Annotated in this window: 111 protein-coding genes and 2 tRNA genes (1 of these 113 running past the window's edge); 34 read left to right on the top strand and 79 right to left on the bottom strand. The window is 36.8% G+C overall.

What is annotated here, in order from left to right; all coding sequences use genetic code 11:
* Together L1I30_RS11610 and L1I30_RS11605 are read right to left on the bottom strand one after the other, a co-directional pair.
* Nucleotides 1-119, bottom strand: partial view of a SusD/RagB family nutrient-binding outer membrane lipoprotein gene (locus tag L1I30_RS11610; RefSeq protein WP_236134462.1) — the 5' portion only. 1,270 nt of this gene lie to the left of the window's left edge; only the first 119 of its 1,389 coding nucleotides appear in the window; the start codon lies at nucleotides 117-119; its stop codon lies beyond the left edge, outside the window.
* An 11-nt stretch (nucleotides 120-130) separates the two neighbouring features.
* The gene (locus L1I30_RS11605) at nucleotides 131-3,313 is read right to left on the bottom strand and encodes a SusC/RagA family TonB-linked outer membrane protein (protein ID WP_236134461.1); all 3,183 of its coding nucleotides are present in this window, start codon (nucleotides 3,311-3,313) and stop codon (nucleotides 131-133) included.
* A gap of 146 nt (nucleotides 3,314-3,459) precedes the next feature.
* On the opposite strand from L1I30_RS11605, the gene dacB reads away from it, so the two are divergent.
* The 9 genes from dacB to L1I30_RS11560 all read left to right on the top strand — a co-directional run bounded on the left by dacB (nucleotide 3,460) and on the right by L1I30_RS11560 (nucleotide 11,465).
* Entirely contained in the window at nucleotides 3,460-4,788 is a 1,329-nt protein-coding gene (gene dacB / locus L1I30_RS11600; protein ID WP_236134460.1) for a D-alanyl-D-alanine carboxypeptidase/D-alanyl-D-alanine endopeptidase, read from the top strand.
* 80 nt (nucleotides 4,789-4,868) lie between these two features.
* Nucleotides 4,869-5,927: a S66 peptidase family protein gene (locus L1I30_RS11595; protein ID WP_236134459.1), complete on the top strand. Its 1,059-nt coding sequence runs from the start codon at nucleotides 4,869-4,871 to the stop codon at nucleotides 5,925-5,927.
* Nucleotides 5,928-6,031: 104 nt separating this feature from the next.
* Nucleotides 6,032-7,561, top strand: coding sequence for a helicase HerA-like domain-containing protein (locus tag L1I30_RS11590; RefSeq protein WP_236134458.1), 1,530 nt, complete (start codon nucleotides 6,032-6,034; stop codon nucleotides 7,559-7,561).
* A gap of 14 nt (nucleotides 7,562-7,575) precedes the next feature.
* Nucleotides 7,576-8,124: a hypothetical protein gene (locus L1I30_RS11585; RefSeq protein WP_236134457.1), complete on the top strand. Its 549-nt coding sequence runs from the start codon at nucleotides 7,576-7,578 to the stop codon at nucleotides 8,122-8,124.
* A gap of 136 nt (nucleotides 8,125-8,260) precedes the next feature.
* Nucleotides 8,261-8,470, top strand: coding sequence for a hypothetical protein (locus L1I30_RS11580; RefSeq protein ID WP_236134456.1), 210 nt, complete (start codon nucleotides 8,261-8,263; stop codon nucleotides 8,468-8,470).
* Nucleotides 8,471-8,558: 88 nt separating this feature from the next.
* Nucleotides 8,559-9,398 (top strand): 23S rRNA pseudouridine(2604) synthase RluF, encoded by an 840-nt coding sequence (gene rluF / locus L1I30_RS11575; protein WP_236134455.1) that lies wholly within the window; start codon nucleotides 8,559-8,561, stop codon nucleotides 9,396-9,398.
* 188 nt (nucleotides 9,399-9,586) lie between these two features.
* Entirely contained in the window at nucleotides 9,587-10,012 is a 426-nt protein-coding gene (locus L1I30_RS11570) for a VOC family protein (protein ID WP_236134454.1), read from the top strand.
* Nucleotides 10,013-10,022: 10 nt separating this feature from the next.
* Entirely contained in the window at nucleotides 10,023-11,042 is a 1,020-nt protein-coding gene (locus L1I30_RS11565) for an AI-2E family transporter (protein ID WP_236134453.1), read from the top strand.
* A 24-nt stretch (nucleotides 11,043-11,066) separates the two neighbouring features.
* Entirely contained in the window at nucleotides 11,067-11,465 is a 399-nt protein-coding gene (locus tag L1I30_RS11560; RefSeq protein ID WP_236134452.1) for a YkvA family protein, read from the top strand.
* A 67-nt stretch (nucleotides 11,466-11,532) separates the two neighbouring features.
* On the opposite strand, the gene L1I30_RS11555 is transcribed toward L1I30_RS11560, so the two are convergent.
* The 3 genes from L1I30_RS11555 to argS form a co-directional block, all read right to left on the bottom strand.
* Nucleotides 11,533-12,423, bottom strand: a complete 891-nt coding sequence (locus tag L1I30_RS11555; RefSeq protein ID WP_236134451.1) for a bifunctional 5,10-methylenetetrahydrofolate dehydrogenase/5,10-methenyltetrahydrofolate cyclohydrolase — start codon at nucleotides 12,421-12,423, stop codon at nucleotides 11,533-11,535.
* 94 nt (nucleotides 12,424-12,517) lie between these two features.
* Entirely contained in the window at nucleotides 12,518-13,846 is a 1,329-nt protein-coding gene (ffh, locus tag L1I30_RS11550) for a signal recognition particle protein (protein ID WP_236134450.1), read from the bottom strand.
* A gap of 137 nt (nucleotides 13,847-13,983) precedes the next feature.
* Nucleotides 13,984-15,768 carry an arginine--tRNA ligase gene (gene argS / locus L1I30_RS11545; RefSeq protein WP_236134449.1) on the bottom strand — a complete coding sequence of 595 codons (1,785 nt, stop codon included), beginning with the start codon at nucleotides 15,766-15,768 and terminating at the stop codon, nucleotides 13,984-13,986.
* 112 nt (nucleotides 15,769-15,880) lie between these two features.
* Here argS and L1I30_RS11540 point away from each other — a divergent pair, with 112 nt between their 5' ends.
* Both L1I30_RS11540 and L1I30_RS11535 read left to right on the top strand, forming a co-directional pair.
* The gene (locus L1I30_RS11540; RefSeq protein WP_236134448.1) at nucleotides 15,881-16,309 is read left to right on the top strand and encodes a hypothetical protein; all 429 of its coding nucleotides are present in this window, start codon (nucleotides 15,881-15,883) and stop codon (nucleotides 16,307-16,309) included.
* A gap of 106 nt (nucleotides 16,310-16,415) precedes the next feature.
* Complete coding sequence (locus L1I30_RS11535; protein WP_236134447.1) at nucleotides 16,416-17,048, top strand: MarC family NAAT transporter; 633 nt, start codon at nucleotides 16,416-16,418, stop codon at nucleotides 17,046-17,048.
* A gap of 4 nt (nucleotides 17,049-17,052) precedes the next feature.
* Here the strand turns inward: L1I30_RS11535 and L1I30_RS11530 are convergent, their stop codons facing one another.
* Entirely contained in the window at nucleotides 17,053-17,256 is a 204-nt protein-coding gene (locus L1I30_RS11530) for a hypothetical protein (protein ID WP_236134446.1), read from the bottom strand.
* 70 nt (nucleotides 17,257-17,326) lie between these two features.
* On the opposite strand from L1I30_RS11530, the gene L1I30_RS11525 reads away from it, so the two are divergent.
* Complete coding sequence (locus L1I30_RS11525) at nucleotides 17,327-18,757, top strand: SDR family oxidoreductase (RefSeq protein ID WP_236134445.1); 1,431 nt, start codon at nucleotides 17,327-17,329, stop codon at nucleotides 18,755-18,757.
* A gap of 2 nt (nucleotides 18,758-18,759) precedes the next feature.
* Nucleotides 18,760-20,265, top strand: a complete 1,506-nt coding sequence (locus tag L1I30_RS11520; protein WP_236134444.1) for a BCCT family transporter — start codon at nucleotides 18,760-18,762, stop codon at nucleotides 20,263-20,265.
* Between the two features lies 1 nt (nucleotide 20,266).
* On the opposite strand, the gene ctlX is transcribed toward L1I30_RS11520, so the two are convergent.
* From ctlX to rpsL, 38 genes are all read right to left on the bottom strand, one after another.
* Nucleotides 20,267-21,196: a citrulline utilization hydrolase CtlX gene (ctlX, locus tag L1I30_RS11515; RefSeq protein WP_236134443.1), complete on the bottom strand. Its 930-nt coding sequence runs from the start codon at nucleotides 21,194-21,196 to the stop codon at nucleotides 20,267-20,269.
* 4 nt (nucleotides 21,197-21,200) lie between these two features.
* On the bottom strand, nucleotides 21,201-22,115 hold the full coding sequence (locus L1I30_RS11510) for a dimethylarginine dimethylaminohydrolase family protein (RefSeq protein WP_236134442.1): 915 nt from the start codon (nucleotides 22,113-22,115) through the stop codon (nucleotides 21,201-21,203).
* Between the two features lie 78 nt (nucleotides 22,116-22,193).
* Nucleotides 22,194-23,477: a citrate synthase gene (locus L1I30_RS11505; RefSeq protein WP_236134441.1), complete on the bottom strand. Its 1,284-nt coding sequence runs from the start codon at nucleotides 23,475-23,477 to the stop codon at nucleotides 22,194-22,196.
* A 188-nt stretch (nucleotides 23,478-23,665) separates the two neighbouring features.
* A complete protein-coding gene (gene eno, locus L1I30_RS11500) occupies nucleotides 23,666-24,952 on the bottom strand; it encodes a phosphopyruvate hydratase (RefSeq protein ID WP_236134440.1) in 1,287 nt (428 codons plus the stop codon).
* Nucleotides 24,953-25,100: 148 nt separating this feature from the next.
* A complete protein-coding gene (locus tag L1I30_RS11495; protein WP_236134439.1) occupies nucleotides 25,101-26,327 on the bottom strand; it encodes a porin family protein in 1,227 nt (408 codons plus the stop codon).
* Nucleotides 26,328-26,441: 114 nt separating this feature from the next.
* Nucleotides 26,442-27,554, bottom strand: coding sequence for a glutamine-hydrolyzing carbamoyl-phosphate synthase small subunit (carA, locus tag L1I30_RS11490; RefSeq protein WP_236134438.1), 1,113 nt, complete (start codon nucleotides 27,552-27,554; stop codon nucleotides 26,442-26,444).
* 155 nt (nucleotides 27,555-27,709) lie between these two features.
* Entirely contained in the window at nucleotides 27,710-28,207 is a 498-nt protein-coding gene (gene rplQ, locus L1I30_RS11485) for a 50S ribosomal protein L17 (RefSeq protein ID WP_236134437.1), read from the bottom strand.
* A gap of 40 nt (nucleotides 28,208-28,247) precedes the next feature.
* Nucleotides 28,248-29,240 carry a DNA-directed RNA polymerase subunit alpha gene (locus L1I30_RS11480; RefSeq protein ID WP_236134436.1) on the bottom strand — a complete coding sequence of 331 codons (993 nt, stop codon included), beginning with the start codon at nucleotides 29,238-29,240 and terminating at the stop codon, nucleotides 28,248-28,250.
* Nucleotides 29,241-29,260: 20 nt separating this feature from the next.
* A complete protein-coding gene (rpsD, locus tag L1I30_RS11475; RefSeq protein ID WP_236134435.1) occupies nucleotides 29,261-29,866 on the bottom strand; it encodes a 30S ribosomal protein S4 in 606 nt (201 codons plus the stop codon).
* A gap of 92 nt (nucleotides 29,867-29,958) precedes the next feature.
* Nucleotides 29,959-30,351, bottom strand: a complete 393-nt coding sequence (rpsK, locus tag L1I30_RS11470; RefSeq protein ID WP_236134434.1) for a 30S ribosomal protein S11 — start codon at nucleotides 30,349-30,351, stop codon at nucleotides 29,959-29,961.
* Between the two features lie 8 nt (nucleotides 30,352-30,359).
* On the bottom strand, nucleotides 30,360-30,734 hold the full coding sequence (gene rpsM, locus L1I30_RS11465; protein ID WP_236134433.1) for a 30S ribosomal protein S13: 375 nt from the start codon (nucleotides 30,732-30,734) through the stop codon (nucleotides 30,360-30,362).
* A 3-nt stretch (nucleotides 30,735-30,737) separates the two neighbouring features.
* Nucleotides 30,738-30,854: a type B 50S ribosomal protein L36 gene (gene ykgO / locus L1I30_RS11460; RefSeq protein ID WP_006988528.1), complete on the bottom strand. Its 117-nt coding sequence runs from the start codon at nucleotides 30,852-30,854 to the stop codon at nucleotides 30,738-30,740.
* A 5-nt stretch (nucleotides 30,855-30,859) separates the two neighbouring features.
* Nucleotides 30,860-31,075 carry a translation initiation factor IF-1 gene (infA, locus tag L1I30_RS11455; RefSeq protein ID WP_008239515.1) on the bottom strand — a complete coding sequence of 72 codons (216 nt, stop codon included), beginning with the start codon at nucleotides 31,073-31,075 and terminating at the stop codon, nucleotides 30,860-30,862.
* A 3-nt stretch (nucleotides 31,076-31,078) separates the two neighbouring features.
* Nucleotides 31,079-32,416: a preprotein translocase subunit SecY gene (gene secY / locus L1I30_RS11450; RefSeq protein WP_236134432.1), complete on the bottom strand. Its 1,338-nt coding sequence runs from the start codon at nucleotides 32,414-32,416 to the stop codon at nucleotides 31,079-31,081.
* An 11-nt stretch (nucleotides 32,417-32,427) separates the two neighbouring features.
* Entirely contained in the window at nucleotides 32,428-32,880 is a 453-nt protein-coding gene (gene rplO / locus L1I30_RS11445) for a 50S ribosomal protein L15 (RefSeq protein WP_236134431.1), read from the bottom strand.
* A 9-nt stretch (nucleotides 32,881-32,889) separates the two neighbouring features.
* Nucleotides 32,890-33,072: a 50S ribosomal protein L30 gene (gene rpmD, locus L1I30_RS11440; RefSeq protein WP_236134430.1), complete on the bottom strand. Its 183-nt coding sequence runs from the start codon at nucleotides 33,070-33,072 to the stop codon at nucleotides 32,890-32,892.
* Nucleotides 33,073-33,084: 12 nt separating this feature from the next.
* Nucleotides 33,085-33,609: a 30S ribosomal protein S5 gene (gene rpsE, locus L1I30_RS11435; RefSeq protein ID WP_236134429.1), complete on the bottom strand. Its 525-nt coding sequence runs from the start codon at nucleotides 33,607-33,609 to the stop codon at nucleotides 33,085-33,087.
* A 6-nt stretch (nucleotides 33,610-33,615) separates the two neighbouring features.
* Nucleotides 33,616-33,969: a 50S ribosomal protein L18 gene (gene rplR, locus L1I30_RS11430; protein ID WP_236134428.1), complete on the bottom strand. Its 354-nt coding sequence runs from the start codon at nucleotides 33,967-33,969 to the stop codon at nucleotides 33,616-33,618.
* 12 nt (nucleotides 33,970-33,981) lie between these two features.
* Complete coding sequence (rplF, locus tag L1I30_RS11425) at nucleotides 33,982-34,524, bottom strand: 50S ribosomal protein L6 (RefSeq protein WP_236134427.1); 543 nt, start codon at nucleotides 34,522-34,524, stop codon at nucleotides 33,982-33,984.
* 18 nt (nucleotides 34,525-34,542) lie between these two features.
* Nucleotides 34,543-34,941 (bottom strand): 30S ribosomal protein S8, encoded by a 399-nt coding sequence (gene rpsH / locus L1I30_RS11420; protein ID WP_236134426.1) that lies wholly within the window; start codon nucleotides 34,939-34,941, stop codon nucleotides 34,543-34,545.
* A 22-nt stretch (nucleotides 34,942-34,963) separates the two neighbouring features.
* Entirely contained in the window at nucleotides 34,964-35,233 is a 270-nt protein-coding gene (rpsN, locus tag L1I30_RS11415; protein WP_236134425.1) for a 30S ribosomal protein S14, read from the bottom strand.
* Nucleotides 35,234-35,235: 2 nt separating this feature from the next.
* A complete protein-coding gene (rplE, locus tag L1I30_RS11410) occupies nucleotides 35,236-35,787 on the bottom strand; it encodes a 50S ribosomal protein L5 (RefSeq protein WP_236134424.1) in 552 nt (183 codons plus the stop codon).
* A gap of 2 nt (nucleotides 35,788-35,789) precedes the next feature.
* On the bottom strand, nucleotides 35,790-36,101 hold the full coding sequence (gene rplX, locus L1I30_RS11405; protein WP_236134423.1) for a 50S ribosomal protein L24: 312 nt from the start codon (nucleotides 36,099-36,101) through the stop codon (nucleotides 35,790-35,792).
* 11 nt (nucleotides 36,102-36,112) lie between these two features.
* Complete coding sequence (rplN, locus tag L1I30_RS11400; protein WP_139065752.1) at nucleotides 36,113-36,481, bottom strand: 50S ribosomal protein L14; 369 nt, start codon at nucleotides 36,479-36,481, stop codon at nucleotides 36,113-36,115.
* 2 nt (nucleotides 36,482-36,483) lie between these two features.
* The gene (gene rpsQ / locus L1I30_RS11395; protein ID WP_236134422.1) at nucleotides 36,484-36,741 is read right to left on the bottom strand and encodes a 30S ribosomal protein S17; all 258 of its coding nucleotides are present in this window, start codon (nucleotides 36,739-36,741) and stop codon (nucleotides 36,484-36,486) included.
* Nucleotides 36,742-36,762: 21 nt separating this feature from the next.
* Nucleotides 36,763-36,954 (bottom strand): 50S ribosomal protein L29, encoded by a 192-nt coding sequence (rpmC, locus tag L1I30_RS11390; protein ID WP_236134421.1) that lies wholly within the window; start codon nucleotides 36,952-36,954, stop codon nucleotides 36,763-36,765.
* A 12-nt stretch (nucleotides 36,955-36,966) separates the two neighbouring features.
* Nucleotides 36,967-37,386, bottom strand: coding sequence for a 50S ribosomal protein L16 (gene rplP / locus L1I30_RS11385; RefSeq protein WP_236134420.1), 420 nt, complete (start codon nucleotides 37,384-37,386; stop codon nucleotides 36,967-36,969).
* A gap of 19 nt (nucleotides 37,387-37,405) precedes the next feature.
* On the bottom strand, nucleotides 37,406-38,131 hold the full coding sequence (rpsC, locus tag L1I30_RS11380) for a 30S ribosomal protein S3 (protein ID WP_236134419.1): 726 nt from the start codon (nucleotides 38,129-38,131) through the stop codon (nucleotides 37,406-37,408).
* A 7-nt stretch (nucleotides 38,132-38,138) separates the two neighbouring features.
* Nucleotides 38,139-38,546 carry a 50S ribosomal protein L22 gene (gene rplV / locus L1I30_RS11375; protein ID WP_236134418.1) on the bottom strand — a complete coding sequence of 136 codons (408 nt, stop codon included), beginning with the start codon at nucleotides 38,544-38,546 and terminating at the stop codon, nucleotides 38,139-38,141.
* Between the two features lie 8 nt (nucleotides 38,547-38,554).
* On the bottom strand, nucleotides 38,555-38,833 hold the full coding sequence (rpsS, locus tag L1I30_RS11370) for a 30S ribosomal protein S19 (protein ID WP_236134417.1): 279 nt from the start codon (nucleotides 38,831-38,833) through the stop codon (nucleotides 38,555-38,557).
* Nucleotides 38,834-38,839: 6 nt separating this feature from the next.
* Nucleotides 38,840-39,667 (bottom strand): 50S ribosomal protein L2, encoded by an 828-nt coding sequence (gene rplB, locus L1I30_RS11365; RefSeq protein WP_236134416.1) that lies wholly within the window; start codon nucleotides 39,665-39,667, stop codon nucleotides 38,840-38,842.
* Between the two features lie 9 nt (nucleotides 39,668-39,676).
* Nucleotides 39,677-39,967, bottom strand: a complete 291-nt coding sequence (rplW, locus tag L1I30_RS11360; protein ID WP_236134415.1) for a 50S ribosomal protein L23 — start codon at nucleotides 39,965-39,967, stop codon at nucleotides 39,677-39,679.
* A 5-nt stretch (nucleotides 39,968-39,972) separates the two neighbouring features.
* Nucleotides 39,973-40,602, bottom strand: coding sequence for a 50S ribosomal protein L4 (gene rplD, locus L1I30_RS11355; protein WP_236134414.1), 630 nt, complete (start codon nucleotides 40,600-40,602; stop codon nucleotides 39,973-39,975).
* Entirely contained in the window at nucleotides 40,602-41,213 is a 612-nt protein-coding gene (rplC, locus tag L1I30_RS11350) for a 50S ribosomal protein L3 (protein WP_236134413.1), read from the bottom strand. The genes rplD and rplC overlap by 1 nt, the downstream gene beginning before the upstream one ends.
* 184 nt (nucleotides 41,214-41,397) lie before the next feature.
* A complete protein-coding gene (rpsJ, locus tag L1I30_RS11345) occupies nucleotides 41,398-41,703 on the bottom strand; it encodes a 30S ribosomal protein S10 (protein WP_010230113.1) in 306 nt (101 codons plus the stop codon).
* Between the two features lie 10 nt (nucleotides 41,704-41,713).
* Complete coding sequence (gene fusA, locus L1I30_RS11340) at nucleotides 41,714-43,822, bottom strand: elongation factor G (protein WP_236134412.1); 2,109 nt, start codon at nucleotides 43,820-43,822, stop codon at nucleotides 41,714-41,716.
* Between the two features lie 4 nt (nucleotides 43,823-43,826).
* Nucleotides 43,827-44,303, bottom strand: a complete 477-nt coding sequence (rpsG, locus tag L1I30_RS11335) for a 30S ribosomal protein S7 (protein ID WP_236134411.1) — start codon at nucleotides 44,301-44,303, stop codon at nucleotides 43,827-43,829.
* A gap of 23 nt (nucleotides 44,304-44,326) precedes the next feature.
* The gene (gene rpsL, locus L1I30_RS11330; protein WP_144959384.1) at nucleotides 44,327-44,701 is read right to left on the bottom strand and encodes a 30S ribosomal protein S12; all 375 of its coding nucleotides are present in this window, start codon (nucleotides 44,699-44,701) and stop codon (nucleotides 44,327-44,329) included.
* Nucleotides 44,702-45,087: 386 nt separating this feature from the next.
* Between rpsL and L1I30_RS11325 the strand changes: the two genes are divergently transcribed.
* From L1I30_RS11325 to rlmB, 3 genes are all read left to right on the top strand, one after another.
* The gene (locus L1I30_RS11325; RefSeq protein WP_236134410.1) at nucleotides 45,088-48,306 is read left to right on the top strand and encodes a SusC/RagA family TonB-linked outer membrane protein; all 3,219 of its coding nucleotides are present in this window, start codon (nucleotides 45,088-45,090) and stop codon (nucleotides 48,304-48,306) included.
* 12 nt (nucleotides 48,307-48,318) lie between these two features.
* Complete coding sequence (locus tag L1I30_RS11320) at nucleotides 48,319-49,785, top strand: SusD/RagB family nutrient-binding outer membrane lipoprotein (RefSeq protein WP_236134409.1); 1,467 nt, start codon at nucleotides 48,319-48,321, stop codon at nucleotides 49,783-49,785.
* 86 nt (nucleotides 49,786-49,871) lie between these two features.
* A complete protein-coding gene (gene rlmB / locus L1I30_RS11315) occupies nucleotides 49,872-50,609 on the top strand; it encodes a 23S rRNA (guanosine(2251)-2'-O)-methyltransferase RlmB (protein WP_236134408.1) in 738 nt (245 codons plus the stop codon).
* Nucleotides 50,610-50,614: 5 nt separating this feature from the next.
* Here rlmB and L1I30_RS11310 read toward each other — a convergent pair whose 3' ends face one another.
* On the bottom strand, nucleotides 50,615-51,361 hold the full coding sequence (locus L1I30_RS11310) for a rhomboid family intramembrane serine protease (RefSeq protein ID WP_236134407.1): 747 nt from the start codon (nucleotides 51,359-51,361) through the stop codon (nucleotides 50,615-50,617).
* A gap of 188 nt (nucleotides 51,362-51,549) precedes the next feature.
* Between L1I30_RS11310 and L1I30_RS11305 the strand changes: the two genes are divergently transcribed.
* Complete coding sequence (locus L1I30_RS11305) at nucleotides 51,550-52,824, top strand: replication-associated recombination protein A (RefSeq protein WP_236134406.1); 1,275 nt, start codon at nucleotides 51,550-51,552, stop codon at nucleotides 52,822-52,824.
* On the opposite strand, the gene L1I30_RS11300 is transcribed toward L1I30_RS11305, so the two are convergent.
* The 8 genes from L1I30_RS11300 to L1I30_RS11265 all read right to left on the bottom strand — a co-directional run bounded on the left by L1I30_RS11300 (nucleotide 52,821) and on the right by L1I30_RS11265 (nucleotide 60,745).
* Nucleotides 52,821-53,678, bottom strand: coding sequence for a hypothetical protein (locus L1I30_RS11300; protein ID WP_236134405.1), 858 nt, complete (start codon nucleotides 53,676-53,678; stop codon nucleotides 52,821-52,823). The genes L1I30_RS11305 and L1I30_RS11300 overlap by 4 nt on opposite strands.
* Nucleotides 53,678-55,081 (bottom strand): DUF5723 family protein, encoded by a 1,404-nt coding sequence (locus L1I30_RS11295; RefSeq protein WP_236134404.1) that lies wholly within the window; start codon nucleotides 55,079-55,081, stop codon nucleotides 53,678-53,680. Before L1I30_RS11295 ends, L1I30_RS11300 begins: the two co-directional genes overlap by 1 nt.
* Before the next feature lie 3 nt (nucleotides 55,082-55,084).
* Entirely contained in the window at nucleotides 55,085-55,636 is a 552-nt protein-coding gene (locus tag L1I30_RS11290; protein WP_236134403.1) for a hypothetical protein, read from the bottom strand.
* A gap of 47 nt (nucleotides 55,637-55,683) precedes the next feature.
* Complete coding sequence (locus L1I30_RS11285; RefSeq protein ID WP_236134402.1) at nucleotides 55,684-56,373, bottom strand: YjjG family noncanonical pyrimidine nucleotidase; 690 nt, start codon at nucleotides 56,371-56,373, stop codon at nucleotides 55,684-55,686.
* Entirely contained in the window at nucleotides 56,360-57,649 is a 1,290-nt protein-coding gene (locus L1I30_RS11280) for a DUF7033 domain-containing protein (protein WP_236134401.1), read from the bottom strand. Before L1I30_RS11280 ends, L1I30_RS11285 begins: the two co-directional genes overlap by 14 nt.
* Nucleotides 57,650-57,660: 11 nt before the next feature.
* Complete coding sequence (radC, locus tag L1I30_RS11275) at nucleotides 57,661-58,359, bottom strand: RadC family protein (protein WP_236134400.1); 699 nt, start codon at nucleotides 58,357-58,359, stop codon at nucleotides 57,661-57,663.
* A 75-nt stretch (nucleotides 58,360-58,434) separates the two neighbouring features.
* Complete coding sequence (locus L1I30_RS11270) at nucleotides 58,435-59,790, bottom strand: UDP-N-acetylmuramate--L-alanine ligase (protein ID WP_236134399.1); 1,356 nt, start codon at nucleotides 59,788-59,790, stop codon at nucleotides 58,435-58,437.
* Nucleotides 59,791-59,863: 73 nt separating this feature from the next.
* Nucleotides 59,864-60,745, bottom strand: coding sequence for a tetratricopeptide repeat protein (locus L1I30_RS11265; RefSeq protein WP_236134398.1), 882 nt, complete (start codon nucleotides 60,743-60,745; stop codon nucleotides 59,864-59,866).
* A gap of 202 nt (nucleotides 60,746-60,947) precedes the next feature.
* Here L1I30_RS11265 and L1I30_RS11260 point away from each other — a divergent pair, with 202 nt between their 5' ends.
* The 3 genes from L1I30_RS11260 to L1I30_RS11250 are packed head-to-tail and all read left to right on the top strand — an operon-like array spanning nucleotide 60,948 to nucleotide 68,301.
* Nucleotides 60,948-65,705, top strand: a complete 4,758-nt coding sequence (locus tag L1I30_RS11260) for a T9SS type B sorting domain-containing protein (RefSeq protein WP_236134397.1) — start codon at nucleotides 60,948-60,950, stop codon at nucleotides 65,703-65,705.
* Nucleotides 65,706-65,729: 24 nt separating this feature from the next.
* Nucleotides 65,730-66,668 carry a PorP/SprF family type IX secretion system membrane protein gene (locus tag L1I30_RS11255; protein ID WP_236134396.1) on the top strand — a complete coding sequence of 313 codons (939 nt, stop codon included), beginning with the start codon at nucleotides 65,730-65,732 and terminating at the stop codon, nucleotides 66,666-66,668.
* Nucleotides 66,669-66,681: 13 nt separating this feature from the next.
* Nucleotides 66,682-68,301: an OmpA family protein gene (locus L1I30_RS11250; protein ID WP_236134395.1), complete on the top strand. Its 1,620-nt coding sequence runs from the start codon at nucleotides 66,682-66,684 to the stop codon at nucleotides 68,299-68,301.
* A gap of 102 nt (nucleotides 68,302-68,403) precedes the next feature.
* Here L1I30_RS11250 and L1I30_RS11245 read toward each other — a convergent pair whose 3' ends face one another.
* The 3 genes from L1I30_RS11245 to L1I30_RS11235 all read right to left on the bottom strand — a co-directional run bounded on the left by L1I30_RS11245 (nucleotide 68,404) and on the right by L1I30_RS11235 (nucleotide 71,205).
* Complete coding sequence (locus tag L1I30_RS11245) at nucleotides 68,404-68,928, bottom strand: DUF4136 domain-containing protein (protein ID WP_236134394.1); 525 nt, start codon at nucleotides 68,926-68,928, stop codon at nucleotides 68,404-68,406.
* Nucleotides 68,929-69,001: 73 nt separating this feature from the next.
* Nucleotides 69,002-70,009, bottom strand: a complete 1,008-nt coding sequence (gene obgE, locus L1I30_RS11240; RefSeq protein WP_236134393.1) for a GTPase ObgE — start codon at nucleotides 70,007-70,009, stop codon at nucleotides 69,002-69,004.
* Between the two features lie 77 nt (nucleotides 70,010-70,086).
* On the bottom strand, nucleotides 70,087-71,205 hold the full coding sequence (locus L1I30_RS11235; protein WP_236134392.1) for an adenylate kinase: 1,119 nt from the start codon (nucleotides 71,203-71,205) through the stop codon (nucleotides 70,087-70,089).
* Between the two features lie 133 nt (nucleotides 71,206-71,338).
* On the opposite strand from L1I30_RS11235, the gene L1I30_RS11230 reads away from it, so the two are divergent.
* The 5 genes from L1I30_RS11230 to L1I30_RS11210 all read left to right on the top strand — a co-directional run bounded on the left by L1I30_RS11230 (nucleotide 71,339) and on the right by L1I30_RS11210 (nucleotide 76,178).
* Complete coding sequence (locus tag L1I30_RS11230) at nucleotides 71,339-72,496, top strand: 5-(carboxyamino)imidazole ribonucleotide synthase (RefSeq protein ID WP_236134391.1); 1,158 nt, start codon at nucleotides 71,339-71,341, stop codon at nucleotides 72,494-72,496.
* A gap of 33 nt (nucleotides 72,497-72,529) precedes the next feature.
* Nucleotides 72,530-73,015: a 5-(carboxyamino)imidazole ribonucleotide mutase gene (gene purE / locus L1I30_RS11225; RefSeq protein WP_236134390.1), complete on the top strand. Its 486-nt coding sequence runs from the start codon at nucleotides 72,530-72,532 to the stop codon at nucleotides 73,013-73,015.
* A 215-nt stretch (nucleotides 73,016-73,230) separates the two neighbouring features.
* Nucleotides 73,231-75,261, top strand: coding sequence for a M3 family metallopeptidase (locus tag L1I30_RS11220; protein WP_236134389.1), 2,031 nt, complete (start codon nucleotides 73,231-73,233; stop codon nucleotides 75,259-75,261).
* Nucleotides 75,262-75,358: 97 nt separating this feature from the next.
* Nucleotides 75,359-75,910: a sigma-70 family RNA polymerase sigma factor gene (locus L1I30_RS11215; protein WP_236134388.1), complete on the top strand. Its 552-nt coding sequence runs from the start codon at nucleotides 75,359-75,361 to the stop codon at nucleotides 75,908-75,910.
* 1 nt (nucleotide 75,911) lies between these two features.
* Nucleotides 75,912-76,178 carry a hypothetical protein gene (locus tag L1I30_RS11210; protein WP_236134387.1) on the top strand — a complete coding sequence of 89 codons (267 nt, stop codon included), beginning with the start codon at nucleotides 75,912-75,914 and terminating at the stop codon, nucleotides 76,176-76,178.
* On the opposite strand, the gene L1I30_RS11205 is transcribed toward L1I30_RS11210, so the two are convergent.
* On the bottom strand, nucleotides 76,161-76,985 hold the full coding sequence (locus tag L1I30_RS11205; protein ID WP_236134386.1) for a UbiA prenyltransferase family protein: 825 nt from the start codon (nucleotides 76,983-76,985) through the stop codon (nucleotides 76,161-76,163). The two genes, L1I30_RS11210 and L1I30_RS11205, sit on opposite strands and share 18 nt — an antisense overlap.
* A gap of 130 nt (nucleotides 76,986-77,115) precedes the next feature.
* On the opposite strand from L1I30_RS11205, the gene gcvP reads away from it, so the two are divergent.
* The 4 genes from gcvP to L1I30_RS11185 all read left to right on the top strand — a co-directional run bounded on the left by gcvP (nucleotide 77,116) and on the right by L1I30_RS11185 (nucleotide 82,650).
* Nucleotides 77,116-79,965, top strand: coding sequence for an aminomethyl-transferring glycine dehydrogenase (gene gcvP, locus L1I30_RS11200; RefSeq protein WP_236134385.1), 2,850 nt, complete (start codon nucleotides 77,116-77,118; stop codon nucleotides 79,963-79,965).
* 203 nt (nucleotides 79,966-80,168) lie between these two features.
* Nucleotides 80,169-81,227 (top strand): 3-oxoacyl-ACP synthase III family protein, encoded by a 1,059-nt coding sequence (locus L1I30_RS11195; RefSeq protein ID WP_236134384.1) that lies wholly within the window; start codon nucleotides 80,169-80,171, stop codon nucleotides 81,225-81,227.
* A 1-nt stretch (nucleotide 81,228) separates the two neighbouring features.
* A complete protein-coding gene (locus L1I30_RS11190; RefSeq protein ID WP_236134383.1) occupies nucleotides 81,229-81,747 on the top strand; it encodes a class I SAM-dependent methyltransferase in 519 nt (172 codons plus the stop codon).
* Between the two features lie 54 nt (nucleotides 81,748-81,801).
* On the top strand, nucleotides 81,802-82,650 hold the full coding sequence (locus tag L1I30_RS11185) for a glycosyltransferase family 2 protein (protein WP_236134382.1): 849 nt from the start codon (nucleotides 81,802-81,804) through the stop codon (nucleotides 82,648-82,650).
* Here the strand turns inward: L1I30_RS11185 and pafA are convergent, their stop codons facing one another.
* On the bottom strand, nucleotides 82,651-84,300 hold the full coding sequence (pafA, locus tag L1I30_RS11180) for an alkaline phosphatase PafA (protein WP_236134381.1): 1,650 nt from the start codon (nucleotides 84,298-84,300) through the stop codon (nucleotides 82,651-82,653).
* Nucleotides 84,301-84,419: 119 nt separating this feature from the next.
* Here pafA and L1I30_RS11175 point away from each other — a divergent pair, with 119 nt between their 5' ends.
* Together L1I30_RS11175 and L1I30_RS11170 are read left to right on the top strand one after the other, a co-directional pair.
* The gene (locus L1I30_RS11175) at nucleotides 84,420-85,157 is read left to right on the top strand and encodes an MlaE family ABC transporter permease (RefSeq protein ID WP_236134380.1); all 738 of its coding nucleotides are present in this window, start codon (nucleotides 84,420-84,422) and stop codon (nucleotides 85,155-85,157) included.
* Nucleotides 85,157-85,921: an ABC transporter ATP-binding protein gene (locus L1I30_RS11170; RefSeq protein ID WP_236134379.1), complete on the top strand. Its 765-nt coding sequence runs from the start codon at nucleotides 85,157-85,159 to the stop codon at nucleotides 85,919-85,921. The genes L1I30_RS11175 and L1I30_RS11170 overlap by 1 nt, the downstream gene beginning before the upstream one ends.
* On the opposite strand, the gene L1I30_RS11165 is transcribed toward L1I30_RS11170, so the two are convergent.
* The 9 genes from L1I30_RS11165 to porV all read right to left on the bottom strand — a co-directional run bounded on the left by L1I30_RS11165 (nucleotide 85,922) and on the right by porV (nucleotide 95,323).
* A complete protein-coding gene (locus L1I30_RS11165) occupies nucleotides 85,922-87,358 on the bottom strand; it encodes a DUF389 domain-containing protein (protein ID WP_236134378.1) in 1,437 nt (478 codons plus the stop codon).
* 2 nt (nucleotides 87,359-87,360) lie between these two features.
* Complete coding sequence (locus L1I30_RS11160) at nucleotides 87,361-88,449, bottom strand: mannose-1-phosphate guanylyltransferase (RefSeq protein ID WP_236134377.1); 1,089 nt, start codon at nucleotides 88,447-88,449, stop codon at nucleotides 87,361-87,363.
* A 21-nt stretch (nucleotides 88,450-88,470) separates the two neighbouring features.
* Nucleotides 88,471-89,070: a SprT-like domain-containing protein gene (locus L1I30_RS11155; RefSeq protein WP_236134376.1), complete on the bottom strand. Its 600-nt coding sequence runs from the start codon at nucleotides 89,068-89,070 to the stop codon at nucleotides 88,471-88,473.
* Between the two features lie 11 nt (nucleotides 89,071-89,081).
* The gene (locus tag L1I30_RS11150; RefSeq protein ID WP_236134375.1) at nucleotides 89,082-89,759 is read right to left on the bottom strand and encodes an SDR family NAD(P)-dependent oxidoreductase; all 678 of its coding nucleotides are present in this window, start codon (nucleotides 89,757-89,759) and stop codon (nucleotides 89,082-89,084) included.
* A complete protein-coding gene (locus tag L1I30_RS11145; RefSeq protein ID WP_236134374.1) occupies nucleotides 89,759-90,754 on the bottom strand; it encodes a M20/M25/M40 family metallo-hydrolase in 996 nt (331 codons plus the stop codon). Before L1I30_RS11145 ends, L1I30_RS11150 begins: the two co-directional genes overlap by 1 nt.
* Nucleotides 90,755-90,822: 68 nt before the next feature.
* Nucleotides 90,823-92,481 carry a pyruvate dehydrogenase complex dihydrolipoamide acetyltransferase gene (locus L1I30_RS11140; protein ID WP_236134373.1) on the bottom strand — a complete coding sequence of 553 codons (1,659 nt, stop codon included), beginning with the start codon at nucleotides 92,479-92,481 and terminating at the stop codon, nucleotides 90,823-90,825.
* A 2-nt stretch (nucleotides 92,482-92,483) separates the two neighbouring features.
* On the bottom strand, nucleotides 92,484-93,485 hold the full coding sequence (gene pdhA, locus L1I30_RS11135; RefSeq protein WP_236134372.1) for a pyruvate dehydrogenase (acetyl-transferring) E1 component subunit alpha: 1,002 nt from the start codon (nucleotides 93,483-93,485) through the stop codon (nucleotides 92,484-92,486).
* Nucleotides 93,486-93,595: 110 nt separating this feature from the next.
* A complete protein-coding gene (gene cdd / locus L1I30_RS11130; protein ID WP_236134371.1) occupies nucleotides 93,596-94,078 on the bottom strand; it encodes a cytidine deaminase in 483 nt (160 codons plus the stop codon).
* An 87-nt stretch (nucleotides 94,079-94,165) separates the two neighbouring features.
* Nucleotides 94,166-95,323, bottom strand: coding sequence for a type IX secretion system outer membrane channel protein PorV (gene porV, locus L1I30_RS11125; protein ID WP_236134370.1), 1,158 nt, complete (start codon nucleotides 95,321-95,323; stop codon nucleotides 94,166-94,168).
* Nucleotides 95,324-95,675: 352 nt separating this feature from the next.
* Here porV and gldJ point away from each other — a divergent pair, with 352 nt between their 5' ends.
* Together gldJ and L1I30_RS11115 are read left to right on the top strand one after the other, a co-directional pair.
* On the top strand, nucleotides 95,676-97,343 hold the full coding sequence (gldJ, locus tag L1I30_RS11120) for a gliding motility lipoprotein GldJ (RefSeq protein ID WP_236134369.1): 1,668 nt from the start codon (nucleotides 95,676-95,678) through the stop codon (nucleotides 97,341-97,343).
* A 177-nt stretch (nucleotides 97,344-97,520) separates the two neighbouring features.
* Nucleotides 97,521-98,816, top strand: coding sequence for a UDP-N-acetylmuramoyl-tripeptide--D-alanyl-D-alanine ligase (locus tag L1I30_RS11115; protein ID WP_236134368.1), 1,296 nt, complete (start codon nucleotides 97,521-97,523; stop codon nucleotides 98,814-98,816).
* 73 nt (nucleotides 98,817-98,889) lie between these two features.
* Here L1I30_RS11115 and L1I30_RS11110 read toward each other — a convergent pair whose 3' ends face one another.
* From L1I30_RS11110 to L1I30_RS11055, 12 genes are all read right to left on the bottom strand, one after another.
* The gene (locus tag L1I30_RS11110; protein ID WP_236134367.1) at nucleotides 98,890-101,709 is read right to left on the bottom strand and encodes a M16 family metallopeptidase; all 2,820 of its coding nucleotides are present in this window, start codon (nucleotides 101,707-101,709) and stop codon (nucleotides 98,890-98,892) included.
* Between the two features lie 79 nt (nucleotides 101,710-101,788).
* The gene (locus tag L1I30_RS11105; protein ID WP_236134366.1) at nucleotides 101,789-103,135 is read right to left on the bottom strand and encodes a RagB/SusD family nutrient uptake outer membrane protein; all 1,347 of its coding nucleotides are present in this window, start codon (nucleotides 103,133-103,135) and stop codon (nucleotides 101,789-101,791) included.
* 10 nt (nucleotides 103,136-103,145) lie between these two features.
* A complete protein-coding gene (locus L1I30_RS11100; RefSeq protein ID WP_236134365.1) occupies nucleotides 103,146-106,607 on the bottom strand; it encodes a TonB-dependent receptor in 3,462 nt (1,153 codons plus the stop codon).
* Between the two features lie 97 nt (nucleotides 106,608-106,704).
* Nucleotides 106,705-107,865 (bottom strand): FecR family protein, encoded by a 1,161-nt coding sequence (locus L1I30_RS11095; protein WP_236134364.1) that lies wholly within the window; start codon nucleotides 107,863-107,865, stop codon nucleotides 106,705-106,707.
* Nucleotides 107,866-107,970: 105 nt separating this feature from the next.
* Nucleotides 107,971-108,489, bottom strand: a complete 519-nt coding sequence (locus L1I30_RS11090; RefSeq protein WP_236134650.1) for a sigma-70 family RNA polymerase sigma factor — start codon at nucleotides 108,487-108,489, stop codon at nucleotides 107,971-107,973.
* Between the two features lie 242 nt (nucleotides 108,490-108,731).
* Nucleotides 108,732-108,806 (bottom strand) — tRNA-Val (locus tag L1I30_RS11085).
* Between the two features lie 72 nt (nucleotides 108,807-108,878).
* Nucleotides 108,879-108,953: transfer RNA gene (locus L1I30_RS11080), tRNA-Val, on the bottom strand.
* 68 nt (nucleotides 108,954-109,021) lie between these two features.
* The gene (locus tag L1I30_RS11075; protein WP_236134363.1) at nucleotides 109,022-110,242 is read right to left on the bottom strand and encodes a bifunctional folylpolyglutamate synthase/dihydrofolate synthase; all 1,221 of its coding nucleotides are present in this window, start codon (nucleotides 110,240-110,242) and stop codon (nucleotides 109,022-109,024) included.
* On the bottom strand, nucleotides 110,242-111,060 hold the full coding sequence (locus tag L1I30_RS11070; protein ID WP_236134362.1) for an energy transducer TonB: 819 nt from the start codon (nucleotides 111,058-111,060) through the stop codon (nucleotides 110,242-110,244). The genes L1I30_RS11075 and L1I30_RS11070 overlap by 1 nt, the downstream gene beginning before the upstream one ends.
* A gap of 20 nt (nucleotides 111,061-111,080) precedes the next feature.
* Nucleotides 111,081-111,482, bottom strand: coding sequence for an ExbD/TolR family protein (locus L1I30_RS11065; RefSeq protein WP_236134361.1), 402 nt, complete (start codon nucleotides 111,480-111,482; stop codon nucleotides 111,081-111,083).
* Between the two features lies 1 nt (nucleotide 111,483).
* The gene (locus tag L1I30_RS11060; protein ID WP_236134360.1) at nucleotides 111,484-112,185 is read right to left on the bottom strand and encodes a MotA/TolQ/ExbB proton channel family protein; all 702 of its coding nucleotides are present in this window, start codon (nucleotides 112,183-112,185) and stop codon (nucleotides 111,484-111,486) included.
* A 59-nt stretch (nucleotides 112,186-112,244) separates the two neighbouring features.
* A complete protein-coding gene (locus L1I30_RS11055; protein ID WP_236134359.1) occupies nucleotides 112,245-113,471 on the bottom strand; it encodes a Glu/Leu/Phe/Val dehydrogenase dimerization domain-containing protein in 1,227 nt (408 codons plus the stop codon).
* Between the two features lie 315 nt (nucleotides 113,472-113,786).
* Between L1I30_RS11055 and L1I30_RS11050 the strand changes: the two genes are divergently transcribed.
* Nucleotides 113,787-114,929 (top strand): acyl-CoA dehydrogenase, encoded by a 1,143-nt coding sequence (locus tag L1I30_RS11050; RefSeq protein ID WP_236134358.1) that lies wholly within the window; start codon nucleotides 113,787-113,789, stop codon nucleotides 114,927-114,929.
* Nucleotides 114,930-115,343: the final 414 nt, after the last annotated feature.

Here is a 115,343-nt window from a genome sequence, read left to right as displayed (position 1 = left end):
AGCTGAGTTCCTGAAGCCTGACTAGGCAGGTTAGGGTTTGTATTTATATCGTCATCAAAATTGCTGCAGCCTCCCATCACAAAGCTTAACACCAATATTATTATATAAGTCTGTTTCATAATTGTACTTTTTAAAATGTGATATTAAGATTCAAACCATAAGACCTTACCGACACCAGCTGTCCCGATTCATACCAACTTATAGATTGGCTTCCTGTTGAAATAGCCGAAGGATCTATTCCGTCTGGGGCTTCTTGCCATATCATAGCGGGGTTTCTTGCAATTAAAGCTACTGCCACGCTTTTGAAAGGAAGTTTTTGAAGTAATTCTTCTCCAAACGTATAACCCAATCTAACTTCACTCAGTTTTATATAAGAAGCATCATACAGCCATTCTTCATAGATTCTTCTTCCAAGAACATTACGATAATAAGAACGGGCATCTACATATGCAGTAACATCTTCTCCTGTTTCAGCAGAAATACCTGTTACCTTTACTCCTCCTCCGTCTTCTAACGGATCTCTCACATTCATGCCGTTATCGTTAGTTGCTACCGTAAGCGGATCTTGCCCGGTTCTCACAGCCAACATTTTAGATCTACTAAAGAACTGTCCCCCTCCCTGAAAATCTATCATCGCAGCTACATTGAAATTTCCTATGCGCAACGTATTTTGCAAACCTCCATTAAAATCAGGAAGAACACTTCCGAAGTTATGAGTGGCATCAGTATAGAGCGGCATATTATCTGACCCTAAAAGAATCTTTCCTGTAGCCTCATCTCTTTGATAGGCCTGCCCCACCAAACTTCCAAAGGCTTCTCCAACGTACGAATTCAAGTAGCTGTTCACACTAGAATAGGTAGTAGATCCATACGTATAAACATCTATACCCGGAGCAAGTTCTACGACTTCACTTTTATTGCTGTTTATATTGAAGTTTAAATTCCAATTAAAATTATCTGTCTCTATAGGCTTGGCAGTAATAGCAATCTCAAAACCCTTATTTTGTATTAACCCGGCATTTATAGTACTGGAACTATAACCACTAGCGCCTGAAACATCCAGACTAATAATTTGATTTTTATTCTTCTGCACATAGTAAGTGAAGTCTATTCCCAATCTACTTTTGAAGAATCTTAAATCGACACCAGCTTCATAGGAATGTGCAAATGAAGGTTTGATGTTTGGATTATTAAGGTTATCAGGCACATATAAAGTATTTGTTCCGTTATATACCGTTCCCACCCCATAAGGAAGACTTGTTTGATAAGCGTCCAGATCTGATCCTGCCTGAGCATAACTAGCTCTAAATTTCCCGAAGGATAAAGTATCCCAATCTATCAATTCACTAAAAACCATACTACCGGAAATTGAGGGATACCAATAGGAATTATTATTTTCGGGTAGTGCCGAAGAAATATCATTTCTTATAGAAGCATCAACAAAATAAGTGTCTTTATAGCCTAATGAAAGCATTCCAAACATACTTCGAATTTGTTTTCTTAGTAAATAATTAGACACATTAGGTCTATCTATGGAGGCATCAATATTATAGAATCCCGGGGAGGAAAGCCCTCCCACTGTTCCCTGATAAAGGTAAGAATACCTTCTGTTAAATATATTTCCTCCCAAGGTACCATTTACTGAAAAATCGTCCCATTTCTTTTTATAGAGTGCGAGGAACTCATAGTTCATTTCCTTATTCTCATATTTACCTATGGTATATTCAGGAGTTCTTTTTCCGCCAAAAGCAGTTCTAGTTTCAATATTCTGAGTATAAATATCCCCTCTAACAGCTGCGCTTAATTCAAGCTCCGGCAACACCTTATACGTTAATCCTACATTTCCAAAAAATCGATCTCTACTATCCATATTAGTATTCTCGTAAGCATCGAAATATGGATTATCCCAATACAGCGGACTCAGATTGGATATCTCGCCTGTATTTGAATCTGGCCTTCTTAAATTCCAATGCAAAAAAGTTCCATCGTCGTACTTATAATCTTTTAAACGATTCATATCAATATTTCTTTGAAACCATTGGGTAAAGTACCCTGTTCCATATTCTGACCCTTGCTTAGGACGCTGCGCATCATTCCTAGCATAGTTAATATTAGTAGAAACCGTAAGCTTTTCGGTAAGATCTAAGCTGGCATTTAAACCTAAGTTATTTCTATCAAGATACGTATTGGGCTCTACACCTTCTATTCTCGTATCATTAAAGCTAAGTCGATACGTAGTATTCTCGTTTCCTCCCGAAATCGTAACACCATTGTTGAAGTTATAACCCGTTTCATAATAATCCTTTATATTATCGGGATGCGCAACAAAAGGGGTTAATTGTTGATATTCGGTATCCTGCGGATAAAAACTAAAAACCTGGCGAACTGGTGTTCCATCCATTTTTGGCCCCCAACTTTCATCAACGCTTAGATCTACATAAGGGTCTCCATTTGCAAGAGTTCTAAATTGCTGACTTGACCCCCCGCCATACATATTTTGAAGTGGCATAAAATTTCCTGCCCTTTCTACGGTGAAAGACGAGTTCACTTGTACCTGCACATCTTTTACTCCCTTAGCTCCTTTTTTAGTAGTAATCATAATGACTCCATATTGACCTCTAATTCCATATAAAGCTGAGGCAGCAGGACCTTTTAGAACATTCACAGATTCTATATCACTAGGATTGATATCCTGACCTAGATTCCCATAATCAGATTCGTCACTCCCTGCAAAGTTAGCATTGGAAATTGGAGTTCCATCTACTACAATAAGAGGTTGATCTCCACCTCCTATAGAATTTACACCGCGTATCTTTATTTTTTGAGTACCCCCCATACTGGCTCCGGAAGCACCGGTAACCTGAACTCCTGCTACCCTTCCTGATAATGAACCAATAACATTTTGCTCGTTGGTAAGATTTAGATCTTCACCTCCCACTTCCTGAGTTGCATAACCCAAGGATTTCTTGTCTCTTGATATACCAAGAGCAGTAACTACCACCTCATCTAAACCTTCTAGATTTGCTACCATCACAACATTAATTGCAGTTTGAGATCCAACTCTTATCTCCTGCGTCTCAAAACCCAGAGAAGAAAACACCAGAACTTGGCTTTCATTTACATCGATAGAATAGACCCCATCCATATCGGTAACCGTCCCTTGATTTGTTCCTTTTACTATTACGTTCACTCCTGGTAGTGTCATCCCCTCTTTAAGGTCGGTAACCTTACCAGTAACGGTCTTTTCCTGAGCAAACAAACTAGTAAATTGAAAAATGACCATAAAGGCCAAAAGTGTAATTTTGTTTTTCATATTTTACCGTGTTAAAATTGTGTGAATTACATATGAAGATAGAGAATTCCCTTCGACTATCATAATATTATTAGCATTAATGATTTAGTTAAGTGAAAATTTTTATAATTATTATAACTTACATATCTCTTTTAAAAAACTATATTTTGAAAAACATACGCTCATTATTAAGCAGACACATTCAGCCTTTATCATTAATAATCTCCCTATTCATCCTGGCATCCTGTTCTTCTACTAAAAGATTCAACAGAACACTGGAAAGCGATTTCAGGCATTCAGACACCTTCAATCAGAGTTTCTCCGGTTTTGCTTTAATGGATCCTGACAACAATAAAATGTTGTATGAATATAACTCCCAAAAATATTTCACTCCGGCCTCCAATGTAAAACTGCTTACATTTTATGCAGGTTTAAAGGTTTTAGGCGATTCTTTACCCGCTCTAAAATATATAGTACAGAATGATTCCCTTATATTTAGAGGAACCGGAGATCCTTCTTTTCTATATACTGATGCTCCAGAATCTAAGGTTTACGATTTTTTAAAGAATCGCACAGAGGAGTTATACTATCAACCTTCGGCATTTACAGAAGAATCCTTTGGACCTGGCTGGTCGTGGGATGATTATAATTATTACTACTCGGTAGAGAGAGCAGCATTTCCTATTTATGGAAATTATGTAGAATTCAAATGGAATTCAGGACAAGAAAAACCTTCTACTTATATCAAGCAATTTAATGACAGTCTGTTATTAAGTAAAAATATAACTGAAATCAAGAGAGATCTTGATAAAAACACTTTTAGATATCACCCATCTCAATCAGGAAAAAAAACTTCCCAAATAGTACCTTTTAAATACACTCCAGAGCTTTTTACAAAACTGCTGTCCGACACACTTCAAAAACCTGTGAAACTGGTTAATTCAGAATTAAGAACAACGGGCACAGAAAAAACATTATATAGTCTTCCTGCCGATAGTCTATATAAAACGATGCTTAGAAACAGTGATAATTTTATTGCAGAACAACTTCTTTTGATGGTAGCCAATAAAGTTTCAGATACTTTAAAAACAGATAATGCCATAAAATATATAAAAACAAACTATTTGAACGATCTTCCTGACGAACCCATATGGGTTGATGGATCGGGACTTTCTCGATATAATCTTGTAACTCCCAGAAGTATGGTAGGACTACTAAAGAAAATTTCTGAAGAAATCCCACAAGACAAACTTTTTGATTATTTGCCTAGCGGCGGTGAGACCGGTACCCTCAAAAATTGGTACAAAGCAGATGTCCCATATATCTTTGCCAAAACCGGAACTCTCAGTAACAACCATAATTTAAGCGGATATATTAAAACCAAAAGCGGAAAGATTTTACTATTTAGCTTTATGAATAATAATTACACAGTTAGTTCTTCGGTTATTAAAACCGAAATGCAGCGAATTCTAAGAAGTATCTATTTAAATTATTAACATTTAAGACCGGAGCCGGCATATAAAAATTAATTCTTTTAAATTAGAGGCAACAATAAACTCATTTAATCTACACAGCAATGCAAAGAAGAAATTTTTTAAGGAACATAGGAACGGGAAGTATCGCCTTATCATTAACAACTTTCATTTCCCCTTTTCAATCTTCTTATGCTACTGAATTTAAGAAAAACTCATTATTATTACCTCAACACCTTTCCGAAGGTGATACCATTGGAATTATTAGTCCGTCTTCCGCCATTTTCGAATCTGAACCATATGAAATAGCTGTAGAAACCTTTAAGGCAATGGGACTGAAAGTAAAACTCGGGAAATTCGTAAATACAAGATATGGGCATTTGGCAGGTACTGATGAAGAAAGAGCTCAAGAATTAAATAATATGTTCAAAGATCCGGAAGTAAATGCCATTATTGCCTTGCGAGGAGGTTCTGGAGCAGCAAGGATCTTAGATAAAATAGATTACGAAGCTATAAAGAAAAACCCAAAAATATTCATCGGCTATAGCGATATTACCGCGCTCCATATGGCTATTTATTCCCAAACCGGATTGATTACCTTTCACGGACCATTAGCTGTCTCTACATGGAATGAATTTAGTTACAGCATCTTCAGAAAGATCATTTTTAATGCAGAGGCGATTCAGTTGACAAATCCTACCGAAAAAGGTGACAACTTGGTTCAGGTAAAAAATAGAGTTAGAACTATTACTTCAGGGAAAAGCAGCGGAGTGCTAGTTGGAGGGAACCTTTCTGTATTAACCGGTATCATGGGCTCAAAGTACTTACCAAATTGGGAAAATAAAATCCTCTTTTTAGAAGATGTAGGTGAGAAGATCTATGCAGTAGACAGAATGATGTCGCAATTACAGCTGGGAGGTATTCTAGACAAAATTAGCGGAGTGGTCTTTGGCAAATGCACTGAATGTGACCCAGGCGGTGGATACGGTTCTCTTACCTTAGAAGAAGTACTGGACCATTATATTACTCCCTTAAATATACCTGCATTCTCAGGCGCAATGTTTGGTCATATCTCTGATAATTCAACTTTAGCGAATGGAATTGAGGTAGAAATTGATGCAGACAAAGGAACGATACAAATGCTTTCTGCCGCTGTAAAATAAAATACACTCAACAAAAAGTACTTTAACATAAATATACTTTTCATCCTTCAGTATCGATATCTATTGGCATATCTTTTCTGATCTAGTATTACAACAATTAACACATGGAAAAAAAAGATAGCTTTATAGAGCATATACAAACCGGCTTTAAAACAAAAGGAGATTATATCCTTATGGGAGCAGCAATGCTCGGTTCAGAGCCATTGGCTGAAGCGCAAGTTCGAATTCCTTTAAAAACCATGAACAGGCATGGGCTAATTGCCGGGGCTACAGGAACAGGAAAAACAAAAACACTTCAAATCTTAGCAGAGAACTTATCAAACAAAGGAGTTCCTGTACTTTTAATGGATATAAAAGGTGATTTGAGCGGAATAGCACAACCTTCTCCCGGACATGAAAAAATAACTGCGAGACATCAAAGCATTGGTTTCGACTTTGAGCCACAAGCGTTCCCAGTAGAAATATTAAGCCTGTCTGAGCAAGAAGGAGTCCGACTTAAAGCTACCGTCAGCGAATTTGGACCTGTGTTACTGTCCAGGATTTTAGATCTCACCGAAACTCAAACCGGAATATTGGCTATCATTTTCAAATATTGTGATGATAACCATTTACCCTTACTCGATCTAAAAGACCTGAAAAAGATCATCCAGTTTGCTACTGATGGAGGTCGGGAAGAATTTGAAGAGAATTATGGCAGAATATCAAAAATGTCTACCGGTGCTATTTTGCGCAAAATAGTTTCTTTGGAACAGCAAGGGGCGGAACGCTTCTTTGGAGAACCTTCTTTTGATGTAAAAGATCTAGTAAGAAAAACCCCCGATGGCAAAGGATATATAAATATTCTTCGATTAAACGATATTCAGGATAAGCCTAAATTATTCTCCACATTTATGCTAAGTCTCTTAGCAGAAATCTATTCTATCTTTCCTGAAAAAGGCGACATGGAAAAGCCGGAGCTCGTAATGTTTATTGACGAGGCTCATCTTATTTTTAAAGAAGCTTCAGGAGCATTGATGGACCAGATTGAAAGCATTATAAAATTGATTAGATCGAAAGGAATTGGCATCTATTTTGTTACACAAAACCCGACCGATGTTCCCAAGGAAATACTAAGTCAGTTAGGATTAAAGATTCAGCATTCTCTTAGAGCTTTTACTGCAAACGATAGAAAAGCCATAAAGCTTACTGCAGAGAATTATCCTATTTCAGAATATTATGATACCAAAGAAGTGTTAACATCGTTAGGTATAGGAGAAGCGCTAATTTCAGCTTTAGATGAAAAAGGAAGGCCTACCCCGCTGGCAGCCACTATGATGAGAGCTCCTATGAGCCGAATGGACATTTTAACTCAACGGGAATTAGATGAACTTTTTGAAATTTCTGAACTTATCCCTAAATACAACAAGGAGATAGATAGAGAAAGTGCCTATGAGATCCTGAATAAAAAAATTGAATTAGCAGAAAAAGAAGAAGCTCAGGAATTAGCGAAGAAAGAAAGAGCAAAACTAGAACGCACCACCACGAGAAGAAGCAGGAATAGCTCCAGCAAAACTCAGGGTGCAGTAATAAAAGTGCTTACCAGCGCTACCTTTATTAGAGGAGTGATGAGCATTTTAAACAAAGCATTTAAGTAACAAGAATTCAAAGAATGAAAAAATTAAGTTTCACCATAGTACTAGCAGTTTTAGCAATGTCTTGTGGTCGTGATTCCGACCCATTTTTAATTATTAATAACCGCGTAGGACAACTTACCAAAGAAATAAAGATCAATCAACTGGATTCTATCTTTAAAGGAGATTCTATAGTTCGAAACACTTCCAGTACTAAATTTTTAAGTGCTACCAGTGATATTGAAATATACGATAAAGAAGGTGCTCCTCTCTTAATCCTTGAACCTGTACAACAATTTGACTCTACCAGCACGGTTGGATACATCCAAATTTTAGATTCTAGGTACCAAACCGACAAAGGGCTGAGCATAAAAAGCACGTTTGGCGATGTGGTGGAAAAATATACAATTTCCAGAATTGAGAACACCCTAAATTCTGCAGTTGTATTTATAGATGAATTAAACCTTTACCTCACAATAGATAAGAAAGAATTACCTTCCAGTCTTCGCTATGATACGGATTCCAGAATTACAGCATCCCAAATTCCGGATAATGCTAAAATAAAATATTTCATGATTAGCTGGTAAAATTTCTTAGTTACGTACATTATTCTAATCGCTAAAATTGGTATGATTTTAAAAGGACTTCTCTTTACGAAATGTTAATCCTGTGGGGTGTTAAAATTCTTTGATTAACTTTACTCTCTAACCAATAATTAATAGTATGATTAAGATTATAGCAGTAATTATGTTAATTGGAGGTGCTATTGCACTTATCATGGGAGTACTAGGAATTTTCGGAAGCGTTGCTTTAATGATGAGCCCTTGGGCATTAGCAATTCTAGGCTTTGTGTTTTTTATCGCGGGAATTTCCATGCTTAAATATCGAAAAGATACTGATGAGGTAGCTGTGGAGAACAGAAAAAATCAATAAATTCAAATTAAGGCTGTAAACATATTCGTCTATTATCGATTAGATTATTAATTGATGGACGTATATTTGCAGCCTTAATTATATCATTATGCAACTTACCCGAATTAATAAATATTTAAGTGAAGCCGGATTCTGTTCCAGACGGGAAGCCGACAAATTAATAGACCAAGGGCGAGTAACTGTAAATGGTGAAGTTCCTGAAATGGGAACTAAAATCGCTGAAGGCGATATTGTTAGAGTAGACGGAAAGCCCATATCCAATACTGAAGAGAATTCCGTTTATATAGCCTTCAATAAACCAGTAGGCATTGTTTGCACTACCGATACCGGTGTAGAAAAAGATAATATCATAGACTATATCAATTATCCGAAAAGAATTTTCCCTATAGGTCGGCTCGATAAAGCCAGTGAAGGTCTTATTTTCCTCACTAACGATGGAGATATTGTAAATAAAATACTCCGCGCTCGTAATAACCACGAAAAAGAATATGTAGTTACTGTTAATCGCCCAATTACCTCAACATTTATTGAACGTATGAGTATGGGAGTTCCAATTCTTGAAACTGTTACTAAAAAATGCGAAGTGGAAAGATTGGGTAAATTCGATTTCAGAATTGTTCTTACACAGGGTTTAAACAGGCAAATTAGAAGAATGTGCGAATATCTTGAATATGAGGTTACGGCTTTAAAGAGAGTTCGTATTATGAATGTTTCATTAGATATACCTGTTGGAGAATGGCGAGATCTTACCAAAGAAGAATTAGCTACAATTAATTCAATGGTAGCCGACTCTACAAAAACCCATGAACCGGAATTCAGAAAAAAACCTGTAAAGCCATACCCACGAGAAGAGAAAGCGACTCCTTCTAAGAAAAGATCAGAAAGTCCTTCATTTAAAGGTAAAAACAGGCGAGATTCTTCAAAATAGAAATCTTAACACATTATTAGCGGTATCTCTACTCTAATTTCAAGCTTATCTTATTAATTTTATTAATTATATGAGGTTTAATACAGCACCCCATATTCAGCTAATATTACGTGTTTATAGAAGTTAAGCGCATAAGGTATTTTTTCTTAAATTCAACATACTAACAAGAACTAACATTTTTAATCTTTATGAGCAACTTACAGCCTTTCCATTTAGCCATTCCGGTTTCCAACGTTGAGGAGAATCGCAACTTTTACAGAGATGTTTTAGGTTGTGAGGAAGGGAGAAGCAGCGAGCATTGGGTAGATTTTAATTTTTTTGGACATCAATTGGTTATTCATGAGCAGGAAACCCCCTCTACAAAAGAGCCTAAAGGCAACCCTGTAGATGGAAAAGATGTACCAATCCCTCACTTTGGAGTAGTTTTAGAATGGGACGTATTTCAGCAATTTGCAGAAAACCTAAAAAACCAGAATATTCAATTCGTAATAGAGCCTTATATTAGGTTTAAAGGAAAAACCGGAGAGCAGGCCACCATGTTTTTTAAAGATCCATCTGGTAATGCTTTAGAGTTTAAATCATTTAAGAACATAGATCAGCTTTTTGCTAAATAGAACTTCATTTATGAAAAAATTAAGTCCCGCTCTTGTAAGGCAGTTGTTTGTACTTATGCTTATTATCTTTTTGGGGATTTTAATTTTTAAGGAGATAGTCCCCTATCTTTCCGGAGTTCTGGGAGCTATAACACTTTATGTTATTCTCAGAAAATGGATGACAAGACTGGTGGAAAAGGGTTGGAGAAAATCTTTAGCAGCGGGTTTTTTAATGCTGGTCTCCTTTGTAGGAATTCTAATTCCTGTGACGTTAATTATTATTATGCTTTCCTCAAAAATTGGAAAAGCTGTGACCAATTCGGAAAAAGTACTAAGCGCTATTCAGGAACAAGCCAATATTCTGGAAGAACATATAGGTTACAGTGTTAGCCGTTCTATAGATAGCGAATCGGTCACTAATTGGATTTCAACAAACCTTCAAAGTTTGGCTGGTGGTACTTTTAATGCTTTTATAGCAATTGGTATTATGTATTTTATGCTATACTATATGCTCATTGAAAAGGAAAAAATGAAGGAGCTCTTAAGTAGCTATATCCCTTTAAATGAAGAAAATATAAAGCTTATAGGAGAGGAAAGCACTACTTCTGTAACCTCCAATGCCTTAGGCATACCCCTAGTAGCCTTAATACAAGGTATAATTGCATTAATTGGGTACTTAATATTTGGTGTGCCCGAGCCTTTCTTCTGGTTCGTTATTACAGTAATAGGTTCCATGATTCCGTTTATAGGAACCACTTTAGGGATCGTACCTGTAACACTGTTATTGCTTTCACAAGGGAATACTTTTCAGGCTTTTGCCATTTTAATATATGGACTAACGATAGTAGGAGCTTCCGATAATTTAGTTAGGCTCTACATCCTTGAACGTCTATCCAGTGTACACCCTTTAATCACACTTTTTGGCGTGGTAGTAGGAGTACCTTTATTCGGTTTTATTGGCCTAATATTTGGCCCACTGCTTATATCCTTGTTTTTGCTTATATTAAAAATATACAAGAAGGAATACGGAAATGAAAATGATAATTTATAACGCAACATTTTAATAAAGACAATTATGTTCAACAAGAAGAGAAAAATAATAGATGAAGATTACGTAAGCGGAGAAATCACTAAAATTAAGGGTGACGACGTAGACGTGGTAATGAACAGTCAGGAAGAAATTGCAGATAAGATTTTAAATTCGAATGTTTTGCAAAAGTATTCTGAACTGGGAAAAGTGATGTTTGGAATGCTTAAAGATTACCGAAAAGGGATTTACACCAATGTGCCTTGGTTTACAATTGCCGGAATTGCATTCGGCTTCTTATATATCCTGAATCCATTTGATATTATTCCCGATTTTATTCCTGGCCTGGGTTATATAGATGATCTTGCCGTATTAACTTTTGGTTTACGCTTTATTGAATCTGATCTCCACAATTATTTAGATTGGAAACTGGAATCTGAAGAATAAAATTAGTTGCTACTAACATAAAAGGCTGCCCTAGGGCAGCCTTTTATTATTTTAAATATATCATATTTTATAGACCTTGTGCTAATCTATGGTTCTCCCTTGCTAATAAAGTGTTTTTAAGAAGCATGGCAATTGTCATAGGTCCCACTCCCCCGGGAACAGGTGTTATAAAAGATGTTTTCTTACTTACATTCTTATAATCTACATCTCCTGTAATTCTATAGCCACGTTCTCTGGTTTCATCAGGAACACGAGTTATTCCAACATCTATAACTACTGCACCATCTTTCACCATTTCCGCCTTTAAAAATTCAGGATTTCCTAAGGCTGTTATAATGATGTCTGCCTGAGATGTAATTTGAGTAATATTCTTAGTATAACTATGCGTAAGCGTTACTGTAGAATTTCCAGGAAAGCCTTTTCTTCCCATAAGAATACTCATTGGTCTTCCAACAATATGACTTCTTCCAATAACCACAGTATGCTTTCCTTTTGTCTCAACATTATAACGCTCTAACAACTCTAAGATACCATAAGGAGTAGCAGGGATAAAGCTACTCATGTCTAGTGCCATCTTCCCGAAGTTCATAGGGTGAAAACCATCTACATCCTTATCAGGATTTACGGTAAGCAATACTTTTTGAGTATCAATTTGTGTAGGTAAAGGTAACTGCACGATAAATCCATCGATATCAGGGTCTTCATTCAGCTCTTTTATCTTCTTTAAAAGTTCGGTTTCGCTTGCTGTACTAGACATCTTCACTAAAGTAGATTCAAATCCAACTCGCTCACAAGCCTTTACCTTACTGTTTACATAAGTTAAACTTGCACCGTCATTTCCCACAATCACCGCTGCGAGATGCGGCACTTTCTCCCCGCGGGCTTTCATTTGTTTTACTTCCTCAGCAATTTCATCTTTAATATCATTACTTACTTTTTTCCCGTCAAGAATTGTCATTATGTTATGTGTTTTCAGTTAACCCTTTTTTTAATGGCTAACAGGTTTAAACAAATTATTTGATAATAAAGTATATTGCTACTGGCAGTAAAATCTATTTCATGCCTTTCATCATCTGCATCATCTTCTTTCCGCCACCGCCTTGCATCATTTTCATCATTTTTCCCATTTGGTTGAACTGCTTCAATAATTGGTTCACCTGCTGTACAGAAGTACCCGACCCTTTTGCAATTCTTTTCTTTCTGCTGGCATTTATAACAGTCGGAGTGCTTCGCTCCTCTTTTGTCATAGAATATATAATTGCTTCAACATGTTTGAAAGCATCGTCGTCGATATCTATATCTTTCAACATCTTCCCTGCTCCCGGGATCATCCCCATAAGATCTTTCATAGATCCCATTTTCTTGATCTGGTGCAATTGGGTCAAGAAATCATCAAACCCAAACTGGTTCTTTGCAATTTTCTTTTGAAGTTTACGTGCTTCCTCTTCATCATATTGTTCCTGAGCACGTTCTACTAAAGATACCACATCTCCCATCCCCAAGATTCTATCGGCCATACGAGAAGGGTAGAATACATCAATAGCATCCATCTTTTCTCCTGTACCAATAAATTTGATAGGCTTATTGACTACCGATTTAATAGAAATAGCAGCTCCCCCACGAGTATCCCCATCTAATTTTGTAAGGATAACACCATCAAAATTAAGACGGTCATTAAAAGCTTTTGCAGTATTAACCGCATCTTGCCCTGTCATGGAGTCTACCACGAATAAAGTTTCCTGCGGCTGGATAGCACTATGAATATTAGCTATCTCGGTCATCATAGCTTCATCTACTGCTAAACGACCAGCGGTATCAATAATCACTACATTATGTCCGTTCTGTTTAGCGTAAGCAAGAGCATTTTGAGAGATTTTTACCGGATCAAGATTTCCCTCTTCCGAATATACTTCAACGTCAATTTGCTCTCCAACCACCTGTAACTGATTTACCGCAGCAGGTCTATAAACATCACAAGCAACTAAAAGTGGCTTCTTTGTTTTCTTTGTTTTTAAGTAATTTGCAAGCTTTCCAGAGAAAGTGGTTTTACCACTACCTTGCAAACCAGACATCAGGATAACAGATGGCGTACCAGAAAGATTTAATCCTTCTGCTTCCCCACCCATTAATTGCGTAAGTTCATCCTTTACCAACTTCACCATCAATTGCCCGGGTTTTAACGCTGTTAACACGTCTTGCCCTAAAGCTTTTTCCTTAACGGTAGTAGTAAATTCTTTAGCTATTTTATAATTTACATCGGCATCCACCAACGCTCTTCTCACTTCTTTTAAGGTCTCGGCAACATTTACCTCAGTAATTTGTCCATGACCTTTTAAGATGTGTAAAGCACTATCTAACTTATCACTTAAATTATCAAACATAATTCTTCCTGTATTTTATAAATCCCGCTTTTAAACAGCGGATTGCAAATTTAATGATTTGATGCTGAAGTGAAAAGTTTTATTTTGAAACAATCGTAAGCTATTTCAAATAGAACTTTTTTTACTCCAACCCTATATTACATGCGTTCTGGCACTTGAATCCCCAAGAGTTGGAATGCCGATTTTATTACCTCTCCCACTGAGTGTGATAATTGCACTCTAAATTTCTTCTCATTTATATCTTCCGTCCCTAAAATGGTAACATTTTGATAGAAGGAATTAAAACTTTTCACTAGATCGTATGTATAGTTAGCAATTAATGCCGGACTATGATTTTCTGCTGCCAATTGAATGGTTTCAGGATAAAGTTGAATTTGCTTAATTAGTTCCTTTTCCTTCTCGTGAAGTGTATAATTTTCATTTAACTGAAGTTCTTCTGAAAGATCAAAATCTGCTTTTCTTAAAATGGACTGGATTCTTGCATACGTATATTGAATAAATGGCCCCGTATTCCCTTGAAAATCTACTGACTCTTCTGGGTTGAACAAAATACGCTTTTTAGGATCTACCTTTAAGATGTAATATTTAAGCGCTCCCAGCCCAATAATCTTATATAATTCTTCTTTTTCCTCTTCTGAATACTCATCGAGTTTCCCCAGTTCTTCAGAAATAGCTTTCGCCGTATCTGCCATCTGCTGGATCAAATCATCTGCATCTACAACAGTTCCTTCTCTACTTTTCATTTTTCCTGAAGGAAGATCCACCATTCCATAACTTAAATGATAAAGATAATTACTCCATTCAAATCCGAGTTTTTTCAGAATAAGAAACAATACTTTAAAGTGGTAATCCTGTTCATTTCCAACGGTGTAAACCATTCCGTCCATATTGAAATCTTTCATCCTCTGAATAGCTGTTCCAATATCTTGAGTCATATATACCGCAGTTCCATCACTACGCAATACTATCTTTTCGTCCAGACCTTCATCAGTAAGATCTATCCATACACTTCCGTCTTCCTTCTTATAAAAAATACCTTTCTCAAGACCATCGGCCACTACGTATTTCCCTAAAAGATACGTCTGACTTTCATAATAGTTCTTATCGAAATCTACTCCTAATGCATCATAGGTCTTCTCAAACCCATCATACACCCATTGATTCATCTTCTTCCATAAATCAACGGTTTCTTCATCTCCCGCCTCCCATTTAATAAGCATTTTTTGGGCATCTAATAAAATAGGAGCTTCAGCCTTAGCTTCTTCTTCAGTTTTACCTTGTGCCATTAAAGCAGCTATTTCTTTTTTATATTCCTGATCAAATCGCACATAATAGTTTCCTACCAGTTTATCACCTTTCAAGCCAGTTGATTCTGGGGTTTCTCCATTCCCAAATCGCTCCCATGCCAACATGGATTTACAAATATGTATTCCGCGATCGTTGATGATTTGGGTTTTATAAACTTTAGACCCCGCAGCCTCCAAGATTTCCGAAACAGAATATCCCAAAAGGTTATTACGTACATGCCCTAGGTGAAGAGGTTTATTGGTATTGGGGGAAGAATACTCCACTAAAAGCTTTTTTGAGTCTTCTGTCAAGGCTACTCGCCCGTATTCCTTCGTCTTCTTGATCGCTTTAAAACTGTTCAAGTAGAAAGCATCGGCAAGAACAATATTTAAGAAGCCTTGAATTACATTGTATCGCACTACCTCAGCCACATTATCTACCAAATATTTACCAATAGCCTCTCCCAATTGTACGGGGTTGGTTTTTATTTGGCGTAACATAGGAAATGTTACCAACGTAATATCTCCTTCAAAATCTTTACGGGTAGGTTGAAATTCTACTTGCTCTAAGCTAACTCCATGTAATTCTAATACTGCATTTTTTACGTGCTGCTCAATGGTTTCTTGAATACTCATTTATTGCTTTTTTTAATCTTTTTATGCGATTTTTAAAGCGCAAAGATAACAGAAATTAGCCGCAAGCTATAGCGCTTGAGCTTCAAATACTTATCTTTATAAAAAATGAGTTATGTTATTGAATATTAGCTACAATCAACCTAAAATTAAAGAAAGTATCATAAATGAAGTTGGCGCACCTTTTACGTTAGTGCAAAGATTTAAGCTGAATGGCACAGGTTCACCCAAACTTCATATAACCAGTACCAGCATAGACATTCACAATTTATTAGTATTAGATAATAATGCCAATACCTGCAATATTGAAATGCGACCCAAGGGAATTATCGTAATGTTTAGATCTCTTTTGGAAACCTATGCCCTAATAATCCCTTATTATAAACTGAACTTATATAAAGGGAAGGCTGAAGAATATTCCATTTATAAAGATCATTATTTTATAAAGGTGAAGGCCAATACATCTGCCATTCATAAATTTATGAGAAAGCTCTTAGATTATAAAGTAGATAACGCCTTTACCACAGTTGAAGACATGCTCTAACCTTAACTTTACAAAGCATTAAAAAGACATTATATTTGGTAATATAAGCTTAAGTTTCTGATAAACATTTTCCTATGCTGCAATTGCAACTTTGCCGCAAAAACTAATGGAATTATTTATTTATGTTTTTGCCGCATTATTCTCGGTAATTAACCCCCTGGGAACGGTTCCTATTTTTGTAGGATTAACTAAAGACGACAGCCCTGCCGAGAGATCCCGCACCTCCTTGCTAACAGCTATTAATATTTTTGTCATTTTACTAATCTCCTTTTTTACCGGGAGATTCATTCTCCAATTCTTTGGAATAAGTATAGACTCTCTTCGTATTGCAGGCGGAATGATCATTGTAACTTCCGGGTTTGCCTTACTTACCGGTTCCTTCGCTAAACATAAAGGTATGGAGAAGCAACGCGTTAAAGATGATGCTTACCAGAGAGAGGGAGTTTCATTAACCCCACTTGCAATACCAATGCTTGCAGGCCCTGGGTCGATTTCTTTATTGATAGGAATGTATGAAGAATACAGCGTGTTTTCTGAAAGACTTATTACCGTAATAGCTATTTTAGGTGTATGCCTAGCTACTTTTACAGTACTAAGAAGTTCCCATTACATTGTAAAAATTTTAGGGGCATCTGGCATTAATGCAATTTCACGAATTATTGGATTTATTGTAATTGCCATAGGAGTAGAATACATAAGTTCTTCGGTAATGAACGTAATTGAAACTGTACTCAAATAAATAACTACCTTTTATTAAAGGCGATACCACCAATCAAAGCAAGGATCCCTAAACCTATCATGGCATAAGACTGTGTGTTATCACCTTGAGCTTGCACCTGTAGCGGCCCGGCATCTATAGAGACCTCCGGAGTAATAAGAGTGTATAATCCATAACCAACTAGAACCACACCCACTATAAGCAGTACAATCTTCAAGGTATTATTCATTTTATAAAGTTTTATTAATAGAGGTGAAAGTAAACATTTTATCCCTAAATTATCCTATAAAACATTTGAAATGAAGATTCTGCTTACGGGTGCGAATGGTTATATTGGCTTACGTCTTTTACCTCAATTACTGGAATTAGGACACCATGTAGTATGTGCTGTTAGAAATAAAAATAGATTATCCCTAAACAAAGAACTCTTAGATAAAGTAGAGATTGTAGAGCTGGATTTTCTGGAAGAAAATGAGATTCCTTCTGCAATAAAGGATATAGATATTGCTTATTATCTGATTCATTCCATGTCGGCCTCAACCAAAGACTTTGACAGTCAGGAAGCGGAAGCTGCGAAGAATTTCAACAAGATCATGGAGGCAACCATGGTGCAGCAGGTGATTTATCTAAGCGGAATAGTGAATGACTCCAATCTTTCCAAACACTTAAAGTCGCGAAAACAAGTAGAAGATATTCTCTACGAGGGAAATTTTAAACTCACCGTGTTACGTGCAGCAATTATAGTAGGTTCCGGAAGTTCTTCTTTTGAAATCATTCGTGATCTATGTGAAAAATTACCTATAATGATCACTCCTAAATGGGTGAAAACAAAATGCCAGCCCATTTCCATTAGAGATGTATTATCTTTTTTAACCGGGGTTATTGGCAGGGAAGAGTGTTATAATGAATCTTTTGATGTAGGCGGCCCGGACATTCTTACCTATAAGCAAATGATGCTGCAGTATGCAGAAATAAGGGAATTGCAATTATATATTATAGATGTTCCGGTAATGTCGCCTAAACTATCTTCTTACTGGCTATATTTCGTTACTTCTACTTCTTATAAATTAGCTTTGAACCTGGTGGACAGTATGCGCATTGAAGTAATTTCACAGGACAAAAGGTTACAGGAGATATTGAATATAGAACCTATTAGCTACAAAGAAGCTATTGAATTGGCATTTTACAAAATAGAACAAAATCAGGTAATTTCCAGCTGGAAAGATTCCATGAGCAGCGGAAGATTCAGAAAAGACCTTAACAAATATATTCAGGTACCAAGTTTTGGATGTTTGAAGGATGAACAGTCTGTCAAAATTAATAATCCCGAGCAGGTACTGGAACGCATTTGGGCGATTGGAGGCCTAAATGGATGGTATTATGGAAATTGGCTATGGAAGTTTAGAGGATATCTGGACAAACTCTTTGGGGGCGTGGGGCTAAGGCGCGGCCGAACACATATCTCAGAAATAAATGCGGGCGACTCTTTAGACTTTTGGCGAGTGTTGCTTGCCGATAAGCAAGAAAGACGGCTTTTGCTGTTTGCAGAAATGAAAGTTCCGGGAGAGGCCTGGTTAGAGTTTGAAATAGATGCAGATAATGTTCTTCACCAAACCGCCACCTTTAGACCAAGGGGAATTTGGGGCAGATTGTATTGGTACACCATGTTGCCATTTCATTATTTCATCTTTGAAGGAATGCTTAACAAAATTGCTAATGGTTCTAATTAAGAATGTCAAACTTTGAAAAGTTACCACCAAAACTTCAGCTGAATCCGCTACTTACAATTTCCGCGGTTGTTTTACTCATTATAGCTTTTTATATATTTATTTTTACTGAAGAATTTTACACGCTCATAGAAGATGGATCTATCTGGGTAAGAGAATGGTTTGGCACTTTCTATTTATGGTTAGGTTTATTATGCGTGCTGTTTCTAATTATCGTAGCAATATCTCCTGCAGGAAAGATAAAACTAGGAAAGGAAGCACCTGAATTTAACCGGTGGTCGTGGATAGCTATGCTCTATAGCGCCGGAATGGGTGCGGGTATCTTGTTACGCGGAGTACAGGAACCTGTATATATGTATTTGAACAACCCTATAAATACAGGAGCTAACGAAGAAATAATTGCCTTAGAGTACACATTCTACCAGTGGGGATTTACGGCGTGGGCCTTTTATGCGGTTTTTGGCCTTATTGTGGGCTATACTATTTTTGTAAAAACTGAAGATTTAAGACTAGGTAATAGTTTACCGCATTTTAAAAGATTGAGATACCTTCCGGCAGGAGTAGACCTATTAACAATACTAACTACGGTAATGGGACTTGTAGCGGCAATAGGCTTAGGAACTTCTCAAATAGAAGGAGGTATAAGCAGTTTATTTTCTCAGAATACCGGAAACCTCCAGTTAACGCTGGGTCTAGTGTTCATTATTTGTTTTATAGCCTTCCTCTCTGCCTGGGCCGGCATGGAAAAAGGCATCAAACGCATTTCCAACTGGAACATCTATTTAACCCTTATGTTATTGATATTCGTATTGATTCAAAGTGATGTTTTACGAATTTTCGGCAATTTTTTTCAAGCCTTATATAGCTATGTGGTAGATTTTATCCCCCTTAGTATTGCATACAGCAATTTCAATCCCGGAAAACAGTTCCTTACCGATTGGACATACTATTATTGGGCTTTTTGGTTAGCATGGGCTCCCTTTACCGGAATTTTCATTGCCAGAATTTCGAAAGGAAGAAGCATTAGAGAAATGCTCCTTGGCGTACTACTCATTCCTTCTCTTGGAACCTTCTTCTGGTTCAGCGTATTTGGAACTGCCTCCTTTAATCTAATAACTGAATGGGGTGAATATCAAAATGAATTTGGAAATGTGTTCACATCACTTTTCGTTTTCTTTGAAAACTACCCTTTAAGCATCCTATCAAATACATTAGTAGTATTTCTACTCATCAGTTTTTTAGTAACATCGGTAGATTCTGCCATTTATGTTCTAAGTATTTTTACCACGAAAGGAATGGAAGAACCTTCAAAAAAGCACCGATTGATATGGGCCTTTGTGATCTTTATTTTTTCAGAAGCAATTATCGTTTTAGGGAATTTAAAGCCAGACAGCAATGTTTTGACAGCAATGCAAAAATTCCTGATAATAGGCTCATTGCCTTTTGCAATTTTTACCTTCATAGCTATTGTCCTTTTTACAAGAGTTCTCACAAAAAGGACAATGAGCTGACTTAGGATCTTGGCAAGAAAACTTCTGCCATCATACAACGTGCACTTCCGCCACCACAGGTTTCAATTGTAGTTAGATCGGCACTTAATATCTCACAATACTTTTCTATAGCTTTTGTTTGTAAAGGAGTCAGACTTTTATGAGCGGTGGCACTCATCACCAAATACTTCTTATCTTTTCCCTGAACCTGCAACATATTTCCAGCAAACTCATGTATCTGGGCTTGGGTAATTTCAATAATTTGCTTTCCATCTTGTTTTAAGTGGCGAGCTACATTTTTACGCTCCTTTTTATCGTCTATACAATCCAGACAAATTACAGCAAAATTCTCTGCAACACACATCATTACGTTGGTATGATAAATAGGCTTTCTTTTACCGTCCACATCCTGATAGGCTGTAAAAATTATAGGAGTATACTCAAAATCCTCACAAAATTCTATAAGTAATTCTTCATCGGCTCGAGCCGATAATGCACAATATGCCTTTCTATTTACCCTATCTAAGATTAAACTTCCTGTACCTTCCAGAAAAACACCCTCTTCTTCAGCTGATGTATAATCGGTAATGTCTCCTATCTTAAAGCCTTTTTCCTCTAAGACGTCTAAAAATTCTTCTCTGCGCTCTCTTCTCCTATTTTCGGCGAACATAGGGTAAAGTGCTAAACTTCCATCTTCATGAAGGGAGATCCAGTTATTAGGAAAGATAGAATCCGGCGTATCCAGTTCTTTCTTGTCATTTACCACTATTACGTCCACTCCTACATTTTGTAGTTTATGCACAAAAGCATCAAATTCGGTCTGAGCCTTTTTATTGACCTCCTCATTTTTGAGTTGAAGATCTGCCTGAAAGTAATTGTTTACCGCTGTTTCTTCATTCATTCTAAACGCCACAGGACGCACCATTAACACGGTATTTGTAATTTGTCTCATAAACTTATTCTCTTATTAAAGGTAAGGTGGAGCATCTAAGCAACCCCTCCTGCTTAGATATTTCTGCATAAGGCACTTCTTCTACAGTTATTCCCTGAGCTCTTAACCAGGCATTTAATCTTGTAAAATTCTTTTCTGAAATAACCACATCTTCAGAAATTGAAAAGATGTTAGAGTTCATATCATACATTTCATCTCTGGTTATCTCGAAAATGTTTTCTTTTCCAAAGAGATCCACAAGCCAGTTATATTCCTCTTCTATTAAAAAGCCCCCTTTGTAGATGATCGCTTTATCTTTTCCTACCGGCTGAAAACAACAATCCAAGTGCAGAGCATTATCTCTCGCGACAGTATTCGACTTTCGCAAGCTAAAAGAAACCACTTCTCTCTGTGGAAATAATTCTTGCAGAGCTTTTACAGCTTTCATGTTAGTTCTTGCCGTAATATAATTAGGATAATCATCTCCCTTATAAGTTCCTACTAGGATATAATTCTGATAAGGCATTACGTCCCCTCCTTCAATATGCGCATCTTCAGGCATCGTGAGAATCTTAGCAGGGTCTATTTGCTCGAGGACATGATTTATAGCTTCAATCTCCTCGTCTCTATCGGGTAAAATATTGGCCTTAATAAACTTATCATCAATAACAAAAGCGATATCCCTAGTAAATATTTGATTGTAATCTTCTATTACTTTGGGCCTAAAAACCTGCACATCATATTTCTTAAAAACAGCTGCAACTGCCTCCATCTCCTTTACCATATCTTCTTCCACAGGATACGTCCCTGCTTTGATATATTCGGCAGATTTAGGATCGTAGGCATCTTCATAAGCAGGTGTCCCTCCATTACTTTCAGCTGTTCCCAAAACAACGGCTTTTAAAGGTGCAGTTTCACTTGTTATATTAAGTTTTAGCATAGCTGGTTTATTTTAGTGCAAATATAAAAAAAGCTTCATTGTACAATGAAGCTTTTAAATTATTGATATAAAGAACTATTATCGGTTATCCAATTCTTTGAATGAACGAAGAGTTTCTCCTATGTATACTTGACGAGGTCTTCCAATAGGCTCTTTCCCTAATCTCATTTCTCTCCATTGTGCGATCCATCCCGGAAGTCTTCCTACAGCAAACATAACAGTGAACATCTCTGTTGGAATTCCCATTGCACGGTAAATAATTCCTGAGTAGAAATCTACGTTTGGATATAATTTACGTTCAACGAAGTATTCATCTTCCAATGCTGCTTTTTCTAATCCTTTAGCGATTTCTAAAATTGGATCATCAACTCCTAATGCTGCCAATACTTCATCAGCTGCTTTTTTAATGATTTTAGCACGTGGATCAAAATTCTTGTACACTCTGTGTCCGAAGCCCATCAATCTAAATGGGTCTTCTTTATCTTTTGCTTTAGCAATGAATTTAGAAGTGTCTCCACCATCGTTTTTGATCTCTTCAAGCATTTCAATTACCGCCTGATTTGCTCCACCATGAAGTGGCCCCCATAATGCGGAAACTCCTGCTGAAATAGAAGCAAATAATCCGGCATGAGAAGAACCAACTATTCTAACTGTAGAAGTTGAACAGTTTTGCTCATGATCGGCATGAAGGATTAATAATTTATCTAAGGCATCTACTACCGTTTTATCAGCAACATAATCTTCTCCTGGTTTTGCGAACATCATCTTTAAAAGACTTTCAATAAACCCAAGATCTTTATCACGGTTCTCAAGAGGAAGGTCATTTCTTCTTCTTAAAGTCCAAGCAGCAAGTGTTGGGAATTTAGCAAGAAGCTTCACTATAGCTTTGTACATATCCTCTTCTGAATCTACATTTACAGATTTCGGATTGAAGGCTATTAGCGCGCTGGTTAAAGAAGATAACATCCCCATTGGATGAGCTGAAGAAGGAAAACCATTAATTACAGTTTTCATATCGTCATTCACCTCACTTTGCTCGATGATATCTGCTTTAAATTTATCTAGTTGTTCTTTATTTGGCAACTCACCAAAAATCAATAAGAAAACCACTTCTAAAAAGTCAGCTTTTTCAGCCAATTCTTCAATTGAGTATCCTCGGTATCTTAAGACCCCCTTTTCTCCATCAAGAAAAGTGATGGCACTTTCACAGCTACCTGTATTCTTATATCCTGGATCTAAAGTAATCACTCCAGATTGCCCTCTTAAGCTTTTAATATCAATGGCAACTTCATTTTCACTTCCAATGGTTACCGGGAATTCGTATTTCTTCCCATCAATCTCTAACGTAGCAACTTTTGACATATACTGATATCTTTTTCTGATTATTTTTTTAGGAGTGCTAAAATACAAAATATGTTAATAAAAGTGGCTACAACCATAGTCTATTTTCAGGTTATACCAATAACTTTGGGAGGTTTTTAAGAAAATCATATAAAACAAAAAACCCTCTTCAGCTTTTGAAGAGGGTTTTTAATAATTTTTACTATTTATTATATTTTAAAAGCCTTACGTTGCGGATAATATGCAACGCTTTCCAACTCTTCTTCAATGCGTAATAACTGATTATATTTAGCCATTCTATCACTTCTTGATGCCGACCCGGTTTTTATTTGCCCGGTATTAAGTGCCACAGCAAGATCGGCAATAGTATTGTCTTCAGTTTCTCCAGAACGGTGAGACATCACACAGGTAAATCCGGCATTTTTAGCCATATTCACCGCTGCAATAGTTTCTGTTAACGTTCCAATTTGGTTCACTTTAATTAGAATAGAATTTGCAATACCTTCTTGAACCCCTCTTGAAAGACGTTCAACATTTGTAACAAATAAATCATCTCCTACAAGTTGAACTTTATCTCCAATCTTATCGGTAAGATATTTCCAACCTTCCCAGTCATTCTCATCCATTCCATCTTCAATAGAGATAATCGGGTATTTAGAAGCCAATTCAGCAAGATAATCGGCTTGCTCTTCGCTGCTTCTAACAATTCCTTTATCACCTTCAAATTTGGTGTAATCATACTTACCATTTACATAGAACTCAGCAGCAGCACAATCTAAAGCGATCATTACTTCCTCTCCACCTTTGTAACCAGCATTCTTAATTGCTAGTAAAATAGTATCAAGTGCATCTTCAGTTCCGTCTAAAGTTGGCGCAAAACCACCTTCATCTCCAACTGCAGTACTCAACCCTCTATCATGTAAAACTTTCTTTAAATGATGAAAGATCTCAGTTCCCATTTGCAAAGCTTGAGAAAAGTTCTTTGCCTGTACAGGCATTACCATAAATTCCTGAAATGCTATAGGAGCATCACTATGCGAACCTCCGTTGATAATATTCATCATTGGAACAGGCAAGGTATTAGCGCTCACCCCACCAATGTATCTATATAAAGGCATATTCAATTCGTTAGCTGCGGCTTTGGCTACAGCCATAGAAACACCTAAAATTGCATTAGCCCCTAATTTTGCTTTATTTGGAGTACCATCAAGCTCGATCATTACCTGATCGATCAAATTTTGATCGAATACAGAATATCCTAATAATTCTTCAGCTATAGTTCGATTAACATTCTCAACGGCTTTTTTAACTCCTTTTCCCATGAAGTCTTTTCCTCCATCGCGAAGTTCTACAGCTTCATGTTCTCCGGTCGAAGCACCTGAAGGCACAGCGGCTCTTCCAACAAAACCACTATCGGTTTCTACATCTACTTCAATTGTTGGATTTCCTCTAGAGTCAAAAATTTGACGAGCGTGAATATTGATTATTATACTCATAATATTATATTGATTTATTTTCTATTCAGCAAGATACAAATACAGGGCTTATTTTTAGAGGAATTGAACGAGATTTAGAGCGATTTTTTACGATATCGTTTTCGAGAAGAAGCCTGCCTAAATTGATATATTACTGTTTATTTATTACTTAAAGTAAGGTATAAGTAAAAATTACGGAAGCTGTATTAAATTTGGAGACAAAATCTAAATTGTAGGTTCTATCAACAAATTTTAATCCAGTTAAATCTCTTGAAGTATTATACCGAAGCTCTAGAGAAAAGCAATTATGTAAATTAACTCCTCCACCAATCCCGAAACTCGTACCAGATTTGAATTCATCTAAATAGGGGTCTTCATTCATATAGGTGTTCTCAAAAGAAACTTCAGACTTCAGAGGAAGGTCACCACTTAATATGGCATTGAGAAATAACTTTGTAGTGTTATTCAAGAAAAAATAATGCCTAACCCCAATAGCGAGCTCTATTGAATTATACTTGACAGAAAAATCAGCATCGTAACTCTTAGTAAGATGCTGTTCTTCCTTAAAACTTCGATAGACAGGCTGAATGAACAATGACCATTTATTGCGATTAAATGGCATTACGTACTCTATCTCTACACCTGCACGAACAAAAAAATTCTTATCAAAAGAAACTCCACCGGCATTTAAGCCTTTTTCAACTTCCATCCCTGTAAAGTCTGTTCCAACCAGGGCTTTCACAAATAATTTACCATTTTCGGTATTAGTTTTATACTTAATAATAGAGGCATTTTGACATCTATTGTAATCCGTAAAGTAGCGATCCAGTTCACTTTGTCTATAACTTACAGATTGAATATCTTTTGTAGACTTATTACCACAGTTTACACTTGTAATTAATTGTTGCTTATACCTATTATTAACCAAAATTTTACCACCTTGGAGATATCTCTTATATATTAATTGTTGAGGATCTTCATCCTTAATGCTATAAAAATATCTTAGAACACTATTATTTCTATACAGAAAAAGATCTGCTTCACCATCTTGAAGATATTTAAGAAAAACTCTTCTTTCCGAGTAGACCGGAGCGCGCTGCCCAGTTAAGTCTCTGACTTGATCGCCGGTTAAGTCAACTTTTACTTCCGCCCTTTTAAAGCGGATATTTTCGAAACCGAATTCTATTACATCTTCGATTTTCATTTTTTGCTCTAACGAACCTGAGTTCAACTTAAAATTAAAACTTTCAGGATTATCATTCCAGTCTTGATTTTGAATGAGTCCAGAAACCTTTTTTCCTGAATTATTTAAATAATATCCTGTAACGAAACTAATCTGACTATATCCAGAAAAAGAAATTAATAAGGCATAAACAAGCAATCTATATTTTCTCATATAATATTTTTAGACATGAAAAATCTACAAATTTTTATTAATCACAAAATTTAATAAAGAAAAAACCCCAGATTTATTAAAAATCTAGGGTTAAGATTAATATATCTATTAATTCTATTTTTTACCTTCTTTAATTCTCTCTATAAATTCATCAAACAAATAGCTGGCATCGTGAGGACCCGGACTTGCTTCCGGATGATATTGCACTGAGAAACAGTTCTTATTATTCATCTCAATACCACCTATGGTATTATCATTTAAACACACGTGAGTAATCTCTACATTGGGATGCGCTTCCGTCTCTGCCCTATCTACTGAAAAACCATGGTTTTGGGATGTAATTTCTCCTTTTCCTGTTTTTAAGTTCTTTACGGGATGATTGATCCCCCTATGTCCGTGGTGCATTTTATAGGTAGATATACCATTTGCAAGAGCAATAACCTGATGTCCCAAGCAAATACCAAATAAAGGATGATCTTTTTCTAAAATAGCTTTAGTAAGTTCGATTGCACTTGATAGCGGCTGTGGATCTCCAGGGCCATTCGATAAGAAATACCCGTCAGGATTCCATGCACTTAAATCTTCATAAGTTGCATTATATGGGAAAACCTTTATATAAGCATCGCGCTCGGCCAAGTTACGAAGGATATTCTTCTTTATACCAATATCCAAAGCAGCTATCTTAAAAGTGGCATTTTCATTCCCAAAGTAATAAGATTCTTTGGTTGAAACCTTAGAAGCTAATTCTAAGCCATTCATGTCTGGAACTGCTGCCAATTCCTTCTTTAAAGCATCTATTTCATCAACACGAGTTGAAATTATAGCATTCATAGCCCCATTCTCGCGAATATAAGCAACCAGCGCACGAGTATCAACATCAGAGATAGCGAACAGATTACTATCATCTAAAAACTCGAGCAGGGAACCATCTGCAGAAGGCCGAGAATGATTATAGCTAAAGTTCTTACATATAAGCCCCGATATCTTGGCTTTATCAGATTCATTTTCTTCTTCTTTAACACCATAGTTCCCAATATGTGCATTGGTGGTAACCATTAATTGCCCGTAATAGGAAGGATCAGTAAAGATCTCCTGGTAGCCGGTCATCCCCGTATTGAAACATACTTCTCCTACGGCACTTCCATCTTTGTCTCCAACAGATTTCCCATGAAAAATGGTTCCGTCGGCTAATAAGATAATCGCTTTTTTTCTAGTCTGGTACTTCATAATTAATTGCAGGCTATTTGATAATATCTTTTGAGGTGACAAAATTAGTTAATTGAACATATACAATTACCTAACTTCAATTTTTTTGATTAAAAAAAAAGGATAAACCATAATGGCTTATCCTTTTTTGAATTGTTATAGAAAAAGATTCATTGTTAGTCCTCTTTTTTATCTTCCTTCTTTTCTGCTTTACTCTCAGAAGTAGCTTTCTCTGCAGTTGCAGTATCCTCAGCTTTCTTTTTACCAGCTCTACGAGTAGATTTTTTCTTCTCAGGCTTAGTAAGATTGTAGATCTCGTTGTAATCAACTAGTTCTATCATTGCCATATCGGCGTTATCTCCAAGACGATTACCTAATTTAATAATTCTTGTATATCCACCTGGACGATCTCCAACTTTTGCTGCTACATCTCTAAACAATTCAGCAACTGAATCCTTTTGACGTAATTTAGCGAAAACCAATCTTCTGTTATGAGTTGTATCTTCCTTAGATTTTGTGATCAAAGGCTCAACAAACTGCTTCAAAGCTTTTGCTTTAGCCACAGTAGTATTTATGCGTTTATGTTCAATTAGGGAACAAGCCATGTTTGCTAACATAGACTTACGGTGAGCCGTTTTTCTACCTAAGTGATTTATTTTTTTTCCGTGTCTCATTACTATTCTCTTTTAGATCTAGTCTTTCTTTTCAGAAGAACTAGTCTTTATCCAATTTATATTTTGAAAGATCCATTCCAAAGTTTAAACCTTTATTGTTCACAAGCTCTTCAAGCTCGGTTAAAGATTTCTTACCGAAGTTACGGAACTTCATCAAGTCATTTTTGTTATAGGATACTAAATCACCAAGAGTATCAACTTCAGCAGCCTTCAAGCAGTTAAGTGCTCTTACCGAAAGATCCATGTCTACTAATTTGGTTTTTAGCAACTGTCTCATGTGAAGAGATTCTTCATCATAAGTTTCAGTTTGTGCTATTTCATCAGCCTCTAAAGTAATACGCTCATCAGAGAACAACATAAAGTGATGGATCAAGGTTTTAGCAGCCTCGGTCAATGCATCTTTAGGGTGAATAGAGCCATCGCTAATGATCTCAAATACCAATTTTTCATAATCGGTTTTTTGTTCTACACGATAGTTTTCAATACTATATTTTACGTTTTTGATTGGAGTGTATACCGAATCAGTAAAAATAGTACCTAATGGTGCGTTCGCTTTTTTGTTTTCCTCAGCAGGAACATAACCTCTACCCTTTTCAACAGTAAGCTCCATATTGAAGCTCACCTTTTTATCTAAGTTACAAATCACTAAATCTGGATTTAGGATTTGGAAACCTGAGATAAACTTTTGAAAATGACCAGCAGTTAATTGCTCTTGACCAGAGACAGAAATTGTAACGGCTTCATTGTCTATTTCATCAATTTGCCTTTTAAACCTTACTTGTTTCAGGTTCAATATAATTTCTGTTACATCTTCTACCACGCCAGGGATTGTAGAGAATTCGTGATCTACTCCTTCAATGCGAACTGAAGTTATAGCGAATCCTTCTAGTGATGATAACAGTACTCTTCTTAAAGCGTTACCAACGGTTAATCCATATCCAGGTTCCAAAGGGCGAAATTCAAATTTCCCTTCGAAATCGGTTGAATCAATCATTATAACTTTATCGGGCTTCTGAAAATTTAGTATTGCCATATTACGACTTCTGTGAATTATTATTTCGAATATAATTCGACGATGAATTGTTCATTTATGTTTTCCGGGATTTGAACTCTACCAGGTACAGAAACGAAAGTTCCTTGTTTGGTGTCATTGTTCCAAGTAATCCACTCGTAAGTAGCACTTGAGTTGGAAAGAGAATCTTGGATAGCTACCAAAGATTTAGACTTTTCTCTAACCCCAACTACATCTCCAGGTTTTAATTGATATGATGGAATGTTCAAGATCTCGCCATTAACAGTAATGTGTCTGTGAGAAACTAATTGTCTAGCTCCACTTCTAGAAGGAGAAATTCCCATTCTATAAACTACATTATCTAAACGAGATTCACATAATTGTAAAAGTACCTCCCCAGTAATACCATTCGCACGGGTAGCTTTTTCAAACATGTTTCTGAATTGGCGCTCTAATACACCATAAGTGTATTTTGCTTTTTGCTTTTCCATTAACTGGATAGCATATTCAGATTTTTTACCTCTCCTACGGTTGTTACCGTGTTGTCCCGGAGGGTAATTTCTTTTTTCGAAAGATTTGTCATCTCCGAAGATAGCTTCGCCAAATTTACGAGCTATTTTAGTCTTTGGACCAGTATATCTTGCCATTGAAAATTGTTTTTAAAAAGTAAGCGATTATGAATTAAGGTCACTGTCCTTCGATAATCTTAGTGCTTGCTTTGTTTATACTTGATAATTAATTAAACTCTACGTCTTTTAGGAGGTCGACATCCATTGTGAGGTAATGGAGTAACATCGATAATTTCAGTTACTTCAATTCCTGCATTATGGATAGAACGAATAGCAGATTCTCTACCATTTCCTGGTCCCTTTACATATACTTTCACTTTACGCAAACCAGCTTCATGAGCAACTTTCGATGCATCTTCAGCAGCTAATTGTGCCGCGTAAGGAGTATTTTTCTTTGATCCTCTGAAGCCCATTTTACCGGCAGACGACCAAGAGATAAGATCTCCTTTTTTGTTAGTCAAAGATATAATAATGTTGTTAAAGGAAGCCGTAACATGAGCTTCTCCATTAGACTCAACGATTACTTTACGTTTCTTTTGAGCTGCTTTTTGAGTTTTTGCCATCTTACTTATTATTTAGTTGCTTTCTTCTTGTTAGCAACTGTTTTTCTTCTACCTTTTCTGGTTCTTGAATTGTTCTTGGTACGTTGTCCTCTTAATGGAAGACCAGATCTATGACGGATCCCTCTGTAACATCCAATATCCATAAGACGTTTGATGCTCATTTGTACTTCTGAACGTAATTCACCTTCAATTTTGAAAACTCCTACTGCGTCACGAATTCTTCCAATCTCATCATCGGTCCAATCTGAAACTTTAGTGCTCTCATCTACATTAGCTTCTTTCAGGATATCCTGAGCGCGGCTCTTTCCAATTCCGAAGATATAGGTTAATGCTATAACTCCTCTTTTTTGTTTTGGTATATCTACCCCTGCAATTCTAGCCATAACTTAACCTTGTCTTTGTTTGAATTTAGGATTCTTTTTGTTAATCACGTAAAGTCTGCCTTTTCTTCGTACAATTTTGCACTCGGCACTTCTTTTTTTAACTGATGCTCTAACTTTCATCTTAATTAATATCTATACGTTATGCGAGCCTTTGTTAAATCGTAAGGGCTCATTTCTAATTTCACTTTATCTCCAGGTAACAATTTAATGTAATGCATTCTCATCTTACCCGAAATATGTGCAGTCACTACGTGACCGTTTTCCAGTTCTACCCGAAACATGGCATTTGATAATGCCTCAATGATCGTTCCGTCCTGTTCAATTGCTGATTGTTTTGCCATAGTTTATGCTACTGCTTTTCTATTTTTACCGGTTTTCATCAACCCGTCGTAATGCCTATTTAGCAAATATGAATTTACTTGCTGCATAGTGTCAATCGCAACCCCCACTAAAATTAATAGTGAAGTACCTCCAAAGAACAATGCCCATCCCTGTTGCACACCCAACAGCTGCACTACAATAGCAGGGAACACTGCTATAAGCGCTAAGAAAATTGAACCCGGAAGGGTTATTTGAGACATGATTCTATCTAAGAAATCTGCAGTTTCACCACCAGGACGAACCCCGGGAATAAACCCTCCACTTCTTTTAAGATCATCTGCCATTTTGTTAGTAGGTACTGTAATTGCGGTATAGAAATAAGTAAACACTATAATCAATAAAGCAAATACAACATTGTACCAAAAGCCAAATATATTACTAAATGCAGCTGCAATCCCCTGAGAAGTCTCTCCATCAGAAAGACCTGCAACGGCAGCTGGAATAAACATAATTGCCTGAGCGAAAATTATTGGCATTACACCGGAAGCATTTAATTTAAGAGGAATGTATTGTCTTGATCCAAATACATTCTTCTCATATCCTCCAGAGGCTGTTCTTCTTGCATATTGCACTGGTATTTGGCGAACCGCCATCACCAACATAATAGATCCAAGAATAATAGCAAACCAAATTACCAATTCAATTAAGATCATAATCAAACCTCCATTAGATTCGAATACTCTGGAAGCAAATTCCTGTATAAAGGACTGTGGCATTCTTGCAATAATACCTACCATAATTAATAGGGATATTCCATTACCAATTCCTTTGTCAGTTATTTTCTCACCTAACCACATTGCAAAAATAGTTCCAGTAGCTAAAATAATTACTGATGATGCAACGAAAGTTACTGTATCTCCCAAAAGGAAGGCACTTTGAGGTAAAGTAGCAAACAAATTATAAATATAACCAGGTCCTTGAACCAAAGTAATAGCTATAGTTAGCCATCTTGTAATTTGATTGATCCTTCTTCTTCCACTTTCACCTTCTTTTTGAAGTTTTTGCAAATAAGGCACTGCAATCCCCATTAACTGCACTACAATAGAGGCAGAGATATAAGGCATAATACCCAACGCAAAAACGGAAGCATTCGAAAATGCTCCGCCTGTAAAAGCGTTTAACAGCCCTAAAAGACCGCTATCTGTTTGATTGGCAAGATTCGCAAGCTGTGAAGCATCAATTCCAGGCAATACTACCTGTGCACCAAAACGATACACTAATAATAAACCTAGGGTAACTAAAATTCTATTTTTTAGCTCCTCTATTTTCCAAATATTCTTAATAGTATTGATAAATTTCATCTTCTTATCTATTATAAAGTAACAACTTCACCTCCGGCAGCTTCGATAGCTTCCTTTGCTGAGGCAGTAAATTTATGAACAGATATTTTCAACTTTGCTTTTAATTCTCCTCTACCTAATATCTTAACTAGTTCGTTTTTGCGCGCTAATCTGTTTTCTACCAACACTTGCATGTCCACAGTGTCAGTAATTTTACCTTCATCTACAAGAGCTTGAAGCGTATCTAAATTAACACCTTGGTAATCTTTACGATTAATGTTAGTAAAACCAAACTTAGGCACTCGACGTTGAAGTGGCATCTGCCCTCCTTCAAAACCAATTTTTCTTGAGTAACCAGAACGGGACTTCGCCCCTTTGTGTCCACGGGTCGCAGTTCCACCTTTACCGGAACCTTCTCCTCTACCAACACGCTTGCTGTTACTTTGAACTGAACCTTTTGCAGGTTTTAAGTTACTTAAATTCATGTGAGTTTATTATTTTGTTTCCTCTACAGAAACTAAGTGTTGAACTTTATTTACCATACCAAGGATATTTGGTGTGTTCTCGTGCTCTACAACTTGATTTAATTTTCTTAGACCAAGTGCTTCTAAAGTACGTTTCTGGTTCTGAGTACGTCTAATCGCACTTTTTACCTGTGTAACTTTTATCTTTCCCATTTTATCCTTGAATTAACCTTTAAATACTTTATCTAACGTAATACCACGTTGCTTAGCAACGGTTTGAGCACTACGTAATTGCAATAACGCATCAAAAGTAGCTTTTACTACGTTATGAGGATTTGAAGAACCTTGATTTTTAGAAAGTACGTCATGTACTCCAACTGATTCTAATACGGCACGAATGGCACCACCAGCAATAATACCGGTACCAGTTGCAGCAGGAAGTAATAAAACTCTTGCTCCACCGTATTTCCCTTTTTGCTCATGAGGAAGAGTTCCTTTATTCAAAGGAATTCTAACTAAGTTTTTCTTAGCATCCTCAACACCTTTAGCGATAGCGTCTGCAACTTCTTTGGATTTACCCAAACCTTGTCCAACAACACCATTCTCGTCACCTACTACTACAATAGCAGAGAAACCAAATGCTCTACCACCTTTAGTAACTTTTGTAACACGTTGCACACCAACCAAACGATCTTTTAATTCAAGACCTGCTGGTTTTACAAGTTCTACATTTTTATAATCTTGATACATATCTTTTTAGAATTTAAGTCCTCCTTCACGAGCACCTTCTGCTAATGATTTAACTCTACCGTGATACAAATATCCACCTCTATCAAAAGAAATGGTATCAATTCCGGCTTTTAGCGCTTTTTCGGCAAGAGCCTTTCCTACAGCGGTAGATTTTTCAACCTTATTACCATCTACTGAAAGATCCTTGTCTCTAGAAGAAGCTGCAACTAAAGTCTTCCCGGCTACATCGTCTACTATTTGAGCATAAATTTCTTTATTACTTCTATAAACTGCCAACCTTGGGCGACTTGAAGTTCCAGTAATATCCTTACGAATCCTCTTCTTTATCTTATTTCTTCTATCTTGTTTTGAAAATGCCATATCTAAAATCTATTAAGCTGATTTACCTGCTTTTCTTCTTAATTGCTCACCTACAAATTTAATTCCTTTTCCTTTGTATGGCTCTGGAGCACGGAAGGAACGAATTTTAGCTGCCACTTGACCTACCAGTTGTTTATCATGAGAAGTAAGTTTCACGATAGGGTTCTTACCTTTATCTGAAACTGTTTCCACTTTAACCTCTGGTGCCACTTCAATAACAATGTTATGAGAGAACCCAATGGCCAAATCCAATTTTTGTCCTTGATTAGACGCACGATAACCTACCCCTACAAGTTCTAATTGTTTTGTATAACCATTAGCTACACCTTCAATCATGTTATTTACCAAGGCACGGTATAACCCATGCTTTGCTTTTTGGTCCTTCTTATCTGAAGAGCGCTCAAAAGTAATCATTCCATCCTCAATAACAACCTGGATGTCCTCAATTTTTTGAGTTAATTCTCCTAATTTCCCTTTTACCGTCATAACGCCGTCTTGAAAGTTCACTTGAACTCCTTCCGGAATGCTGACTGGGTTTTTACCTATTCTTGACATTTCTTAAGTCTTTAAGTATTAGTAAACGTAGCATAAAACTTCACCACCAACTTTTTCAGCTTGAGCTTGTCTTCCTGTCATCACTCCATGAGAAGTAGAAACAATAGCAATTCCAAGTCCGTTTAATATACGTGGCAATTCATTTGCTCCGGCGTATTTACGTAAACCGGGTTTACTTATTCGTTGGATAGCTTTAATTACAGGCTCTTTAGTAAGCTTATCATACTTAAGAGCTATCTTGATAATTCCTTGAGTGGCATTATCTTCAAACTTGTAACTAAGAATATATCCCTGATCGAATAATATTTTAGTGATCTCCTTTTTAAGATTAGATGCAGGTATCTCAACAACACGGTGGTTAGCGAGTACGGCATTTCTAATTCTTGTTAAATAATCTGCAATAGGATCTGTAGTCATTTTTTGTCCTTTTAAATCTTAATTACCAACTAGCTTTTCTTACACCTGGGATTAACCCCTTATTGGCCATCTCTCTAAACATTACACGAGAAACACCAAATTGTCTCATATACCCTTTAGGTCTTCCAGTTAATTTACAACGATTGTGTAAACGTACAGGAGAGGCATTCTTTGGTAATTTTTGCAAAGCTTCAAAGTCACCAGCTTCTTTCAAAGCCTGACGTTTCTCAGCATATTTTTTTACCGTTTCTTGTCTCTTCACCTCACGGGCTTTCATTGATTCTTTAGCCATAATTAATTCTTTTTAAAAGGTAAACCTAGTTCCGTTAACAATGATTTCGCTTCTTTATCTGTTGGTGCAGATGTTACAAACGTAATATCCATTCCAGAGATCTTATTCACCTTATCGATATCGATTTCAGGGAAAATAATTTGCTCGGTAATACCAAGGTTATAATTTCCTCTACCATCGAAACCAGTTGCTTTTATCCCTCCAAAATCACGTACTCTTGGTAGTGCTGAAGTTATTAGACGATCTAAAAATTCGTACATTCTCTCTCCACGTAAAGTAACTTTTGCCCCAATTGGCATTCCTTTACGTAGTTTAAATGAAGCAACATCTTTTTTAGAAATGGTTGATACCGCTTTTTGACCTGTGATCATAGTTAACTCATCAACTGCATGATCGATCAATTTTTTATCTGCTACAGCTGCTCCAACTCCACGGCTCAAAACTATCTTTTGTAGTTTTGGAACCTGCATGATGTTTGAGTAACTGAATTCCTCTGTAAGAGCCGACACTATTTTGTCTTTATACTCTTGTTTAAGTCTTGGTACGTATGCCATAACTAAATTACTTCATTTGATTTTTTGGAAAATCTCACTTTCTTACCATCTTCCATCTTGTAACCAACACGGGTAGTATCACCCTTTTTATCGATTAAAGATAAGTTGGAAATATGGATAGGTGCTTCCTTTTTCACTATTCCTCCTTGTGGGTTCGCTGCACTTGGCTTCTCATGTTTAGAAACCATGTTCAAACCTTCCACAATTGCCTTGTTCTTCTCGCGGATAATGCGTTGAACTTTTCCCTCTTGACCTTTATGATCTCCAGCGATAATTCTTACTGTATCTCCTGATTTTATTTTAAGCTTTGTCATTTTATAATGTATTAAAGCACCTCTGGTGCTAATGATACAATCTTCATGAATTGCTTATCACGAAGCTCACGGGCTACAGGTCCGAATACACGTGTTCCGCGCATTTCACCGGCTGGGTTTAAAAGAACACATGCATTATCATCAAAACGAATGTAAGATCCGTCTGGTCTGCGTACTTCTTTCTTGGTACGAACAACAACTGCTGTTGAAACCGCACCTTTCTTAATGTTTCCATTAGGTGTAGCTTCTTTAACACTGACAACTATCTTGTCTCCAACAGAAGCGTATCTTCTTTTTGTACCCCCTAATACTCTAATGGTCAAAACTTCTTTTGCCCCGGTATTGTCTGCTACTCTTAATCTAGACTCTTGTTGTACCATTTTTACTTAGCTCTTTCAATTATTTCTACTAGTCTCCAACATTTAGATTTACTCAATGGACGTGTTTCCATTATTTTTACAGTATCTCCAATGTTGCAGTCATTTGTCTCGTCGTGTGCCACATACTTCTTCGTTTTTAAAACGAACTTTCCATACATGGGGTGTTTTACCTTTTTTACTTCAGCAACCACGATTGATTTCGTCATTTTGTTACTGGTAACTACACCTATACGTTCTTTTCTTAAATTTCTTTTTTCCATCTTTCAGCAGAATAACACTAATTATTGTTGTTCTCTTTTTGTTAACTCTGTAGCAATCCTCGCTATAGATCTTCTTACAGCACGTAACTGTATTGGGTTCTCTAATGGCGAAACTGCGTGAGCCATTTTTAAATCTGAATATGCTTTCCTAGTTTTAGCTAGTTCTTCTTGTAGTTCTGCTGGAGATAATTCTCTTACTTCTGATTGTTTCATAACGTCTCTTAATTAAGCTTGATAATCTCTAGCCACAATAAACTTAGTTTTAACTGGAAGCTTTTGAGCTGCTAGACGCAATGCCTCTTTTGCAACATCATAAGGAACACCACCTATTTCAAATAGTATTCTTCCTGGCTTCACAACTGCTGCCCAATATTCTACAGCACCTTTACCTTTACCCATACGTACTTCAAGAGGCTTTTTTGTAATAGGCTTATCTGGAAATATTTTAATCCATAATGAACCTTCTCTTTTCATAAAACGAGTAGCGGCGATACGAGCTGCTTCTATTTGACGCGCAGTAAGGAAATTAGAATCTAGTGACTTGATTCCGAATGTACCGTTTGAAAGTCTGTGCCCTCTTTGAGAGTTTCCTTTCATACGGCCTTTCTGCATCTTGCGATATTTTGTTCTTTTAGGCTGTAACATTTTTCTTTACTTTAAAAAATTACTTTCTACGACGTGATTTGTTGTTACCACCTCGTGCGGCTCCTCCGGTTTTTCCTCCTTGCTTCTTGGACATTCCAACTAGCGGAGAAAGTTCTCTTTTACCGTAAACCTCACCTTTCATGATCCACACTTTAACACCTAATCTACCGTAAGTAGTATGTGCCTCAACTAAAGCATAGTCAATATCGGCTCTAAAAGTTGATAATGGAATTCTTCCATCTTTGTAAGCTTCAGAACGTGCCATTTCAGCACCGTTCAATCTACCAGAAATCTGTACTTTAATACCCTCAGCATTCATTCTCATTGCAGCTGCGATGGCCATCTTAATTGCACGACGGTAAGAGATACGATTCTCTATTTGTCTTGCAATGCTTGAACCAACTAAGTGAGCATCTAATTCAGGTCTCTTAATTTCAAAGATGTTTATTTGAACTTCCTTATCGGTAATTTTCTTAAGCTCTTCTTTCAACTTGTCTACCTCTTGTCCACCTTTCCCAATAATAATACCAGGTCTAGCAGTAGTGATAGTAACGGTTACAAGTTTAAGGGTACGCTCGATAATTACCCTAGATACACTCGCTTTAGATAAACGAGCATGGATGTATTTTCTAATCTTATCGTCTTCGGCTAATTTATCGCCGTAGTCATTTCCTCCGTACCAGTTGGATTCCCATCCTCTAATGATACCAAGGCGATTCCCGATTGGATTTGTTTTCTGTCCCATACTCTTCTTAGCTTTGTGTATTATTGATAGCCCCAAGCACTAATGTAACGTGGTTGGAACGTTTTCTAATTCTATGTGCGCGACCTTGTGGAGCAGGACGTAGTCTTTTCAACATACTTCCTCCATCAACGCGAATCTCTTTTACAAACAATTCAGCATCTTCGATACTTGCATCTTCATTTTTCGCTTGCCAGTTAGCTATTGCAGAAAGCAATAACTTCTCTAATTTGCGAGATGCATCCTTAGAACTGAATTTCAAAATTTGAAGCGCTTTTTCTACTCTTACACCACGTACTAAATCTGCGACCAAACGCATCTTTCTTGGCGAGGTAGGGCAGTTATTCAGTTTTGCAAAAGCTATTGATTTCTTAGCTTCTTTTGTTTGCTCTGCTTTTTCTCTTTTACGAACTCCCATAGCTTCAATTATCTTTTACCTTTGTTTTTCGCACCAGCGTGACCTCTAAAAGATCTAGTCGGTGAGAATTCTCCTAATTTATGACCTACCATGTTTTCTGTTACATAAACCGGAACAAATTGTTTCCCGTTGTGCACAGCGATAGTTTGCCCTACGAAATCTGGCGTAATCATAGAAGCTCTAGACCAAGTCTTGATAACTGCTTTTTTACCAGATTCTACATTTAGAGAAATCTTTTTATCTAATTTATAATGAACGAAAGGTCCTTTTTTTAATGAACGTGCCATATCTTATTATTTCTTTCTACGTTCTACAATATACTTATTACTCGCCTTCGTTTTAGATCTGGTTCTGTAACCTTTAGCAGGTAAACCTTTTCTAGAACGTGGATGACCTCCTGAAGATTTACCTTCACCACCACCCATTGGGTGATCTACTGGGTTCATCACAACCGGTCTTGTACGCGGTCTTCTACCCAACCATCTGCTTCTACCAGCTTTACCAGAAACGATAAGCTGATGATCACTGTTGGATATAGCACCAATAGTTGCCATACATGTTACAAGCACTCTTCTAATCTCTCCTGAAGGAAGCTTGATGGTAGCATATCTACCTTCTCTAGCAACTAACTGAGCAAAAGCACCTGCACTACGAGCCATAACAGCTCCTTGTCCAGGACGTAATTCGATACAAGAAATAATAGTACCCAATGGAATACTTGAAAGCGGCATACAGTTACCAATTTCAGGAGCCGCAGCTTCTGCGTCTGAAATGATGTTCTGACCTACTTGCAACCCATTTTGAGCAACAACATATCTTTTTTCACCATCTTGATAATTCAATAAAGCGATAAAAGCCGTTCTATTTGGATCATATTCTATAGTCGCAACTGTAGCAGGAACTCCATGCTTGTCACGCTTAAAGTCTATAACTCTGTAACGTTTTTTATGACCACCACCTTTATAGCGCATGGTCATTTTTCCTTGACTGTTTCTACCACCTGACTTTTTAATCGGAGCCAATAAACTTTTCTCCGGCTTATCAGTAGTAATGGCGTCAAATCCATTAACTACTCTAAATCGCTGACCAGGGGTGATTGGTTTTAATTTTCTAACTGACATTTTTTAATCTTAGAGATTACTATACAAATCAATAGTTTCACCTTCCGCCACCTGTACATATGCTTTTTTAAAAGCACTTGTTTTACCAGTGATCACTCCCGTTTTTGTATAACGAGATTTACGATCTGGACGGACATTAACTGTGCGAACTTTAGTAACTGAAACACCATAAGCAGACTCAACCGCTTCTTTAATTTCAATCTTATTCGCCCTGTTATTTACAACAAAAGAAAAGCGGTTATTCAACTCGCTATCTGCTGTCGCTTTTTCAGTAATAATAGGTTTTATTAAGATACTCATAGTGCTTATTTACTTAAATTCGACTCAATTCCTTCTAAAGACCCCTCTACAAACACAATATTATTTGCATTTAGTATTTTGTAAGTACTTAATTCCGAAGCACTTACAACTTCAGAGCCCTTTAAATTGCGTGACGACAAATATACATTTTTATTTGACTCACCCAACACTATTAAAGACTTTTTATCCTGAATACCAAGACCTTTCAAAACATCGATAAAGTTTTTGGTCTTTGGAGTATCGAATTGAAAATCTTCAACAACGATGATTGCCTTGTCATTTGCTTTAAGAGATAAAGCAGATTTTCTAGCCAATCTTTTTAAATTTTTGTTCAATTTAAATCCGTAGTTTCTAGGACGCGGACCGAATACACGACCTCCACCTCTAAAAACAGGAGATTTAATACTACCAGCACGAGCTGTACCAGTTCCTTTTTGCTTCTTAATCTTACGGGTACTACCTGTAATTTCCGCACGCTCTTTAGCTTTGTGCGTTCCTTGACGTTGGTTAGCCAAGTATTGTTTTACATCAAGATAAACCGCGTGATTATTAGGCTCTATTGCAAAAACAGCATCAGAAAGACTCGCCTTTCTACCTGTTTCTTTTCCTTTAATATCTACTACTGCTATTTCCATTACTTCTCAATGATTACATAAGAGTTGTTATGACCTGGAATACTTCCTTTGATCACTAGTAGATTTTTATCAGCTACCACTTTTAAAACTCTCAAGTTTTCTAATTTCACTTTTTCACCTCCCATACGGCCAGCCATACGCATTCCTTTGAATACTCTCGCAGGATATGACGCTGCACCAATAGAACCTGGAGCTCTTAATCGGTTGTGCTGTCCGTGGGTTGCTTGTCCAACTCCACCAAAACCGTGTCTTTTTACAACACCTTGGAAACCTTTACCTTTACTTATTCCTGAAACGTCAACAAACTCGCCTTCAATGAAATGTTCAACAGTAATGCTATCACCTAATTTGTGCTCTCCTTCAAATCCCTTGAATTCAACGACTTTGCGCATTGCTACGGCTCCGGCTTTTTTAGCGTGCCCAGTGGCAGCTTTATTAGCAGTCTTTTTGTCATCGAAACCAAGTTGAAGTGCTTCGTACCCGTCAACCTCTTTGGTTCTGACTTGGGTAATTACGCAAGGACCTGCTTGTACAACGGTACATGGAATGTTCTTTCCATTCTCATCGAAAATGCTGGTCATGCCTATTTTCTTTCCTATTAACCCAGACATAATTATTATTATTAAATTATTTATTAAAAATATTCAGGATTGAAAATACTTCCAATCCTGAATGTATTTTTCCGTTTTTCCCTTGACTACTGCGCAGGACATGTATTTGAAAGACTTAACTTTCTAAAGGCGTTAATAACTTTGTTCTCCTACTTATTAATAATTAAACAAGAAGACTAAATTATCACACTTTAATTTCCACCTCTACTCCGCTAGGTAATTCTAACTTCATTAAAGCATCGATAGTTTTAGATGAAGAACTATAGATGTCCAACAATCTTTTGTAAGAGCTTAATTGAAATTGTTCTCTAGCTTTTTTGTTCACGTGTGGAGAACGCAATACAGTAAAGATTTTTTTATGTGTAGGCAACGGGATTGGTCCTGTTACCACAGCGCCCGTAGTTTTTACGGTCTTTACAATCTTCTCAGCAGATTTATCTACTAAGTTATGATCGTAGGATTTTAATTTTATTCTGATTTTCTGACTCATATCCCTAATATTATTCGTTTGTTCCCTTAGCTGCTTTAATAACCGACTCTGAAATGTTAGAAGGTGTTTCAGCATAGTGAGAAAATTCCATTGTAGAAGTTGCTCTACCAGAAGACAATGTTCTTAATGTTGTTACATATCCAAACATTTCAGAAAGCGGAACTTCAGCTTTAATAACTTTAGCTCCAGATCTGTCAGACATGTCATTAACCTGTCCTCTTCTTCTGTTCAAATCTCCTACGATATCTCCCATGTTCTCCTCTGGAGTAACTACTTCAACCTTCATTATTGGCTCAAGGATTACAGCTCCTGCTTTCTTAGCAGCTACTTTGTACCCCATTTTTGCAGCCAATTCGAATGAAAGTTGATCAGAATCCACAGGGTGGAAAGATCCATCTTTCAATTCAACTTTTAAAGAGTCCATTTTAAAACCAGCCAAAGGACCGTTTTTCATAGCTTCTTTAAAACCTTTTTCAACAGATGGGATGAATTCTTTAGGAATACGTCCACCTTTTACAGAGTCGATAAATTGTAGACCCGGACCTTTAAAGTCCTCATCTGCAGGAGACATCTCAAATACGATATCACCAAATTTACCACGACCACCAGATTGCTTCTTATAAACTTCTCTATGATCTGCAGTTCTAGTAATAGTCTCTTTGTACTCTACCTGAGGTTGACCTTCGTTAACTTCAACTTTGAATTCTCTTTTCAAACGATCTACAAGAATCTCAAGGTGTAATTCACCCATTCCTGAAATAATAGTCTGTCCTGAAGCTTCATCAGTCTTAACTTGGAAAGTTGGATCTTCTTCAGCTAATTTAGCTAAAGCCATACCCATTTTATCAACATCAGCTTTTGTCTTAGGCTCTACAGCGATACCAATTACCGGCGCAGGGAAAGACATAGATTCTAATATAATTGGATGTTTTTCATCGGTAAGCGTATCTCCGGTTTTAATATCTTTAAAACCAACAGCAGCTCCAATATCTCCAGCTTCAATTCTATCAATAGGCTCCTGCTTGTTAGAGTGCATTTGATAGATACGTGAGATACGTTCTTTTTTACCGGAACGGTTATTCAATACATAAGAACCAGCATCCAAAGCTCCAGAGTAAACTCTAAAGAATGCTAAACGACCAACGAAAGGATCGGTAGCAATTTTAAATGCTAAAGCAGAAAACGGAGAGTCCACATTAGGCTTACGAGATTCTTCTTCTTCTGTATCTGGGTTCATACCAATAATAGCATCAACATCCACAGGAGATGGTAAATAACGCATAACTGCATCCAACATCATTTGAACACCTTTATTTTTGAAGGCAGAACCACACATCATTGGAATGATAGACATATCGATAGTTGCAGCTCTAAGCGCAGCAATAATCTCATCTTCAGTAATAGAAGCTTCATCTTCAAAGAATTTCTCCATCAAAGCTTCATCGTATTCAGCAACCGCTTCAACTAATAAAGTTCTATACTTATTTACATCGTCCATCAATTCAGCTGGAATATCTATGGTTTCATAGGTCATTCCAAAATCTTCTTCATTCCAAACGATAGCTGTTTTAGATATTAAATCTACAACACCTTTAAAATCATTTTCCTCACCAATTGGTATTTGCAAAGGCACTGGGTTTCCACCTAGCATCTCTCTTACCTGGTTACAAACATTAAAGAAGTCAGATCCCTGACGGTCCATTTTGTTTACAAATCCTAAACGAGGAACTCTATATTTATCAGCTTGTCTCCAAACAGTTTCAGACTGAGGCTCAACACCATCAACCGCACTGAATAAAGCAACCATACCATCTAATACACGTAAAGAACGCTCTACCTCTACGGTAAAATCTACGTGACCAGGAGTATCAATAATATTTACTGTAAACTCTTGATTTCTATAATTCCACTTACAATGAGTAGCAGCAGAAGTAATTGTAATACCTCTTTCCTGCTCTTGCTCCATCCAGTCCATAGTAGCAGCACCGTCATGAACTTCTCCAATCTTGTGGCTTACACCTGTATAAAACAAGATACGCTCTGTAGTAGTGGTTTTACCAGCATCAATATGCGCAGCAATACCTATATTTCTTGTGAATTTTAAATCTCTTTGTGCCATTTTTTTAGAATCTAAAGTGAGAGAATGCTTTGTTAGCTTCAGCCATTTTATGAGTATCTACACGTTTTTTAACGGCAGCCCCTTCTTCTTTGGCAGCAGATATGATTTCTCCGGCTAATTTCTGAGCCATTGATTTCTCATTACGCTTTCTAGAATAAGAGATCAACCACTTCATTGCAGTTGAAACTTTTCTGTCTGGTCTAATTTGCATTGGAATTTGAAATGTAGCACCACCAACTCGTCTACTTCTTACTTCAACGTGTGGCATTACATTAGAAAGGGCATCTTTCCAAATTTCCAAGGCTGATTTCTCATCATCTTGTTTTTTCTCTTCTACGATTGCAATCGCATCGTAAAACACTTTAAAGGAAACTGATTTCTTACCATCCCACATCATCATGTTAACAAAACGAGTTACTAACTGATCATTGAATTTTGGATCTGGTAAAATAGGCCGCCTTTTTGGCTGTCTTTTTCTCATGTCTTTACATTAAAAGTTTTTAATTACTTCTTAGGGCGTTTTGCTCCGTATTTAGATCTACGCTGAGTTCTCCCTTCAACACCTGCGGTATCTAAGGCACCACGAACGATGTGGTATCTAACTCCTGGCAAATCTTTTACCCTTCCGCCTCTAACCAATACTATCGAGTGCTCTTGTAGATTGTGACCTTCTCCAGGGATGTAGGCGTTCACTTCTTTTCCATTAGTCAACCTTACCCTTGCAACTTTACGCATTGCAGAGTTAGGTTTCTTAGGAGTAGTTGTGTAAACACGCGTACAAACACCTCTTCTTTGAGGGCACGATTCCAAAGCAGCCGATTTACTCTTCTTGGTTATTTTGGCTCTTCCTTTTCGTACTAATTGTGAAATTGTTGGCATAATTTCTCTTACACTAATTATTGTTAAAAATTACCTCCCTATTTTTTAGGGTCTGCAAAGGTAGAATAAAAAACGAAAGATTCAAATGATAATTCATTAATTTTCAATGGAGTTTGCGAATTTGACTCAAGCTTTAATTAATCACAAAGCACATTTGCCTAATTAAAAAGAAAAAATAGCCCAATTATAAAAAATCTGGCATTTAAAAAAATAAAAAATGCACATTTTCAAGAATAGCAAATCATAAAATTTAATCTGTTTATCAACCGATTAACTGAAATTGTTAACATTAATTTAAAATAGATTCAACATTTTAGCATTAAACATTTGGATTGTTAACCTTTAATTATGATTTTTGGCGCTGGCTAATTCAAACAAATTAAACAATGAAAACAAAATTTAGTGGAATTTTAACGCTAATATTAGCGTTTGTCGTGCAACTAACCTTTGCACAAGGACAGCCGGTAACGGGAACCGTTACCGATGAAGATGGTTTACCGCTCCCCGGGGTAAATATTCTTGTTAAGGGTACATCAACTGGAGTACAATCCGATTTTGACGGGAATTACTCAATTCAGGCTTCTCAAGGAGATGTTTTAGTATTTTCTTTCATCGGGCTACAGAAAGCTGAATACCCAGTGGGGGCTTCAAAAACTTTAAATGTAACTCTTAAAGCAGACGCTGCCCAACTAGACGAAGTAGTTGTTACTGCTTTAGGTATTAAAAGAGAGAAAAAATCTCTTGGATATGCTACCCAAGAAGTAGACGGTTCAGAAGTTTCTGACGTTCCAACTTCAAACTTTATGAACTCACTTTCAGGAAAAGTAGCTGGTTTAAACATTAAATCCTCTGGTACAATTGGAGGTTCTTCCAACGTTGTAATTAGAGGTAACGCTTCTATTACCGGTAATAACCAAGCGTTGTTTGTCGTTGACGGAACACCAATTAGCAACGCGAACACAAACGGAAGCAATCAGCAAGCAGGTAGAGGAGGATATGACTACGGGAATGCTGCTGCAGACATCAATCCAAACAACATTGCATCTATTAACGTATTAAAAGGTGCGGCAGCAACAGCATTATACGGTGCAAGAGCTGCGAATGGAGTTGTAATTATCGAAACTAAAAAAGGGAATAAAGGGAAAGGTATAGGAGTATCTGTAAACTCTTCTATAATGATTTCTAACGTCGATAAAGAAACTTTACCAGTTTATCAAAATGAGTATGGTGCTGGGTACGGTGCTTACTACGAGTCTGAAGATGGCTATTTTAATTTATATGATGTTGATGGAGACGGTACATTAGATGAGACTACTCCATTCACAGAGGATGCTTCTTTTGGAGGAAAGTTTGACCCTAACAGATTGATCTACCAGTGGAATTCAATCTACCCGCAATTAACAGATACTTATCAAGTTGCAACACCTTGGGTAGCCGCTGAGCACACACCAAATGATATCTGGGAAACCGGTTATACTGCAATCAATTCTGTAGCCTTAGATGGTGGATCAGATACGGGATCTTTTAGATTATCTGCAAATAACATGTTACAGGAAGGTAACTTGCCAAATAGTGAAATCAAAAGAAACACTATTACTTTTAGTGCTACCCAAGATTTAACTGATAAGTTTGGTGCTTCTGCTAATATTACTTATACCAAAACAGATGGTAAAGGTAGATATGGAACAGGATATTCTTCTGGAAACCCAATGCAACAGTTTAGACAATGGTTTCAAACCAATGTTGATTTATACGAGCAAAGAGATGCTTACTTCGCTACTGGAGAAAACATAACTTGGAACCCAAATAGCCCATCTGATTTATCACCTATCTATTCAGACAACCCATATTGGACTAGATACGAGAATTATGAAACTGATACTAGAAACCGTTATTTCGGAAATCTAAATCTTAACTATGAGATTAATGACATTTTTAGTGTTGTTGGTAGATTCTCTTTTGATACCTACGATGAATTACAAGAAGAACGTATCAATGTTGGAAGTGCAGATGTAGCTAGCTACTCAAGATTTAATAACAGAGTTGCAGAATATAACTACGATTTAATATTAAACTTCAATAAAGACCTTACAGAAGATTTGAATCTAGATGGAAATATTGGAGGAAACCTTAGAAGAAACCAACGTAACTACATTCAGGCCGCTACTAATGGTGGATTGAATAAGCCAGGTTTCTATGCATTAAGCAATAGCGCTGGTCCATTATTAGCTCCAACCGAAGTTGAATATACTTCTATGGTTGACGGTGTTTACGCACGTGCTGGTTTAGGTTTCAAAAACACATATTTTGTAGAGGGTACAATTAGAAGAGATAGATCTTCTACTTTACCAATGGACAACAATACTTTCTACTATCCATCTGTATCTACTAGTATCTTATTATCTAACGTATTCGAAGCAGATTGGCTAAACTTTGCTAAATTAAGAGCTAACTATGCAGAAGTTGGTAATGACACGAATCCTTACAACGTATTCAATACTTATGTTGTTAACCCTGGTTTTGCAGGTTCAGGTAGTGCAAGTAACGGTAGTAGCCTTAAAAATTTAAACTTAACGGCGGAAACTTCAAAATCTTACGAAGTTGGATTAGAAGCGAATTTCTTTGATAAAAGATTTGGTTTTGATGTATCTTACTACAGAACCAGAACATACGATCAAATTACACCGGTACCAGTATCAAATGCAACTGGATTCGACACGAAACTTTTAAATGCAGGAACTGTTCAAAATAAAGGTTTAGAAGTATTATTGAACATCAACCCTATTAGAACTGAAGACTTCAACTGGAACATGACTATTAACTGGTCTAAAAATGAGAATGAAGTTATTGAGTTAACTGATGGAATTGACAACCTAGAATTAGCATCGCTTCAAGGTGGTATCTCTATTAATGCTGCACCTGGTCAACCTTATGGTGCAATTAGAGGAACAGATTACATATATGATGACAATGGAAATAAAATAGTTGGATCTAACGGATATTACTTAAAATCTTCAACTAGTAACGAAATAATCGGAAACATCCAACCAGATTGGACAGGTGGTATTTCTAACAACTTCCAATACAAGAATGTTAGCTTAAATTTCTTAATCGATGTTCAGCAAGGTGGTGATATCTTCTCACTTGATACATGGTACGGTTTCGCTACTGGTATGTATGATCGTAGCGTTGGTACTAATGAATTAGGAAACCCAATAAGAAATTCTATCGCTAATGGTGGTGGGGTAATTCTTCCTGGTGTAACTGCAGATGGGCAACCTAACACTGTAAGAGCAAGAACCGATTATTACGCTAACCCTTACGGATATGCCAGAGATGCAAATAAAGGTCACGTTTATGACGCATCTTTCGTTAAATTAAGAGAGGCAGGACTTACTTACAATTTTGGAGATAACGTTCTTGACGCTCTACCTTTTACTAATGCATCTATCTCTTTAATAGGTAGAAACCTATGGATTATCCATAAAAACATACCTTACTCTGATCCTGAAGCAGGATTAAGTTCGGGGAATGTTCAAGGATACCAATCAGGAGCCTATCCAACTGCGAGAGAAATTGGAGCTAGTGTGAAATTTAACTTTTAATAATAGAAAAAAATGAAAAAATACATTTTAACAATTATTGCTCTCGCATCACTATGGTCCTGCCAGACAGATGAGCAATATGAAGATTATAACCGGGATCCTAAAAACCCTACTGAAGTAAAAGCAGACTTCTTATTTACTGCTGCTACTGTAAGCTTAGGGGATCAAATGGCAAGTGCCAATGTTAACCGAAATATCTTCAGGTTTATATCACAATACTGGACATCTACAACATATTTAGATGAACCAAATTATGATTTAAATAACCGAGGAATTACAGATAACCAATGGAATGAACTATATAGAGATGTTCTTTTTGATATTAGCGACTCTAAAAGTTTAGTTCAAGCTGATGTGGAATTAACTGAAGGTGAAAAAACTGCAAGATTGGCTCAATTAGAAGTATTAGAAGTATACACATGGCAGGTTCTTGTTGATACTTTTGGGGATGTTCCTTACTCTGAAGCATTAAATGCAGCAGATTTCCCACAACCAAAGTATGACGACGCAGCAACAATTTACGCTGACCTGATTTCAAGGTTAACCGCTATTAATTCTGATTTCCAAGCTGGAAATGGTTTCGGTAGCTCTGATGTAATTTACGGTGGCGACATGGACAGCTGGGCAAAATTCTCTAACTCTCTTCTTTTGAGAATAGGAATGAGATTATCTGATGTAAACCCTGGTCTTGCTCAATCTGCAACAGAAACTGCTGCAAGCAATGGTGTATTTATGTCTAACGACGACAATGCAACCATCGTATACCAAAGCACAAATCCAAACACGAACCCATTATGGAGTGACCTTGTGGAGAGTGGAAGATCTGATTATGTTCCCGCTAATACTCTAGTGGATATCATGAATGATCTTGAAGACCCAAGAAGATCTGCTTATTTCGATGACAACTTGGCAACTTACACTGGAGGTATTTATGGAGGTAGTAACTCTTACCCTTCTTATACTCATGTAGGTGAAGCGTTCTTAGATCCTACTTTACCGGGAATCCTTTTAGACTATTCAGAAGTTGAATTTCATTTAGCTGAAGCTGCTCAAAGAGGTTACGGTGTTACCGGAACTGCAGAAGAACATTATAATGCTGCAATTACTGCTTCAATTAATTACTGGGGTGGATCTGATGCCGCTGCTGCAACTTATTTAGCAAAAGCAGATGTTGCTTACGACGCAGAAAATTGGAGAGAACAATTAGGAACTCAGTTCTGGATCGCCATGTATGATAATTCAATCATGGGATGGAACGTTTGGAGAAAATTTGATACTCCAGTGTTAAACTTACCTGAAGATAGTGGTAATTTTGTTCCTTTAAGATATACTTATCCTATAGGTGAACAAAACCTTAACTTAACTAACTATGAAGCTGCATCAGCAGCCATAGGTGGGGATGACCTTTATACCGCATTGTTCTGGGATGTAACAACTCCAGATCAATCAACATACCCAGGAGGACCTGCTGAAGATTAATTTTAACACTCTTCATATTCTAAAAGCTGCCCAAATTGGGCAGCTTTTTTTATTTGCTAGATTTAAGAAAAACCTATCTTTGCGCTATGGAAGACACTACTACTATTTTTGGAATACGCACTGTTATTGAAGCTATTCAAAGTGAGAAGAACATCGATAAGATCTATATTCAAAAAGGCCTGAACAACCCATTGTTTCAAGAGTTATTATCAGTAATTGGTAAAAAAGGATATAATATTTCGTATGTTCCGGTAGAAAAACTTCAAAAGTTAACACAGGGAAATCACCAAGGGGTTGTAGCAAAGATCTCACCAATTGAATTTCCGGAAATGGAGGAAATAGTACAAAAAGTACTAGAAGACACTTCCACCACTCCCCTTTTCCTACTATTGGATCAAGTAACCGATGCCCGGAATTTTGGTGCTATCATTAGAACAGCCGAATGCTGTGGAGTACATGCTATAATTGTTCAAAATAAGGGTGGTGCACCGGTGAATGCAGACACCGTAAAAACTTCAGCAGGAGCTGTATTCAATATTCCTATTTGTAAAGTGAATCACATTAAAGATGCCATATATTATTTACAAGGCTCTGGAGTGAATGTTGTGGCTGCTACCGAGAAAAGTGATACTACTTTGTATGACACTAACTTTAATCAACCAACAGCTTTAATTATGGGTAGTGAAGGAAGAGGAATTAATCCCTCTGTTCTTAAAATTGTTAATGACAAAGCTAAATTACCAATGTTTGGGACTATTGGTTCACTAAACGTTTCAGTAGCATGTGGCGCATTTTTATATGAAATCGTTAGACAACGATTATAGATTGATTAATCTTCGGTTCTTTCTTTATAGATATAATTATAGGTTACATCTTCTGAATCTTCATCTGGCAAATTTTCAATAAAATTTCCTTCAGCATCAAAATGCTTCATAAAAGCATCTTGTTCTTCTTCATAATCTTGGCGCTGCCATTCATACTTAGGGGATTTTTCAATCTTTTCTTTGTACATAAATGCGAAAAGCAAACCTACAACGAGACCAGATAAATGCCCTTCCCAGGAAATCTGAGGGTCTACAGGAGCAATAAACCATAACATTCCTCCATACATAAACACTACGATAAAAGACAACGCCATTAACCGGTAATATTTTGAAAATATCCCTTTAAAAAATAAAAAGGAAGCCAGTAAATAGATCATGCCACTGGCACCAATATGAGTTGCCTCCCTTCCAATGCTCCAGGTTAAAAGACCTGTAAGCAACATTCCCAAAAACAAAATCTGCCAGCTAATCTTTCTATAAAAATAAAATAGCGCCGTGGAGAGAACCAACAGTGGAATTGTATTATGGAATAAATGCTTGATATCAGAATGTATGAAGGGAGAGAATAACACTCCCCTAAGACCGGAAAATGTTCTGGGGCGAACGCCTAAATAATTAAAATCGTATCCAAATCTTATTTCAAACCAGAATACCAACCAGATTAAAATAACAAACATTAGCGGATAACCTATTACCCCCAAAGTAAATTGGAAAGGTGAATCCTGGTTTATTGAAAAGTTTTGTTTGGACATACTTAAAATTACATATTAACTAGAAAAGACCCGCTCAACTTTACACATATACTATCATAATTATTAGATGACCTCTTAGCTTAAATCAAAATATATTAATCAAATCTTATGCTGAAATAATAGCTTTGACAAATTGGCAAAAATGCTAAGTTTTCCAAAATTGACTTCCTAATTACTACCTTTGTAAAATGAATAAACCTCTTGCAGAACGCTTACGACCAGAAAAACTTAGCGACTATTTAAGTCAGCAACATCTTATTGGACCTAATGGCGCTATTGCCCAACAAATAAAGCAAGGTAGTATAGGCTCTCTAATATTATGGGGCCCACCGGGAGTTGGGAAAACTACCTTAGCCAATATTATAGCCAAAGAAAGTCAGCGACCTTTCTATACTCTTAGCGCTATAAGCAGCGGTGTTAAAGACGTTAGAGAAATAATTGAGAAGGCTAAGAAAGGTGACGGTTTATTCACCACCAAAAATCCTATTTTATTTATTGATGAAATTCATAGATTCAGTAAATCACAACAGGATTCACTATTAGGAGCGGTAGAAAAGGGGTGGGTCACTTTGATAGGAGCTACTACCGAAAACCCAAGTTTTGAGGTAATTTCTGCATTGTTAAGCCGATGTCAGGTTTATATCTTGAAACCTTTTGGAAAAGAAGAATTGATTGCTCTTCTACATAGAGCAATGAAAGAGGATACCGTTTTAAAACAAAAAGACATTAAATTAACCGAAACGGAGGCACTCTTACGTCTAAGCGGAGGTGATGCAAGAAAATTACTTAACATCTTTGAACTCTTGGTTACTTCTACCGCGGGACCTGTTGAAATCACGAATCAACTTGTACTGGATAAAGTACAACAAAACACGGTACTGTATGATAAGACGGGAGAGCAGCATTACGATATAGTTTCAGCTTTTATAAAATCTATTCGCGGGAGTGACCCTAATGCCGCAGTATATTGGCTGGCAAGAATGATCGAAGGCGGAGAAGATGTTAAATTTATCGCCAGAAGATTATTGATCCTTGCGAGTGAAGATATAGGAAATGCCAATCCAACAGCCTTAATTATGGCTAATAACACCTTTCAGGCGGTAAGTACTATAGGTTTTCCCGAATCTCGCATAATTCTAAGTCAATGCGTTATTTATTTAGCAACCTCTGCAAAAAGTAATGCTTCGTATATGGCAATTAACCAGGCAATAAGCTTAGTAAAGAAAACCGGAAATCTCTCGGTTCCACTCCCATTAAGAAATGCTCCCACTAAACTGATGAAAGATATAGGCTATGGAGATAATTACCAGTACGCGCATAACTATGCTAATAACTTTGTAGAGGCCGACTTTCTACCGGAAGAGATCAAGAACACTACTCTTTATAATCCCGGCAACAATCAAAGAGAGGCTGCTCAAAGAGAATTTTTAAAGAAGCGTTGGAAAACCAGATACGATTACTAGTCTTTTAAAACATATTTCTTAGAAACAACAGAAGTTTTATCGGAATTTAAAAACTCAACCACCAGATTACCTTCCTTTCCAAAGTAGGCTGTACCTTGAGAACCAATTGAAGAATAAATAAAATTCCCTTCTCTACCGGATGCAATTAACGCAGCAAACGGCTCTGCCATTCCCTCTTGATAAAACTTGAAACCCTCATTAGATTTCAAAAGATAGAAGGAATTCCCTTCATATTCAAAATTGGTTTTTCCTGCTGACGCTACTTTTTTACCACTATTTAAAGGAGCGGTCTCCTTCTTGGATGGTACCTCTTTAGCTGCTGGTTTTTCGGAGTCAACCACTTGCATCTTTTCTTCATTAGCAACAGCTACAGCAACTTCATTTTTTTCAGGTAATTGCTCTACTACCTCAGGAATAGTCTCTTTTACATAAGCGTAATTTAACGCTTCTACAGATTCAAAAACTTCACGCAAAGCCTCATGATAAGCTTTTTTGAATTCCTTAATTTTACTAGTCCCTTCTTCTGAAACAAACACTTGCTTATTATTACAATCCCTTAAAATCAACTGAAGTTTTGTTGAAAATAAACCGGAATTATCTATTACATCGGCGTACAACATAGAACACCTATTGCTCCCAAATTCTTCAGAAATTTCCTCATCATTAAAGAACGCCTTGAAATTATACTTTTCAAAAAGGAACTTTGTTAATTCATTAAGTTGATACTGGTTCGATTCCTTTAAGAATTCGAATCGATTAGGAACCACAACATATTTATATGAATTAAGATTTTGTGCGAAAGTTGATGCCGCTGTCATAAAAAATACGGCGCAAATAAAAAGTGTTTTTTTCATTATTTAGTAACTATAAATTGCATTCCTAATTGTATGGATGCACTTTGGGATTTAGCGAGATTAAGATATCCAAATATATTATCTGCTGCAAGGTATGCATTAAAATTTTTAAAGTTCTTAGATATTAAAAACCCTAGATTCGTAAAGGAATAATCGTCTACGGTATAAGCCACCTTTAATCGCAAGGTTTTTGTCACCTTACTATCGTAATAGACACTCATAGCCATATTGAAAGTTTTTGGTCGGTGAATACCAAACATTTGAAGACCCACTCTACTTTTATGCCTTCTATTATCCGGTCGTCTATAATCGCAAGGACTAAATATTTTTCCATAGCCATATTCCACAGAAGCGTTTATTTTCCTAGGTCTCCATGTAACATAAGATTCATTCAGGGTCTTGTCTTTTAAATTCTTATCCACTTCATCTTCGAAAATATCCCAATATGGAATAGTTTTCCCATTTTCATCTACATCTGGAAACAACGGTTCAATTCCATCGGTTTGGTAACTTCCACGATAAGTATAATTTTCCACATCGCTTCTTTGCAACATTATTCCAATATCCTGAACCGAGGCAGTAAATATCAGATTTTCTCTATAGGCATAGGTAGCCCCCAAGTCTATACCCGCCCCAAAATTACCCCCAAAGAAGGAACGCTTCAGTAAATCTTTTGTAGACTCTTGTACCGATTGACCATCCCCTTTTAATGAAGCATAACCAGAAGTGTTTACTCTAATATCAATATTCTCAGCGAAATGACGATAATAATTAGGACCTTCAGGAGTATCTCTAGTTATAAATACCCCGGAATTATTAGTACTTTCTACATTGAAAATCCCAGAATACAACTTACCTCTTGCTCCTACTGTTAACCATGGGTTGATTTTTTTATTGAGCCCTAAATGATACACAGTTAATATCTCTCCGGTAAAAGCAAGATCAGAAAAATCGAAGGGCAGGTTGATATAATCATTATTACCTTCGTTAACTAACACGGCTGGATCTTTAGGGAAATAAGCAAACATATCCATCTCCTGATACACCCCCATAGAAAGATAATGTTCCTTATTCAGGCGCCAACCTAACGATACAATTTCCAATTGCTCATTCACCATAAAATGATCTTTATTGGTTAGCCTCCTAATTGTTGCTGTAACCCTCTCATTAATGTCGGCATCTGAATCTTCAAAAATATCATGAAGATTGGCAGTGGTAGAACCGGCAGAAACGTGAACCTGAGATAAAAAAGGAACTCCAAAATGGCGGTCGAAAGTAATGTTCGCTCCTGGATTACTCATTAAGGTTTGTGGCAGCCAACTTACATTATACAGTAACTGCTTATTTTGCCCTTGACAGGAAATGATAATAAAAAAAAAGGCTAGAATAAAGAGTTCTCTCATATTCTAAAATTGAAAAGAGAAAAGCCCCTTAGATTGAAAATTTAACGTTCCGCTAAATTCTTGTGCGTTGGGTAGAACTTCTAGCTCCACTACCATTTTTATAGATCTCTTTATAGCTCCAATATTGGAGTTATCTATATACTCAATCCATTCGGTGGGTACAGGGTTATTTTTATTTCCAGGATCTACATCAAAATCGACTTGATACTGCTTTCTATCACTTTCCGACAAAAAAGAAATGCTGCTTTTAAATTGTTGAGGAAATGAGTTGATGTATTTGAAGCTAAGTTCAACTTCCTCAAGATCGTTTTGTATATAATCATCATCAAGAAATTCCAGCCTTACGGTATCCCTAATAACAGTCCGCGCTTGATTGGTTCCAAAATCGATAAAGTCTTGCTCTGTAACCTCAAATATCAGCAGATCTACTTGCATATCAGGCTGAAGAGAAATCTCTTCGGCCTTACTTAAATCCACGTCTTTTACACAGGAGGTTACTCCCATTAGCAATAAGAGCAAAAAGACCAGCCGCAATGATTTTTTTGTAGAAAACATTTAGAAATCATTTGAACTACCACAACGAAGATAGGGATTCTTTATTGCTATAAATATTTCTCTAAGTCTTTTAACTTTTGAACCTGATGTATTTCAAAAGCATCATTTTTAGCGTAATAATCGAAATAAACAGCATGCATACCATAACTTTTAGCTCCTAATATATCGGCCTCATAATTGTCGCCAATCATCAAGCTATTATGAGGAAGCGCATTACTCTTTTGTAAGGCATGCTCAAATATCCTAAGGTGCGGTTTTTTCACTCCTGTTTCTTCCGAAGTGGTTATAGTTGTAAAGTATGAGGCAATATTACAATTTTGAAGTTTTGTTTGCTGCACCTCTTCAAACCCATTGGTAATAATATGAAGCTTATATTTTGGCTGCAAATAATCTAAAAGCTCAATTGTTCCCTCCAACAAGTGATTAAAACCTGGTAAAAATTGAATGTACTTATTAGATAAGTTCTCTATAACAGGTTGAGGTACTTCTACTTTGCGACTAGAAAAACTATCTACCAATCTACCTGTTCTTAATGATTCTTTTGAAATTTGATCATTTCTATACAATTCCCAATACTTACTGTTTATAGGCACATATACCTTTAAAAATTCCTCCAAACCAATCTCTAGATTCTCTGATCTAAAAATAGACTGGAAAGTAAGGGCTGAATTTTTATCAAAATCCCATAAAGTGTGATCCAGATCAAAATAGATATGTTGAATATTATTGAACTTCATGAATCTGATTTAATAACGCATAGTAAAAATCTCTATCTTCATATTCAGAAAAATCCCTGTTGCGGAAGATTCCTCTAAAAGTGCCATCTATAGATTTAAGTTGGCTTAGAACCGTTGTGATCTCTGTTTTTACAGTCTGATAAGCTGTGGCATGGCAAACTTGCGAATTGAACACGTAAGGGTGTATTGTTAAAGGAGTAGTAATCTCCATATTGATATCATAGAAAAAGTAAGAGGTCCCTGTCCCAGCTCTAAATCCAATATGCTCTGGATACCCCATAGAATAATCATTGGGAATTTCCAGTTCATTAAGATAGCTATAATGTTCTGGCAGCATAAGATTGTATTTACTGTTTATAACACTTTGAAGCGGACCATGAATGATACTTTCAAAACGTTTCTTCTCTATTTTTAGAGCTTCCATCTCCTTTACAGCAAAAAAACCGAGACGCAATCCAACTTTTGAATAATCGGCCACATACTTTATGATAGAACGATAATTAAGTCGGTTATGATTAATGTTTCTATCGTAGATATTAAAATCGCTTAACTGGAACATGAACACCATATTCGCCTTATACTTTTTTATAAAGAGAATTAGATCATCAAAAATATTATAGGGATCTTTTTTAAGCCTAAGCAAGACTTTGATTCTATCTGTAACTCTAGAAATTCTTAAATGAAACAGATCTATAAACAATCCTGCAACCGACCTTAACATCCCTTTGTTCTTGAAGCTAAAAACCTGACTCACCGATATAACAGATATTTTTTGAAATTCCCTTGGAGTAAATTCTATATCGGTAAATTTATATATTAAAAGCTGCTTGAATTTATAGGCCCAAATATCAACTACCGGAGAGGTTAAAAAGTCTTCTTGAAAAGCAAGGCTTTCCCCGGCTGGAAACCTCCCAAAAGCATCTTTTACATGAGGTAAATATTCTTCATACCTGGAGAGTAAATAGAAAGAAGCCGCAAATACATCGAATGGGAGATCACTATTTTCGGAAACAGCAAAGAAGCATTTAGTTTCTTCCCAGGGCTGCACTTTTACCTCTACATCACTCAAGCCCTGTTCTAATAAAACTTCAACATTTTGAATAAAGAGTTCATTTCCCAGTCGTTTTTTTCCATAAGAGAATTTCATTCCCTGATGAGCTATAAACTCCTCAATTTTGGTAGTAAATCTAATTTCTAATCCAAGTGTATGTGTACAAATGTGCTTAAAAATATAGATTATTCTGGGAGTAATTTTTTGAGTATATATTAAAAGCATTTTAGTTTTAATTACAGCAATCCTTCGTCGGCAAAGCTAAAATAGGACTTTTCAGTAACAATAAGATGATCCAGAATTTTAATGTCTAAACTTTCAGCAGCGATCTTCAATTTTTGAGTAAGTTGTTTATCGGCCTCACTCGGGTTCAAATTCCCGGAAGGGTGATTATGAGCTAAAATTAAAGCCGTAGCACCCAATTCTAAAGCCTTGCGCAAGGTAATTCTAACATCCACCAATGTTCCAGTAATACCTCCCTTGCTAATTTGGAATTGCTCAATTATCTTATTGGAATTATTAAGATACAATATCCAAAATTCTTCATGCAATAATTCACCAATGGTAGGCTGCAACAATTCAAAAACGGTATTACTGGAAGTTATTTTTACTAACTCTAGTGCTTCCTCCCTACGTCTCCTTCTACCAAGTTCCATAGCAGCAATTATAGTAATCGCTTTTGCCTCACCAATTCCTTTAAAGGAGGTTAATTGAGAAACGCTAAGTTTGCCTAAGGAGTTTAAATTGTTTTGCGTACTTGTAAGTATGCGCTTGCTAAGTTCGACTGCGCTCTCCTTAGTATTACCAGAACCTATTAATATAGCTATTAATTCGGCATCGGTTAAAGCCATGCGCCCTTTCTCTAAAAGTTTCTCCCTAGGTCGGTCCTCAAGGGCCCAATTTTTAATTGTTAAGGAAACATGTTCTTCACCCATAGTTTAGCTTTTTATAAATATAAAAAACGACCAGGATATTTCATCGATTATTTTGAAGGGGCCTCAAAAATTTTCTCAGGAAACCCATTGCTTTATTTCTTCAAAATCCAAACCGCCGTAACTACCGCTACTCATTAACAATACAGCTTTATTAGAATAGTTTAAGCTCTTTAAAAACTCTTTGAATTCTGCAGGATCGGTATACACGGTTAATCCCTTTCTATCAAAGGCTTCGGAAATTTGTTGTTTGGAGATAGGCTCCAGCTTTTTCATTTTAAGTGCTTCGGGAGAATAAAAAACTACAGCTTGATCAGCAGCATCTAAACTGGACTTATATTGTGTTAGAAATTCAGGAGAAAGACTGCTATAGGTATGCAATTCTAAACAAGCAACAGTTATTTTATCAGGAAATTGCTCTTTTACAGCTTTTGTAGTTGCATTAACCTTAGAAGGACTATGAGCAAAATCTTTAAAAACCAATGTATCAGGGGTTTCAACAATTCTCTCTAATCTTTTTGAAGCTCCTTTAAAAGTGGCTACAGCCTCATAAAAGTCATCTTCATCTATGCCCATGTGCTGACAAATCCATTTAGCACCGGAAAGATTATTCAAATTATGCGCACCAAATAACTCAATAGGCATGTCACCCTCAGGAGTATCCAGGATAGTCTTTCCATTTTCCACTCGGTAAGAAGGAGTTTTATAAGGGTGCTTTCTAATTTGATTGGTAGTGTTTTCGGCAATTTTAACTAATTCCTCATCTTCTTCATTATAAACCAGTATACCACCACTTACTATGGAATCTACAAAGATTTCGAATTGTTCTACATAATTCTCATAAGTAGGAAAAACATTAATATGATCCCACGCAATCCCACTCAGCAAGGCAATATTAGGCTTGTAAAGGTGAAATTTTGGACGTCTATCTATTGGAGATGAAAGGTATTCGTCTCCTTCTAAAAGAATGAAATCATTCTCTTCAGTTAAATGAACCATGGTATTAAAACCCTCCAACTGTGCGCCCACCATGTAATCTATCTCTTTGTCATGATAATGCAAAACATGAAGAATAATGGATGTTATTGTGGTTTTCCCATGAGAACCTCCAATAACTACTCTGGTTTTATTTTTTGATTGCTCAAATAAAAACTCCGGATAAGAATATATTTTAATACCCAGTTCCTGAGCTTTAATTAATTCCGGATTATCCGATTTAGCATGCATTCCCAATATAACTGCATCCAAATTAGAGGTTATCTTTTCAGGAAACCAACCAAATTTATCAGGAAGTAAATCGTGTTTTGCCAATCTAGATTTTGATGGTTCAAAAATCGCATCATCGCTTCCGGAAATCTGATATCCTTTATGACGTAGCGCCAAAGCTAAATTGTGCATAGCACTTCCACCGATGGCAATAAAATGAAGATTCATAGAAATACTTTTTAAGGCAAATATAATATTAATGGGTAGATTTTAGTAGGAAACCACTACAAACCGGGACTAATTATAAACGAAGAATTCTTTGTTTTTCCTCTTTAGCTTCCTTGAAGTCATGCTTAAGCGTTAGAGCTTTTTCTATAGATGTTCTGGCGGCATTTTTATTCTGTAATATTACCTCTATCTGCGCTTTTCTATAGTAAGCCCATTCCAACGAATAAATATCTTTATAATTATAGTTATCAATATAAGAGTTCAACAACCTGAGTCCGTAAGCCGGTTCTAAATTAAACTCAGCAGAGATTTTACCTAATTCATAATTCAGGGAATTTCTTTTCTCTTTTATGGTTTGGACTGAATGAATTTTCATGGCCATGCGATATGCAACCAATGCTTTCTGGACTTTGTTTGTCTCCTTAAACATAAAAGCCTCAGATAAATAGCCATCAACCTTATTTAATTTAAATAATTCTGATCTATATTTCTGAGCCTTTTCCTCACTCCCTCCAATAAACCCAGGTAACTGCATATAAAGTTCTACTAAAGCTCTTCTAGATTCAATATGAGTCGGATTTATCTCTGCAGCTCTTTCCAGATATTTTTTGATGTCAGAAATATATGCAAGCGCCTGAAACTTGGAGACTGATAACGCCTTCATTCCAAGGGCTCCACCTAATTTAAAATTATAATCGGCCTTTCCGGGATTGATTCTAACCAGCACTTCATATTGCCTTATTGCTTGATTCCAATCTTTTTTATAACTATATAAATCACCCAAGGCACTAATTACAAATTCATTCTCCGGCGAATTAGTTAATTTTTGCTCAAGTAAAAGTTGCGCTTTATTATAATTACCCTCATCCAAATTCTTTTGAATATCAACGACTTGTACTTGTGAGTAACAAAAATTTACAAATAAAAAAAATATGGCACATCTATAATGTCTCATGCTTTATGTATTACTTTAAATTATAAGTAGTGAACTAAAATTGATATAATCAATTTTGTTAACACAACATTAACTCTCAACACTCTAATCGTTAAAAAATTGCCTAAATACAGCGGAAATGTTGAAAATTATTGCAATATTTGCGTGGCCTATAATGGCGTTTTCTCAATAAATATACAATGTTAAATTTAACACCTAGCCTATGCAAAATTTTACTTTAGGAAAGAAGGGGATAGCTATGCTCCTTTTTACCTTTATTTTATTAATTGGAACCTTGCCCTCATATGGGCAAAACTGCCCTTCTTTGACAGATCCAACACCAGATGATTTTTGTTATCTGCAAACTGTTCAAGATTTAACTGCTGAGACAGGAGCCACTACTACTAGTGGTGAAGTTGCCTGGTATAGAACTGAAACTTCTGCTAATGCAATTCCAAACACTGAGCTTCTAAGAACTGGTAACTACTACGCTGGAAATTCTGACGGAACATGTACTAGTAGAACTTTAGTAAATGTTACTGTCGATGATATAGGAGCACCGGTATCACAATTTGGTAACTTCTACGAACCTTGTGAATATAGTACAACCGATGTAAGTATTGTTCAAGATTTGATTGACAACATTAACAGCACTGTTGTTGGTGCTGAGGTGCAAATATTTGATGAAGAATTTGGTAATTCACCTCTATTTCCACTAACGCCACTTGTTGAAGGCACCAGTTACTTTGCAGGACAAATAAACCCTTCTACAGGATGCCCAAGTAGCAGAATTGCAATTCGTTATGATCCAATTTTAGCTACAGCTCCAACAGGAGATGCTGCTCAAACGTTTTGTGATGGCGCCACAGTATCAGATTTAGAAGCTACCGGAATAAATAGATGGTATAGCACTTCTGATTCATACCCTGCTTTAAACGGCTCCACCCCTTTAATAGATGGAGAAACCTATTTTGCTAGCCAGATAGTAAACAGGACTAATAGTACATTACCTCCATGTGAGAGTACTGCAAGATTTGCGGTAACTGTTAGCTTGAATCCTACAACTCCTACTGAAAGCTCACAAGAATTCTGTGAATCTATTGGTGAAGGAAACAACTTTAGAAGACCTAGTGTAGCTGATTTAGCTCCAGAAGGTGGAATTTTCTACGATGAAGAAGATTCAACCACTCCGCTTGACCCATCGACATTATTAGTTGATGGCGAAGATTACTTTTTGAGAGATGATAATACATGTGCTCAAAACAGAATAACAGTAACAATTTCAGATGCACCTAATTCTGGAAGCACAACTTTTACAACTACCTGTGAGAATGATGAAGCTTTTAATTTAGCAGATAGATTAGAGCCTTCTATTTTAGGACCAGCCGATAGTGATGGTATATTTTCTCCAGCTTTATCAACAGGAACTCAAATCTTCAACCCTGCAGATTATGCTCCTGGTGAATATAGATTTAGTTACGTTACTGGAAGCACAACTTCTTGCCCTAATGACTCAGCATTCATAACCGTGACAGTTCAAGAGGCTCCTAATGCAGGAGAGGACGGTAGTGTAACATTAAACATTACGGATGCACCAGTTAATTTATTTGACTATTTAGAAGGAACACCTACGGCTGGAGGTACTTTTGCTCCAGGAAATGCTAATGGTTCTTTTGATCCTTCAACTCAATCAGGAGGAGAATATGTATACACAGTAAGTAACGCCAATTGTTCATCATCGGCTTCTGTTTTTGTAACCATATTAGATGAGCAAGAATGCCCTATAGTATTAGAAACTTCACAGGAATTCTGCGAATCAATTGGAACAGGAAATAACTTTAACCTTCCTAGAGTAGAAAATCTATCTCCTTCAGGAGCTACTTGGTATATAGATGCTACTAGCACAACACCAGTTGATCCGAATACTCCTTTACAGGATGGTGATATTTATTATGCTGGAAACTCAAGTTCTACCTGTCCAGATAGAACAGCGGTAACAGTTACAATTTCAGATGCTCCTAACTCTGGAGCTACAACTTTTACGACTGCTTGTGAGAACGATGGAGCTTTTAATTTGGTTGACAGATTGAATCCATCAATACTAGGCGCAGCAGATAGAGACGGAGTGTTTTCTCCGGCTTTATCAACAGGAACTCAAATCTTCAACCCTGCAGATTATGCTCCTGGTGAATATAGATTTAGTTACGTTACTGGAAGCACAACTTCTTGCCCTAATGACTCAGCATTCATAACCGTGACAGTTCAAGAGGCTCCTAATGCAGGAGAGGACGGTAGTGTAACATTAAACATTACGGATGCACCAGTTAATTTATTTGACTATTTAGAAGGAACACCTACGGCTGGAGGTACTTTTGCTCCAGGAAATGCTAATGGTTCTTTTGATCCTTCAACTCAATCAGGAGGAGAATATGTATACACAGTAAGTAACGCCAATTGTTCATCATCGGCTTCTGTTTTTGTAACCATATTAGATGAGCAAGAATGCCCTATAGTATTAGAAACTTCACAGGAATTCTGCGAATCAATTGGAACAGGAAATAACTTTAACCTTCCTAGAGTAGAAAATCTATCTCCTTCAGGAGCTACTTGGTATATAGATGCTACTAGCACAACACCAGTTGATCCGAATACTCCTTTACAGGATGGTGATATTTATTATGCTGGAAACTCAAGTTCTACCTGTCCAGATAGAACAGCAGTAACAGTTACAATTTCAGATACTCCTAACTCTGGAGCTACAACTTTTACGACTGCTTGTGAGAACGGTGAAGCTTTTAATCTAGTTGACAGATTGAATCCATCAATACTAGGTGCAGCAGATAGAGACGGAGTATTCTCTCCTGCTTTATCAACAGGAACTCAGATCTTTAACCCTGAAGATTATGCTCCAGGTCAGTACAGGTTCAGATATATTACAGGTAGTACAACTTCTTGTCCGAATGACGAAGCTTTTATAACAGTTACTATTCAAGAATCCCCTAATGCAGGACCCGATACTAATTTAAATATCTGTTCTGCAGCTATTCCGGGAATTATTGCCAATCCTAGTCAATTTATGGATCTTTTACCAGAAGGAGTTGATACAAATGGTACATTCAGTCCTTCTCTAGAGGTTCTATTAGTTCAATTTCAAAACAACCCATTAGGTACTTACAGTACTACTTACACTGTGAGTAATGGAAATTGTACTGACTCAGCAGAGCTACAATTAAGCATTACACCATCTCCTAATGCAGGACAAAATGGATCTGTAACAGTTTCAAGATCAGACGCTCCTTTTAATTTATTTTCTGAATTAAATGGAACTCCTACAACGGGAGGAACATGGTCTCCAGGAAACACAGACGGCAGCTTTAACCCTGCAACAGATGACGCTGGAATTTACACCTACACTATTAGCCAAGGGGGCTGTACTAGCACTTCAACGGTGACTGTAACAATTGTAAATGATCCAGTTTGCCCAGTGGTAGACGACACAACTCAAGAATTTTGTGAGAGTATTTCGGATATCAATGGAAACAATCCTAGACGTCCAAGAGTATCCGATTTGTTACCGACTGGTGCAACTTGGTATGCAACTGCCGATGCCACTACACCGTTGGCTGCAACAACTATTTTAGTAAATGATGAAGACTATTACGCAGGAAATAGCGACGCAACCTGTCCAACTAGAGGCCGTGTTGTGGTTACAATAGATGAATCGGCGAACGCAGGTGCTACTACGATTATCAACGTTTGTGCAGATGACGAGCCGTTTGATGTTGTTCCTTTAATCAACGAGTCTTTACTAGGTGCAGCTGATGCCGGAGGTTTCTTTACTCCTGCATTAGCAAATGGAACTATATTCAATCCAGCGGTAGATCAAGCACGAGTATACACTTACAACGTGTTAAGCGCTAATTCTTGCCCTGACGATTCTACACAAATTACTATCAACATTCTCCAGAACGTTGATGCTAATGCAGGAGAAAACTTCTCAGTTAGTTATTGTACTTCTGATGCTGAGATTAACTTAGCCGATCTTTTAGCTGAGGATGTAACTCCTGGAGGAAGCTTTACTGGATACTCTAATGGACCTACGTTTAACCCAACGGTTGCAGGTAGTGGAGTATTTGAATTCACTTATACTGTAGGAGAAGATCTACCGTGTGTTGAAGGTTCTGCTTCAGCTAATATCACGATCACAGTTACAGACAAGCCTGAAGCACCGGTTGCTGATGCAAACCAATCCTTCTGTTTCGGAAACACTCCTACTGTTGCTGATTTGGTAGCTAGTGGAGATAACATTGTTTTCTATACTAACGAAGATTTATCAACGGTTGCAAATGCCACAGATGCTTTAATTAACGGGCAAATGTATTATGCTGTTTCTACCTCAGGAAACACGTGTGGATCTTCAGCAACAGTAATTACTGTTACTATCAATGATTCAGTTGCTCCAACCTTATCTTTTGAAGGTGATGAGTTCTGTAGAGGCGATAACCCAACGGTTCAGGATTTAATTACTAATCTTAACGGAGATGCTATTCAAATTTATGCTGCATCATCAGGAGGAACTGCTTTAGGAACTAATATCTCCCTTCAAAACGGAGTAACATATTATGCTTCTTCAACTGATAGTACAGTAGGATGTGAAAGCACTGAGAGGCTACCAGTTACTGTATCAGTAGCATTCTGTGGAATTCCAGAAGGTTTCTCTCCGAACGGCGATGAAATCAATGATGAATTTGTAATTCCAGCAATACGAGATGACTATCCAAACTTCACATTTGAAGTATATAACAGATGGGGTAAAATGGTATTCAAAGGAAATGCGGGTACACCAGACTGGGATGGTATTTCTAATCAAAATGGAACTTTGGGAGACAAAGTACTTCCTGTAGGAGTTTACTTCTATATCCTGAAATACAACGACGGACAAACCGAACCGGTACAAGGAAAATTATACTTAAGTAGATAACTAAAGGATAAACACTAGAAAGAAATGAAAAACACTATAATCAATTATTTAATCTTTACAGGTATTATCCTTATCTCATTTAAGGGTATGTCTCAACAAGATCCGCTATTCACTCAGTACATGTACAATATGAGTGTTATTAACCCAGGTTACGCTACCGATGATCCGGGAATGCTAAACCTAGGCGGTATATATAGATCTCAATGGGTAGGAATTGACGGTGCTCCAAGCACCGCCAGTTTCTTCGCTCACACTCCTGTAAGTGAAAGAGTCGAATTAGGACTCTCTATAGTTCACGATGAAATTGGAGATTGGGTAAAAGAGAATAACATCACTGCAGATTTCGCATATGTTCTTCCTCTAAACGAAAGCAGTAAACTTTCATTAGGTGTAAAAGGAGGTATTACCACTTTCGACGCTAATGTATCAGGTCTTACTCTGAATCAATTGAACGATCCTGCTTTTCAAGACATGAATGAAGTATTTCCAGTATTTGGAGTTGGAGCATTCTGGTTTGGTGATAAATACTATTTAGGAGCATCTGCCCCTAACTTATTTACTGCTAAACACCTTGAGAATGAACAAGGCCTTAAAAGGTTGGGTGAAGAGAACATTCACTACTTTTTAACAGGTGGATATGTCTTTGATTTGAACGAAGATTTCAAACTTAAGCCAGCTTTTATGGCGAGAGGTGTTGAAGGAGCTCCATTATCTGTAGATATTACTGCAAACGTTTTGATGTTTGACAGATTGGAAGCTGGAATTGGATACCGTTTTGATGAGTCTATTACAGGTTTAATCAACTTTGCAATTACTCCACAATTAAGAATTGGATACGCTTACGATCGTACTACTTCTAATCTCGGAAATTACAACGACGGAACCCACGAATTCTTATTATTATATAATCTAGACTTATTCGGATTATCTAAAGGATATGACAAATCACCTAGATTCTTCTAAAAACCTACGACACATGAAAAAACTATATAGTTCAATTTTAATCATTCTTTTAAGTTTCTCAGCAGTTGCACAAACTGCTGAGATAAAAAAAGGCGATCGATTCTTTGCTCAAAGAGCATTTATCGATGCTGCTGATGCTTACGAGAGAGTAAATGATAAAGACCAGGAAGTTCTTCAAAACTTAGGAGATTCTTACTTCTACACCAATCAAATGGAGAATGCTGCAGAAGTGTATAAAACACTTTTCCTGAGACACGCTGCCGAAGTGGATGCAGAATATAAATTCAGATTTGCACACGCTTTAATGGGAGTGAACAAATACAAAGAAGCTGACACTTACTTCACTGAATATTATGGTAAAGATTTCAATTTTGAAGAATTCAGAAAAGATATCGACACCACAATATCTCATGTTTATACTACTAATCAGGTAATGAACAATGCTGCATCTGCAGATTTTGGAATTGCTTATTATGGAGATCAAGTTGTTTTCGCTTCAACAAGAAACCAAGAAAGACCTATTTATCCATGGGACAAAAAACCAACATTAGATCTTTATACTGCCGATGTTGATGATGAAGGAAAACTTAGTGCTATCGTTCTTTTTCCTGGAGATATCAACACCGATTCTCACGAGAGTTCAGCTACATTCAGCAAGGATGGAATGACAATGTTCTTTGATAGAACTAATGAGAAAAGGGTTAAAAATGAAGAAGGTGTAAGAGTAGCAAACATTAGAATATACCGTGCTGAAAAAGTGGATGGTAAATGGTCTAATATTGAAGCCTTACCTTTTACAAGTGAAGATTATTCTACGGAGCACCCAAGCTTGAGTGCCGATGGTAAGAAATTATACTTCTCTAGCGACATGCCTGGAACTACCGGATCTTTTGATATCTACGTTGTAGATGTTAATGAAGATGGTACATACGGAACTCCACAAAATCTAGGAGCTGGTGTTAACACTGCTAAAAGAGATCAATTCCCTTTTATCAGCGAAGAGAATGTTTTATACTTTTCATCTGACGGTCACCAAGGATTTGGAAACCTGGATGTGTACAAGTCTGAAGGAGATTTCTCTGAAGTGAAGAACCTTGGATCGTCTGTTAACAGCTCAAGAGATGATTTCGCATTCGTAATTAAAGAAGGCGAAAGCAGTGGATGGATAGCTTCTAACAGAAGAGGAACAGACAACCTTTACAGTTTCTCAAGAGAAGACTACACTCCTCCGGTTGTTGAGATCGACGAAAGAGAAACCAATACTGAAACAGGTAGACAACAACTTAAAGATGTTGGAAATATCTATTTCGACTTTGATAAAGCTACCATTAAAGCTGAATCAGAAGTTACTCTAGACAAAGTAGTGGCTATCATGAAAAAATACCCAACACTAGAAATAGAAGTAGGTTCTCATGCTGATGCAAGAGGAAGTGATAAATACAACATGGAACTTTCAGAAAGACGTGCTGCTTCAACTATGGAATATTTAATATCTCATGGAATTGAAAAAGAACGTTTAACCTCTAAAGGTTACGGAGAGTCTATGCCATTAAATGATTGTACAAAACCTACTGGATGTACTAACGCACAATATGCTAAGAACAGACGTAGTGAGTTCACAATAATGAACTAAGATTGCTAACTAACCAATCCAAAAAAGCCCCGAAATTTCGGGGCTTTTTTCATTTACTTTTTTCATTAATCAATAACTAGTGAGCTACCTTTGTCTTACTGATCAATCATTCTTAGGAGGATAGCCTTTTAAGGCCTTCTGAACAATGGATTTTAATTGAAGTTCTCTTTCTCTGGGAGAAGCATTTTTATTGAATTGGCTATCTACAATTGCTTGCCACACCAAGGAATCATTACTTGCATCTATAAAGTCAAAAGTGATTCTAAGATAAGTTTCAGGTCCACCGATGGGGATTCCGCCAGACACTCCTACCCCAACATTTCCTCCACCACCGCCTACACCTATCCCCAGGTTATTACGGCTTGCTGTTTCATATTCTTCTGCATAAAAATTAACGTAGACATTAGGATTTTGTGCTGAATGAAAACCTTTTAAATTCAACTCCGATTCCAGAATTCGAAGCAAGCGCTGTTCATCTAACTGACTTAGCCTAGTGATCAGGTCAGGATAGAATTGATAAGTCGTAAGCTCAGTAAAATTATAATTCTGATCATAATCATATGTCGCTTTTGGAGCATTGCAGGAAGCTATTAGCAACAATAAAAGGCCTGTTCTTAAAAATTTCATGGGATGACTTTTTCTTAAAGTTAAGAAAAAGTCATCCCATGCATATTCAGATTAACAATAATTAACCCGTATTTTATTTTTCTGGCTTATTGAGCATTTCCCAGAGCTTATCTTTAAGTTCCATTAATCCCTGTTGTGCTACTGAAGAGATAAACAAATAAGGAGCTTCCAAATTCTTATCTAAAATTGCTTTCATTTCGGCTTTCAATTCGGCATCCAGCATATCGCTTTTAGAAATTGCAACCAATCTGTCCTTATCCAGCATCTCAGGATTATAACGTCGCAATTCATCTAATAGAATCTCATATTGCTTTACAATATCGGGCGCATCGGCAGGAATTAAAAACAATAAAGTAGAATTACGCTCAATATGTCTAAGAAAACGGTGACCTATTCCCTTACCTTCTGCAGCACCTTCAATTATTCCCGGAATATCTGCAACCACAAAGGTTTTAAATTCACGATATTCTACAATTCCTAAGTTAGGCTTTAGAGTAGTAAATTCGTAATCGGCAATTTTAGGTTTTGCAGCAGTAATAACCGATAATAGTGTAGATTTACCGGCATTAGGAAACCCTACTAAACCAACATCTGCCAAAATTTTTAGCTCGAGAGTTATATCTACTTCCTGCCCGTCTATACCCGGCTGTGCATATCTGGGAGTTTGATTGGTGGATGATTTAAAGTGCCAGTTTCCCTGACCACCTTTTCCACCCTCAGCAACTATAATTTCCTCTCCGTCTTCGGTAACTTCAAATAGGATCTTTTGAGTTTCTGTATCACGCACAGCTGTTCCCAGTGGCACTTCAATGTATTGATCGCCACCATCGGCTCCTGTGCTTCGTTGCTTAGACCCATGCTCACCATGTTCTGCCCGAATATGACGCTTAAACTTTAAATGGAACAACGTCCACAAATTCTTATTCCCCTTCAAGATCACGTGTCCTCCACGACCACCATCTCCTCCATCGGGACCACCTTTGGCTATATATTTTTCACGTCGCAAATGCGCAGACCCCTGTCCTCCTTTTCCGGAGGTTACATGAATCTTTACATAATCCACAAAATTCCCTTCAGTCATAATATTTTATTTATTTCTATACGCCAACTTACAAACTACCGGATGATAGTTTAACTCTTATACCAAATTCTTAAAAACTATGCTTTTGCTTGAATAGAATCGATCACTTTGCTTATTCTTTGGGTAATCTCAGAGATCGAACCAACTCCATTCACACCAAAATACTTATCTTCTTTAAGATAATATTGTTTTAAAATAGCAGTTTCTTCGTAATATACTCTTATTCTATTTCGAATAATAGCTTCATCGGCATCATCCTTCCTACCCGAAGTTTTCCCACGTTCCAGTAACCTTTGAACCAACACCTCATCATCAACTTCTAAAGCAATCATGGCAGAAACTTCAGTGTTCTTCTCTTCCAATAACTTCGCTAAAGCTTCAGCTTGTGCAGCAGTACGTGGAAAACCATCAAAAATAAAACCTTTAACACCCGGGTTCTTATCTACCTCAGCACTAAGCATGCTAATAGTAACATCATCGGGCACTAACTGACCTTTATCTATGAAAGATTTAGCGTGTAGACCTAATTCCGTTTCATTTTTAATATTATATCTAAAAACATCTCCAGTTGAAATATGGACAAGTTCATATTTATCTTTTAAAAAGCTTGCCTGAGTTCCTTTTCCTGCTCCGGGAGGGCCAAACAATACTAAATTCGTCATGTTCTCTTTTTTAAGTTTATATATTTGAGAAAGATTTCTACCTAGGCCATTATAATCTAAACCATATCCTACTATAAAATCGTTAGGAATTTCCATACCTACATACTCTAAAGGATATTTTTGAAGGTATGCTTCAGGTTTAAAAAATAAAGTGACAACTTTATAATCTGCAACTAATTTATTTTTTAAGATCTCATCGAGGGCACATAATGTATTTCCGGTATCTACAATATCTTCTACCACAATAACATGTCTCCCTTCTAAAGGCATATTTAGGCCCAGCAACGTTTTTACTTCACCCGTACTTACAGTTCCTTCATAAGAATCGAGTTTTGCAAAAACCACTTCACAGTCTCCTTTAAATCGCTTTATAATTTCAGAAGCAACCATAAAAGCACCATTTAATACTCCAAGAAATACCGGAGTTTTATCTTTATAATCTCGGTTTAGACGTTCCGAGATTTCAACTATGGCTTTGGTAATTCTATCTTCCGATATAAAGGGCTCGAATTTTAAATCGTGTAACTGGATCAATGCAATAAAATTTTAAGGAGCAAAGATACGGATTCTAAACTATTCCCACTCCCATTAAATTAATGCATTTCTTATAGATTCCCTCTCTCAATCCATCTTAAAAAATTATTTTTGTGTAAACTTCTAAAAAGCTATGGTTAACTATTTTTCTTCAGATTTTAAATTAGGCATTCTTGGCGGCGGACAGCTGGGGAAAATGCTTCTTTACGAAACACGAAAATATGATGTACAAACCTATGTAATAGACCCAAGTGAAGAAGCTCCCTGTAAAATAGCAGCAAACTATTTCCAGACCGGTGATCTTATGGATTACCAGACTGTGCTTGAGTTTGGGAGAAAGGTAGATGTACTTACTTTTGAAATTGAAGCAGTAAATATTTCAGCTTTAAAGCAATTGGAAAGCGAAGGCATTAAAGTTTTCCCCTCTTCTAAAACCTTAGATAAAATACATAATAAGGCCATTCAAAAGCAATTCTATACAGATCAAAATATACCCACAGCTCCCTTTAAAAGTTTTGCCTCTAAAACTGAATTCATGAATGCTGTTAATTCCGGAGAAGTGAATTTACCCACCGTCTGGAAAAGTGCTACGGGCGGATATGACGGAAGAGGAGTTATGGTGCTTAAAACTAAGGCCGATATTAACGAAATTCTTGAAGGAGAATGTATTGCTGAAGAATTGGTGCCCTTTAAAAATGAACTTGCAGTGATTGTTGCTAGAAATCCATCTGGAGAAGTAGCAACTTATCCTGTAGTAGAAATGGAATTTCACCCTACTGCAAACCAAGTGGAATATGTGGTTTGCCCAGCTCGTATAGAAAGTACTGTTGCTGATAAAGCAAGAAAAGTAGCTGAAGAGGTTTCCAAAGCATACAAACATGTTGGCTTATTGGCAGTGGAAATGTTCCAAACAAAGGACGATGAAATTATAGTGAATGAAGTGGCACCAAGACCCCATAACAGTGGACATTACAGTATTGAGGCAAGTTACACCAATCAATTTGAACAACACCTCAGAGCTATTCTAGACCTTCCTTTAGGTGATACTTCGAGTAAAGTTGGTGGGATCATGGTAAATCTTTCAGGAGCAGAAAATCATAGCGGACCTGTTAAGTACAGTAACATTGAAAAAATCATGAAAATGAAAGGGGTGACTCCCCATATCTACGGAAAGAAGATCACTCGTCCCTTCAGGAAAATGGGACATGTTACCATTGTGAATGAAGATTTAGCAGAAGCTAGGAAAATAGCACAAGAAGTAAAAAACACCATTCAGGTAATAAGTGAGTAACTTTAAGCCTATAGAATTTATAAAAAATAGAAAATGAGCAAAGTAGCAGTAATAATGGGTAGCACCAGCGATATGCCGGTTATGCAGGAAGCAATTGATATATTAAAAGGATTTGATATTGAAGTAGAAGTAGATATTGTATCTGCCCATCGAACTCCCGAGAAATTATTTGATTATGGAAAAAACGCTCATACTCGTGGGATTAAAGTAATAATTGCAGGAGCCGGAGGAGCAGCCCATTTACCGGGCATGATCGCTTCCCTTTCTCCACTTCCCGTGATTGGAGTACCTGTAAAATCGAGCAATTCTATTGATGGATGGGATTCTATTCTTTCCATTTTACAAATGCCGGGAGGGGTACCGGTAGCAACGGTTGCCCTCAATGGAGCGAAAAACGCCGGAATTTTAGCCGCACAAATAATTGGAACTACAGATCCCTGTACCTTAGATAAGATATTGGTATATAAAGAAGGCTTGAAACAGAAAGTTATCGCAGGTGCAGAAGAAATAAAAAAATAAAAAAAGCCACGTATAACGTGGCTCGCAAAGTAGTAACTCGTCTTGATAATATCATTTATTAACCATTCTAAATATATTACTATAAACTATTGAGAGACTACTAAGACTTTTAATGTTTCGGAAATATACTACAAATAATCTGTATAAATCGTTAACATTAATAAAAAATCCGACGAATAACATACAAATTATCCCCAATTTAAATTTTCATCATAATGAACAACATAAATCCACTTTTAGATAAGTTTGATACTGCTCCTTTTTCGAAAATAAAAACTGAGCATTTCAAGCCGGCCATTTTGGAAGGTATCAAATTAGCAAATAAGGAAATTGACAGCATAGTAAAACTGGAGGAAGAATCAAATTTTGAGAACACTATTGAAGCGCTCGAGTTTTCAGGAAAACAGTTGGATAGAATTACCAGTATATTCTTCAATTTAAATTCTGCTGAAACCAACGAAGAAATTCAGCGAATTGCGCATGAAGTTTCTCCATTACTGTCTGAGTTCAAAAATGATGTTATACTCAACAAAGCTCTTTTCACTAAAGTTAAACAAGTTTATACCAACAAGGAAAAACTCGGCCTTAACGCAGAACAGGAAATGCTTTTAGACAATAAGTATAAAGCCTTTACAAGAAACGGAGCGAACCTCCCTGAGGATAAAAAAAATGAGTTACGAGATATCGACAAGAAATTATCGGCCCTCACACTAAAATTCGGTGAAAATGTTTTAGCCGAAACAAATAGATTTGAGCTACAGGTAACTAATGAAGCTGACCTCGCCGGACTACCAGATCACTTAATTGAAGAAGCAGCTGCGGTAGCTAATCAAAAAAATAAAGAAGGATGGATATTTACACTCGAATACCCAAGCTACATCCCTTTTATGAAATATTCTCAAAATAGAGAATTAAGAAAGAAAATGGCTCTTGCATTTGGCGCTAAAGGTTTCCATAATGATGAGCTTGATAATCAAAAGAATGTTCTGGAAATCGCCAATCTTAGATTTAAAAGAGCAAAACTGCTAGGTTTTAACTCCCATGCAGCCTTTGTTTTAGAAGAAAGAATGGCTGAGACCCCCGAAAAAGTGGATACATTTTTAGAGGAATTACTAGAAAAAGCTAAACCTGCAGCTCAAAAGGAATTTAAAGAATTAGAATCTTTCGCTAAGGAACTCGACCACATAGATCATTTAGAAAAATGGGATGCAGCCTATTATCAGGAAAAATTAAAGCAGAAACTTTTTGATCTTGACGATGAAGTATTAAAACCATACTTCCAATTAGAAAAGGTCATAGATGGTGTGTTTACGGTTGCAAATAAATTATATGAACTTCATTTTACCGAGGTTTTTGATATAGATAAGTATCACCCTGACGTAAAAACCTATCGCGTTTCCAACAAAGATGAAGAAGAAGTGGCATTATTTTATGCCGATTTTCATCCCAGAGCAGGAAAAAGAGACGGGGCATGGATGACGGTTTACAAGTCGCAAGAAGTGAGCAACAATAAGAATGAGCGTCCGCACATTTCCATAGTATGCAACTTTTCAAAGCCATCTAAAACCTCCCCTTCTTTACTAACGTTTAATGAAGTTACTACATTATTCCATGAATTTGGACATGCTTTGCACGGAATGCTAGCAAATACAACATATCCCAGCCTTTCTGGCACAAGTGTTTACTGGGATTTTGTAGAGCTTCCAAGTCAGATTTTAGAAAATTGGTGTTACGAACCGGAGGCTCTTAAATTATTTGCCAAGCATTACAAAACCGGAGAAGTTATCCCACAGGAACTCGTTGATAAAATCAAGAAAGCTGCAAGTTTTCATGAAGGGATGGCCACTTTAAGACAAATAAGCTTTGGAAAATTGGATATGAGCTGGCACGCCATCAACCCTCAATTTGTTACTGATGTTAAAGCGCATGAAGATGAAGCCTTTGCGCCCACAAAACTTTACCCGAACGTTCAGGAAAATTGCATGAGCACCTCCTTCTCTCATATATTTCAGGGAGGATATTCTGCCGGTTACTATTCATATAAATGGGCGGAAGTACTGGATGCAGATGCTTTTGAATATTTTCAAGAAAAAGGGATTTTCAGTAAGGAAGTGGCGCAAAAATTCAAAGATCACGTGCTCTCTCAAGGAGGAACCAAACACCCTATGGATTTATACAAACTTTTCCGTGGAAAAGAACCTCAGCCGGATGCATTATTAAAAAGAGCGGGACTTATTAAAAAATAAGTCCCTTCTAGGTACTGTTCAACCTAATTTCTTATAAGCTATATCCACATTCCAAGTTTTCTTTTTATTATTTTTGAGAATCTTATGCTAAACGCTTATGTCTACAAATAAAATCGACCCAACCAAATGGGTAGATAAATACTCTGATTATCTCTTCAACTATACAATAGTTAGAGTTAATGACAGGGAAATAGCGAATGACCTTATCTCAGAAACCTTTCTTGCCGGACTTAAGTCTATGAAGAATTTTAAAGGAGAGGCGAGTGAACGCACCTGGCTTATCTCCATTCTTAAAAGAAAGATTATAGATCATTATAGAAGAATAAATTCTAAGAAAGGGCAAGCAGAGGTTAGAATTAAATATTCTGATGATTCTAATGAAGGAGACTGGCTGGAAGAGCAAGCCCCCGACAGATTAGACATGACTGCGGAAGACATTATGGAGAATGAAGAATTAGGCTTAGCCATTATTAGATGTATGGAAAACCTTCCTGAAAAACAGGCTAAAATATTTAAAATGAAAACCATTGAAGGTTTTGATACCGAGGCAATTTGTAATGAGTTTAATATCACACCGTCTAATCTCTGGGTTATAATTCACAGAGCGCGAACTACTTTAGCGCAATGTTTGGAAAAAAACTGGTTTTAATATGAGTAAATTTAAATCTATATTTGTTGACTGCTCGAAGGCTGGAAACTGCTGTGATAAAGCACAGTACAACGAAGCTTCTCTTCCTGAGAAAGTTAAAATGCTCGTGCATTTGGCACTTTGCAAACCCTGTAGAAAATATTCAAATAAGAATACCAAACTTACTAAATTGATAAAAGACTGCGATTTAAAAACGTGTACAGAAGAAGAGAAACAGGCTTGGAAAGAAAAAATTAAACAGGAAATCGCTTTAAAGGATAGAGGTTAGTATAACCAATAGCAATAAATAAAAAATAGGTATTGCCTCGACCCAGAAAGAAGAATAATATTTCGACTGTGTTATTGAGGCATATTTAAGTAACAGGATAACCAATCCAGCCATAATATTGATGCTAATTAGTTCAGGAAAGCCGGAATTATTCTTCAAAAATTCCAGCAACACAAAACCTCCAATCACTATTATCCCAATTATTCTAGTTCCTTTCACTCCAAATTGCTGAGGAATAGTTCCTAATTGAGCCATATCAAACCTCAAGTCTCTAATCTCAAAGGGTAGAGTTATGGCAAAAATCAAGCAGAAATTTTGTACAAATAGTAAAAGCACATCCTTTTGCCATAGATCTATATACGCCACTAAAGGAAGTAACACCGTGGCTCCTGCCCATACGAAAGCAATAACAAATATTTTAACCCCCGTTAAACCCCGTAAATTGGTGTTTCCCGAGAAAACAGGTAAAGCATATAACATAGTAAACAAACCTAACAATGCTGAAACGGTTAAAACCGCATAAGGTTGATGGAAGGTAAAAAATATTAAGCCTAAAAAAGCCAAAAAAGAAAACACCTGAATAATTCTTAGGTTCTTTGCCAGGCTAGCATGATGCAGTTTGGCTATGCCGGCATACTTCACAAAATTATACCCGGTTATCGATGCCAAAAATATGTACAATAGGATATGCCAATCTATCGCCAGTTCAAATCTTTTTAAGCTAATAACAGCCAATGAAACCACAGCTAGAGCAACATGAACACTGCTATTTATATAGAGATTGAACCACTTTGCTAAGCTTTGCATAAAATAGAATTATAGTGAGCAAAACATCCTCTCAACTTCCTATAAAATCTTAACATGCCTAAGTCTTTAAATTGTAAAAATTTACGTTTAAAATATGTAATTTCGCAGCACAAAACACAACATACTTTTAATGAGAACAGATTCTTTTGCCTTAAGACATATAGGACCTAAAGAAAGTGACCTTTCAGAAATGTTATCTACCGCAGGTGTCACCTCTTTGGACCAATTAATTTATGAAACACTTCCGGATGATATTAGGTTAAAATCACCATTAAACCTTCCCCCGGCTTTAAGCGAAAATGAATATGCCGAACACATTGGCGAACTTTCCAAAAAAAATAAAGTTTACAAAACTTATATTGGCCTAGGTTACCACCAAGCAATTTTACCTGCGGTTATTCAACGCAATATACTGGAAAATCCGGGATGGTATACCGCTTACACTCCTTATCAGGCAGAAATCGCTCAGGGAAGATTGGAAGCCTTGTTGAATTTCCAAACTATGGTAAGCGACCTAACGGGAATGGAACTTGCCAACGCATCTCTTTTAGATGAGTCTACAGCCGCAGCAGAAGCTATGGCATTATTACTGGCAGTAAGAGATCGTGATCAGAAAAAAAATGACGTAGTAAAGTTCTTTGTTTCAGAAGAAGTACTACCTCAAACAATTTCCTTATTGGAAACAAGAGCAATCCCATTAGGGATTGAGCTAGTAATTGGAGATCACACCCAATTTGATTTTTCTTCCGAATTTTTTGGAGCAATCCTTCAATATCCAGGAAAATTAGGCCAGATTTTCAATTACACCTCTTTCGTTTCAAAATGTAAGGATGCCAATATCAAAACAGTCGTTGCGGCTGATATTTTAAGTTTGGTGAAATTACAGGCTCCAGGTGAACTTGGTGTAGATGTAGTAGTAGGAACCACTCAACGTTTTGGTATTCCTTTAGGATATGGCGGCCCTCACGCAGCCTACTTTGCTACCAGAGAAGAATACAAAAGAAATATTCCGGGAAGAATTATTGGGGTAACAAAAGACACCAACGGGAATCGCGCCCTTAGAATGGCACTACAAACCCGAGAACAACATATAAAAAGAGATAAAGCTACTTCCAACATTTGTACTGCACAAGTACTTTTAGCGGTAATGGCTGGAATGTATGCTGTGTATCACGGACCTAAAGGACTGGAATATATCGCTGATACAGTCCATAAATCTGCATTAAGTTTAAATAGCAAATTAAAAGAGCTAGGCTTTGAGCAAAAAAATGCTTCTTATTTTGACACCCTGCAAGTAAAAGCCAATGCTTCTGCAGTAAAAAATCTAGCAGAAGAAAATAACATCAACTTCTATTATCCAGATGCTGAAACGGTTGTAATTGCATTAAATGAAACAACAACTGTTGCCGACCTAAATAAGATCGTTTCTATCTTTTCGGAAGTTGCTGATAAAGAAATTGCAAAAATTGAGAACTTACTTGTTGGAAATGCTATTCCCGAAGAGATCAACCGCAAGAAGGAGTTTTTAACCAATGAAGTTTTCAACTCGTATCATTCTGAAACCGAATTGATGCGCTACATCAAAAAGCTGGAACGTAAGGATCTTTCATTGAATCATTCTATGATCGCTTTAGGCTCTTGTACCATGAAGTTGAACGCGGCTTCTGAAATGCTTCCTTTAAGCAACCCTAACTGGGGGAATATTCACCCATTTGTACCTGTAGACCAAGCTGAAGGCTATCAAATAGTGCTTAAGAGGTTAGAAGATCAACTAACAGAGATTACCGGGTTTTCAGGAACTTCACTCCAACCAAATTCCGGTGCACAGGGAGAATATGCAGGTTTGATGGTAATTAGAGCTTACCATGAATCTAGAGGAGAAGCTCATAGAAACATTTGTTTGATCCCATCTTCTGCCCACGGTACTAATCCTGCATCAGCAGTAATGGCGGGAATGAAAGTGGTAGTTACCAAAGCTACCAAAGAAGGAAATATCGATCTGGAAGACCTAAAAGAAAAAGCATTACAGCATAAAGATAATCTTGCTGCTTTAATGGTTACTTACCCTTCTACTCATGGAGTTTTTGAATCGGCCATTAAGGAGATTACAAAACTTATTCACGACAATGGCGGGCAAGTTTATATGGATGGTGCTAATATGAATGCTCAGGTTGGTTTAACAAATCCGGGAGCTATTGGAGCTGATGTTTGTCACCTCAACCTGCACAAAACCTTTGCTATTCCTCACGGAGGTGGCGGTCCGGGTGTAGGACCAATTTGCGTTGCTAAACAGTTGCTTCCATTTTTACCTGGAAATCCTGTTATTGAAACTGGAGGTGAGAATGCCATTACAGCAATTTCATCAGCCCCATGGGGATCGGCATTGGTTTGTCTAATCTCTTACGGGTATATTACTATGTTAGGAAGTAAAGGTTTGCAAAAATCTACAGAATATGCTATTCTGAACGCTAATTACATCAAAGCACGTTTAACCGATCATTATCAAACACTATATTCCGGAGAACGTGGAAGAGCTGCACATGAAATGATCCTGGATTGTCGACCTTTTAAGAATAATGGTATTGAAGTAGTGGATATTGCGAAACGTTTAATGGATTACGGATTCCATGCTCCTACTGTTTCATTCCCCGTAGCAGGAACTCTTATGATAGAGCCTACTGAAAGTGAAAGCAAAGCTGAGTTAGACCGATTTTGCGATGCCTTGATCTCAATTAGAAAGGAAATTTCTTTGTCTACGACAGAAGACACGAGCAATATTCTAAAGAATGCACCTCACACAATGGCGATGCTAACAGCAGACACTTGGGAATTTTCATATTCCAGAGAACAGGCGGCATATCCATTAGATTACGTAGCCGATAATAAGTTTTGGCCAACAGTAAGAAGGGTAGACGATGCATATGGAGACAGAAATTTAATTTGTACCTGTGCACCAATTGAAGAATATATGGATGCCTAATTTCCATAAAATCGTCAAAAAACCCTGTTTATCAGGGTTTTTTGATTTATTACTAATTTAACCGCATTTAAAATATTGAATTAGCAATTTGATTCATTTATACTATTGAATTGGCAAAAGGATTCAAAAATTGCATTTTGCGGGAGTTTACTTAAATTGCTTTTAGTAATTTAGTTTATATTATCTAAAATAATTTTGTTTCAATGAGCATAAAAATTACAGGACTGGGAAGTTATATTCCTAATTTGAAAAGGAAGAATTCCGATTTTCTACAACATGAGTTCTTAAATGCAGATGGGTCCAAATTTCCTCATGATAATGCCACCACTATTTCCAAGTTTAAGGCAATCACAGGTATAGAAGAACGCAGATATTTGGAAGAAGACTTATGCACCTCAGACATGGCAACTTTAGCCGCTAAGAGAGCTATTGAAACTTCTGGTATCGATCCTGAAACTTTAGACTACATAATTATTGCCCACAATTATGGAGATGTTAAACATGGAAGTATACAAAGTGATGCCGTACCTAGCATTGCCACCCGCGTTAAACATAATTTAAAAATCAAGAACCCGAGCTGTGTGGGGTATGATGTACTTTTTGGGTGTCCGGGTTGGATAGAAGCCGTAATTCAGGCTCAAGCCTTCATGCAATGTGGAATGGCAAAAAAATGCTTAGTTATAGGAGCTGAAGCCCTTTCCAGAGTTGTAGATATTCACGATAGAGACTCCATGATATTTTCAGATGGTGCCGGTGCTGCTGTTCTTGAAATTACTAATGAACCTGGAGGGATCTTATCTCATGAATCTGCTACCTTCGCTTATGAAGAGGCTCATCATATTTATTTTGGCGGTTCCAATAAGGGAGACCAGCAGGACAGTACTCGTTTCATAAAGATGAACGGACGAAAGATCTATGAATTCGCATTAAAAGAAGTACCGAAAGCAATGGCTTCCTGCCTTCTAAAAAGCGGTAAGAGCATCGAGGATGTGAAAAAGATATTTATCCATCAGGCCAATGAAAAAATGGATGATGCTATTATTTCCCGTTTTTACAAATTACATAAGCTTAAAGCTCCTGAAAATGTAATGCCAATGAGCATTCAGGAATTGGGTAATAGCAGTGTCGCAACCGTGCCTACCTTGTTAGATCTTGTTGTGAATGGTCATATTGAAAACCAGGAACTCAATAAAGGTGATATTATCATTCTTGCCAGTGTTGGGGCGGGTATGAATATAAACGCCATTGTTTACGAGTATTAATATGTACGAACAAAGTTTTCCCAACAAGAGGTTTAAAAAAACATTAGAATTCTTAGAAAATGCCGTTGCTCCTCCAGCCAAAGTACTGGATTTAGGAGTAGCCAACCCATTTTCAAAGATCATGAAAGATCATAACTATGATGTAACTAATACTTTAGGTGAAGATCTAGACGTGGACACTAATGCAGTAAAATCCAATGAATATGATCTCGTGACTGCTTTCGAAATATTTGAGCATCTTATTGCCCCCTACAATGTGCTAAAAGACATTAAAGCTTCTAAATTGGTTGCAACAGTTCCTTTAAATTTATGGTTCGCCAATGCCTATAGAAGTAAAACCGATATGAGGGATAGGCATTATCATGAATTTGAAGATTGGCAATTTGACTGGTTGTTGGAAAAGGCCGGATGGAAGATCAAAAAAACTGAAAAATGGACAAATCCTGTAAAGCAACTTGGTTTCCGTCCTTTACTTAGAACTTTTACGCCTAGATATTACGCTGTATACGCTGAAAGATAAACTTAAAACGAATCCTTCTTTTTCAGTTTGATTCAATAAACTCCAGATCAGGCTTTGAAAATCTATATTGTTATTCCCGCTCATAATGAAGCAGAGAACATCTCCAGAACTTTGGAATCTCTGATCGTTCAAACTTTACTACCTAAAAAAATAATTGTAGTAAATGATCAATCTACCGATAAAACAGCTGAGATTGTTTTAAAATTTGCCGAAAAATTCAACTTTATCTCCTTAGTAAACAGCTCTTCTTCTGAGGCGCACTTACCAGGAAGTAAAGTAATTAATGCTTTCTACAAAGGTTATGAGCAGCTGGATGAGCATTATGATATCATTTGTAAGTTTGATGCCGATCTTATTTTTCCGGAAAATTATTTAGAGACCCTAGTTTCACATTTCAAAAATGATTTAAAAGTAGGAATGTGTGGTGGATATTGTTCTATTTTGAAAGATGACAACTGGGAGATAGAGAAGCTAACAGGAAAAGATCACATTCGTGGAGCTTTGAAGGCATACAGAAAAACTTGTTTTCTGCAAATAGGAAAATTAAAACCTGCCATGGGCTGGGATACTGCCGATGAACTCCTTGCGCTATACCATGGATGGAGAATAAAGGTTGATCCCACTTTGATAGTGAAGCATTTAAAACCCACCGCATCGACCTATAATAAGGCTTCCAAATATAAGCAAGGAGAAGCTTTTTACAGATTGCGCTACGGGTTAGCAATAAGCCTAATTGCATCGGCTAAGCTTGCCTTTTTAAAGAAAGACCTGTCGCTTTTCAAAGATTATATTAGCGGTTACTATAAAGCTAAAAAAGAAAAACGACCCTTTCTTGTTTCAGAAGAAGAAGGTCGTTTTATAAGAAAACTTCGTTGGCAAAAAATGCGCAGCAAACTTTTGTAACTAGTTATCTAAAAGTGTCGATAAAGGGATACCGGTAGTTGAATTAGGAAATTCTATCCCTAACAATGCTGAGATCGTGGGTGCGATGTCAATCACTTCCGATCGTTTTGTAGTAGCTCCATGAGGAATTCCTTTTCCGAAGAATAACAAAGGCGCATGAGTATCATAAGAGAACCCGCTCCCGTGCGTAGAACCTGTTTTAGAATAGGTAATAGTAGCAGGCTCTAGAATCAAAATCACATCTCCGCTTCGTTTTTGATTAAATCCATTTTGAACTAACGCCGCAGCGCCGTTATTGAAATCGCTATCCTGCATCTGAGTTCTGGTGAACACATTGTTAACCTGCGGATATTGCAAAATAAAACGAGCTATCACCTTTTCCAATTTCTCCACATCCAGCTTAGCGTTTTCAATAGCCTCATAATTGAAGAAGATCTGAGAATTTGAAACCATTTCTATAAGATCATCTTCCTTGAATCTTTCTTTCACAAATTCTTTTAAACGCTCGTCAAAAACAGCATCATCAAAATAACCTGAGGGTATATTTACAGATGCCAGGTAAGAAGGTACATCTCCTCCCCCATGATCGGCAGTAAGAAAAAGCGTATAATTCCCCTCACCTACTTTTTCATCTAAAGCCTTTAGCAAACGAGCCAGATCAAGGTCTAATCGTAAATATGCGTCTTCAATTTCTTTAGAGTTTACCCCAAAATTATGTCCAATATAATCAGTACTTGAAAAGCTTACCGTTAAAAAATCGGTGTAATCATCTTTTCCAAGGTTCTCACCATTTAATGCAGCAATAGCAAAATCGGTAGTTATAGAGTTACCATATGGGGTTTCTTTTAAAAGGTCGAATTGTCCATTTTCAGCCTGCAGCTTTGGAAGATCATAAGGAAAGGTTGCGAATTCCTGACCTACATAACCGGTTTCAAACACATTTTTATCGGCTCCGCTTTCGGTATATTCTTCAATATTTAATAGTGTATTCCAAGGCTTCATATAAGAAGTAACAATTCCTGATTTATTAAAATCTTTCACCCACTTTGGAAGATCCTTCATATAGTAAGAACTGGTTATAAACTTCCCCTCATCTTTACCATGAAACCAATACGCTGCATTAGCAGTGTGCCCGGCCGGCAATATCGCTCCGCGATCCTTCAATGCAATTCCAATGGTCTTACCGCGCATTTCAGTGAATAATCTGTTCTCATCGCTCACGGTTGTTGACATCATTCTTCGAGGAGACATTTTTCCAGCGGCGTTTTTTGTTCCTACCGATTCCACACTATCATCACTTGTACAATACACGAATTGAGATTCGTTTTTATCATACCATGCATTTCCAATTATCCCATGATTTTCGGGAGAAGTTCCTGTATAAATAGATGTATGCCCAGGAGCAGTATAAGTTGGAATATAATTGAAATGATTATTCTTGAAATTATATCCTTCTTTTATGAGTCTTTTAAAGCCATCTTCTCCATATTTATTCCAAAACCTTGAGAGATAATCATACCTCATCTGGTCCACCACCACTCCAACCACCAACTTTGGTTTGTTAGGATTTAAAGAAGAATCACTTTTAACTTGAGCCTTTAAAGAAAAGATACTTAATGAGATAAATAAAACTAGGAAGAAATTTTTCATGTGTACTATTCAAAATAATTTGTCTTCAAAAATACTAAACAATGACGGGTTAAAGATTAATTCTTCGTTAAATACTTTCCGGCTAAAAAATAGTATTTTAGCTTTACAAAAATTCATGGATGAGCTATCTATATTCAATTGGTGAATATTTTTTAATGATAAAAGGAGTGTTTGGAAGAATGACCAAACGTTCTGTATTAAAAGAGTTGATTTTCAAAGAAATCAACGAATTGATTATGGGCTCTTTGGGGATTGTTTCCTTTATCTCCTTTTTTATAGGAGGTGTTGTAGCCATTCAAACTGCACTGAATTTAAATAATCCACTTATACCGAAAACACTTATTGCTTTTGCGGCAAGACAGTCTATTATATTGGAATTTGCACCTACCTTCATTTCTATTATCATGGCAGGAAAAGTAGGCTCCTTTATCACATCGAGTATAGGATCTATGCGAGTAACCGAACAGATAGATGCTCTGGAAGTAATGGGAATTAACTCATTAAACTATCTTATTTTTCCAAAAATTGTTGCAATGCTCACCTATCCATTTGTAATAGCAATTTCAATGTTTTTAGGAATTATGGGCGCTTATGCAGCTGCAGTTTTTGGGGGTTTTGTAGGATCGGATGCTTTTGTAACCGGTTTACAAGATGGATTTATTGGTTTCCATGTAGTATACGCATTCTTTAAAACATTTTTATTTGCTATGATACTTGCTACTATACCCGCATATCATGGTTATTATATGAAAGGTGGTGCTCTTGAAGTGGGACATGCAAGTACTACTTCTTTTGTATGGACCAGTGTGGTTATTATTATAGTAAATTACATAGTTACCCAATTATTATTAAGCTAATGATAGAAGTTAAAGACCTACATAAAAGTTTTAATGGCGAAGAAATTCTGAAAGGAATAGACTTTGTTTTTGAAAGCGGTAAAACTAATCTTATCATTGGTCAGTCGGGATCTGGTAAAAGTGTACTGCTAAAATGTATGCTGGGACTATTTAAGCCCGACCAGGGAGTAATTGAGTATAATGGAAAAGCATATTCCAACTTTACAGATGAAGAGCAAAGAGAACTTCGTAAAGAGATTGGAATGGTGTTTCAAGGAGGAGCGCTGTTTGATTCTATGACGGTAGAAGAAAATGTTATGTTTCCCCTACGAATGTTTACCAAACAGCGTAAAAAAGATTTAAAAAATCGGGTAGCCGAGGTTTTAGAAAGAGTGAATTTAACGGGTTCAGAAAATAAATTTCCTGCAGAGATAAGTGGTGGTATGCAAAAAAGAGTCTCAATAGCCAGAGCTATTGTAAACAAACCAAAATACTTATTTTGTGACGAACCTAACTCAGGATTGGACCCTAAAACTGCCACTGTAATTGATAATCTCATTCAGGAGATTACTAAAGAAAACGATATTACTACCGTTATCATAACGCATGATATGAACTCGGTATTGGAGATTGGTGAGCGCATTGCTTTCCTGAAAGATGGTATTCTAGCCTGGAAAGGGGATAAATCTCAGATATTTAAGACAGATGACAAAACCGTAACCGATTTTGTATACTCCTCTAATCTCTTTCAAAAAGTTAGAAAAGCCCAGCAGCAGGGAATGTAATTAGTTCATGGAGCGAACGGCTACCGTATCCATTTTCAATCTCATACTTAACCATTGTTGAATCTTTTTGGCTTCCGCAGTTTTTATTCGGCTAGCTGTATTTTCTTTCCAAGTAATGGAAAATGTTGGTATCGTATCAATTTTAGTGAAATTTGTACTAATCAAATTAGCAAAACCCAAGCCTTCTACTCTATCGTAATTCACCTTGATTTCCTTACTAATATCGTTAAAAGAAAAAGCCTCAACTTTATATTTTAAAAGTTCATTTTCCAAGAATGAGATTCGAGCATCTTTATTTTCCACCAGCTCCTGATTCTTTACATAGAGATCTTCCAAAATACCACTTCTTACTTGAGATGACAGGGCCGATATATCTTCAGTTTGAGCGGCTCCTTGGTGCACTATGAGTTTAGCATCCTTTAGCTTATCAACTTTACTCAATTGTTCATTCCATGATATAATTGTAGGCTCGGGAACATTGTTTCCAATAAGATATACTTCAATCTCCTTAGAATTAAAATCCTGATTAGACTTAATGATTTCCGTTCCACTATAATGTACTACATCATTTAAAAATTCACGAGTTTTACTTTCAAATACCTGTTTATTCAATAAGTTCAAAAATAAAATCACACTGGGTATCATAACCACTACTGCAATGCTCGAAGCTATTTGTGCTATGAGTCTTCTTCGTTTACTATTTGCATATCTAACCAAAGGGAAGCCTAAGAGTTTTGACACTACAAATGTTGTAAGTGCAATAAACACAGCATTAATAGAGAATAGGTAAAGCGCTCCAGTAGCATAGCGAATATTCCCTATAGCCAGCCCATAACCCACGGTACATAACGGTGGCATTAAAGCAGTAGCAATAGCAACTCCAAAAATTACACTTGCAATGGTTCCTCTTTTGGTCTTTGCAACAATTAAGGCCAAGCCTCCAAAAATAGCAACCAGTACGTCTAATATGGTGGGATACGTCCTTGCAATTAACTCTGGGGTTTCCTCCTTTACCGGGGAAATAAGAAAGTAGATGTAAGCAGTAATAACACTTAAGCCAACCATTACCCCCAAGTTAATAAAGGACTTTTTAAGCGTATCTATATCATTTATTGCAACAGATAGCCCAACACCTACAATTGGACCCATAAGTGGCGAAATTAACATGGCACCAATTACAACCGCTGCACTACTAACATTTAAGCCAATAGAAGCAACAAAGATTGAAAATATGAGAATCCAGGCATTATGACCTTTAAAAGAAATATCTTTTTTAATAGCCTCTACAGTAGACTCTCTATCGGTATCGTTACGAATATCTAGTAGTTCGGAAATAAAAGCTTTAATGCTCTCCCAAATACCACCAGCTTGTGAAAAATCGCTTTGATCCGTTTTCTCAGGAGGTGGGTTACTACCAATATTATCTTTATTCTCCATAATTAACCTAAATTTTCACCATGCTTTTTAATGACGGATTCCCGGATATTCTTAATATCCTGTTCTTTTTCTTTAGGCACTATTAAGAGCACCTCTTCATCATCAACTACAATATAATCCTCAAGTCCATCAAGAACCACAACTTTGTGCTTATGAGTATAAACCATATTTCCTTTAGACTCCATCGGAATCAAAGATGAATTCACCACGGCATTATCATAATCATCTTTGGCCAATTCTGAATGCAGGGCACCCCATGTTCCTAAGTCATTCCAATCAAAAGAGGCAGGAATTAAATATACGCTATCTGATTTCTCCATGATAGCATAATCTATTGAAATGTTTTGCGCCTTAGGATAGGTTTCATTTATAAACGCGCGCTCCCTTTTAGAGTTAAGTTCCTCATAACCCTCATTAAAAAGATGGAACATTTCAGGAAGATAGCTTAAAAAGGAATCACTAATAAAAGAGGCTTTCCATATAAATATTCCGGCATTCCATAAATAGTTTCCTTCCTCTAAAAACTTTCGTGCATTTCTTAAGGTTGGCTTTTCAGTAAATTTCACCACCTTCTGAAGGCATTTATCTGCTTCTTCTTTAAATTGGATATACCCGTAACCAGTATTGGCAAAAGTAGGTTTAATACCGAGAGTGATAAGCATATCATTTTCAGCAACAGCTTCAAACGAGGTTTTTATATCATTTGCAAAAGCCTCATCATCCTGTATCCAATGGTCGCTTGGGGCCACTAACATAATGGCATCAGGATTTTTCTTTTTAATCTTCAATGCAGCTAATAAGATACACGGTGCAGTATTTCGCATAGCTGGCTCAAGAATGATCTGATCCTTGGTTATTTCAGGTAGTTGTTGCTGGACCAAATCAAGATATTCATCATTGGTAAGAATAAGTATATTCTCATAAGGCACGGTGTTGGTTAGCCTGTTAAATGTGCGTTGTAACAAGGTTTCCCCTACACCAAGCATATCATGAAATTGCTTTGGGAATTTTGAGGTGCTTACAGGCCAGAATCTGGAACCAACTCCCCCAGCCATTATAACAGCGTAATAATTCTTGTTGTAATTATTCATTAAAATGATAATTTTTAAAATTTAGCCCAGTATTAATTCCACCTGGGCATTGGGCTGAAAAAGATAGATCTTACCAGACTCCACATCTAGACATTCATAACGTTTCCTACGCACCGGCCCTTTTTTAAAAACCTTTCCATTATAAATTCGGAAAAGGCTTCCTGAAGGAACTTCAAAAATATAATTTTTATCGGTCTCCGGATCAAAATTCTTTAGGGCAATAGATAGTCTTGCGTCGGTATCACTACTCGCTGTAGGATTTTTAAAATGATTTGCTATTAAAGGCAAAAGATGACTTGGGAAAATCTCTGGCCGAATAAAAGGTAACATCAATTGCTGAAAAGTGAATTTCCACTCCTTTCCATGTGGCTTAATGGTTCTTCCAAATTTTTTAAAAGCTATTAAATGTGCTATTTCATGAACCGTTGTTATTAAGAATCGGAATTTATTGAGACTGGCGTTTATAGTGATTTGATGATTCCCATCGGGCATTCTTCTATAATCTCCATGTCTGGTAACTCGCTCATTTACAATTTTTAGATGCACATTATGAGCTTGTATCATTTCATAAATAGCCGGAACAGAATGACTGGGAAGATATTTTTCTAAAATATGAATCATCAGCAATTAATCTAGGGAGTACTGTTGGAGACCTGTAAAAGTTTTCCGTTATAATATTTATTTCCGGTTAAGCTAAATTCAACTATATACTCGGCCATTTCAAAAGCTGAAAGAGGGGCTTTATAACCAGGAAATGCTTCCTCGAGCATTTCGGTTTGCACGGCTCCTAATGCCAATACATTAAACGAAGGCCCTTTCTCTTTAAATTCTTCTGCTAACATCTCTGTTAAGGTTATAAGAGCTCCTTTACTTGAGCTATAAGCAGCAAGACCAGGAAACTTCATACTTCCAACAACCCCACCCATACTGCTAATGTTTACAACATGCCCGGTAGCGTCCATACATGGAACGACCTTTTGAATTAAAGCTGCTACTCCAAAAACATTAGTATTATATACCTTTTTAAAATCATCCACACTTAACTCCATGAAAGGTTTATTGACTATGGCACCAGCATTATTAACTAAAATATCCACTTTCCCCCAATCCTTTAAAATTATCGAGATATTCTCAAGATCTTCATCTGAAGTTATATCAAAAGAAACAGCTTTAACCTTGGGTAATTTAAGCGATTCAATACCGTTTATATTTCTGGAAAGCGCAAGCACATTATGCCCTGCCTTAGAAAACAGACGGATCATCTCTAAACCTATCCCACGACTAGCGCCTGTTACTATTATATTTTTCATTAATCGTTTAATTTTATTTCCTTTTCTGAAGTGTTCAACATAGCATAAATACCGGGGAAAACTTTATTAACGGTGGTAGCCATATGCTCCATATTCATTTTACTCGCTTCGTCACCCACATGATGATAATAATCAAAATTAGTGAAATCGAAACTACTTATTGTTTGGGCAGGTACCTTAAATTCCTGGTAAAAAGGATAATTATCACTACGCATGAATAAATTATATTCTTTGGCCTGAGGTAAAAATCCCAGAACTTTTTCTTTAGAATATTCATTAAATTTATCCGCCAGATTAGATTCCTCGTACCCGGTTATATACACCTGATAATCCTTGTTAACCATAGGAACACCAATCATTTCAATATTGAACATCGCATAGAGATCCAATCCTGCTTCCTTAAGTCTTTTAGACAAATGTTTAGAACCCATTAGGCCCATTTCTTCAGCAGAAAAAAGTGTAAATAATACACTGCGCCTATTTGATTTAAGCCTGGAAAGCTCCTTTGCTAACTCTAAAACCGCAACGGTTCCGGCAGCATCATCATTAGCTCCATTAGCAATCGAATCATTATCAACTACTTTTCCTATTCCAATATGATCGTAGTGCGCACCAATAATCACAAATTCCTTCTTAAGAACTGGATCGTTCCCTTCCAGCATTCCAACCACGTTATATCCCACAACATTTTTCACCTCAAAACTGTCTCGATAGGTTTCAAAATAAGGTTGGATATTATTATCTGTGAAAAATTTTTCGATATACGAGGCTGCTTTATCGATCCCATCTGTACCCGTTTCCCTTCCTCTCAGGTCGTCTGACGCAAGATATTCCATATTCCTTTTAATAGAAGCTACAGAAGTTTGAATCTCAGGAACACTATTATAAGATTCGGAAATAATTACCTTTTCACTAACAGCAGTCTGACTGCTATTGCAGGAAATAAAAATAGCCAAAGAGGCTAATACACTAATTTTAAATAGAAATTTGCTCATAAAGTTAAAGATAAAAAAATCCCGCAAGAGAGCGGGATTTTATCAACAATATTGTTTTGAAACGCTGTCTATGCAAGCATAGTAACAGGATTTTCAAGATAACTTTTTAAAGTCTGTAAAAATGCAGCACCAGTGGCTCCATCTACAGTTCTATGATCACAAGCTAAGGTCACTTTCATAGTGTTCCCAACTACAATTTGGCCATTTTTAACAACCGGTTTTTCAACTATAGCTCCAACAGAAAGAATGGCTGAATTTGGCTGATTGATGATACTTGTAAATTCGGAGATACCGAACATTCCGAGGTTGGAAACCGTAAAAGTACTTCCTTCCATTTCTGCAGGTTGTAATTTTTTGTTTCTGGCCTTACCGGCAAGATCCCTAACCTGCGCTCCTATTTGAGTATAACTCATTTGATCGGCGAACTTAAGAACTGGCACCACTAACCCTTCATCTACAGCAACAGCAACCCCCATATGAATATGCTTCGCTATTCTTGTAGCTTCGCCCGTCCATTGTGAATTCACCTTCGGGTGCTTTCTAAGCGCCATAGCAGAAGCTTTAATCACCATATCGTTAAATGAAACCTTCACATCAGGAAGTTCATTAATTTGCTTTCTAGAAGCCATGGCAGTTTCCATGTTTATCTCTACTGTTAAATAGTAGTGAGGCGCAGTAAATTTAGATTCTCCTAAACGCTTCGCAATGGTTTTACGCATTTGAGAATTCTTAATCTCCTCAAACTCTTCTTCTCCGGCAGGAGTGTACACCTGAACAGCAGGTGCTGCTGTTTTTGGAGCGTCAGCCGTTGCAGGAGCCGATTTTTTAGACGGAGTAAAAGCTTCGATATCTTTTTTAACGATGCGACCGTTCTCTCCAGATCCGGTTACTTCAGAAAGATCGATTCCTTTATCTTCAGCCATCTTCTTAGCTAAAGGAGAGATAAAAATTCTTCCACCATCTTTAGTTGAAGATTTTTCCTTAGTAGTCTCCTCCTTACTATCAGAAACAGCTTCTTCTTTCGTCGAATCGTCCTGTTTTGTTTCTCTCTTTTTAGCAGAAGATGCACCAGCTTTTCCTATGTTTGAAACATCAGTCCCTGCAGGCCCTATTATAGCTAATAAGCTATCAACTTTAGCCGTTTCCCCTTCAGCAATACCAATTTTAAGAATTGTTCCTTCATAAAAGGATTCAAATTCCATGGTTGCTTTATCGGTTTCAATTTCAGCTAAAATATCTCCTTCTTCTACTTTATCTCCTTCTTGTTTTAACCACTTAGCAACAGTTCCTTCTTCCATAGTATCACTCAGCCTAGGCATTGTGATTACTTCCACTCCTTCTGGGACATCCCCAGACGAAGTTTCTTCCGAAGATTCATTAGTTTCAGCACTTTCAGCTTTCTCTTTCTTATCTTCTGAATCCTTCTTAGGAGCAGCAGCCTTATCTTCAGCTTTTGCACCGCCTCCAATTAAAGCGGAAATATCTTCCCCTTCTTCACCAATAATTGCAAGCAACGTATCTACCGGAGCAGTTTCCCCTTCAGGAATACCAACATGCAGAAGTGTTCCTTCATAAAAGGATTCAAACTCCATTGTTGCCTTATCTGTTTCAATTTCAGCAAGAATATCACCTTCCTCTACTTTATCTCCTTCTTTTTTCAACCACTTCGCAACAACCCCTTCTTCCATGGTGTCGCTTAAGCGTGGCATGTTTATTACTTCGGCCATATCTACTCTACTTTATGTGATGTGAATGGGTAATCTTTTTGTTCGTATACAACGTCGTACATCACGTTCTTATCCGGATAATCTGATTCATCAGCAAACTTTTCACATTCACTCACTAAATCTTTTACGCGCTCATCTATAGCTTTGATTTCCTTCTCGGTTGCGTATTTCTTATCTTTTATAATATCCAAAACCTGAGTAATTGGATCTATCTTTTGATATTCAGCAACTTCATCTTTTGTACGATATTTCTGAGCATCACTCATAGAATGCCCTCTATATCGATATGTTTTCAATTCTAAGAAAGTTGGTCCTTCTCCTCGTCTGGCTCTGCTAATAGCTTCATCCATTGCTTCCGCAACTTTTACAGGATTCATGGCATCTACTGCAGAACATGGCATATCGTACCCAAGACCTAATTTATAGATATCGGTGCTTTTAGATGTACGCGCTACAGAAGTTCCCATAGCATACCCATTATTCTCTACACAGAATACTACTGGTAAATTCCAATTTACAGCCATATTCAAAGTTTCGTGAAGCGAACCTTGACGCACTGCTCCATCTCCCATATAAGTAAGAGTTACAGCATCTCTTTTAAAATATTTATCGGCAAATGCAAGACCCGCTCCTAATGGAATTTGACCTCCAACAATTCCATGACCACCATAAAAACGGTGCTCTTTGGAAAAAATATGCATAGAACCTCCTAAACCTTGAGATGTTCCAGTCTTTTTACCATAAAGCTCAGCCATTACTCTTCGAGGGTCTACCCCCATTCCAATTGGCTGGACATGATTTCTATAAGCAGTAATCATTCTATCTTTTTCCAGATCCATAGCGTGTAGAGATCCTGCCAAAATAGCTTCCTGACCGTTATATAAGTGCAAGAAACCTCGAACTTTTTGCTGAATATAAACCTGAGCGAGTTTGTCTTCAAACTTTCGCCAAAAAAGCATATCCTCGTACCACTTCAAATAAGTAGCTTTGGTAATTTTCTTCATTTGCAATATAATTTAAGGCCAAACATTTAGGATTTTGTCTAGCGGAAAACAAAAATACTATTTTCAATAAGAATGGAAAACAGTTTTATAACTAAAAAAATGCGAAAACGTTATAGATAGGAATTATCGAACATAAGAGGCAATAATTCTTTTAAAGAATTAGACCTTACCACCTTTCCGGTTTCACCCATAAAATAGATCTCAATTGGAGATTCCTGCTTAACCTCATACTCTGCAATTGCCTGTCTACATGCACCGCAAGGCGCAATAGGTGACTCGACTGGATGCTTGATAGACTTGGCCGAAATAGCGATCTTCTGAATCTTAGCTGTAGGGTATTTAGCCCCAGCAAAATAAATTGCAGTTCTTTCTGCGCACAATCCAGATGGGTAAGAAGCATTTTCCTGATTACTTCCAGGAACAACCTCTCCGTTATCTAATAGAATTGCTGCTCCTACATAAAACTGTGAGTAAGGCGCATATGCCGTATCTCTGGCATGAAACGCCTCCTTCATTAGAGCCTGAACATCTTTTGAAAGATCTTCAAACGTATCAAAAACTTCCAAAGTAGAAGTTATAGTAATTGATTTCATTAATTAATCAGGTGTTTGCCTGGCTATATATCAAGTATATAAAATATGAATATCGATACAACTAAGAAGATAGATTAAATCATCTTATTAGTTACTTTCATATTCCTCGCCAAAATTAAATGTTAGTCCAAATCTAAGCGTACCTTCTAAAGGGCTTACAACTTTGGATGTTGAGAATAAATAAGACACGTCAATTATTACAGGAGCATATTTGAAACCAGCCCCAATAGCTACAAACTTCCTGGAACCTTTCGTATCACTTTCATTAAAATAGCCAGATCTTAAGGTAAATGTTTCCTGAAACACATATTCAGCACCTACGGCCCAGGTCACTTCTCTCATCTCTTCACCAAAACCATCGGGAGCATCTCCAAAGGACTTAAAAATTCCTTCAATAGCTCCAATATTGTTATATTCCTCTTCATCACTTCTATCAATAACACCATCGTTATTAAAATCCTGAGGAGTAGGCACTAATAATTTATTCAACTCAAAATACGTCCCCAATCGGTTAGAAGGATCAAATATAAAGTCGAAACCCGCACCAGCTTTAAAGTTTGTCGGAATAAAATTTTCCTGACCAACTTCATCGTATTTAATTTTGGGTCCGATATTAGATATATTTGCTCCTGCACGCACTCTACCATCAAAATTAGCAAAAACGATATTGGGGCTCTGGTAAAAAGCCGCAACGTCCACTCCAAAGGTTGAAGCCGCATCGGAGTCTTCATTATTCACCGCTAGTTTTAAGTCTGATCTAAGATAGCGTCCAACGACAGCCATAGAAAATTCCTCACTTAATTTTAAAGCATAAGAAAAATCCAAAGTGAGCTCATTAGGACTAAGCAACAATGGATTTTCTCCAAAACTACCCTGAGTTTCTATAGAACCTAAACTAAAATATCTCAAACTAGCTGCAATTGCACTCTTTTCATTCACTTTATTGAAATAGGTAAGATTTCCTAAGAATATATCATTCACTATATTACTTAAGTAAGGGGTATAGGAAACACCTATTCCCTGCTCACTAGTTATAAAAGCATATTTGGCAGCATTCCATTGTTGAGAGAAGGCATCTGCAGAAGTAGCAACACCCAGATCACCCATTCCGGCCGCCCTTGCATCAGCGGCAATCAATAAAAAAGGAACTGCGGTAGTAATTACCCTATCCCGTTCATCCTGAGCAAAAATCTGAGATTTAGATAGCAATGCAAAACCAAGAAGTAGAATTGTAATTTTTCTCATCACACGATTTATATTAAACAAATATATATTTTTATTCTTGTTAAGACACACCCTATCAGCAAATTTCAACTAATTCCACCGGAGCTCATCTAATTTTACAGGCGTATTTATAACTGTTTTTCATTTATATTATTGCTCGACATAACTTTAATGTAATAAGTATTTATAAAAATCGCCTTCCAAAAATTAAGAATTTGATATTTTTGCGACAAATACGCTCATTAGGACGAGGCTTGCAGCATCAAGAATATTAGACATTTATAGTATTTTGAATCTAATAAAATAATCTTGTATTTTTGGCGTTAATTACTATATTGCAAGGCCTAAATGACTACAAAAAGAGATCAATAATATGAGGACCAATGTTGCCTTTAAAACGCTATTTACTATTGCCTTAGGGCTTAGTATTGTAAGCTGTAACAATTCCAAAAATTACAAAAACAACTCTCGTGCAACGGGTTGGGACATTAACTCCAAAGATGGAGGTTTCCAATACAAAACCGACTATAAGGAACAGGAAACCGGACCCGGGCTTGTTTTTATTGAAGGCGGAACCTTTACTATGGGACGCGTACAAGATGATGTAATGCACGATTGGAACAATTCTCCAACGCAACAACATGTGCAGTCATTCTATATGGATGAGACAGAAGTTACCAATGTTATGTACATGGAATATTTAGATTGGTTAAAAAACATCTTCCCTCCTAGCGAACCAAATTATAAGAATATATATGCAGGTGCAGTTCCTGATACCTTGGTTTGGAGAAACCGTTTAGGTTTTAATGAAACTATGGTGAACAACTACTTGCGTCACCCAGCTTATGCAGACTACCCGGTGGTTGGAGTTAACTGGATACAGGCTGTAGAATTTAGTAAATGGAGAACAAATCGAGTTAATGAGCTAAGATTAGAAGAAGAAGGTTATACTAAAGAAGGAGCTCGTTATTCGGATGTTAGTGCAGGTTCAACATTCGATACGGAGACTTACTTAAATGCTCCAACGCAAGCTTACGGAGGTAATGATGAAATTACCCGAGGAGGTAAGAATGCTGATAAACTAGGAACTTCTTCTGATAGCACCGATGCCAAAAACATTTACATTCAACGTAAAGATGGAGTACTTTTACCTGAATACCGTTTACCTACAGAAGCCGAATGGGAATATGCTGCGTTAGGCTTGGTAGGAATTAGAAATTATAATGCATATCGTGGAAGAAAGAAATATCCATGGGATGGTCAATACACTCGTTCTGGCGACGTGAAAAAACAAGGTGATCAGTTAGCCAACTTTAAGCAAGGTGAAGGTGATTACGGAGGAATAGCAGGATGGAGCGACGATGGGGCCGATATTACTGCCGAGGTTAAATCTTACGAGCCGAACGATTATGGTCTATATGACATGGCTGGAAATGTATCAGAATGGGTAGCAGACGTTTACAGACCTATAGTTGATGATGAATTTAATGATTTCAACTACTATCGCGGGAATGTTTACACAAAGAACGCTATAAATGAAGACGGAACAATTAAGGTAGTAACCCCAGAAAATGTACAGTATGACACGCTAAGCAGCGGTAGAATTGTAGCGCGTGCCCTACCAGGAGAAATTGCTCAGGAGCCAATTAGTGAAATGGATACTTATCTTAGAACTAATTTTAATGAAAGTGATAACCGTAATTACAGAGATGGTGATAAAAGCTCTTCAAGATATTACGAGCCTTTCGCTGAAATTTCAAGCGACTCTAAAAGAATGTATAACTCTCCACAATTCGTAACCGATACTGACAGTATTGGGAATGTTAAACCTAAGTATGACGCCTCTAAACGAACTACTTTAGTAAGTGATGAAGTTAGAGTATATAAAGGAGGTTCATGGAGAGATCGCGCTTACTGGTTAGATCCTGCACAAAGAAGATATTTCCCACAAGATATGGCAACAGACTATATCGGGTTCAGAAATGCAATGTCCAGAGTAGGTTCGAAATCTAAAGACAATAACAAGACAGCAAGAAATTAATCTTTCTTAAACCAATAGAGAACGGTTTAAAAAGTACAACATTCATTTAGCTGATTTATTCAGCTTCTTATAATAAGGGTTTCCAGTTATAAGAATTATAGTTTTTGGTTTATCTTCAAAACTTTTAAATGAATAGGTACTTTTTGAACCGTTTTTTAATACCCAAAAATAGGTTCTATGGAAATAAATCAGCTATATCAAATATTCCTTCAAAGTAAGGGAGTTGCTACTGATACTAGAAGCATTCAAACCAAACAACTTTTCTTCGCACTTAAAGGTGATAATTTTAACGGAAATCTTTTTGCTGAACAGGCTGTAGCTAAAAGTCAGTATTATGCTGTAGTCGATGATGAAGAATTAGCAAAAGATGATCGATATATTCTTGTAAGTAATACATTAGAAACCTTAGCTACGCTAGCAAATTATCACAGGAATCAACTCGGTATTCCTATCTTAGCTATAACAGGAAGCAACGGTAAAACCACCACCAAAGAACTTATTCATGCAGTGCTTAGAAGAAAATTTGAGACTGTAGCAACACTTGGAAACCTTAACAATCATATCGGGGTCCCGCTCACATTGTTTTCAATGAAAGAAACTACCGAGTTTGGAATTGTAGAAATGGGAGCTAATCGCCCAAAGGAAATTGAAGCTTTATGTAAGATCGCAAACCCTGACTTTGGGTATATTACGAATTTCGGTAAAGCACACCTGGAAGGTTTTGGCAGTATTGAAGGAGTTATAAAAGCGAAAAGCGAACTATACACTTATTTAAAGGATAATTCAAAACTGCTTTTTCTTAATCTGGACGATCCTATACAGAAGAAACAATTAGCGTATAAAAATACTTTTTCCTTCGGAAGCGCCCCAGATGCAGACATGCAGGTTAACTATTCCAACAATAGTCAAACTGCTCAGGTAGTAGTAAAGGACACTCTTTACACCAGTTTGCTTACAGGGAATTACAACGCAATAAATATAGCTGCCGCAATAAGTGTTGGGCACTATTTCAAAGTTCCTAAAGAAGCAATTAAAAAAGCTATAGCCGGCTACACCCCAAAGAACAATCGCTCGCAAATAATAAAACTGGGAAAAACCTCCCTACTCATGGATGCCTATAATGCAAATCCAACAAGTATGACAGCAGCCTTAAACAGTTTCAATAAGTATGCAGCAGTAAATAAGACAGTCATTTTAGGAGATATGTTTGAACTTGGAACATCAGCTGCCGAAGAACATCAAAACATAGCAAATCTTGCACTAGATATGGATTTTGAACAGATCTATTTAGTGGGTGAGAATTTTAATCAAGTTAAAAATACAGATAACAGAATTCGAAAATTTTCCAAATTTAGCGAGTTAGAACAAACACTTATCGATACAGATTTGTCTAATCGATTTATACTTATAAAGGGTTCGCGAGGAATGGCGTTAGAAAGGATTGTAGAGGTATTGAAGCGAAAGGAAGCATAAATGCATAGTTAATCTCAAAAAAAGGGCTTCCTAATGGGAGCCCTTTTTTTTATAGATTAATATTTTCAAACCTTTATTCCTCGGGGTATAGTATAAACTCCGCATAATTTGAAGAGTCAAAATAAGTATTCGCGGCTTCCTGTAAACTTTCAGAGCTTATACTCTCGATCTCTTCTTCAAAGTTTAAAAAGCTATCCAATTCACGATCATTCTCATAAGATTCACGAATTTTAGAAATCCAGAATGAATCATATTTCAAAAATTCCTTTACATTCCCTCGTTCCATTTCCTTTACCTTGTTTATATTCTCTGGGGAAACTCCATCTTTTTTAATGCTATCGATCTCTTCAAGAACCTTCGTTTTTAATTTCTCAACATTTTCTGGAGAGCAAGTGAATTGTACTGCAAGTCTATACCACTGATAAGGACTATCTGTCGCAAAACCGGAAACCCGAACGCCATATACGCCTCCCATCTTTTCTCGTAACTCCTCAGTTAATTTAATTTTTAAAACCTTCGCTAATATTTGAAGTTCTTTAGCTTTTTCGGGAGTAAATTTTAAGGTTCCAGTAAAACGCATATCTACCTGACTTTTATCTTCTATTCCTTTATAAACATCCTTCTGCACCCGACCGGTAACTCTACGCATTCCAAAATCCCTCCAATTGCTTTCAATTGAAGTGTCTGACGGTAAACTCCCTAAATAAGTCGCAGATAAATCTTTAATTGAATCTAGTTCGAAATTTCCTGCGAAAATGAAGGTAAATCCGTTAGCATTAGAAAAACGTTCTTTATAGAACTGGAAAGCCTCATCGATATTCAGTTCGCTTTCAATTTGATCTACTTTAAGAGGAATGCTTCTCATGTCGTTTTGAGTCATCGTTTTGGCTATCATCTCTTCAAAATACGATCCCGGGTTATCTTCGGTTCGTTTGTACAAAGTTTTCAATCGCTCCTTATGGGTTTCAAAACTATTCACATCCTTATTAGGTGCTGTAAAATACAAATGAGTCATTTCAAACATACGCTCCAAATCTTTTGTAGAACTACTTCCCGACATTAAATCGTCGTAATAATTTATATATGGAGTTACCTTGACATTCTTCCCCATATTCAACTTTCCTAAATTTATAGCGCTTATGTTATTCAGGCCGCTTTCACTTACAATTCTTCCGGCTTCCCGCGCTGAAACAAAAATAGAATCTGGGGAATTAGAACTTCCGCCAGGGCGAAATCCGCTCATAGAAATAATATCATTTTGAAACGTTGTAGGCTTAGCCATTACCGTAACCCCATTGGCAAATTTCCAGACCGTAGTATTAATACTTTCAATGTATCTGGAAGAAATAATTTCTCCTGCCACGGGTTTTTCGGTCATTAATTCCATATTCTTCAGATTATCAACATACGGAGAAAGCTCCATTGTTTTAGCACTTTTAAGGATTTGGAGGAAACGCTCTTCTGATGGAAGCTCAATAGCGTCGTCTTCAGGAGCATTAATTACTATGGCTACATTACTAGTATTTAACCATTCCCCTCCTATCTTATTTACTTCCTGAAGAGTAATTGTGGGTAAAATGGTCTTATAAAAATCATATTTAAATTGTTCACTTACCACCGGATCGTTGAAAGTAAAGAGATCTATAAGTCGTTCTACAAAAATTCTGGAAGGAATTTTATCTGCCTCATTTTTGAAGAATTCTGCATTTGTTAGAAGGTCAGCCTTATAACGCTCCAACTCTCCTTGGGTAAAACCAAAACGCCTCGCTCTTTCACTTTCAGCTACCATTGCTTTATAGCCTTCTAATATTTTATCTTCCTTTAAATTCGCTTTAAGATAATAGCTGTCTACATTCGTTAAGAACATTCCTATTCCAGCCGATGCTGAAAGAAAGGATGCATCTTTTTTTAAAGCTTCTTCATTAAAACGTTCCCTCAACATTCCTGAATAGAGAAGTTTCAACAAATCTCTTTTATAATCTTTATAGAAAACAGTAGGATCTGCATTCTTCTTGAAATAAACTGAAGCACTGTAACCTCTTGCTTCTTCATCTGTAATCACAATAGCTTTAGGCTCTTTGGCCTCCGGAATATCATACAGCTTCCTCTCTCTGGTCTTAGTGGGGTTTTTTAACGAACTAAAAGAACGCTGTATCTTTTGTTCAGTTTCGTCTACGTCAAAATCTCCCACTAGAATTAAAGCCATTAAATCAGGTCGGTACCACTCCCTATAGAACCGCTTAACAGCGTCGTATTTAGAATTAAGGATAATATCTAATTTTCCAATTGGCAGTCTTTCGGCATATCTCGAGTTGTTTGTCATTACCGGAATTGCTTTATAATACATACGTGTACCAGCTCCGCTTCTTGCCCTTAACTCTTCGGCTACCACTCCCCGCTCATTATCAATTTCTTCGTTAGAAAATGTGAGTCCATCGGCCCAATCTCTTAAAACCTGCAAACTGGTATTAAAAATTTCTTCATTATCTGTAGGAACCGAGAGCTTATAAACTGTTTCATCAAATCCAGTATGAGCATTTAGATCTGCACCAAACTCGACACCTATACTTTGCAAGTAATCTATTAATTCATTCTTCTTAAAATTTTTAGTCCCGTTGAACGCCATATGTTCCACGAAATGTGCTAAACCTTGCTGATCTTCATCTTCTAAAATGGAACCGGCATTAATAACCAATCTCATTTCAGCTTTATCTTCGGGACGTTTATTTTCTTTAATATAATAAGTCAATCCATTTTCCAATTTTCCTGTTCTTACCGATGGATCTAAAGGTAGCTTTTGATTTAAAGTGAAAAATTGATCTTTGTCTTGTGCAAACGTGCTTCCTACCAATAACAATAGAAAGATGCGCATTGCTATCTTCATAATTCTCATAATTCTGTTTTAGGGAAACAGGATTGCCTCCAAATAATGGCAACCCTGTTGAATGAATATGGCTAATAAAAATTTTTATCTAAAAGTTATACCCAGGATTTTGATCGCCCGGCCCAAGCAGCTGATTTCCTTCAATTTCCGTTAAAGGAATAGGTAGAATATATTGATTTACTGAAGTTATAGTAGATTTTAACTCCATTGCTTTATCAAAGCGAATCGCTGCAAACCAATCACTACCATTTTCGAAGGCCAATTCTTTGATATATTCTTCAAAGATATCATCCATAAGTTCTGGTAAACTTTCGGCTGCCGACATCTCTAGTCCGGCACGCATTCGTATAACATCTAGGGGCGCCTTACTTTCTTCTAAAGTTGCACCACTTCGAGCTAGTGCTTCAGATTTTATAAGATACATCTCTGCCAATCTTATAAAATAAGTTGGTCTATATGTGGTACTGTTATTCACTTTTAAAACAGTAGTCCCAGAGTATGTAAAAGCTTGTCTGGGGTCTTCATTCATTAAATTAGCAAACCAAGTTGTTCCTGCTCTTCCCAAATAAAAACGCTTTCTGTTATTTTGATCACTATCAGAATTCTCATCTCTATAGGTTTGTAAGATAATTTCAGAAGAACTAAGACCTTTATCAAATGTATCTTCAAAAGTTCCTTCCAGATTTCGGCTACCGGAGTTAATTACTTGATCTGCAATACTAGCAGCTTCAGCATAATCACCTTTATACAATAGCACTCTTGCCTTTAAAGCAAGTGCAGCAACTTTTGAGGCCCTGTAATTAACATTAAAATCGGGTGCATTTGCAATTGCAAAATCTAAATCGGATAATATTTGCGAATAACTTTCTGCAACCGTATTTCGAGCTTTGTCTCTACTAATGAAATTCACCGGTTCTGTACGTAAAATTATTCCTAAACTACTTGAAGCATCATAAAATTGACCAAAGTATCTCAGTAAATCGAAGGTGCCCATCGCTCTCAAAAAATGAGCTTCCCCAATAATTTCATTTCTGGTGGTTTCAGAAATCTCACTGGCGGGAAGTTCTGCTGTAAGTGCTATGCTGTTATTAGCTGCATCAACAACGGAATAAATAATTTTCCAGAAGCTGTTCACATTAGAATTATCAATAGAGAGATCGTTCTCGGCAAACTCTGAATTCGCCGATCCTCCTCCTGCACTGCTCATCGTACCAATCATGGCACTTGGAATAGTTTCTGAATACATATAATAATGAGCGGTAGTATAGGAAACTATCTGACCGTATACTCCATTTAATAATGCCTGAGCATCTTCTTCATTTTTAATAACGTTACCCGGAACCAGGTTGTCTGGCGGATCTTGATCTATGGCATCTGTAAGCTCGCAGGATACCGTAAGTAATAAGATAAGGCTATATATAAAATATTTTTTCATGATGTTTTTATTAGAATCTTAAATTAACACCCAGTGTGTAAGCACTTTGCGAAGGATATCTATTGGTATCACGGCCTGAACCTGAAATATCATTATTAAATAAAGTTCCTCCTTGTGGGTTAGCTCCCGGATATTTGGTAAAGGTTAGCACGTTTTGGGCGATACCATAAACTGCCAGACTCTTTACAAAAGAGAGTTTATCTAAAATTTGTTTAGGGAAATTATATCTTAAGTTAAGTGTGTTCAACCTTAAGTAAGAAGCGTCGTGAACATAGTAACTAGAAAGCCTACCGTTGCTATTTGGATCTCTGTAAACCATTCTGGGCTGATTAGTGGGATTTTCAGGAGTCCATGCATTAAGAACATCTGTTATTTTATTCTCAGCAAAGAAAGAGCTTTGAAAATTTATGTTTCTAGTTTGTGCAAACCATAACAAATCGTTTCCTACCGAATAACTGAACTGGGCAGATAAGGTAAGTTGTTTAAATCTAAAGCTACTTGAAAACCCGCCATACAGATCTGGTTGAGAATCTCCTATTACTTTTTGATCGAACGTGGTGATTTTACCATCTGGAACTCCTTCAGGCCCAGAAATATCTTTGAAGCGTAAATCTCCAAGAGCAGTTTCGTCATCCTGATATACTCCATCTGCAGCCCCCGCATTAAGCGCATCTATAGTTTCTTGATTTTGGAAGATCCCATCTGCCTCATAGCCATAGATTAACCCAATTGGGCTGCCTTCACGTAATCGCCCTCCGTTTCCTGGTATACCAGATACAAATCCATCATCATCCTTATAATCATCAGCTATCTTTGTAAGTTTATTGTTATTCTTAGTAGCATTTATTCTAATATCCCAAGAAAAATTTGGAGTTTGCACTACACCTAAATTCAATAACATCTCCACACCAGTATTACGAGTTTCCCCTACGTTGGCGAGTACTGTGGAAATTCCAGTGTTTCCAGGTGGTATGACAGGAAAAATAGCATCTCTGGTATCTTTTTGATAAAAACCTATCTCCCCGGAAATTCTATTATTGAATAATCCGAATTCGGTTCCAAAATCCAGTTGCCTTGTAGTTTCCCATCTTAATTTATCATTCCCCAATTGAGTAAGAATAACCGCACTCGTACCTCCATAGCTATAAGTTTCATATAAAGTTCTCCACTGATACGGGCCAAAATCCTGCTGTCCGGTTGTTCCCAAACTTGCTTTAAACTTTAAATTATTTATAACTTTATTATCTATAAGAAAATTTTCCTGAGACGTTCTCCAGGCTACGGCTACCGCAGGAAAGAAAGCGTACTTATTTTCTACTGCAAACTTAGAAGAGCCATCAACTCTCCCTACTAAGGTTAAAAGATAACGTTGATCATAATCATAATACACCCTTCCAAAATAAGAGGCCAGCCCTGAACCCTGGCTAGCGGAAAGCCCCCCGTTACTGGAGGTAGCATTACTAACATTGTTCAATACGCCGTTACTAAATCCTTCACCAAAAGCTTTATTATAAGAAGAGCTAACTTTTTCAAAGGTGGTTCCAACCACACTTTCCAAATGATGCATCTCACTAAAAGTTTTAGAGTATGTTAAAGTAGATTGCCACTGTACTACGCTGGATTGACTTCTACTATCTTGAGCATAGCCATCTCCATTTCCCTGAAGACGGCTCCATCCTCCTCTAGAGGTATATTCCGGATAAAAACTATTTTGATTTCCTGTGTTATAATTTACAGAAAGTCGAGTTTCAGCCTGTAAACCTTTAGCCAGATCTAACTGAGTGAAAAAGGTTCCTAAGAACAAAAAGGTGTTGTTCTCATTTCTGGCTTGAGATAAAGCAGAGGGACTCTCATAATTACTACCACTGGAAAATGAATAATTTCCATCTTCATCAAACTCCGGAAGATCGGGTCTAAAAATAAAAAGACGATCATATAATCCTGAGTCGGTAGAAGATTGATTGGCATAAGTGGTTTGGATTCTCGTACCAAAATTCCAATTATCGGTAGCTTCAGTATTCAAATTTAAGTTAATTGTATATCTTTTTCTATAAGAACCCTCAAATGCGGCTTGTTCATCTAAAGTTGATAATGAGGTAGAATATTGAGTTTTATTACTTCCTCCTCGAACGCTCAAATTAACGTTTGTTGATATTTGATTCCCCGGGTCTAACAATTCTTCCCAATTGGTATCTGCGTTTCCAAAATAAGAGCCATCACGAATACTTTGAGAAAATGCATCGGTACTGGAGCTATTGTTAACAGCAGTTGTCCATACATCTTTAAATTGCTGAGCATTAAGAACATCTAGAGAAGGTGTATTTTGAACCGTTGCCGACGTAGTAAGTTCAAACTGAGTTTGGTCGTTCTTGCTTCCGGTTTTAGTTGTAATAATTATTACTCCATTTGCAGCTCGCGAACCATAAATAGCAGCAGCAGAAGCATCTTTAAGCACGGTAATAGATTTAATATCACTCGGGTTGATATTACCAATTGGCGTACTTAAACCCTGGCTGTCAAGTTCCAGCCCAAGGTTCTGTCCTTCTGTCCCTCCAATTGGAATATTACTTTCTGAGACAACCGGGATTCCATCAATAACGTATAAAGGCTGATTGCTACCAAATAGAGAAGTTGTTCCTCTAATACGAATTTTAGAGGCAGAACCTGGCTGCCCGTTAGGAGAACTTACATTTACACCTGCTACCAAGCCTTGTAACCCTTGGTCTACACTTATTGTAGGAGCTTGGTTTTGAAAACTTTTCATATCCACAATACCCACAGACCCGGTGATATTTTCTTTTTTGGTCGTTCCATAACCAATAACAACCACTTCATCGATTCCCTCTAAAGATTCCTTCAATTCCACATCAATGTTGCTGCGTCCGTCTACCGGCACTTCTATAGTTTCAAAGCCTACGTAAGAAAATTCTAGCACCGATTGCGCATCTACGGCGATGCGATAATTGCCATCAAAGTTGGTGGTAGTCCCTACCTTAGTTCCTTTAATTATAATTGTGACCCCAGGGAAAGGCATTCCTTTATTATCACGAACAGTTCCACTTACAGTCTGCTGTAAATTCACCCCTTGGGATGTCTTCTCTAAAATATTATTTTCCCGTGGTCTTAACAGGATGAGCTTATTACGAAGCAGATACTCTGTATTGGTATTTTTAAATATCTTATCTAAAATTTGGGAAACGGGTTGCTTGACAGCATGTATAGAAACAGTTCTTTCATCATCTACCTTATTAAGGTTGTAAATGAATTTAAAATCTGTTTTTGATTCAATTTCTCTTAAAATATCTGCAATGCTCTGGTTAGCAACATCTAAAGAGATTTTGGTTTTTTGAGAATAAGAATTCGCATTTACCGAAAATAACGTAATTAAGAACAGTAATGTGGTTAGCTTCATCGCTAAAAGATGGTTTTTAAAATGAGGCTTTTTCTGCCTCATCACAAAATTGTTTTTCATACTTTTACATAGTTTAGTTAATTAATAGAATAGTTTACTGGGCAACATTTAATTAATCGGGGAGTGTTGCAGCATTCCTCGATTTTTCATTTATATATCAGGGTTTTGAGATAATTATATTTTTACCACTTATTTCATATTTAAAAGGAGTATCGGCAGCAAAAGTTGCTAATACTTCTTCTAAAGTTTCAATATCAAAACTGGCGGTAAAAACTTCGTTATTTAATTTTGAATAATTATTCTGGATACTCACTCCATACTTTCTCTCTAGCTTTTTAATAATGTTAGAGAAAGTCTTCTGCTTTAAAATCAGCCTATTATTAATCCAGGCGGAATGCAGCCAAATTTCAGCACTACTCACCGCTAATGAATTATCTGATTTATTGAATGAACCTTTTTGATTTGGTTTTAAAATGATAGATTCATCTATGTCAGTTTCGGTATACATTTTCACGGAACCACTTGCCAAAGCAACCTGAATATCTTTATCCTCATCATATGAGTTCACATTGAAAGAAGTTCCCAAAACTTCAATAGATAGACTTTGTGTCTCTACAATGAAAGGGTGATTTTTATCTTCACTTACCTCAAAGTAGGCTTCACCGGTAAGAGTAACTCTTCTAATGTCCTGCCCGGTGAAATTTACTGGATATCTCAGTGAACTCCCCGCATTCAGTTTTATAAAACTTCCATCAGATAATTTTACATTGAATATTTTTCCATATGGTACTTGTAAGGTATTATAAGCAACCACGGAAGAAGCCGCTAATTCCGGCCTATATATAAGGGTGTCACCTCTTTGGTGGGCTATAACTTTCCCCTCTTCAGAAACAATTTCAGCAGTTCTTAATTGCGTTAAAATTTCTGTTTTATGGTCATCCCCAAGCTCAACCGAAACTTCTGTAGGTAAGGCTTGTATATCGGAAGATTGATTCTTAAATAAAAAATTGATTAAGATTAAACTACCTATAAAAACAGCTGCAAGTGCAGCCCATTTAGGTTCTCTTACTAAGTTTAACAAAAGACCTGAAGGTTTCGAAGTCCTTTTATCCAACATTTCTAACCACGCCTTATCGACATCTAAATTGTCGATTTTATGCAGATCTTTTCCATAGGTTTTATAGAGCTCGATCTTTTTGTATAGATCTTCATTTTCTTGAGAGGCATTTACCCATTCTTGAAACTGATTTTGCTCTTCTTCATTTAATGAAGTGGTAAGCTTTTTATATATAATATGCAGAATTTCCTCTTTCATCATTTAAAGCTTTTAGAATAGGCTTATATATGTAAGAGTATAAAAATAAAAACAGGGTGATAAATTTTGATTATTATTTGTTAAAAAATCAAAATTACTTAGAGTTAACTATATAAAAAGAAGTAAAATGCGAGAATTGAGCGAGCTTTTTCTCAATTGACTGTAGGCTTTCTTCATTTGAGTTTTAACTGTATTGACAGATAATTCTAACTGATTGGCTGCTTGAGAATATTTTAAACCTTCAATAGCGCAAAGCTCAAACACTTTGCGAACTCCCGGAGGCAATTTACGTATCTCATTGAACAGTAATAAAATATCATTCTCATCAAATTGATCGGTATCGGAAGCATCCCAAACTAAAGAAGCTGCCTGCTCCTCTTCCAATAACTCAATTTTTTTCTTAGCTTCTTTTAAGTACCTTAAGCTATCATGATAAACGCAGGTTTTTAAATATGCCTCAAAATTGTCGATAGCAGCGTAATTTCCTTTTTCCATTATTCGTAAAAATACGTCCTGTACGATATCTTGAGATTGATCAAAATCTTTAACATAGCTATACGATAATGCACATAACGGTTTATAATGCTTATCGAAAAAAGACTTTAATGTTTTTTGATCGCTGGCCAGAATAAGAAGATTAGAAAATGGATATAATAAGCAAATTCTACAGGTCTCAATAAAACCCTTACGATATTACAATTTTCTACCAAAAAATCATAATATAGTTTCAAAGAATAAGGAAAAAAGCTTTTATGATACGGATAGAAATGATAATTGGAAGAAATTATAATGAAAAATAAGTAGGAACTTAATAAAAATAAAAAACCCGCAAACAAATGTTTACGGGTTTTTCTATATATGTTATTATGTGGGCAATGAGGGATTCGAACCCCCGACCCCCTCGGTGTAAACGAGGTGCTCTGAACCAACTGAGCTAATTGCCCAATGCTTTATATCGCAAAGGTGGATATCAATAAATTTCATTAAAAAAGACTTCAACTTGGAAGTCTTTTTAGTGGGCAATGAGGGATTCGAACCCCCGACCCCCTCGGTGTAAACGAGGTGCTCTGAACCAACTGAGCTAATTGCCCGCTCTCGCTAGATTGCGGATGCAAATATAGGCTAGTTTTTCAATTCCACAAAGTAAAAATGAAAATAATTAAATTATTTCTGCAACAGTAAAAGTGCTCCCTCCAATAAAGATAATATCCTGCGAAGAGGCGTTATCAGCTGCCGCTTTATAGGCATCTGAAACCGAACCGAATACAGATCCATTTAAACCACAATTGGCTGCTTCTGCTTTTAATACTTTTGCTTCTAACCCCCGTGGAACATCTGGTTTACAAAAGTAATACGCCGCATCTATCGGAAATAAAGGCAGTATTTTCTTTAGATCCTTATCTGAAACAACACCAAGAACTACATGGAGATGATTGAAATCTTCTTCCTTTAATTGCTGTATCACATATTTTAAACCTTCAACATTGTGAGCGGTATCACAAATTACTTTTGGATCTTCATGAAGTATGTCCCACCGACCTCTCAATCCTGTATTGTCACGAACCTTTAAAAGTCCATTCTTAATATTGCTCTGTGATATTCTCCATCCTTCTGAAATTAGCTGCTGAAGTGCAGTCACAACAGTTTGAATGTTCTTTTTCTGGTATTTACCTTTTAAGTCGGAAGTGAAAGATACATTAGGGAGCTCTGAAGCAAATTCAATTGGAGCATTCATCTGAGAGGCTCTATTTAAAAACACCTTTTCGGTTTCCATCTGTTTCTCCCCGATTACCACTGGAATATCGGCTTTTATAATTCCAGCTTTTTCAAAAGCGATCTCTTCTAAAGTATCACCAAGCATTTGAGTATGATCTAAGCCTATATTGGTTATAATAGAAAGAACCGGGTTAATAATATTAGTAGAATCTAGTCTACCTCCCAACCCTACTTCAACTATAGCGATATCTACTTTCTCTTCTGCAAAATAATTGAAAGCCATTCCTACTGTCATTTCAAAGAAAGACAATTTATTCTCTTCCAGAAATTTCATGTTATTCGAAATGAATTCAACCACATTCCTTTCCGGAATTTCTACACCATTAATTTTAATGCGTTCCCGGAAATCCTTTAAGTGGGGAGAAGTATATAAACCCACTTTATAGCCCGCTTCTTGTAACACTGAAGCCAACATATGGCTGGTAGAACCCTTACCATTAGTACCTCCTACATGTATACTTTTAAAGCTGTTATGAGGATTTCCCAGAACAGCTTCAAGCTTGATAATATTAGTAAGGTCTTTTTTGAATGCTGAAGCACCTATTCTTTGATACATAGGCAACTGTTGAAACATCCATTCAACAGTTTGAGAATAATTGAGCATTATTCAGATAATTTGAAGTTGTAAATAATCGTTCCCACCTGTTTAGAAGGCGCATTAGAATCACTATTGAATTTTGTAGCCAGAGCCGCACGTCTTGCAGGATCCAACAAGCAAGCTGCATTATTCGTGGTTCCCTTTACGCCGGGAATAGCTCGTGTTACTTGCCCATTTTGATTTACTTCAATTTGCACAACCACCAAACCAGACTCATTACAATCCTGAACGATTCGTTCCTTATTTAAAGCACGTCTACCGCCTAATCGGTAATTTCCATCCCCATCTAGGCCACTGCCATTACCATAATAAGCACTGGCATTTGGGTCGCCGTCCCTACTTCCTTTATCTCCGGCTACCCTACTATCTCCTTCTCCTCCAGAAGCAGTTCCTTCACTTTTGGGGCCGTTAAGAATACTACTCATAGCATCAGTAGTAGATTTATCTGGCTTAGGATCCGGCTTTTTAGCAGGAGGAAGTTTTTTAGGTTCAACTTTAGTTTCCTGAACTACCGGTTTCTTTTCCGGTTTTTTAACCAGTACTGGAGCTTCTTCTACTTCTTGGGTTACCACTTCTTCCACTTCTGCTTTAGGTTGAGCCTCCTCTGGAGCAGTTGTTTTTTGAGGAGCTGATTTTATAGCTTCCGTAGGCTGTACTTCCCCCATCCCTTCATCTGAAGTTCCAAAATTTATAGCAATACCATTCTCTGGTGGCGGATCCAGAAATTTCAATCCAAAGAAAAGCAGCACCAATATTAATAACACGTGCAATACCACCGTAATGGCAAATGACTTTCTCTCGTGTTTTGTGTTAAGTAAACTCACTTATAGATTGTTATTTATTCTTATTTATCTGCGTCTGGTTTTACCGCTAAAACAATTTTGTATTTGTTTCTATTAGCAATATCCATAACATTTACAGCCTTTTCAATTGGCACACCTTCCTCAGCTCTCAATATAATAGTAGGATCTTCTACTCCTGTTAATTTCGTCTTCAACGTACTTTCCAAAGCACTTGCACTAACGCGATCACTATCAATATATATTTGCAAGTCCTTCGTGATACTCACTGAAAGACTGGAAACATTACTGGTCTTTCCTTTGGCTTTTGGCAAAATTAGATCTAGCGCTTCAGGAGTAATAGCGGGAGAAGTTAACATGAAAAATATCAACAACAAGAATACAATATCTGTCATGGAACTCATGCTAAAGTCTGCACTAACTTTATTTCTACTTCTTAAGTTCATATTAAGCAGGTTCGTTTAATAGGTCTAAGAAATCTACCGCTGTAGCTTCCATTTGATGCACCACCTTATCAGTTTTCACCACTAAATGGTTATACCCAATATATGCGATGATACCAACAATAAGACCGGCTACAGTGGTTGTCATTGCAGTATAAATCCCTTCTGCTAAAGACCCCATTTCAGCTTGTCCGCTACTTGTTGCCAACTCGTGAAATGCCAATACCATTCCAATTACAGTACCAAGAAAACCAATCATTGGAGCTGCACCTGCAATAGTTGCCAGAATACTTACATTTTTTTCTAGCTTATAGACTTCAAGTCTTCCTGCATTTTCAATAGCAGTGTTGATATCTTCTAATGGGCTACCAATTCTCGAAATTCCCTTTTCTGTTAATCTTGCAACTGGGGTATTGGTTTGTGCGCATCTAATTTTAGCCGACTCAATATTTCCATTGAGTACGCTATCTTTAATTTGAAGCATAAAATTACTGTCTACCTCGGTCGCCGATTTAATAGCAAAGAGTCTTTCAAAATAAATATATACCGCTACAAAAAGCAATATAAACAATATAGCGATGATAATCTGGCCTCCCACGCCACCGCTTAATAGTAAATCAAACAATGAGAGAGTTTTCTCTTCTACAACCGGCTCCAACTCTTGAGTTGTCTGTGCCAGTTCATCTTGCGCGAAAAAGTATAGCATAAGTTAATCTAGGTTTTTTAATGTAACGTGAGAATATATATTTAATTGTAAAGATAGTATTATACCAATTGCTTTAAAGCAATTTCAAAGGCTGTACTACCAATATTTGTTTTTGAACTATTGTTATTAAATGTATTTTGAATTGCATTTTTAATAGTGATAGAAGTATCATTAAATATAGCTTCATCTGTCATTTGCACACGTCTTTCCATAAAATAGGCAAATACACGCGCCATCCCACAGTTAGCTATAAAGTCGGGAATAACGCTTACCTTAGAATCGGTGTACTCCATAATAGGCCCAAAAAATATCTCTTTATCTGCAAAAGGAACATTCGCCCCACAACTAATAACTTCCAGCCCACCGTTGATGAGACCTTCAATTTGCGATTTTGTAACTAACCTTGATGCAGCACAAGGCGCAAAAATATCAGCACTTAAATTCCATACCTTCTCATTTAACTCTTCAAAAGGAATAAGATTAGGATGCTTTAGTGTATTTCCATCTTTGTTTAGGAATAGTTCTTTAATCTCTTCAAAAGAAAATCCTTCTTCATTTATCAATCCACCAACCCTATCAATAATTCCAATCACTTTAACTCCCATTTGAGCCAAATAAAAAGCTGCAGCCGACCCTACATTTCCAAAACCCTGGACAATTGCAGTTTTACCTTTTACCTCCCCTCCATAAATGTCATAATAATGCTTCACCGCTTCTGCTACACCATAGCCGGTAATCATATCGGCCACCGTATATTTTCGGCTAATATCAGGAGAGTAATTTTTATTTTCCAACACTTTTATCACCCCATGACGTAACTGGCCAATTCTATTTATCTTATCAGCTTCACTGGGTTGGAAATGTCCGTTAAACACCCCTTCCTGAGGATGCCAAACACCGCAATCTTCAGTAATTGGAATAACTTCATGAATTTCATCAACATTTAAATCTCCCCCGGTACCATAATAACTCTTCAACAATGGAGAAACCGCTTTATACCAGCGCTGTAAAACTCCTTTTTTACGAGGATCTTTTGGATCGAAATTAATACCAGATTTTGCACCTCCTATAGCAGGGCCTGAAACGGTAAATTTCACCTCCATCGTCTTGGCTAAAGAAAGCACTTCATTCATGTCTAAACCTTCACGCATTCTGGTCCCTCCCCCGGCAGCTCCACCTCTTAAAGAATTAATTACCGTCCATCCTTCTGCCTCGGTTTCCCGATCTTTCCAATTAAAAACAATCTCAGGAGCTTTATTTTCGTATATATTCAGTAATTCTTTCATATCAGTATGTTTGCAGGCAAATATAGAAAACATATAGACCTTATTTTATTAAATTCAAATTATTACGAAGCAAAGCATTTAGGATTATCAAAGCTTAAGCCAAATTCTGCAGTATTCATGAAATAAGGTGAATTCATAAAAATTTTTACAGAAAATCCTAAGTTCATTTATGATGCACTCCAAAATTCAGATATAGCAATCTATTCCAATTTAATTTCCACATTCGTAAAAACACCTGTTCATCATTGAATATTACTAAGCAAAATCTTATCTTTGGTCACAAAAAATTGAATTTTCTAAAAAAATAAATAGCTAATGGATTTTAAACTAACAGAAGAGCATATAATGATTCGTGATGCAGCAAGAGATTTTGCAAAAAGCGAATTATTAGCTGGAGTGATTGAAAGAGATGAAAAGCAGCAGTTCCCAACAGAGCAAATAAAAAAAATGGGGGAACTCGGATTTTTAGGAATGATGGCTTCTCCCGAATACGGCGGAGGAGGAATGGATACGGTATCCTATGTATTGGCTATGGAAGAAATTTCAAAGATCGATGCCTCTGCATCGGTTGTTATGTCTGTAAACAATTCTCTGGTATGCTGGGGCTTGGATACCTATGGTAATGAAGAGCAAAAAAAGAAATACCTAACTAAGCTTACCACCGGGGAATCTTTGGGTGCCTTTTGTCTTTCAGAACCAGAAGCTGGTAGTGATGCTACTTCTCAAAGAACAACTGCAATAGATAAAGGTGACCACTATATTCTGAACGGAACTAAAAATTGGATCACCAACGGGAATTCTGCCGACTTTTATATCGTTATAGCGCAGACCGATCGTGAAAAAAAACATAAAGGGATCAATGCCTTTATAGTTGAAAAAGGATGGGCAGGTTTTGAAATTGGCCCTAAAGAACAAAAACTAGGTATTAGAGGTAGTGATACACATTCTTTAATATTTAATGATGTAAAAGTCCCTAAAGAAAATAGAATTGGAGAAGATGGTTTTGGTTTTAAATTTGCCATGAAAACCCTTTCTGGTGGAAGAATAGGGATCGCAGCTCAAGCTTTAGGCATCGCAGCAGGAGCTTACGAGCTCGCTCTTGAATATTCTAAGGTGAGAAAAGCATTTGGTACAGAAATTTGCAATCATCAGGCAATTGCCTTTAAATTGGCAGATATGCACGTTTCCATTGAAGCTGCAAGACATTTAGTAATGAAAGCTGCTGTCGATAAAGATAACCACGAAAATTATGATCTTTCTGGAGCCATGGCTAAATTATATGCCTCACAAGTGGCGATGGATGTTTCTGTGGAAGCCGTACAGGTACATGGTGGAAATGGCTATGTGAAAGAATATCATGTAGAAAGGTTGATGAGAGATGCCAAGATCACTCAAATCTATGAGGGTACTTCTGAAATTCAAAAAATTGTGATTTCGAGAAGTATTCTTAACAAATAAACATCCGTTATCATTTATATTATAAAAAGCAGCCAATAGGCTGCTTTTTTGTTTCCGAAAAACTTTATTCCATCTGCCTTATATAATAGCTTACACCTTATTAAGGAAAATTCGTTTATTTAGTAAATTCATAAATCTGTATTTGATTAATGCGTCCCCCTTGGGCTATCGCCTTCGGGCTGGGCTTTACGCGCTACAGGGTAGCTAGCTTCTATCCCTAGCCGGAATAAAAGTATCCAACCAAGTGCCTAGCACAACTAACTTTTAAGCTCATTCACAAGTTCTTCCAACCTAAAAAAGCAGCTGGTTGTGGCTACTTTTTTAATGCTGATTAAGACTTCTTTTACACAGAGTTATATAAAACAAAAAACCCCTTCATCGGATGATGAAGGGGTTTTCAAAAACAAGGCGGCG

It is taken from the genome of Gillisia lutea (genome assembly GCF_021568705.1).
Taxonomy (GTDB): Bacteria; Bacteroidota; Bacteroidia; order Flavobacteriales; family Flavobacteriaceae; genus Gillisia; species Gillisia lutea.
This window is presented reverse-complemented; position numbering and strand designations above follow the sequence as displayed.

Excerpts from the sequence above, each read along its gene's own strand:
- rplD (WP_236134414.1), bottom strand. The coding sequence starts at position 40,602 with ATGGAAATAGCAGTAGTAGATATTAAAGGAAAAGAAACAGGTAGAAAG.
- L1I30_RS11270 (WP_236134399.1), bottom strand. The coding sequence starts at position 59,790 with ATGAATCTTCATTTTATTGCCATCGGTGGAAGTGCTATGCACAATTTA.
- pafA (WP_236134381.1), bottom strand. The coding sequence starts at position 84,300 with ATGAAAAATTTCTTCCTAGTTTTATTTATCTCATTAAGTATCTTTTCT.
- rplV (WP_236134418.1), bottom strand. The coding sequence starts at position 38,546 with ATGGGAGTTCGTAAAAGAGAAAAAGCAGAGCAAACAAAAGAAGCTAAG.
- L1I30_RS11260 (WP_236134397.1), top strand. The coding sequence starts at position 60,948 with ATGCAAAATTTTACTTTAGGAAAGAAGGGGATAGCTATGCTCCTTTTT.
- rpsD (WP_236134435.1), bottom strand. The coding sequence starts at position 29,866 with ATGGCAAGATATACTGGTCCAAAGACTAAAATAGCTCGTAAATTTGGC.
- rplF (WP_236134427.1), bottom strand. The coding sequence starts at position 34,524 with ATGTCAAGAATAGGTAAAAACCCAGTCAGCATTCCGGAAGGAGTTCAA.
- L1I30_RS11140 (WP_236134373.1), bottom strand. The coding sequence starts at position 92,481 with ATGGCCGAAGTAATAAACATGCCACGCTTAAGCGACACCATGGAAGAA.
- infA (WP_008239515.1), bottom strand. The coding sequence starts at position 31,075 with ATGGCAAAACAATCAGCAATTGAACAGGACGGAACGATCATTGAGGCA.
- porV (WP_236134370.1), bottom strand. The coding sequence starts at position 95,323 with ATGAGAAAAATTACAATTCTACTTCTTGGTTTTGCATTGCTATCTAAA.
- L1I30_RS11215 (WP_236134388.1), top strand. The coding sequence starts at position 75,359 with ATGTCTACAAATAAAATCGACCCAACCAAATGGGTAGATAAATACTCT.
- L1I30_RS11590 (WP_236134458.1), top strand. The coding sequence starts at position 6,032 with ATGGAAAAAAAAGATAGCTTTATAGAGCATATACAAACCGGCTTTAAA.
- L1I30_RS11245 (WP_236134394.1), bottom strand. The coding sequence starts at position 68,928 with ATGAAATTTTTAAGAACAGGCCTTTTATTGTTGCTAATAGCTTCCTGC.
- L1I30_RS11520 (WP_236134444.1), top strand. The coding sequence starts at position 18,760 with ATGTCAAACTTTGAAAAGTTACCACCAAAACTTCAGCTGAATCCGCTA.
- rplW (WP_236134415.1), bottom strand. The coding sequence starts at position 39,967 with ATGAGTATCTTAATAAAACCTATTATTACTGAAAAAGCGACAGCAGAT.
- L1I30_RS11585 (WP_236134457.1), top strand. The coding sequence starts at position 7,576 with ATGAAAAAATTAAGTTTCACCATAGTACTAGCAGTTTTAGCAATGTCT.
- rlmB (WP_236134408.1), top strand. The coding sequence starts at position 49,872 with ATGGAAGACACTACTACTATTTTTGGAATACGCACTGTTATTGAAGCT.
- obgE (WP_236134393.1), bottom strand. The coding sequence starts at position 70,009 with ATGACTGAAGGGAATTTTGTGGATTATGTAAAGATTCATGTAACCTCC.
- fusA (WP_236134412.1), bottom strand. The coding sequence starts at position 43,822 with ATGGCACAAAGAGATTTAAAATTCACAAGAAATATAGGTATTGCTGCG.
- rplX (WP_236134423.1), bottom strand. The coding sequence starts at position 36,101 with ATGACAAAGCTTAAAATAAAATCAGGAGATACAGTAAGAATTATCGCT.
- rpsN (WP_236134425.1), bottom strand. The coding sequence starts at position 35,233 with ATGGCTAAAGAATCAATGAAAGCCCGTGAGGTGAAGAGACAAGAAACG.
- L1I30_RS11510 (WP_236134442.1), bottom strand. The coding sequence starts at position 22,115 with ATGCTAAAACTTAATATAACAAGTGAAACTGCACCTTTAAAAGCCGTT.
- L1I30_RS11535 (WP_236134447.1), top strand. The coding sequence starts at position 16,416 with ATGGAATTATTTATTTATGTTTTTGCCGCATTATTCTCGGTAATTAAC.
- carA (WP_236134438.1), bottom strand. The coding sequence starts at position 27,554 with ATGAAGTACCAGACTAGAAAAAAAGCGATTATCTTATTAGCCGACGGA.
- L1I30_RS11075 (WP_236134363.1), bottom strand. The coding sequence starts at position 110,242 with ATGCTCAATTATTCTCAAACTGTTGAATGGATGTTTCAACAGTTGCCT.
- L1I30_RS11565 (WP_236134453.1), top strand. The coding sequence starts at position 10,023 with ATGAAAAAATTAAGTCCCGCTCTTGTAAGGCAGTTGTTTGTACTTATG.
- L1I30_RS11195 (WP_236134384.1), top strand. The coding sequence starts at position 80,169 with ATGAGCATAAAAATTACAGGACTGGGAAGTTATATTCCTAATTTGAAA.
- L1I30_RS11175 (WP_236134380.1), top strand. The coding sequence starts at position 84,420 with ATGAGCTATCTATATTCAATTGGTGAATATTTTTTAATGATAAAAGGA.
- gldJ (WP_236134369.1), top strand. The coding sequence starts at position 95,676 with ATGAGGACCAATGTTGCCTTTAAAACGCTATTTACTATTGCCTTAGGG.
- rpsH (WP_236134426.1), bottom strand. The coding sequence starts at position 34,941 with ATGACTACAGATCCTATTGCAGATTATTTAACAAGAATTAGAAATGCC.
- L1I30_RS11310 (WP_236134407.1), bottom strand. The coding sequence starts at position 51,361 with ATGTCCAAACAAAACTTTTCAATAAACCAGGATTCACCTTTCCAATTT.
- L1I30_RS11295 (WP_236134404.1), bottom strand. The coding sequence starts at position 55,081 with ATGAGAGAACTCTTTATTCTAGCCTTTTTTTTTATTATCATTTCCTGT.
- secY (WP_236134432.1), bottom strand. The coding sequence starts at position 32,416 with ATGAAATTTATCAATACTATTAAGAATATTTGGAAAATAGAGGAGCTA.
- L1I30_RS11150 (WP_236134375.1), bottom strand. The coding sequence starts at position 89,759 with ATGAAAAATATAATAGTAACAGGCGCTAGTCGTGGGATAGGTTTAGAG.
- L1I30_RS11220 (WP_236134389.1), top strand. The coding sequence starts at position 73,231 with ATGAACAACATAAATCCACTTTTAGATAAGTTTGATACTGCTCCTTTT.
- rplO (WP_236134431.1), bottom strand. The coding sequence starts at position 32,880 with ATGAATTTAAGTAACTTAAAACCTGCAAAAGGTTCAGTTCAAAGTAAC.
- rpsC (WP_236134419.1), bottom strand. The coding sequence starts at position 38,131 with ATGGGACAGAAAACAAATCCAATCGGGAATCGCCTTGGTATCATTAGA.
- L1I30_RS11165 (WP_236134378.1), bottom strand. The coding sequence starts at position 87,358 with ATGGAGAATAAAGATAATATTGGTAGTAACCCACCTCCTGAGAAAACG.
- L1I30_RS11305 (WP_236134406.1), top strand. The coding sequence starts at position 51,550 with ATGAATAAACCTCTTGCAGAACGCTTACGACCAGAAAAACTTAGCGAC.
- L1I30_RS11190 (WP_236134383.1), top strand. The coding sequence starts at position 81,229 with ATGTACGAACAAAGTTTTCCCAACAAGAGGTTTAAAAAAACATTAGAA.
- pdhA (WP_236134372.1), bottom strand. The coding sequence starts at position 93,485 with ATGAAGAAAATTACCAAAGCTACTTATTTGAAGTGGTACGAGGATATG.
- rplB (WP_236134416.1), bottom strand. The coding sequence starts at position 39,667 with ATGTCAGTTAGAAAATTAAAACCAATCACCCCTGGTCAGCGATTTAGA.
- L1I30_RS11605 (WP_236134461.1), bottom strand. The coding sequence starts at position 3,313 with ATGAAAAACAAAATTACACTTTTGGCCTTTATGGTCATTTTTCAATTT.
- rpsM (WP_236134433.1), bottom strand. The coding sequence starts at position 30,734 with ATGGCTAGAATTGCAGGGGTAGATATACCAAAACAAAAAAGAGGAGTT.
- radC (WP_236134400.1), bottom strand. The coding sequence starts at position 58,359 with ATGGGTGAAGAACATGTTTCCTTAACAATTAAAAATTGGGCCCTTGAG.
- rpmD (WP_236134430.1), bottom strand. The coding sequence starts at position 33,072 with ATGGGAAAGATAAAAGTTACACAGGTAAAAAGTGCGATTAGACGTACT.
- rplC (WP_236134413.1), bottom strand. The coding sequence starts at position 41,213 with ATGTCTGGGTTAATAGGAAAGAAAATAGGCATGACCAGCATTTTCGAT.
- rpsL (WP_144959384.1), bottom strand. The coding sequence starts at position 44,701 with ATGCCAACAATTTCACAATTAGTACGAAAAGGAAGAGCCAAAATAACC.
- L1I30_RS11230 (WP_236134391.1), top strand. The coding sequence starts at position 71,339 with ATGGTTAACTATTTTTCTTCAGATTTTAAATTAGGCATTCTTGGCGGC.
- L1I30_RS11280 (WP_236134401.1), bottom strand. The coding sequence starts at position 57,649 with ATGCTTTTAATATATACTCAAAAAATTACTCCCAGAATAATCTATATT.
- L1I30_RS11170 (WP_236134379.1), top strand. The coding sequence starts at position 85,157 with ATGATAGAAGTTAAAGACCTACATAAAAGTTTTAATGGCGAAGAAATT.
- L1I30_RS11555 (WP_236134451.1), bottom strand. The coding sequence starts at position 12,423 with ATGACAATTCTTGACGGGAAAAAAGTAAGTAATGATATTAAAGATGAA.
- rpsS (WP_236134417.1), bottom strand. The coding sequence starts at position 38,833 with ATGGCACGTTCATTAAAAAAAGGACCTTTCGTTCATTATAAATTAGAT.
- eno (WP_236134440.1), bottom strand. The coding sequence starts at position 24,952 with ATGAGTATAATAATCAATATTCACGCTCGTCAAATTTTTGACTCTAGA.
- L1I30_RS11300 (WP_236134405.1), bottom strand. The coding sequence starts at position 53,678 with ATGAAAAAAACACTTTTTATTTGCGCCGTATTTTTTATGACAGCGGCA.
- L1I30_RS11155 (WP_236134376.1), bottom strand. The coding sequence starts at position 89,070 with ATGATTCATATTTTAGAAAAATATCTTCCCAGTCATTCTGTTCCGGCT.
- rluF (WP_236134455.1), top strand. The coding sequence starts at position 8,559 with ATGCAACTTACCCGAATTAATAAATATTTAAGTGAAGCCGGATTCTGT.
- L1I30_RS11060 (WP_236134360.1), bottom strand. The coding sequence starts at position 112,185 with ATGCTATACTTTTTCGCGCAAGATGAACTGGCACAGACAACTCAAGAG.
- rpsK (WP_236134434.1), bottom strand. The coding sequence starts at position 30,351 with ATGGCAAAAACTCAAAAAGCAGCTCAAAAGAAACGTAAAGTAATCGTT.
- L1I30_RS11160 (WP_236134377.1), bottom strand. The coding sequence starts at position 88,449 with ATGAATAATTACAACAAGAATTATTACGCTGTTATAATGGCTGGGGGA.
- L1I30_RS11595 (WP_236134459.1), top strand. The coding sequence starts at position 4,869 with ATGCAAAGAAGAAATTTTTTAAGGAACATAGGAACGGGAAGTATCGCC.
- rpmC (WP_236134421.1), bottom strand. The coding sequence starts at position 36,954 with ATGAAACAATCAGAAGTAAGAGAATTATCTCCAGCAGAACTACAAGAA.
- L1I30_RS11505 (WP_236134441.1), bottom strand. The coding sequence starts at position 23,477 with ATGTCAAAAGTTGCTACGTTAGAGATTGATGGGAAGAAATACGAATTC.
- L1I30_RS11065 (WP_236134361.1), bottom strand. The coding sequence starts at position 111,482 with ATGAACTTAAGAAGTAGAAATAAAGTTAGTGCAGACTTTAGCATGAGT.
- rpsG (WP_236134411.1), bottom strand. The coding sequence starts at position 44,303 with ATGAGAAAAAGACAGCCAAAAAGGCGGCCTATTTTACCAGATCCAAAA.
- L1I30_RS11105 (WP_236134366.1), bottom strand. The coding sequence starts at position 103,135 with ATGAAAAAATATTTTATATATAGCCTTATCTTATTACTTACGGTATCC.
- ctlX (WP_236134443.1), bottom strand. The coding sequence starts at position 21,196 with ATGAGACAAATTACAAATACCGTGTTAATGGTGCGTCCTGTGGCGTTT.
- L1I30_RS11255 (WP_236134396.1), top strand. The coding sequence starts at position 65,730 with ATGAAAAACACTATAATCAATTATTTAATCTTTACAGGTATTATCCTT.
- L1I30_RS11570 (WP_236134454.1), top strand. The coding sequence starts at position 9,587 with ATGAGCAACTTACAGCCTTTCCATTTAGCCATTCCGGTTTCCAACGTT.
- L1I30_RS11095 (WP_236134364.1), bottom strand. The coding sequence starts at position 107,865 with ATGATGAAAGAGGAAATTCTGCATATTATATATAAAAAGCTTACCACT.
- L1I30_RS11530 (WP_236134446.1), bottom strand. The coding sequence starts at position 17,256 with ATGAATAATACCTTGAAGATTGTACTGCTTATAGTGGGTGTGGTTCTA.
- ffh (WP_236134450.1), bottom strand. The coding sequence starts at position 13,846 with ATGTTTGATAATTTAAGTGATAAGTTAGATAGTGCTTTACACATCTTA.
- gcvP (WP_236134385.1), top strand. The coding sequence starts at position 77,116 with ATGAGAACAGATTCTTTTGCCTTAAGACATATAGGACCTAAAGAAAGT.
- L1I30_RS11055 (WP_236134359.1), bottom strand. The coding sequence starts at position 113,471 with ATGAAAGAATTACTGAATATATACGAAAATAAAGCTCCTGAGATTGTT.
- L1I30_RS11205 (WP_236134386.1), bottom strand. The coding sequence starts at position 76,985 with ATGCAAAGCTTAGCAAAGTGGTTCAATCTCTATATAAATAGCAGTGTT.
- L1I30_RS11495 (WP_236134439.1), bottom strand. The coding sequence starts at position 26,327 with ATGAGAAAATATAGATTGCTTGTTTATGCCTTATTAATTTCTTTTTCT.
- L1I30_RS11580 (WP_236134456.1), top strand. The coding sequence starts at position 8,261 with ATGATTAAGATTATAGCAGTAATTATGTTAATTGGAGGTGCTATTGCA.
- L1I30_RS11525 (WP_236134445.1), top strand. The coding sequence starts at position 17,327 with ATGAAGATTCTGCTTACGGGTGCGAATGGTTATATTGGCTTACGTCTT.
- argS (WP_236134449.1), bottom strand. The coding sequence starts at position 15,768 with ATGAGTATTCAAGAAACCATTGAGCAGCACGTAAAAAATGCAGTATTA.
- cdd (WP_236134371.1), bottom strand. The coding sequence starts at position 94,078 with ATGAAATCAATTACTATAACTTCTACTTTGGAAGTTTTTGATACGTTT.
- rpsQ (WP_236134422.1), bottom strand. The coding sequence starts at position 36,741 with ATGGAAAAAAGAAATTTAAGAAAAGAACGTATAGGTGTAGTTACCAGT.
- L1I30_RS11145 (WP_236134374.1), bottom strand. The coding sequence starts at position 90,754 with ATGAGCAAATTTCTATTTAAAATTAGTGTATTAGCCTCTTTGGCTATT.
- rplR (WP_236134428.1), bottom strand. The coding sequence starts at position 33,969 with ATGGCATTTTCAAAACAAGATAGAAGAAATAAGATAAAGAAGAGGATT.
- L1I30_RS11250 (WP_236134395.1), top strand. The coding sequence starts at position 66,682 with ATGAAAAAACTATATAGTTCAATTTTAATCATTCTTTTAAGTTTCTCA.
- L1I30_RS11320 (WP_236134409.1), top strand. The coding sequence starts at position 48,319 with ATGAAAAAATACATTTTAACAATTATTGCTCTCGCATCACTATGGTCC.
- rplE (WP_236134424.1), bottom strand. The coding sequence starts at position 35,787 with ATGGCATACGTACCAAGACTTAAACAAGAGTATAAAGACAAAATAGTG.
- L1I30_RS11050 (WP_236134358.1), top strand. The coding sequence starts at position 113,787 with ATGGATTTTAAACTAACAGAAGAGCATATAATGATTCGTGATGCAGCA.
- L1I30_RS11285 (WP_236134402.1), bottom strand. The coding sequence starts at position 56,373 with ATGAAGTTCAATAATATTCAACATATCTATTTTGATCTGGATCACACT.
- rplQ (WP_236134437.1), bottom strand. The coding sequence starts at position 28,207 with ATGAGACACGGAAAAAAAATAAATCACTTAGGTAGAAAAACGGCTCAC.
- L1I30_RS11110 (WP_236134367.1), bottom strand. The coding sequence starts at position 101,709 with ATGAGAATTATGAAGATAGCAATGCGCATCTTTCTATTGTTATTGGTA.
- L1I30_RS11115 (WP_236134368.1), top strand. The coding sequence starts at position 97,521 with ATGGAAATAAATCAGCTATATCAAATATTCCTTCAAAGTAAGGGAGTT.
- L1I30_RS11540 (WP_236134448.1), top strand. The coding sequence starts at position 15,881 with ATGTTATTGAATATTAGCTACAATCAACCTAAAATTAAAGAAAGTATC.
- L1I30_RS11265 (WP_236134398.1), bottom strand. The coding sequence starts at position 60,745 with ATGAGACATTATAGATGTGCCATATTTTTTTTATTTGTAAATTTTTGT.
- rplP (WP_236134420.1), bottom strand. The coding sequence starts at position 37,386 with ATGTTACAGCCTAAAAGAACAAAATATCGCAAGATGCAGAAAGGCCGT.
- L1I30_RS11290 (WP_236134403.1), bottom strand. The coding sequence starts at position 55,636 with ATGTTTTCTACAAAAAAATCATTGCGGCTGGTCTTTTTGCTCTTATTG.
- ykgO (WP_006988528.1), bottom strand. The coding sequence starts at position 30,854 with ATGAAAGTTAGAGCATCAGTTAAAAAAAGAAGTGCCGAGTGCAAAATT.
- L1I30_RS11480 (WP_236134436.1), bottom strand. The coding sequence starts at position 29,240 with ATGGCAATACTAAATTTTCAGAAGCCCGATAAAGTTATAATGATTGAT.
- rplN (WP_139065752.1), bottom strand. The coding sequence starts at position 36,481 with ATGGTACAACAAGAGTCTAGATTAAGAGTAGCAGACAATACCGGGGCA.
- L1I30_RS11210 (WP_236134387.1), top strand. The coding sequence starts at position 75,912 with ATGAGTAAATTTAAATCTATATTTGTTGACTGCTCGAAGGCTGGAAAC.
- purE (WP_236134390.1), top strand. The coding sequence starts at position 72,530 with ATGAGCAAAGTAGCAGTAATAATGGGTAGCACCAGCGATATGCCGGTT.
- L1I30_RS11100 (WP_236134365.1), bottom strand. The coding sequence starts at position 106,607 with ATGAAAAACAATTTTGTGATGAGGCAGAAAAAGCCTCATTTTAAAAAC.
- rpsE (WP_236134429.1), bottom strand. The coding sequence starts at position 33,609 with ATGTATCAAGATTATAAAAATGTAGAACTTGTAAAACCAGCAGGTCTT.
- rpsJ (WP_010230113.1), bottom strand. The coding sequence starts at position 41,703 with ATGAGTCAGAAAATCAGAATAAAATTAAAATCCTACGATCATAACTTA.
- L1I30_RS11560 (WP_236134452.1), top strand. The coding sequence starts at position 11,067 with ATGTTCAACAAGAAGAGAAAAATAATAGATGAAGATTACGTAAGCGGA.
- L1I30_RS11325 (WP_236134410.1), top strand. The coding sequence starts at position 45,088 with ATGAAAACAAAATTTAGTGGAATTTTAACGCTAATATTAGCGTTTGTC.